General features: G+C 65.9%; 107 protein-coding genes and 2 tRNA genes (2 of these 109 cut by a window edge). 59 read left to right on the top strand and 50 right to left on the bottom strand.

The features are described from left to right. From prmA to HV793_RS10580, 9 genes are all read left to right on the top strand, one after another. On the top strand, positions 1 to 656 hold the 3' portion of the coding sequence (prmA, locus tag HV793_RS10540) for a 50S ribosomal protein L11 methyltransferase (protein ID WP_054458328.1). 274 nt of this gene lie to the left of the window's left edge; the window shows 656 of its 930 coding nt (coding positions 275–930); the start codon falls outside the window, past its left edge; it ends in the stop codon at positions 654 to 656. 24 nt (positions 657 to 680) lie between these two features. Then, on the top strand, positions 681 to 2,048 hold the full coding sequence (locus HV793_RS10545; protein WP_175213099.1) for a DUF3426 domain-containing protein: 1,368 nt from the start codon (positions 681 to 683) through the stop codon (positions 2,046 to 2,048). Between the two features lie 12 nt (positions 2,049 to 2,060). Beyond that, positions 2,061 to 3,002 carry a carbohydrate kinase family protein gene (locus tag HV793_RS10550; RefSeq protein WP_054458332.1) on the top strand — a complete coding sequence of 314 codons (942 nt, stop codon included), beginning with the start codon at positions 2,061 to 2,063 and terminating at the stop codon, positions 3,000 to 3,002. A 195-nt stretch (positions 3,003 to 3,197) separates the two neighbouring features. Beyond that, on the top strand, positions 3,198 to 3,701 hold the full coding sequence (locus tag HV793_RS10555) for an outer membrane lipoprotein (protein ID WP_013391382.1): 504 nt from the start codon (positions 3,198 to 3,200) through the stop codon (positions 3,699 to 3,701). 415 nt (positions 3,702 to 4,116) lie between these two features. Next, complete coding sequence (locus HV793_RS10560) at positions 4,117 to 4,356, top strand: acyl carrier protein (RefSeq protein WP_006226661.1); 240 nt, start codon at positions 4,117 to 4,119, stop codon at positions 4,354 to 4,356. After that, positions 4,334 to 5,521, top strand: coding sequence for a D-alanyl-lipoteichoic acid biosynthesis protein DltD (locus HV793_RS10565; RefSeq protein ID WP_054458333.1), 1,188 nt, complete (start codon positions 4,334 to 4,336; stop codon positions 5,519 to 5,521). The genes HV793_RS10560 and HV793_RS10565 overlap by 23 nt, the downstream gene beginning before the upstream one ends. After that, the gene (locus HV793_RS10570; RefSeq protein ID WP_054458336.1) at positions 5,518 to 5,727 is read left to right on the top strand and encodes a hypothetical protein; all 210 of its coding nucleotides are present in this window, start codon (positions 5,518 to 5,520) and stop codon (positions 5,725 to 5,727) included. Before HV793_RS10565 ends, HV793_RS10570 begins: the two co-directional genes overlap by 4 nt. A gap of 7 nt (positions 5,728 to 5,734) precedes the next feature. Continuing rightward, positions 5,735 to 6,862: an MBOAT family O-acyltransferase gene (locus HV793_RS10575; RefSeq protein ID WP_054458338.1), complete on the top strand. Its 1,128-nt coding sequence runs from the start codon at positions 5,735 to 5,737 to the stop codon at positions 6,860 to 6,862. Positions 6,863 to 6,878: 16 nt separating this feature from the next. Continuing rightward, the gene (locus HV793_RS10580; RefSeq protein WP_175161244.1) at positions 6,879 to 8,321 is read left to right on the top strand and encodes a D-alanine--poly(phosphoribitol) ligase; all 1,443 of its coding nucleotides are present in this window, start codon (positions 6,879 to 6,881) and stop codon (positions 8,319 to 8,321) included. 27 nt (positions 8,322 to 8,348) lie between these two features. Here the strand turns inward: HV793_RS10580 and HV793_RS10585 are convergent, their stop codons facing one another. The 5 genes from HV793_RS10585 to HV793_RS10605 all read right to left on the bottom strand — a co-directional run bounded on the left by HV793_RS10585 (position 8,349) and on the right by HV793_RS10605 (position 18,146). Further along, entirely contained in the window at positions 8,349 to 8,909 is a 561-nt protein-coding gene (locus HV793_RS10585; RefSeq protein ID WP_054458342.1) for a YggT family protein, read from the bottom strand. Positions 8,910 to 9,090: 181 nt separating this feature from the next. Beyond that, positions 9,091 to 9,759 carry a histone H1-like DNA-binding protein gene (locus tag HV793_RS10590; RefSeq protein WP_054458344.1) on the bottom strand — a complete coding sequence of 223 codons (669 nt, stop codon included), beginning with the start codon at positions 9,757 to 9,759 and terminating at the stop codon, positions 9,091 to 9,093. A 424-nt stretch (positions 9,760 to 10,183) separates the two neighbouring features. Next, a complete protein-coding gene (locus tag HV793_RS10595; RefSeq protein WP_054458346.1) occupies positions 10,184 to 11,383 on the bottom strand; it encodes a ribonucleotide-diphosphate reductase subunit beta in 1,200 nt (399 codons plus the stop codon). Between the two features lie 20 nt (positions 11,384 to 11,403). Next, the gene (locus HV793_RS10600) at positions 11,404 to 14,337 is read right to left on the bottom strand and encodes a ribonucleoside-diphosphate reductase subunit alpha (protein ID WP_054458348.1); all 2,934 of its coding nucleotides are present in this window, start codon (positions 14,335 to 14,337) and stop codon (positions 11,404 to 11,406) included. Between the two features lie 302 nt (positions 14,338 to 14,639). Next, the gene (locus tag HV793_RS10605) at positions 14,640 to 18,146 is read right to left on the bottom strand and encodes an indolepyruvate ferredoxin oxidoreductase family protein (protein ID WP_175213100.1); all 3,507 of its coding nucleotides are present in this window, start codon (positions 18,144 to 18,146) and stop codon (positions 14,640 to 14,642) included. Between the two features lie 129 nt (positions 18,147 to 18,275). Between HV793_RS10605 and HV793_RS10610 the strand changes: the two genes are divergently transcribed. After that, positions 18,276 to 18,725 (top strand): Lrp/AsnC family transcriptional regulator, encoded by a 450-nt coding sequence (locus tag HV793_RS10610; RefSeq protein WP_008159001.1) that lies wholly within the window; start codon positions 18,276 to 18,278, stop codon positions 18,723 to 18,725. 44 nt (positions 18,726 to 18,769) lie between these two features. On the opposite strand, the gene HV793_RS10615 is transcribed toward HV793_RS10610, so the two are convergent. After that, positions 18,770 to 19,735 (bottom strand): Bug family tripartite tricarboxylate transporter substrate binding protein, encoded by a 966-nt coding sequence (locus HV793_RS10615; protein WP_054458547.1) that lies wholly within the window; start codon positions 19,733 to 19,735, stop codon positions 18,770 to 18,772. A gap of 63 nt (positions 19,736 to 19,798) precedes the next feature. Next, a complete protein-coding gene (locus HV793_RS10620) occupies positions 19,799 to 20,644 on the bottom strand; it encodes an alpha/beta hydrolase (protein WP_175213101.1) in 846 nt (281 codons plus the stop codon). Positions 20,645 to 20,729: 85 nt separating this feature from the next. Between HV793_RS10620 and HV793_RS10625 the strand changes: the two genes are divergently transcribed. From HV793_RS10625 to HV793_RS10635, 3 genes are all read left to right on the top strand, one after another. Continuing rightward, positions 20,730 to 21,629, top strand: a complete 900-nt coding sequence (locus HV793_RS10625; protein ID WP_054458353.1) for a LysR family transcriptional regulator — start codon at positions 20,730 to 20,732, stop codon at positions 21,627 to 21,629. 189 nt (positions 21,630 to 21,818) lie between these two features. Beyond that, positions 21,819 to 22,325, top strand: a complete 507-nt coding sequence (locus HV793_RS10630; RefSeq protein ID WP_054458355.1) for a hypothetical protein — start codon at positions 21,819 to 21,821, stop codon at positions 22,323 to 22,325. Between the two features lie 97 nt (positions 22,326 to 22,422). Further along, positions 22,423 to 23,622, top strand: coding sequence for an MFS transporter (locus tag HV793_RS10635; protein ID WP_175213102.1), 1,200 nt, complete (start codon positions 22,423 to 22,425; stop codon positions 23,620 to 23,622). Positions 23,623 to 23,696: 74 nt separating this feature from the next. Here the strand turns inward: HV793_RS10635 and gltX are convergent, their stop codons facing one another. After that, positions 23,697 to 25,103 (bottom strand): glutamate--tRNA ligase, encoded by a 1,407-nt coding sequence (gene gltX, locus HV793_RS10640; RefSeq protein ID WP_054458359.1) that lies wholly within the window; start codon positions 25,101 to 25,103, stop codon positions 23,697 to 23,699. Positions 25,104 to 25,223: 120 nt separating this feature from the next. Between gltX and HV793_RS10645 the strand changes: the two genes are divergently transcribed. Beyond that, positions 25,224 to 27,665, top strand: a complete 2,442-nt coding sequence (locus tag HV793_RS10645) for a bifunctional acetate--CoA ligase family protein/GNAT family N-acetyltransferase (RefSeq protein WP_175181753.1) — start codon at positions 25,224 to 25,226, stop codon at positions 27,663 to 27,665. A gap of 12 nt (positions 27,666 to 27,677) precedes the next feature. Here the strand turns inward: HV793_RS10645 and HV793_RS10650 are convergent, their stop codons facing one another. The 6 genes from HV793_RS10650 to yjgA all read right to left on the bottom strand — a co-directional run bounded on the left by HV793_RS10650 (position 27,678) and on the right by yjgA (position 32,625). Continuing rightward, a complete protein-coding gene (locus tag HV793_RS10650; RefSeq protein ID WP_119450708.1) occupies positions 27,678 to 28,370 on the bottom strand; it encodes a cysteine hydrolase family protein in 693 nt (230 codons plus the stop codon). Between the two features lie 9 nt (positions 28,371 to 28,379). Continuing rightward, positions 28,380 to 29,216: an ABC transporter permease gene (locus tag HV793_RS10655; protein ID WP_054458365.1), complete on the bottom strand. Its 837-nt coding sequence runs from the start codon at positions 29,214 to 29,216 to the stop codon at positions 28,380 to 28,382. Positions 29,217 to 29,219: 3 nt separating this feature from the next. After that, complete coding sequence (locus HV793_RS10660; protein ID WP_042797538.1) at positions 29,220 to 30,035, bottom strand: ABC transporter ATP-binding protein; 816 nt, start codon at positions 30,033 to 30,035, stop codon at positions 29,220 to 29,222. Then, positions 30,035 to 31,039: an ABC transporter substrate-binding protein gene (locus tag HV793_RS10665; protein WP_166738364.1), complete on the bottom strand. Its 1,005-nt coding sequence runs from the start codon at positions 31,037 to 31,039 to the stop codon at positions 30,035 to 30,037. Before HV793_RS10665 ends, HV793_RS10660 begins: the two co-directional genes overlap by 1 nt. Positions 31,040 to 31,376: 337 nt before the next feature. Then, the gene (locus tag HV793_RS10670) at positions 31,377 to 32,054 is read right to left on the bottom strand and encodes an alpha/beta hydrolase (RefSeq protein WP_054458369.1); all 678 of its coding nucleotides are present in this window, start codon (positions 32,052 to 32,054) and stop codon (positions 31,377 to 31,379) included. A gap of 19 nt (positions 32,055 to 32,073) precedes the next feature. After that, entirely contained in the window at positions 32,074 to 32,625 is a 552-nt protein-coding gene (gene yjgA / locus HV793_RS10675; protein ID WP_054458370.1) for a ribosome biogenesis factor YjgA, read from the bottom strand. A 58-nt stretch (positions 32,626 to 32,683) separates the two neighbouring features. On the opposite strand from yjgA, the gene pmbA reads away from it, so the two are divergent. The 12 genes from pmbA to erpA all read left to right on the top strand — a co-directional run bounded on the left by pmbA (position 32,684) and on the right by erpA (position 43,852). Beyond that, on the top strand, positions 32,684 to 34,048 hold the full coding sequence (gene pmbA, locus HV793_RS10680; protein ID WP_175213103.1) for a metalloprotease PmbA: 1,365 nt from the start codon (positions 32,684 to 32,686) through the stop codon (positions 34,046 to 34,048). 220 nt (positions 34,049 to 34,268) lie between these two features. Then, the gene (locus tag HV793_RS10685) at positions 34,269 to 35,366 is read left to right on the top strand and encodes a TRAP transporter substrate-binding protein (protein WP_054458374.1); all 1,098 of its coding nucleotides are present in this window, start codon (positions 34,269 to 34,271) and stop codon (positions 35,364 to 35,366) included. Between the two features lie 256 nt (positions 35,367 to 35,622). Next, a complete protein-coding gene (locus tag HV793_RS10690) occupies positions 35,623 to 36,777 on the top strand; it encodes an ABC transporter substrate-binding protein (protein ID WP_054458376.1) in 1,155 nt (384 codons plus the stop codon). A gap of 169 nt (positions 36,778 to 36,946) precedes the next feature. Continuing rightward, complete coding sequence (locus tag HV793_RS10695; RefSeq protein ID WP_054458379.1) at positions 36,947 to 37,828, top strand: branched-chain amino acid ABC transporter permease; 882 nt, start codon at positions 36,947 to 36,949, stop codon at positions 37,826 to 37,828. A gap of 3 nt (positions 37,829 to 37,831) precedes the next feature. After that, a complete protein-coding gene (locus HV793_RS10700; RefSeq protein WP_054458380.1) occupies positions 37,832 to 38,707 on the top strand; it encodes a branched-chain amino acid ABC transporter permease in 876 nt (291 codons plus the stop codon). Then, on the top strand, positions 38,700 to 39,488 hold the full coding sequence (locus HV793_RS10705; protein ID WP_054458382.1) for an ABC transporter ATP-binding protein: 789 nt from the start codon (positions 38,700 to 38,702) through the stop codon (positions 39,486 to 39,488). The genes HV793_RS10700 and HV793_RS10705 overlap by 8 nt, the downstream gene beginning before the upstream one ends. Next, positions 39,485 to 40,195 (top strand): ABC transporter ATP-binding protein, encoded by a 711-nt coding sequence (locus tag HV793_RS10710; RefSeq protein ID WP_054458384.1) that lies wholly within the window; start codon positions 39,485 to 39,487, stop codon positions 40,193 to 40,195. Before HV793_RS10705 ends, HV793_RS10710 begins: the two co-directional genes overlap by 4 nt. 298 nt (positions 40,196 to 40,493) lie before the next feature. After that, on the top strand, positions 40,494 to 40,922 hold the full coding sequence (gene rplM, locus HV793_RS10715; protein WP_013391412.1) for a 50S ribosomal protein L13: 429 nt from the start codon (positions 40,494 to 40,496) through the stop codon (positions 40,920 to 40,922). A 9-nt stretch (positions 40,923 to 40,931) separates the two neighbouring features. After that, positions 40,932 to 41,324, top strand: coding sequence for a 30S ribosomal protein S9 (gene rpsI / locus HV793_RS10720; protein WP_006217310.1), 393 nt, complete (start codon positions 40,932 to 40,934; stop codon positions 41,322 to 41,324). A 214-nt stretch (positions 41,325 to 41,538) separates the two neighbouring features. After that, positions 41,539 to 42,603 (top strand): N-acetyl-gamma-glutamyl-phosphate reductase, encoded by a 1,065-nt coding sequence (gene argC / locus HV793_RS10725; RefSeq protein ID WP_054458385.1) that lies wholly within the window; start codon positions 41,539 to 41,541, stop codon positions 42,601 to 42,603. A gap of 44 nt (positions 42,604 to 42,647) precedes the next feature. Beyond that, on the top strand, positions 42,648 to 43,394 hold the full coding sequence (locus tag HV793_RS10730) for a DUF6776 family protein (protein WP_175213104.1): 747 nt from the start codon (positions 42,648 to 42,650) through the stop codon (positions 43,392 to 43,394). An 86-nt stretch (positions 43,395 to 43,480) separates the two neighbouring features. After that, positions 43,481 to 43,852: an iron-sulfur cluster insertion protein ErpA gene (gene erpA, locus HV793_RS10735; protein WP_013391415.1), complete on the top strand. Its 372-nt coding sequence runs from the start codon at positions 43,481 to 43,483 to the stop codon at positions 43,850 to 43,852. Positions 43,853 to 43,919: 67 nt separating this feature from the next. Here erpA and HV793_RS10740 read toward each other — a convergent pair whose 3' ends face one another. Both HV793_RS10740 and HV793_RS10745 read right to left on the bottom strand, forming a co-directional pair. Further along, a complete protein-coding gene (locus HV793_RS10740; protein WP_280528339.1) occupies positions 43,920 to 45,041 on the bottom strand; it encodes an anhydro-N-acetylmuramic acid kinase in 1,122 nt (373 codons plus the stop codon). Between the two features lie 76 nt (positions 45,042 to 45,117). Further along, positions 45,118 to 46,527 carry a M23 family metallopeptidase gene (locus tag HV793_RS10745; protein WP_054458392.1) on the bottom strand — a complete coding sequence of 470 codons (1,410 nt, stop codon included), beginning with the start codon at positions 46,525 to 46,527 and terminating at the stop codon, positions 45,118 to 45,120. Positions 46,528 to 46,782: 255 nt separating this feature from the next. Here HV793_RS10745 and tyrS point away from each other — a divergent pair, with 255 nt between their 5' ends. Beyond that, positions 46,783 to 48,012: a tyrosine--tRNA ligase gene (gene tyrS, locus HV793_RS10750; RefSeq protein WP_054458395.1), complete on the top strand. Its 1,230-nt coding sequence runs from the start codon at positions 46,783 to 46,785 to the stop codon at positions 48,010 to 48,012. Between the two features lie 72 nt (positions 48,013 to 48,084). After that, complete coding sequence (locus HV793_RS10755) at positions 48,085 to 48,738, top strand: YbhB/YbcL family Raf kinase inhibitor-like protein (RefSeq protein WP_054458397.1); 654 nt, start codon at positions 48,085 to 48,087, stop codon at positions 48,736 to 48,738. A 63-nt stretch (positions 48,739 to 48,801) separates the two neighbouring features. Here the strand turns inward: HV793_RS10755 and HV793_RS10760 are convergent, their stop codons facing one another. Next, complete coding sequence (locus HV793_RS10760; RefSeq protein ID WP_244958615.1) at positions 48,802 to 49,425, bottom strand: LysE family translocator; 624 nt, start codon at positions 49,423 to 49,425, stop codon at positions 48,802 to 48,804. Between the two features lie 217 nt (positions 49,426 to 49,642). Between HV793_RS10760 and glyA the strand changes: the two genes are divergently transcribed. Then, positions 49,643 to 50,893 carry a serine hydroxymethyltransferase gene (gene glyA / locus HV793_RS10765; RefSeq protein WP_054458401.1) on the top strand — a complete coding sequence of 417 codons (1,251 nt, stop codon included), beginning with the start codon at positions 49,643 to 49,645 and terminating at the stop codon, positions 50,891 to 50,893. A gap of 205 nt (positions 50,894 to 51,098) precedes the next feature. Continuing rightward, a complete protein-coding gene (gene nrdR / locus HV793_RS10770) occupies positions 51,099 to 51,578 on the top strand; it encodes a transcriptional regulator NrdR (protein ID WP_013391422.1) in 480 nt (159 codons plus the stop codon). Positions 51,579 to 51,651: 73 nt separating this feature from the next. Here nrdR and HV793_RS10775 read toward each other — a convergent pair whose 3' ends face one another. Both HV793_RS10775 and HV793_RS10780 read right to left on the bottom strand, forming a co-directional pair. Then, positions 51,652 to 52,617 (bottom strand): GlxA family transcriptional regulator, encoded by a 966-nt coding sequence (locus HV793_RS10775; RefSeq protein ID WP_175213106.1) that lies wholly within the window; start codon positions 52,615 to 52,617, stop codon positions 51,652 to 51,654. 17 nt (positions 52,618 to 52,634) lie between these two features. Continuing rightward, positions 52,635 to 53,198 carry a cysteine hydrolase family protein gene (locus HV793_RS10780; RefSeq protein WP_175213107.1) on the bottom strand — a complete coding sequence of 188 codons (564 nt, stop codon included), beginning with the start codon at positions 53,196 to 53,198 and terminating at the stop codon, positions 52,635 to 52,637. A gap of 178 nt (positions 53,199 to 53,376) precedes the next feature. Between HV793_RS10780 and ribD the strand changes: the two genes are divergently transcribed. Further along, positions 53,377 to 54,528 carry a bifunctional diaminohydroxyphosphoribosylaminopyrimidine deaminase/5-amino-6-(5-phosphoribosylamino)uracil reductase RibD gene (gene ribD / locus HV793_RS10785; protein ID WP_342357255.1) on the top strand — a complete coding sequence of 384 codons (1,152 nt, stop codon included), beginning with the start codon at positions 53,377 to 53,379 and terminating at the stop codon, positions 54,526 to 54,528. Here the strand turns inward: ribD and HV793_RS10790 are convergent. After that, positions 54,525 to 57,005 carry a hypothetical protein gene (locus tag HV793_RS10790; RefSeq protein WP_175213108.1) on the bottom strand — a complete coding sequence of 827 codons (2,481 nt, stop codon included), beginning with the start codon at positions 57,003 to 57,005 and terminating at the stop codon, positions 54,525 to 54,527. The genes ribD and HV793_RS10790 overlap by 4 nt on opposite strands. Continuing rightward, positions 56,992 to 58,152, bottom strand: a complete 1,161-nt coding sequence (locus HV793_RS10795) for a DUF3142 domain-containing protein (protein ID WP_125471955.1) — start codon at positions 58,150 to 58,152, stop codon at positions 56,992 to 56,994. Before HV793_RS10795 ends, HV793_RS10790 begins: the two co-directional genes overlap by 14 nt. Before the next feature lie 232 nt (positions 58,153 to 58,384). Here HV793_RS10795 and HV793_RS10800 point away from each other — a divergent pair, with 232 nt between their 5' ends. From HV793_RS10800 to HV793_RS10820, 5 genes are all read left to right on the top strand, one after another. Further along, the gene (locus HV793_RS10800) at positions 58,385 to 58,537 is read left to right on the top strand and encodes a hypothetical protein (RefSeq protein WP_156337471.1); all 153 of its coding nucleotides are present in this window, start codon (positions 58,385 to 58,387) and stop codon (positions 58,535 to 58,537) included. 533 nt (positions 58,538 to 59,070) lie between these two features. Beyond that, a complete protein-coding gene (locus HV793_RS10805) occupies positions 59,071 to 60,987 on the top strand; it encodes a PrkA family serine protein kinase (RefSeq protein WP_370127010.1) in 1,917 nt (638 codons plus the stop codon). 12 nt (positions 60,988 to 60,999) lie between these two features. Further along, positions 61,000 to 62,259, top strand: coding sequence for a YeaH/YhbH family protein (locus tag HV793_RS10810; RefSeq protein WP_054458415.1), 1,260 nt, complete (start codon positions 61,000 to 61,002; stop codon positions 62,257 to 62,259). Further along, positions 62,256 to 63,812 (top strand): SpoVR family protein, encoded by a 1,557-nt coding sequence (locus HV793_RS10815; RefSeq protein ID WP_082401331.1) that lies wholly within the window; start codon positions 62,256 to 62,258, stop codon positions 63,810 to 63,812. Before HV793_RS10810 ends, HV793_RS10815 begins: the two co-directional genes overlap by 4 nt. A 131-nt stretch (positions 63,813 to 63,943) precedes the next feature. Further along, a tRNA-Ser gene (locus tag HV793_RS10820) sits at positions 63,944 to 64,034 on the top strand. Positions 64,035 to 64,163: 129 nt separating this feature from the next. Here the strand turns inward: HV793_RS10820 and HV793_RS10825 are convergent. The 3 genes from HV793_RS10825 to HV793_RS10835 all read right to left on the bottom strand — a co-directional run bounded on the left by HV793_RS10825 (position 64,164) and on the right by HV793_RS10835 (position 68,551). After that, positions 64,164 to 66,035, bottom strand: coding sequence for a PhoX family protein (locus HV793_RS10825; protein WP_054458417.1), 1,872 nt, complete (start codon positions 66,033 to 66,035; stop codon positions 64,164 to 64,166). A 182-nt stretch (positions 66,036 to 66,217) separates the two neighbouring features. Further along, the gene (locus HV793_RS10830; protein ID WP_175213110.1) at positions 66,218 to 67,498 is read right to left on the bottom strand and encodes a TolB-like translocation protein; all 1,281 of its coding nucleotides are present in this window, start codon (positions 67,496 to 67,498) and stop codon (positions 66,218 to 66,220) included. Positions 67,499 to 67,561: 63 nt separating this feature from the next. Continuing rightward, complete coding sequence (locus HV793_RS10835; RefSeq protein ID WP_175213111.1) at positions 67,562 to 68,551, bottom strand: Bug family tripartite tricarboxylate transporter substrate binding protein; 990 nt, start codon at positions 68,549 to 68,551, stop codon at positions 67,562 to 67,564. A gap of 140 nt (positions 68,552 to 68,691) precedes the next feature. Between HV793_RS10835 and HV793_RS10840 the strand changes: the two genes are divergently transcribed. After that, positions 68,692 to 69,597: a LysR substrate-binding domain-containing protein gene (locus HV793_RS10840; protein ID WP_175213112.1), complete on the top strand. Its 906-nt coding sequence runs from the start codon at positions 68,692 to 68,694 to the stop codon at positions 69,595 to 69,597. Between the two features lie 52 nt (positions 69,598 to 69,649). Here HV793_RS10840 and HV793_RS10845 read toward each other — a convergent pair whose 3' ends face one another. Further along, complete coding sequence (locus HV793_RS10845; RefSeq protein ID WP_175213113.1) at positions 69,650 to 69,877, bottom strand: hypothetical protein; 228 nt, start codon at positions 69,875 to 69,877, stop codon at positions 69,650 to 69,652. A gap of 199 nt (positions 69,878 to 70,076) precedes the next feature. Between HV793_RS10845 and HV793_RS10850 the strand changes: the two genes are divergently transcribed. Continuing rightward, positions 70,077 to 71,006: an NUDIX hydrolase gene (locus HV793_RS10850; RefSeq protein WP_054458550.1), complete on the top strand. Its 930-nt coding sequence runs from the start codon at positions 70,077 to 70,079 to the stop codon at positions 71,004 to 71,006. A gap of 44 nt (positions 71,007 to 71,050) precedes the next feature. On the opposite strand, the gene HV793_RS10855 is transcribed toward HV793_RS10850, so the two are convergent. Then, complete coding sequence (locus tag HV793_RS10855; protein WP_119450694.1) at positions 71,051 to 71,185, bottom strand: type II toxin-antitoxin system RelE/ParE family toxin; 135 nt, start codon at positions 71,183 to 71,185, stop codon at positions 71,051 to 71,053. A 248-nt stretch (positions 71,186 to 71,433) separates the two neighbouring features. On the opposite strand from HV793_RS10855, the gene nadC reads away from it, so the two are divergent. After that, a complete protein-coding gene (nadC, locus tag HV793_RS10860; protein WP_119450693.1) occupies positions 71,434 to 72,318 on the top strand; it encodes a carboxylating nicotinate-nucleotide diphosphorylase in 885 nt (294 codons plus the stop codon). A 76-nt stretch (positions 72,319 to 72,394) separates the two neighbouring features. Then, the gene (locus tag HV793_RS10865) at positions 72,395 to 73,381 is read left to right on the top strand and encodes a tripartite tricarboxylate transporter substrate binding protein (RefSeq protein WP_054458428.1); all 987 of its coding nucleotides are present in this window, start codon (positions 72,395 to 72,397) and stop codon (positions 73,379 to 73,381) included. A gap of 22 nt (positions 73,382 to 73,403) precedes the next feature. Here HV793_RS10865 and HV793_RS10870 read toward each other — a convergent pair whose 3' ends face one another. Continuing rightward, positions 73,404 to 74,087, bottom strand: coding sequence for a tellurite resistance TerB family protein (locus HV793_RS10870; RefSeq protein ID WP_054458430.1), 684 nt, complete (start codon positions 74,085 to 74,087; stop codon positions 73,404 to 73,406). A 190-nt stretch (positions 74,088 to 74,277) separates the two neighbouring features. On the opposite strand from HV793_RS10870, the gene HV793_RS10875 reads away from it, so the two are divergent. Beyond that, positions 74,278 to 74,676 carry an OsmC family protein gene (locus HV793_RS10875; RefSeq protein ID WP_054458431.1) on the top strand — a complete coding sequence of 133 codons (399 nt, stop codon included), beginning with the start codon at positions 74,278 to 74,280 and terminating at the stop codon, positions 74,674 to 74,676. Positions 74,677 to 74,727: 51 nt separating this feature from the next. Here the strand turns inward: HV793_RS10875 and fabI are convergent, their stop codons facing one another. After that, positions 74,728 to 75,513, bottom strand: a complete 786-nt coding sequence (gene fabI, locus HV793_RS10880; protein WP_013391441.1) for an enoyl-ACP reductase FabI — start codon at positions 75,511 to 75,513, stop codon at positions 74,728 to 74,730. A gap of 117 nt (positions 75,514 to 75,630) precedes the next feature. Beyond that, entirely contained in the window at positions 75,631 to 76,515 is an 885-nt protein-coding gene (locus HV793_RS10885) for a LysR family transcriptional regulator (protein ID WP_175181741.1), read from the bottom strand. A gap of 106 nt (positions 76,516 to 76,621) precedes the next feature. Here HV793_RS10885 and HV793_RS10890 point away from each other — a divergent pair, with 106 nt between their 5' ends. Together HV793_RS10890 and HV793_RS10895 are read left to right on the top strand one after the other, a co-directional pair. Beyond that, the gene (locus HV793_RS10890; protein ID WP_175213114.1) at positions 76,622 to 77,695 is read left to right on the top strand and encodes a succinylglutamate desuccinylase/aspartoacylase family protein; all 1,074 of its coding nucleotides are present in this window, start codon (positions 76,622 to 76,624) and stop codon (positions 77,693 to 77,695) included. A 25-nt stretch (positions 77,696 to 77,720) separates the two neighbouring features. After that, positions 77,721 to 78,653, top strand: a complete 933-nt coding sequence (locus HV793_RS10895; RefSeq protein WP_175213115.1) for a pyridoxal-phosphate dependent enzyme — start codon at positions 77,721 to 77,723, stop codon at positions 78,651 to 78,653. A 65-nt stretch (positions 78,654 to 78,718) separates the two neighbouring features. Here the strand turns inward: HV793_RS10895 and HV793_RS10900 are convergent, their stop codons facing one another. Both HV793_RS10900 and gloB read right to left on the bottom strand, forming a co-directional pair. Continuing rightward, entirely contained in the window at positions 78,719 to 80,137 is a 1,419-nt protein-coding gene (locus HV793_RS10900) for a transglycosylase SLT domain-containing protein (RefSeq protein ID WP_054458438.1), read from the bottom strand. 7 nt (positions 80,138 to 80,144) lie between these two features. Continuing rightward, on the bottom strand, positions 80,145 to 80,966 hold the full coding sequence (gene gloB / locus HV793_RS10905; protein WP_054458440.1) for a hydroxyacylglutathione hydrolase: 822 nt from the start codon (positions 80,964 to 80,966) through the stop codon (positions 80,145 to 80,147). 20 nt (positions 80,967 to 80,986) lie between these two features. On the opposite strand from gloB, the gene HV793_RS10910 reads away from it, so the two are divergent. The 6 genes from HV793_RS10910 to HV793_RS10935 all read left to right on the top strand — a co-directional run bounded on the left by HV793_RS10910 (position 80,987) and on the right by HV793_RS10935 (position 87,569). Further along, positions 80,987 to 81,760, top strand: coding sequence for a class I SAM-dependent methyltransferase (locus tag HV793_RS10910; protein ID WP_054458442.1), 774 nt, complete (start codon positions 80,987 to 80,989; stop codon positions 81,758 to 81,760). Positions 81,761 to 81,827: 67 nt separating this feature from the next. Further along, a complete protein-coding gene (gene rnhA / locus HV793_RS10915; RefSeq protein ID WP_054458443.1) occupies positions 81,828 to 82,289 on the top strand; it encodes a ribonuclease HI in 462 nt (153 codons plus the stop codon). Positions 82,290 to 82,469: 180 nt separating this feature from the next. Beyond that, positions 82,470 to 83,558: an efflux RND transporter periplasmic adaptor subunit gene (locus HV793_RS10920; RefSeq protein WP_054458445.1), complete on the top strand. Its 1,089-nt coding sequence runs from the start codon at positions 82,470 to 82,472 to the stop codon at positions 83,556 to 83,558. Between the two features lie 33 nt (positions 83,559 to 83,591). After that, a complete protein-coding gene (locus tag HV793_RS10925) occupies positions 83,592 to 86,708 on the top strand; it encodes an efflux RND transporter permease subunit (protein ID WP_175213116.1) in 3,117 nt (1,038 codons plus the stop codon). A gap of 3 nt (positions 86,709 to 86,711) precedes the next feature. Continuing rightward, positions 86,712 to 87,434 carry a DNA polymerase III subunit epsilon gene (gene dnaQ / locus HV793_RS10930; RefSeq protein ID WP_054458449.1) on the top strand — a complete coding sequence of 241 codons (723 nt, stop codon included), beginning with the start codon at positions 86,712 to 86,714 and terminating at the stop codon, positions 87,432 to 87,434. A gap of 60 nt (positions 87,435 to 87,494) precedes the next feature. Next, positions 87,495 to 87,569: transfer RNA gene (locus HV793_RS10935), tRNA-Val, on the top strand. Positions 87,570 to 87,624: 55 nt separating this feature from the next. Here HV793_RS10935 and HV793_RS10940 read toward each other — a convergent pair. Beyond that, entirely contained in the window at positions 87,625 to 87,786 is a 162-nt protein-coding gene (locus HV793_RS10940; RefSeq protein WP_156337472.1) for a hypothetical protein, read from the bottom strand. A 102-nt stretch (positions 87,787 to 87,888) separates the two neighbouring features. Between HV793_RS10940 and HV793_RS10945 the strand changes: the two genes are divergently transcribed. Then, positions 87,889 to 88,056: a hypothetical protein gene (locus HV793_RS10945; RefSeq protein ID WP_042796365.1), complete on the top strand. Its 168-nt coding sequence runs from the start codon at positions 87,889 to 87,891 to the stop codon at positions 88,054 to 88,056. A 24-nt stretch (positions 88,057 to 88,080) separates the two neighbouring features. On the opposite strand, the gene HV793_RS10950 is transcribed toward HV793_RS10945, so the two are convergent. From HV793_RS10950 to HV793_RS10970, 5 genes are all read right to left on the bottom strand, one after another. Continuing rightward, positions 88,081 to 88,545, bottom strand: coding sequence for a YaiI/YqxD family protein (locus HV793_RS10950; protein ID WP_054458451.1), 465 nt, complete (start codon positions 88,543 to 88,545; stop codon positions 88,081 to 88,083). Between the two features lie 4 nt (positions 88,546 to 88,549). Next, complete coding sequence (locus tag HV793_RS10955) at positions 88,550 to 88,816, bottom strand: hypothetical protein (RefSeq protein ID WP_054458453.1); 267 nt, start codon at positions 88,814 to 88,816, stop codon at positions 88,550 to 88,552. A 42-nt stretch (positions 88,817 to 88,858) separates the two neighbouring features. Beyond that, entirely contained in the window at positions 88,859 to 90,364 is a 1,506-nt protein-coding gene (locus HV793_RS10960) for a TAXI family TRAP transporter solute-binding subunit (RefSeq protein ID WP_054458455.1), read from the bottom strand. Further along, positions 90,361 to 91,569 (bottom strand): sodium/glutamate symporter, encoded by a 1,209-nt coding sequence (gene gltS, locus HV793_RS10965; protein ID WP_054458457.1) that lies wholly within the window; start codon positions 91,567 to 91,569, stop codon positions 90,361 to 90,363. The genes HV793_RS10960 and gltS overlap by 4 nt, the downstream gene beginning before the upstream one ends. Before the next feature lie 185 nt (positions 91,570 to 91,754). After that, positions 91,755 to 92,252: a GNAT family N-acetyltransferase gene (locus HV793_RS10970; protein WP_175213178.1), complete on the bottom strand. Its 498-nt coding sequence runs from the start codon at positions 92,250 to 92,252 to the stop codon at positions 91,755 to 91,757. A gap of 257 nt (positions 92,253 to 92,509) precedes the next feature. Here HV793_RS10970 and HV793_RS10975 point away from each other — a divergent pair, with 257 nt between their 5' ends. Beyond that, positions 92,510 to 93,562 carry a glycosyltransferase family 2 protein gene (locus tag HV793_RS10975; RefSeq protein WP_119450685.1) on the top strand — a complete coding sequence of 351 codons (1,053 nt, stop codon included), beginning with the start codon at positions 92,510 to 92,512 and terminating at the stop codon, positions 93,560 to 93,562. A 1-nt stretch (position 93,563) separates the two neighbouring features. Beyond that, the gene (locus HV793_RS10980; RefSeq protein WP_119450684.1) at positions 93,564 to 95,141 is read left to right on the top strand and encodes an ArnT family glycosyltransferase; all 1,578 of its coding nucleotides are present in this window, start codon (positions 93,564 to 93,566) and stop codon (positions 95,139 to 95,141) included. On the opposite strand, the gene HV793_RS10985 is transcribed toward HV793_RS10980, so the two are convergent. Further along, entirely contained in the window at positions 95,101 to 95,496 is a 396-nt protein-coding gene (locus HV793_RS10985; protein WP_082401333.1) for a GtrA family protein, read from the bottom strand. The genes HV793_RS10980 and HV793_RS10985 overlap by 41 nt on opposite strands. Positions 95,497 to 95,532: 36 nt before the next feature. On the opposite strand from HV793_RS10985, the gene HV793_RS10990 reads away from it, so the two are divergent. After that, complete coding sequence (locus HV793_RS10990; RefSeq protein ID WP_175213117.1) at positions 95,533 to 96,348, top strand: ChbG/HpnK family deacetylase; 816 nt, start codon at positions 95,533 to 95,535, stop codon at positions 96,346 to 96,348. A 33-nt stretch (positions 96,349 to 96,381) separates the two neighbouring features. On the opposite strand, the gene HV793_RS10995 is transcribed toward HV793_RS10990, so the two are convergent. Then, a complete protein-coding gene (locus tag HV793_RS10995; protein ID WP_054458464.1) occupies positions 96,382 to 97,245 on the bottom strand; it encodes a LysR family transcriptional regulator in 864 nt (287 codons plus the stop codon). Positions 97,246 to 97,354: 109 nt separating this feature from the next. Between HV793_RS10995 and HV793_RS11000 the strand changes: the two genes are divergently transcribed. Beyond that, positions 97,355 to 97,837, top strand: coding sequence for a multidrug/biocide efflux PACE transporter (locus tag HV793_RS11000; RefSeq protein WP_054458466.1), 483 nt, complete (start codon positions 97,355 to 97,357; stop codon positions 97,835 to 97,837). Here HV793_RS11000 and HV793_RS11005 read toward each other — a convergent pair. The 9 genes from HV793_RS11005 to HV793_RS11045 form a co-directional block, all read right to left on the bottom strand. Next, a complete protein-coding gene (locus HV793_RS11005; RefSeq protein WP_175213118.1) occupies positions 97,812 to 98,462 on the bottom strand; it encodes a GntR family transcriptional regulator in 651 nt (216 codons plus the stop codon). The genes HV793_RS11000 and HV793_RS11005 overlap by 26 nt on opposite strands. Beyond that, complete coding sequence (locus HV793_RS11010) at positions 98,462 to 99,427, bottom strand: branched-chain amino acid ABC transporter permease (protein ID WP_175213119.1); 966 nt, start codon at positions 99,425 to 99,427, stop codon at positions 98,462 to 98,464. The genes HV793_RS11005 and HV793_RS11010 overlap by 1 nt, the downstream gene beginning before the upstream one ends. Position 99,428: 1 nt before the next feature. Next, complete coding sequence (locus HV793_RS11015) at positions 99,429 to 100,331, bottom strand: branched-chain amino acid ABC transporter permease (RefSeq protein ID WP_054458471.1); 903 nt, start codon at positions 100,329 to 100,331, stop codon at positions 99,429 to 99,431. 109 nt (positions 100,332 to 100,440) lie between these two features. After that, a complete protein-coding gene (locus HV793_RS11020; RefSeq protein ID WP_054458472.1) occupies positions 100,441 to 101,646 on the bottom strand; it encodes an ABC transporter substrate-binding protein in 1,206 nt (401 codons plus the stop codon). Positions 101,647 to 101,703: 57 nt separating this feature from the next. Then, positions 101,704 to 102,423 (bottom strand): ABC transporter ATP-binding protein, encoded by a 720-nt coding sequence (locus HV793_RS11025; RefSeq protein WP_054458474.1) that lies wholly within the window; start codon positions 102,421 to 102,423, stop codon positions 101,704 to 101,706. After that, positions 102,416 to 103,171 (bottom strand): ABC transporter ATP-binding protein, encoded by a 756-nt coding sequence (locus tag HV793_RS11030; RefSeq protein ID WP_082401334.1) that lies wholly within the window; start codon positions 103,169 to 103,171, stop codon positions 102,416 to 102,418. Before HV793_RS11030 ends, HV793_RS11025 begins: the two co-directional genes overlap by 8 nt. Before the next feature lie 89 nt (positions 103,172 to 103,260). Further along, the gene (locus tag HV793_RS11035) at positions 103,261 to 104,172 is read right to left on the bottom strand and encodes a dihydrodipicolinate synthase family protein (RefSeq protein WP_175161276.1); all 912 of its coding nucleotides are present in this window, start codon (positions 104,170 to 104,172) and stop codon (positions 103,261 to 103,263) included. Between the two features lie 265 nt (positions 104,173 to 104,437). Continuing rightward, positions 104,438 to 105,325 (bottom strand): alpha/beta hydrolase, encoded by an 888-nt coding sequence (locus HV793_RS11040; RefSeq protein WP_119450679.1) that lies wholly within the window; start codon positions 105,323 to 105,325, stop codon positions 104,438 to 104,440. A gap of 38 nt (positions 105,326 to 105,363) precedes the next feature. Continuing rightward, the gene (locus HV793_RS11045; protein WP_175161278.1) at positions 105,364 to 106,251 is read right to left on the bottom strand and encodes a LysR family transcriptional regulator; all 888 of its coding nucleotides are present in this window, start codon (positions 106,249 to 106,251) and stop codon (positions 105,364 to 105,366) included. Between the two features lie 97 nt (positions 106,252 to 106,348). On the opposite strand from HV793_RS11045, the gene HV793_RS11050 reads away from it, so the two are divergent. Together HV793_RS11050 and HV793_RS11055 are read left to right on the top strand one after the other, a co-directional pair. Further along, positions 106,349 to 106,753 (top strand): CidA/LrgA family protein, encoded by a 405-nt coding sequence (locus HV793_RS11050; RefSeq protein WP_054458484.1) that lies wholly within the window; start codon positions 106,349 to 106,351, stop codon positions 106,751 to 106,753. Further along, on the top strand, positions 106,743 to 107,435 hold the full coding sequence (locus HV793_RS11055) for an LrgB family protein (protein ID WP_054458486.1): 693 nt from the start codon (positions 106,743 to 106,745) through the stop codon (positions 107,433 to 107,435). The genes HV793_RS11050 and HV793_RS11055 overlap by 11 nt, the downstream gene beginning before the upstream one ends. A gap of 8 nt (positions 107,436 to 107,443) precedes the next feature. Here HV793_RS11055 and HV793_RS11060 read toward each other — a convergent pair whose 3' ends face one another. Next, complete coding sequence (locus tag HV793_RS11060; RefSeq protein WP_054458487.1) at positions 107,444 to 108,088, bottom strand: LysE family translocator; 645 nt, start codon at positions 108,086 to 108,088, stop codon at positions 107,444 to 107,446. Next, entirely contained in the window at positions 108,085 to 109,008 is a 924-nt protein-coding gene (locus HV793_RS11065; protein ID WP_054458489.1) for a DMT family transporter, read from the bottom strand. Before HV793_RS11065 ends, HV793_RS11060 begins: the two co-directional genes overlap by 4 nt. 149 nt (positions 109,009 to 109,157) lie before the next feature. Here HV793_RS11065 and HV793_RS11070 point away from each other — a divergent pair, with 149 nt between their 5' ends. From HV793_RS11070 to HV793_RS11080, 3 genes are all read left to right on the top strand, one after another. Then, positions 109,158 to 110,618 carry an aminotransferase-like domain-containing protein gene (locus HV793_RS11070; RefSeq protein ID WP_054458490.1) on the top strand — a complete coding sequence of 487 codons (1,461 nt, stop codon included), beginning with the start codon at positions 109,158 to 109,160 and terminating at the stop codon, positions 110,616 to 110,618. 38 nt (positions 110,619 to 110,656) lie between these two features. After that, positions 110,657 to 111,001 (top strand): protein tyrosine phosphatase family protein, encoded by a 345-nt coding sequence (locus tag HV793_RS11075; protein ID WP_042796377.1) that lies wholly within the window; start codon positions 110,657 to 110,659, stop codon positions 110,999 to 111,001. Between the two features lie 100 nt (positions 111,002 to 111,101). Continuing rightward, positions 111,102 to 111,257 carry the 5' portion of a universal stress protein gene (locus HV793_RS11080; RefSeq protein WP_013391481.1) on the top strand. Its footprint extends 309 nt past the window's final position, so 156 of the gene's 465 nt are visible here — the first part of the coding sequence; the start codon lies at positions 111,102 to 111,104; its stop codon lies off the right edge, out of view.

Here is a 111,257-nt window from a genome sequence, read left to right on the forward strand (position 1 = left end):
GGAGCCTGCGTGACGTGCCCGACGCCGACTGGGTGCGCCTGACACAGTCGCAGTTCGGCCCCATCCATATCGCCGAACGCCTGTGGATCGTGCCCAGCTGGCACCGCGACAATCCCGATGTGCCGGCCTTCGAGCCGGACGCCGCCACCCAGGAAGGCGCAATCCACATCGAGCTGGATCCGGGCCTGGCCTTCGGCACCGGCAGCCATCCCACGACGCATCTGTGCCTGGCCTGGCTGGAAGCCGAGTTGCCGGCCGGCGCCACGCTGCTGGACTACGGCTGCGGCTCGGGCATCCTGGCGATCGCCGCGCGCAAGCTGGGCGCGGGTCCGACTCAGGCGGTGGATATCGACGCCCAGGCAGTGCAGAGCACCATCTTCAATGCCGAGGTCAACCACGTCGAGCTGCGGGCCATGCTGCCTGACGGGCTGGCGGATGGCACGTTCGAAGTGGTGGTCGCCAACATCCTGTCCAACCCCCTGAAGGTGCTGGCGCCCATGCTGGCCGGACGCGTTGCCGCGGGCGGCCATCTGGTCTTGTCCGGCGTGCTGGAACGGCAGGCCGAGGAAGTGGCCGCCGCCTACGCGCCCTGGATCGCCATGTCGGTCTGGCGCGCGCGCGACGGCTGGGTGTGCTTGCACGGCCAGAAGGCCTGAGCGCTGCCACCGCTGGATCGCGCCATGGCCCTGACCACCCGTTGCCCGCAGTGCGGCACCACCTTCAAGGTGGTGCCTGACCAGCTGCGGGTCCGTAATGGCCTGGTGCGCTGCGGCGCCTGCTCGACCGTGTTTGACGGGCGCGCCTGCCTGCTGCCGGCCGCGGGCGCGGCGCCGCAATCCGTGCCGCCGGCCGCACCGCCGATGCCGATGCCGGTGACGCCCGCCGCCAGCCAGGCCGCACCAGTCCTGGCGACGCCGGCGACGCCCGTTGCGCCGCAGGTGCCGGTTGCCCCCATTGCGCCTCTGCCTCCCGCCGCACCGCCGCCGGAGCGTCCCGCGCCCGCGGTGGATTTTTCACAGATCGCGCCCTGGGACGACGAGCCCGAACCGCCGCGCGCACCCGTGGCGGCGCCCTACAGTCCGCCCGCGGTGCCGCCTGCCGTGCTGCGCGGCCGCGACGATATCCGCCGGCGCGCCGAACCGACCCCAGGCGAGGAAGATGCAAGGCGTCATGAATCGGACGACCTGGCCGACGACGACGTAGGCGATGACGAGGATCCGCTGCGCTGGACTGCGCCCGCGGCTTCGAGGGCGGGGCATCATGCCGACACGGCCGTGCGCGGCCAGCATGCGGAGCCGTCCTTCACCATAGGCCGCGCTCGCGCCGACGTGCGTGACGAAGCGCGCGACGACGAATACGACAACGAGTACGCCGACGAGCATCGCGACGACGACCCCGACGATTACCGGGAACGCTACCGCGACGATCACGGCCCCGATCGCGAAGACGCTGGCGAGCCCGTGCTGGGCGACACCCGCACGCGTTATTCCAGCGCCACCGACGTGGGCCGCGCGCCGCCCGAATTCCTCGACCAGGACCGCGAGGAGCGCCAAGGCCTGCTGCGCAAGCTATGGGGCTACGCCTGCCTGATCGGCCTGATCGCGCTGGGCCTGCAACTGGCATACGTGTACCGCACCGATATCGCCAATTCCGTGCCCATTCTGCGGCCGGCGCTGGAGATGGCGTGCCAGCCGCTGGGCTGCACCGTGGGGTACGCGCGTCGCCTGGAACTCATACACATCACCTCCTCGTCGCTGCAGCCGCCGACCGGCGCGGCAGCGATCGATGACGGCCGCAGCCGCCTGGTGCTGACGGTGATGATGCGCAACCGTCACGACAAGCCGCAGCACTGGCCCGCCCTGATGCTGGACCTGAACGACCTGTCGGACACGGTGGTGGTGCGCCGCGCGCTCAAGCCCGAAGATTATCTGACGCCCGAGCAACTGCGCGGTCCTTTCGCGCCTCAGGGCGAATTGAAGATTTCCGTGCCGATTGAAGTGACTGGCGTCCAGGTCAATGGCTTTCAAATCAATAAATTCTTTCCTTAAGGGATGACTCGCATGGCTACCCCAGTTCTGGTTTGCGGTTCGATGGCGTTCGACACCATCGCGGTGTTTGAAGGACGTTTCAAGGAACACATTCTGGCCGACCGCATCCAGTCGCTGAGCGTGTCGTTCCTGGTGCCCAGCATGCGCAAGGAATACGGCGGCTGCTCGGGCAACATCGCCTACAACATGAACCTCCTGGGCGGCAAGCCAGTGCCTGTCGCGACCGTGGGTGAAGACGCGGGCGAGTACATGGAGCGCATGGCTGGCCTGGGCATCGACGTCAGCCGCGTGAAGGTGATTCCGGAAACGTTCACCGCGCAGTGCTTCATCACCACCGATCTGGACGACAACCAGATCACTGCCTTCCACCCGGGCGCCATGTCGCACGCGGCGGAAAATGATCTGAGCGACGCCGACGCGGCCTGGGCCATCGTTGCGCCCGACGCCAAGGAAGGCATGTTCGCCCATGCCGAGCGCCTGCATAAGCGCGGCATTCCGTTCATTTTCGACCTGGGCCAGGCCATGCCGCTGTTCGACGGGGCGGACCTGGAGCGCATGCTCAAGCTGGCGCAGGCGCTGACGGTGAACGACTATGAAGCCGGCGTGGTGGAACAGCGCACGGGCCGCAGCATGGACGACATCGCCCGCAGCTTGCAGGCCGTGGTGGTGACGCGCGGCGCGGAAGGCGCCACGTTGCTGACCGAAGGCAAGACCATCCAGATTCCGCCGGTGCGCGCGGCCCAGGTGGTCGACCCGACCGGCTGCGGCGACGCGCAGCGCGGCGGCCTGCTTTACGGCCTGACCAGCGGCTGGAACTGGGAAGACAGCTGCCGTCTGGGCAACGTCATGGGCGCCATCAAGATCGCTTCGCGCGGCCCGCAAAACCATGCGCCATCGCGCGCCGAGATCGACGCCGTGCTGCACGCGACCTACGGTATTCATCTGCCGCTCTAAACCCCTCGGGAACCCTGCAGTTGCGCTGCGGTCGAAGCGTTGGCGAGGGTTGAAGACGCCGTGTTCCGGCGTCTTTTGCGGCTGTGTTTTTCAGCTTCTGGCGGTGCGTTTCAGTGTGTTGCAGCATCGCTGGCCCCAATTCGGGGCCAGGGTATGATGAGTACATCGTCGGCAACGGCCGATCGAGGAGTCCAAATGAATCAAAGCAAAACTTTTTCCCTGGTGACGCCGCGCGCGGGGCGCTGGCTGGCGATCGCCGCAGTCGTGACCTCGATGGCGGTCCTGGGCGGCTGCGCCAACCGCAGCGCGTCCAGCGGCGTCTACAGCTATGACCAGGCGCAGCGCGAGCAGATCGTCCGTACCGGCACGGTCACCGGCGTGCGTCCTATCGTGATCCAGAACGACAAGTCCAGCGGCGTCGGCATGGTGGCCGGCGGCGCGCTGGGCGGCGTGGCGGGTAACGCCATCGGCGGCGGCACCGGCCGCACCATCGCCACTGTGGGCGGTGTCATCCTGGGCGCGCTGGCGGGTAACGCCATCGAGAACCAGACCGGCAAGAATTCCGGCTACGAAATCACCGTGCGCCTGGACAACGGCGAAACCCGCGTGGTTGCGCAGGAAGCCGATGTGCCCATCAGCGTGGGACAGCGCGTGCAGGTGATCAGCGGCTCCGGCCCGACCCGCGTTACGCCGATGTAATGACCAGTCCAGCGCCGCTTGCGGCGCGGCCACGCAAAAGCCCCCGTCAGGGGGCTTTTTTATTGCCGGCGCATGGGGCGAAAAGGGGGGCAAGGCGGCAAAAGCTGGATAAGCGTAAAAATCTGTCGCTCGGCCGCAACGCGGCGCCCAGGGACTTACCCGCGAACGTTACGTTTGCCAGCGTTTTCTCGCGATTTCCTCCAAAAGCGTCATGGCGATTTGACGAACGTGGTGCCATGATTGCGCCTGCGATCGACGTCGCATTGCGAAAATCATGTAACTGAGTGCATCGGAACGTCGATTGCCGGGGGGCTGGATATTCAGCCTGGTTTCAGCAGTTTCTCTGTAATCTCGTCGTCCTGAATCCCGGGGCGGGGGATTGTTGGCCGATCAGGCCTGTAACGCCGCACTATCTATGCATACCGAGCAAGAACTCCACACCAAGATCGGCGAGATCGTCGAGTCGATCGTCATGAAGAAAGTCACCCCCGATACGCAGTTGATTGCCACAGGCCTGGTCGATTCGCTCGCCGCCGTGGACATCACGCTGGCGGTCGAGTCGGAGTACGGCTGCAGCATTCCGGCTCCCGAGATCGCGGAGCACCTACAGTCGGTCCGCACGCTTGCCGGCTATGTCGCTGCCCATACTTCGTAATACCCGGCTGTTGTCTCACGTCGCGGCAGCCGCGACGGCGGTGGCTCTGGCGGTGGGTACGTATTGCGGCGCGGACGATCTGCTCAGCCGCGTCGTGAATCCCATGTCGGCGCCCTCGGCCGCGGGCTCCGCCAAGAGCAACTACCTGCCCAACCTGGGGCCGGACTGGGGTACGCAGCACGTCAACCTGAACCGCCTGGGCAACGCCCTGAGCGATGGCACGCTGGTCGTGCTCGGCTCGTCCGAACTGTCCAGCCACGACCTGCGCTTCGTGCCTTACCGCTTCTTCCCCGAAGAGCTGAAAGTGCCGACGCTGGCCTATGGCCACGCCATGTTCCAGTCCTATGGCATCGTCAGCGTGCTGGAGTCGGTGGCGGATTCGCTCACGCCCAATACACGGTTGGTGATCATGCTGTCGCCGGCCTGGTTTGCCTCGGGCGGGCAGTTGCCGCGCAGCGCGTTCGCGGAGCACGTCACGGGACCGGTCTGGGACCGGCTCTGGGACCAGCCCAACACGCGCGAACAGATGCAGAACTGGATCAGCGACAACGCCAACTGGGGCCTGCTGTGGCTCATCGCCAATGGCCAGGTTGCCGAGCTGAAGGACAAGCTGGCGCTGTGGTGGCATGCGCGCAAGGAACCTGCACCCGATCGTCCGCGCACCAAGCTATCCGTGCCGGCGCACCGCTACGTGTCGTGGCCGTCGGCCGCACGCCTGGACCAGGGCCAGTGGGGCCGGCTGACGCATCAGGCGCGCGTGGTCGAACAGGACCTGGGCGGCCATAACCCCTACGACGTGCGCGACGATTACTACAAGCAGTACCTGGCGGCGCTGTATTCGCCAGCCCGCAACGAGTTCGCCGACATCGATCCGATCACCCGCACGGAACTCGGCGACCTGTCGCGCGTGATGGCCTTGCTGCAGAAGCGCAAGGTCCACGCCTACTTCGTCATCCAGCCCTTCAATCCCAAGCTCATCCTGGACGTGGAACGCTTCGACCCGGTGGTGGCCGCCATCACGGGCATGTGCGAGCGCTACCAGATGGGCTGCCTGGATCTCTACAGCATCCCCTTTGAACCGGGCATGCTGCGCGACGACATGCACCTCGCCGAACTTGGCTGGGCCATGGCCGATCAAGGCATTGCGGAGTACTTTTCCCGATGAGCAAGATTCTTCCCGCGGCCGCGCCCGAGGCCGGCCGCGCTGTTGAAGGGCAGGAAACCCGCAAGGCGGCCGTCGCCTGGGGCCGCCGATTTCTCTGGCACCTATGCCTGTATATCGGCGTGATCCTGGTGTTCGTGCTGCAGGCGCAGCCCACCACGGGCAGCGGCGGGCCGATCAAGGTCGAATTCCAATACCAACAGTTCTGAGCCCGCCATGGAATTGTTCGCAAGCTTGAGCTTTTTCGGCGGCGCCTTGTGCGGCGGCCTGGGCCTGTTGGCCTACCGTTCCTTCGGCATGCCGTTCCGTATCGGCTACCGCCACATCATCGGCGTGATCTGCCTGGGCGTGTGGATGGCGGTGTTCTGGGCGCGTCCGTATCAACCCATCGCCTTGCTGGCCATTTCCGGCACCGCGCTGTGGGCGGTGCGGCGCAACTACATCCCCACCTGGCTGGCCGTGATCATCACCATGACGCCGCTGCTGCTGGTGAAGACGGGCGTGTCGCACCTGGGCGCCATGCTGGGGCTGTCCTTCGCCACGTTCCGCGCCATCGACGTGCTGCTGTTCGCGCAGCGCAACGAACGCGTGTCGCCGCTGGACTACTTCATCTACCTGTTTTTCCCGCTGACGTTGCTGGCCGGTCCCATGTACCGCTGGCGTAATTTCCAGGCGGACCTGAAGCGCGGCTACGAAGGCGTGAACCTGAACACCTGGCTCAGCGGCCTGGAGCTCATCATGCTGGGCGTAATCCAGAAGTTCGGCGTGGCCGAACTGATCTGGCGCTACGGCCTTGCGACGCTGGACGCGCATGACTATTCGTTCACTGGCGTGGCGCTCAACGCTACGCTCTACAGCGCCTATCTGTTCTTCGACTTCGCCGGCTATTCCACCATGGCGATCGGTATCGGCATGCTGTTCGGATTCACGTTGCCGATCAACTTCCGCAATCCGCTGGCCACACTGAACCCGCAGGATTTCTGGCGCCGCTGGCACATCAGCCTGTCGGAGTGGTTGCGCGACGTGGTGTTCATGCCCATCTACAAGGCGCTGAGCAAGACCAAGTTCTTTGGACGCCACCGCATGGCGGCGCAGAACATCGGCATCTTCGCGACCTTGCTGGCCATGGGCGTCTGGAATGGCCTGTCGCTGCACTACATCGTCAGCGGCCTGATGTTCGGTGCGTACTCGGTGGGCCACAACCTGCTGATCAACGCGGCGCGCACCCGCCCGGCCTTGCAGGCTGCGCTGGCGCAGCCCGTCATGCGCTTTCTCGGGCGCGTGCTCACCCTGATTCTTGCTGCGCTGGCGCTGTACGTGTTCAGCGGCCGCAGTCCCATCTGACGCCGGGAGTTTCGGCATGCGTTTCGATCTGAAGTCTTTCCAGTTCACAGATACCGGATATGCGCCCGACGCGCCTGCGGTCGTCGCCGCCGACCGCAGCCTGAGCTGGTCGCAATTGCGCGCCGAGGCAGGTGCCTGGGCCGACGAGGCGCGCAGGCAGGGCGTGGCGCCGGACGTGCCGGTGGCCATCTATGGTCACAAGGAAGCTGCATTCTTCGTCGCCATGGTCGGCGCCTTGCTGATCGGGGCGCCGTTCGTGCCGGTGGATACCATCTATCCGCAAGAGCGTTTGCGCCGCATCGTCGAGATCGTGCGCGCCGCGGCCGTGTTCGATGCCGCCAGCGGCAGCTTCACGTCGGGCGAGGGCGCCATGCTGGCCGAGCGCGGCCTGGCCTACGTCATGTTCACGTCCGGCAGCACGGGTGACCCGAAGGGCGTGCAGATCGGCCGCGAAAGCGTGGGCCTGCTGGGCGACTGGATGCTGGGCAGCTTCGGTCTGGGCGAAGCGCCCGTGTTCATGAACCAGGCGCCATTCAGCTTTGACCTGTCCATGTACGAAGTGTTCGCCACCTTGGCCGCGGGCGGTTGCTGCGTGCTGAATGCACGCGAACAGATTGCCGCGCCTGCTGCCTGGATGGCCCGCCTGGCGGAGCACGGTGTGACGGTCTGGGTGTCCACGCCGTCGTTCGCGCATCAGCAACTGGCCAACCGCGATTTCTCGCCGGCTGCATTGCCTGGGTTGCGCACCTTCCTGTTTTGCGGCGAGCCGCTGCCCGCGGCGCTGGCCAAGAAGCTGCGCCAGCGTTTCCCGGACGCCGTCATCCTCAATACCTACGGCCCCACGGAAGCCACCGTGGCGACCACCTGGATCGAAGTCACGGACGCCGTCCTGGCCGCGCACGACCCGCTGCCCGTGGGGCATGCCAAGCCGGATAGCGTGCTGATCGTGGACGAAGGCGAGATCTGCATCGTGGGCGACCACGTCATGCGCGGTTATCTGAATCGCCCGGACCTGAACGAAGCCAAGCTCTACACCTACGCCGACGGCCGCCGCGCCTTCCGCACGGGCGACCTGGGCCAGATGGAGAGCGACGGCCTGCTGTTCTGCCGCGGCCGCATGGACGACCAGATCAAGTTGAACGGCTATCGCATCGAGCTTGCCGAGATCGACGAAGCGCTGCATGGCCTGCCGGGCGTGGAGGGCGGCGCCTGCGCAGTGCTGCGCAGGCCCGACGGCACGGCGGTGCGCTTGATCGGATTCGTGGCGGGGGTGGAGGAGCAGGCGCCGCGCATTTTGGCGCCTGAGGCGCTGGCGGGCTGGAAAGAGCGGCTGGCGCAGCGCTTGCCGCCTTATATGGTGCCGTCCGAGCTGGTGGCCTGCGCGGCGCTACCGATGTCGAACAATCACAAGATCGACCGCAAGAAGCTGGTCGAGATCTACGCCGGCATTCCGGCGTAAGGGCCGGCGGGGCGTGGCCCCGCCGCTTTACAGACCCACCATGCGCTGGCTGATGTTGGACAGCACCATCAACAGCACCTGCGCGACGATCAGCAGCACCAGCGGCGAAAAGTCGATCGCGGTGCGCGGCAGCAGGCGGCGGATGGGGTCCAGCATGGGCGCGGTCAGCGCCTGCAGCAGCGGCATCATGGGCGCCATCGGATTCACCCACGACAGCACGGCCTGGATCAGCGTCAGCCATACCACCAGGTTCAGCGCCCATTTGACGGCCATGATCAGCGCCGAGCCCATGACCCTGGGCAGGTAATCCAGCGGAATCAGCGCACCGATCACCACCAGCCAGATCAGCACCAGATAGACCAACGCGGACAACCACACGGCGACGAGGCTGGTCCAGTCGATCTTGTTGCCGGCGGGAATGATCTTGCGCAGCGGCATCACCAGCCAGTTGGTGACTTGGTAGATGAAGCGCGACAACGGGTTGAAGGGGTGCAGCCGTATCGCGTGCATCCAGGCGCGCGCAATCAGCGCCGCGCCAAACAGCGTGAACACGATTTCGAGAAGGAAACGCAAGATTTCATCGAGCATGGACACGGTCACCCTGAAAAAGAGGAGTCAATTGTCGCATGCCCAGGCGAAAAATCGCCTGCAGGCCGCGCGCGCTCGCCGTTCTGGAGGATGCTGGCCGATGCCGGACCGCGCGGACACGAAAAAGCCGCCCGGCTTAAGCCAGGCGGCTCTGCGAAGCTAGTGCTTCGAACCGTCCGGATTAAGGACGGCCACCCGTCGGGAACGGCCACGACGCGGCGGGGTTCAGCGCGGTCTTCGCGCCCGGAGCAGCAGCCGTGGACGGCGGCGTTGCGGGCTTCTTCGGAGCGGCTTTCTTCGCAGCGGGCTTCTTGGCGGCAGCAGGCTTCTTGGCAGCAGCAGGCTTGGCTGCAGCAGGAGCCTTCTTGGCAGCGGGGGCCTTCTTGGCAACAGCCTTCTTGGCGGCAGGCGCCTTCTTGGCTACGGCCTTCTTGGCAACCGCCTTCTTGGCAGCAGGAGCCTTTTTGGCGACGGCCTTCTTGGCTACCGCTTTCTTGGCGACGGCCTTCTTGGCGACGACCTTCTTGGCTACGGCTTTCTTGGCAACCGCCTTCTTGGCGACAGCTTTCTTGGCCACGGCCTTCTTGGCGACAACCTTCTTGGCTACCGCTTTCTTGGCGACTGCCTTCTTGGCGACGGCCTTCTTGGCTACCGCTTTCTTGGCGGCGACCTTCTTGACTGCCGGCTTCTTGGCGGCAACCTTCTTCACTGCCGGCTTCTTGGCAGCGACTTTCTTGACGGCTACCTTCTTGACGGCAGCTTTCTTGGCCGGTGCGGCCTTCTTCGCTACTGCCTTCTTGGCGGCGGGCTTCTTCACCGCTTTCTTTACGGCTTTCTTGGCTGTTGCCATGGTCATGCTCCTTAGGTTCAGGGGTCCCAGAACTTAAACCCGTGCCCCGATCCGCCAACAAGGCGCATCGTGCCCGGGCTATTCATCGGCGCAAGCCGCTGTTCTGTGCGAGCAACAGCTACTACGGTTTGCGCTAATGAATTCGGCACAGCCATTTGATATGGCCCCCGCTCCTTTGGCGCGAGCCATTTCAAATGGCGCCGGTAGACGACCTGATCACAGGCCGCCGACCGCTTGTTCTACGTGTGTTCGATTGCCCCCACGCCGCGCCTTCGGCTTGCTGCCCCCCGAGGGGGCGCGTTTTGCCTTGGGGCGGCCCGGCGGCAAAACACCCTGACCAGGGAGAACATCATCAAGCCTGTCGCGAACGCAACGCTCCTTGCGTCTGGAGCGTGCCCGCGCCGGGCCTGATGACGTACTGCTTTTACTCCCAGCTCAGCGTGCCACCGGTTTGGTATTCGATCACGCGAGTTTCAAAAAAGTTGCGTTCCTTTTTAAGATCGATCATTTCCGCCATCCACGGGAAGGGATTTTCTTCCTGCGGGTACAGCGGTTCGATACCGATTTGCTGGCAACGACGGTTGGCGATGAAGCGCAGGTAGGATTTGAACATAGGTGCGTTCAAGCCCAACACGCCGCGCGGCATCGTGTCTTCGGCGTAAGCGTATTCGAGTTCGACCGCTTTGCGGAAGAGTTCTCGAATTTCTTCGCGGAATTCCGGCGTCCACAGATGCGGATTTTCCAGTTTGACGGTGTTGATCAGGTCGATGCCGAAATTGCAGTGCATGGATTCATCGCGCAGGATGTACATGTACTGCTCGGCGGCGCCGGTCATCTTGTTCTGGCGGCCCAGCGCCAGGATCTGCGTGAAGCCAACGTAGAAGAACAGGCCTTCCATCAGGCAAGCGAAGACGATCAGCGACTTCAGCAGCGTCTGGTCGGCTTCGGGGGTGCCCGTCTTGAAGTTGGGGTCCGCGATCGCGTCGATGAACGGGATCAGGAACTCGTCCTTGGCGCGGATGGACGGCACTTCGTTGTAAGCGTTGAAGATCTCCGCTTCGTCCAGGTCCAGGCTTTCGACGATGTATTGATAGGCGTGCGTGTGGATCGCTTCTTCAAACGCCTGGCGCAGCAGGAACTGGCGGCACTCGGGCGCCGTGATGTGGCGGTAGGTGCCCAGCACGATGTTGTTCGCGGCCAGCGAGTCGGCGGTGACGAAGAAACCCAGGTTGCGCTTGACGATGCGGCGCTCGTCCTCGGTGAGCCCGTTCGGGTTCTTCCAGAGGGCGATGTCGCGCGACATGTTGATCTCTTGCGGCATCCAGTGGTTGGCGCAAGTCGCCAGGTACTTCTCCCATGCCCACTTGTACTTGAAGGGCACGAGCTGATTGACGTCGGTCTGGCCGTTGATGATGCGCTTGTCGGCAACCTTCACGCGTTGCGAGGTGGCGGAGCCGCTGGCGGCCAGGCCAGCCGCGTGTTCAGGCGCGGCAGGCGTCGGCATGGCGGTGTCGCCGAAAACACCGGTCGCCGCCCGGACTGCGGGCGCAGCCTGCCCGCCCGCCGCGGGTGCGGGCGATTGTGCAGGTTGCGTGGCGATGGTGTCGTCTTCCCAATTAATCATGATTCATTCTCCGGAGGCGGTTATTGGCAGGCTTCGCACTCTTCGAAGCCGGGGTCGCCCGGCCGCATGGTGCAAACCGCCCCGAGAACTTCGGGTTCCGGCAAAACAGGTGCAGCAGCGACAGCAGGACCAGCGGACGGTGCGCCCGCCGAGACGGCGTTCAATTCGCCGCCGCGTCCCGTGGACTTCTCGGCGCTGGTGGCGCCAAGCGTACGCAGGTAGTAGGTCGTCTTCAGGCCGCGCTTCCAGGCCAGCTTGTAGGTGTCGTCCAGCTTCTTGCCCGACGCGCCCGACATGTAGATGTTCAGCGACTGTGCTTGATCGATCCACTTCTGGCGGCGCGACGCGCATTCAACCAGCCAGCTCGGTTCGACTTCGAACGCGGTGGCGTAGAGGTCGCGGAGTTCGGAAGGTACGCGATCGATGCGGGACAGGCTGCCGTCGAAGTACTTGAGGTCGGCGACCATGACTTCGTCCCAGAGACCGAGTTTCTTCAGGTCACGCACGAGGTAATCGTTAACGACCGTGAACTCGCCGGAGAGATTCGATTTGACGTACAAGTTCTGGAAAGTGGGTTCGATGCACGCAGATACACCAATGATATTGGAAATAGTCGCGGTTGGGGCGATTGCGATGCAATTGGAGTTGCGCATGCCATGTTGTTTGATGCGCGCGCGCAACGTATCCCAATCGAGCGTGCTCGACTCATCAACTTCAACGTGACCACCGCGTTCATCGCGCAGCATCTTCAACGTGTCTTGCGGCAAGATGCCGCGCGACCACAACGAGCCTTCATACGATTGATAACGGCCGCGCTCTTCAGCGAGCAGGCTCGAGGCCCAGTACGCGTGATAGCACACGGCTTCCATCGAACGGTCGGCGAATTCGACAGCGGACTGCGATGCGTAAGGCACGCGCATCATCTGCAGGCAGTCCTGGAAGCCCATGATGCCCATGCCCACCGGACGATGGCGCGCGTTGGAATTGCGGGCCTTGTCGACGGCGTAGTAGTTGATGTCGATCACGTTGTCGAGCATGCGCATGGCGATGCTGACCGTGCGCTTGATCTTGTCGTGGTCGAGTTCGAAACCGCCGCCGGCAGCCGGCTTCATGTGCGCGACCAGGTTCACAGAACCCAGGTTGCACACCGCGATTTCGGATTCGTTGGTGTTCAGCGTGATCTCGGTGCACAGGTTCGAGCTGTGCACGACGCCGACGTGCTGCTGCGGCGAACGGATGTTGCAAGGATCCTTGAACGTGATCCAGGGGTGGCCGGTTTCGAACAGCATCGACAGCATCTTGCGCCACAGGTTCAGCGCCGGCATCTTCTTGAAGAGCTTGAGCTCGCCGCTGGCGACGCGCGCTTCGTAGCCCACGTAGGCTTCTTCAAAGGCGCGGCCGTACTTGTCGTGCAGGTCGGGGCAGTCGGACGGCGAGAACAGCGTCCACTCGCCGCCTTCCATGACGCGCTTCATGAACAAGTCGGGAATCCAGTTCGCCGTGTTCATGTCGTGCGTGCGGCGGCGCTCGTCGCCGGTGTTCTTGCGCAGTTCCAGGAATTCTTCGATGTCCAGGTGCCACGATTCCAGGTACGTGCAGACAGCGCCCTTGCGCTTGCCGCCCTGGTTGACCGCGACGGCGGTGTCGTTGACGACCTTCAGGAACGGCACGACGCCCTGGCTTTCGCCGTTGGTGCCCTTGATGTGGCTGCGCAGCGCGCGCACCGGGGTCCAGTCGTTGCCCAGGCCGCCGGCGTACTTGGCCAGCAGCGCGTTTTCCTTGATGGCGTCGTAGATGCCTTCCAGGTCGTCGGAGACGGTGGTCAGGTAGCACGACGACAACTGCGAGTGCAGCGTGCCCGAGTTGAACAGCGTCGGCGTCGAGCTCATGAAGTCGAACGAGGACAGGATCTCGTAGAACTCGATGGCGCGGGCTTCGCGGTCGGTCTCGCGCAGCGCCAGGCCCATGGCCACGCGCATGAAGAACACCTGCGGCAGTTCGATGCGCGTGCCGCGGATGTGCAGGAAGTAGCGGTCGTACAGGGTCTGCAGGCCGAGGTAGCCGAATTGCAGGTCGCGCTTGGCGTTCAGGGCGTGGCCCAGCTTGGTCAGGTCATAGCTGGCCAGATCGGGCGACAGCAGGCCGCCTTCGATGCCGCGGGCGATGAAGGTGGGGAAGTACTCGGCGTAGCGGGCGGCCATGCCGTCCTGCGAGACTTCTTCGCCCAGCACTTCCTTGCGGATCGTGTGCAGCAGCAGACGGGCGGTGACCTGGCTGTAGGCCGGGTCCTTTTCGACCAGCGCGCGCGCGGACAGGATGGCGGACTTGAACACTTCGTCGACGGGGATGCCGTCGTAGAGGTTCTTGACCGTTTCCTTCAGGATCGCTTCCGTGTCGATGAATTCGGCCAGGCCTTCGCCGGCGGCTTCGATGGTGGCGCGCAGCTCAGCCAGATCCAGCGGGCGGCGCACGCCGGCGTCGGTCACGTTCAACACGTGTTCCTGCGGGGCGGCGGCCTTTTCCTGGTTGTCGGCGGCGGCGGCAGCGGCGGCAGCGCGTTCCTGCGTGCGCTTTTCGCGGTACAGCACGTAGGCGCGGGCGACGTCGTGTTCGCCCGAGCGCATCAGGGCCAGTTCGACCTGGTCCTGGATGTCTTCAATATGGAAGGTGCCGCCGTTGGGGCGGTTGCGCACCAGCGCGTTGACGGCCTGGCCGGTCAGGTTCTCGACCAGCTCACGCACGCGCGCGGAGGCCGCGCCCTGGCCGCCGTTGACGGCCAGGAAGGCCTTGGTCATGGCGATGGCGATCTTGTTGGGTTCGAACCCGACCACCGAGCCATTGCGGCGAATGATGTTGTAGCTGGCCCATTGCCCGCCATTGGGGTCGGCAGGGGAATCGGTTTGGGAGGGCGGCACGGCCGAGGGCCGGGTCACAGAGGCGATCGTAGTCTGCATGGAAGCTCCTGTGCGAAAAGCGCGTAGATAGCGACATGACGGCGTCATGTCAGGTACAAAATCGGATCTTTTGAGGGGGTCGTAACGCTAGGACGGCTTAGTCCAAAAGGCGTGGCCGACGGGAATCAGCTCTTAAGCGACCACAACATATAGTGTAGCACCCCTCGTTGGACACTAATTCTAGTGATCGAGTACGACAGGGACAAGAAAAAAATAAGACGAAGTTCACAAAAGGTTGTTACCAAATGCACTAGGCGCGCCCAGCAAGGCGCGCCCAGGAAGGTGCCGCTCGGAGCGAATGTTTATGCGGTCTTCCGCAGGGGCATATCGCGCGGGGCAGGCGCCGTATAGGTTTGCATCAAGCGGCCCAACTCCGTCCGATACTTCTCGACGTTTGCAGCCTTCACGTGACCGAAGCCGCGGATGGTTTCTGCAAGGCCGGCGATTGTAGCCGCTTGAGCCAGCTTGTCGCGGGTCAACCCTGCGAGCAACTGGTCTATGGTCTGGCGGTACTCGCGCACCAGCGCCCGTTCCATCTTGCGTTCGGCGGTGTGGCCGAAGGGATCGAACCAGGTGCCGCGCAGGCCCTTCAGGCGCGTCAGCATTTTCAGCGCGGTCATGGTGCGCGGGCCCAGCGTCATCTTGCGCGGCACGCCGGTGCGCGGGTCCTTGCGGGCGAAGATGGGCGGGGCCATGTGAAAGCGCAGGCTGTAGTCGCCTTCGAACTGGCCCTGCAACTGCGCCTGGAAGGAGGCGCCCGTGTAGAGCCGCGCGACTTCGTACTCGTCCTTGTAGGCCATGAGCTTGAAGAGGCCGCGCGCGACAGCGAGCGCCAGGCGCGGCGTCTTGGCGTCGGGCGCCAATTCGCGTTCGCGCGCCGCGACGGCCTCGACCACGTCCTGGAACTGGCGGGCGTAGTCGGCGTTTTGATAGGCGGTCAGGTCTTCGATGCGGCGGGCGACGGCGCGTTCGAACGATTCGGGCACGTGCAGTTGCACGACCTGGGCGCGCGGGCGCAACGCGCCTTCCAGCGCGTCGGGCTGGTGAGCTGCCAGACGGCCGCTGTCGAAGGCAGCCCGGTTGGCGGCCACGGCCACGCCGTTGAGTTCGATGGCGCGGTTGATGGCGGCCTGCGACAGCGGCACGCCGCCGCGCTGCCAGGCATAGCCCAGCATGAACATATTGGACAGGATGCTGTCGCCGAACAGCGCCAGCGCGGCCTCGTGCGCGTCGATCGCGACGGTGTTGGATTCGCCCGCGGCGTGGCGGATCTTGGCCAGCAGCGCTTCGGGCCGCATGGCCGCGTCCGGGTTGCGGGTGAAGTCGGAGACCGGGGCCACGTAGCTGTTGACCGTGACCTGGGTGTGGCCGCAGCGCAGCGCGCCCAGCGAGTCCGGCGCCACGGAGGCGACCGGGTCGCACAGGATCGCGGCGTCGGCCTGCTGCCAGTCCAGGCGTACCGGGCCGGCAGGCGCGCCGGCAGGCGCCAGGCGGATGTGGCTGACGACCGTGCCGCCTTTCTGCGCCAGGCCGGTCAGGTCCAGCACCGCGGCGGACAGGCCTTCCAGATGCGCCGCCATCGACACGATGGCGCCGATGGTGATGACGCCGGTGCCGCCCATGCCGGCGACCAGCAGGCGATAGGGATGGTCCAGCGCGGGCATGGCCGGCAGGGGCAATTGCGCGATCAATTTCTGCAGGCGTTCCTGGTCGGCCTTGGGCGCCGCGCTCTTCTTGGGCTTGCCGCCCATCACGGAGACGAAGCTGGGGCAGAAGCCTTCGGCGCAGGAATAGTCCTTGTTGCAGCTGGACTGGTCGATGGCGCGCTTGCGGCCATAGGGCGTTTCCAGCGGCACCACCGACAGGCAGTTCGATTGCACGCCGCAGTCGCCGCAGCCTTCGCAGACGGCGCTGTTGATCAGCATGCGGCGCGCCGGGTCGGGAAATTGGTTCTTCTTGCGGCGGCGGCGCTTTTCAGCGGCGCAGGTCTGGTCATGGATCAGCACGGTCACGCCGGGGATCTCGCGCAGCTCGCGCTGCAGCGCGTCCAGTTCGCGGCGGTGGTGCACCTTGATGCCGGCGCCCAGGTCCACGCCTTGGTACTTTTCGGGTTCGTCGGTGGTGACGACGATGCGGGCCACGTTCTCGCCGCGCAGTTGCTGGCAGATGCTGGGCACCGAGATCGGGCCGTCGATGGGTTGGCCGCCCGTCATGGCCGTGGCGTCGTTGAACAGGATCTTGTAGGTGATGTTGGCCTTGGCGGCCACGGCCTGGCGGATGGCGAGATAGCCGGAGTGGTAATAGGTGCCTTCTCCCATGTTCTGGAAGATGTGCGGCATCTTGGTGTAGCGCGACAGGCCGATCCAGTCCACGCCTTCGCCGCCCATCTGCGTCAGGCCGCCGGTGTCGCGGTCCATCCAGGCGGCCATGTAGTGGCAGCCCACGCCCGACAGCGCCTGGCTGCCTTCGGGCACCTTGGTCGAGGTGCTGTGCGGGCAGCCCGAACAGAAATAGGGGCGGCGGCGCATGCCGTCGGCATCGTTGGACAACGGCGCCTGGCACGCGAATGCGGACAGGTCCGCCGCCAGCGGCAGGCCGGCGGCGCGGCTGAGCCAGCTGGCCAGCGGCTGCGCCAGCAGGGAAGGGCGCAACTGGCCGGCCGAGGGCACCAGCGCTTCGCCGTCGAAGCCTTTCTTGCCGATGACGGTGGGGCGGTCCGGCAGGTTGAACAGCAGGTCCTTGATCTGGCTTTCGACCACGGCGCCCTTTTCCTCGATCACCAGGATGTGCGAGAGGCCGCGCGCGAATTCCAGCAGACGTTCGCTATCCAGCGGCCAGGTCAGGCCGGGCTTGTAGATGCGCACCGGCGCGTTGGCGGTGACGGTGTCCACGCCCAGGCGCGACAGCGCTTCCATGGTGTCCAGGTGCGCCTTGCCCACCGTGACGATGCCGACAGTGGCCTTGGGCGCCGGACAGGTCAGGCGATCGATGCTGTGGCGGCGCGCGAATGCGGCCACGGCCTTCATGCGCAGGTTCATGCGCGTTTCGATCGCCAGCGACAGGAAGTCGCGCGCGGAATATTCCAGCGATTCGGGCGGCATGTCCGGATCCGCCGGCATGTCGTAGCGCTGGGCGGGGGCGGGAACGAAGGAATGCCCGCATTCGATGGTTTCGGACACGGCCTTGAAGGCGACCCAGGTGCCCGAGTAGCGCGACAGGGCCCAGCCCCACAGCGCGAAGGTTTCGTATTCGTCGATGGAGGCGGGATGCACGATGGGCATCTGCCAGCCGATCAGCGAGGCCTCGCTGGAGTGCGGGATGGAGGACGAGACGGCGGTGTGGTCGTCGCCCACCACCACCAGCACGCCGCCGTTGCGCGATGCGCCCGCGGCGTTGCCATGATGCAGCGCGTCGCCGGCGCGATCCACGCCGGGGCCCTTGCCGTACCACATGGCATAGACGCCATCGACGTTGCGGTCGGCGCGCACGCCGGCCTGCTGGGTGCCCATGACCGCGGTGGCCGCCATGTCTTCGTTGATGGCGGGCAGGAAGGTGATCTGGTTGGCGTCCAGCGCCTTTTGCGCCTTCCACATGGCCATGTCCACGCCGCCCAGCGGCGAGCCGCGGTAGCCCGAGACGAAGCCGGCCGTGTTCAGGCCGCGTTCGCGGTCCATCCGGGCTTGGGTGAGCATGATGCGCACCAGCGCCTGGGTGCCGGTCATGAAGATGCGGCCGGAGCTGCGGGTGAGGTTGTCGGCGAGCTGGTACTCGAGGTCCAGCTGGGGTTCGGCGGCGGGGGTACCGTCCATGGTGAATACTCCTGGTTTCGGCACCATGATAGGTTCGCGAGCCATCAGGTTTATTGCGTTTTTGGATCGTGCTATCCCTATAATTCGCAATGAACGTTTCGTGTTCGATAAAAACCAGGAGACTAAGCGATGGACAAGACCGATATCGGCATCCTCAAGGCCTTGCAGGAGGACGGCCGGGCCTCGGCGCAGCAGCTTTCAGAGAAGGTGGGGCTGTCGGCCGCGCCGGTATGGCGGCGGGTGAAGGCGATGGAGGCCAGCGGGGTGATTCAGGGCTATAGCGCCCAGGTGGACCGCAGCAAGGTGGGGCTGGGCTGCATGTTCGCGCAGATCAGCCTGGAACGGCACTCCGCCAATACGGTCGAAAACTTCGAGCGCTCGGTGCGCGACGCGCCCGAAATCCTGGAGTGCTACGCGGTGACGGGGGATTCGGACTTCCTGCTGAAGATCCTGGTCGAAAGCCCGGAGGCCTATGACCGTTTCCTGCACCGCTTCCTGTTCAACATGCCGGGCATACGGCAGACGCGCACCATCGTCGCGCTGCGCGAAATCAAGCACGAGCAGCGCCTGCCGCTGTAGATAAAACGGGCCCTCTCTATATAGATATAGGGAGGGCCGCGAATTTATTGGGGTTGGATGCCCGAGATGCGGATCCATTCCTTCCAGCGCGCGGTGTCTTCCTTCACAAAGGCATCGAAGCGCGCCACGTCCATCGATTCCGGCGTCAGGCCCAGGGCGCGCAGCTTCTTCGCAGTCGCTTCGTCCTTCACCGCCGCCTGCATGTGGGCGTTCATCTTTTCCACGATGTCCTGCGGCGTGCCTGCCGGGGCCGACAGGCCGAGCCAGCCGGCAACGACGAAATCCGGATAGTAGGTGGCCATGGTCGGCACGCTGGGCCAGGCCGCATGCGGCTGGGCGCCGGTGACGGCAATGGGGATGAGCCCCTTGCCGTCGATCTGGCCCATTGCGGTCAGGTAGTCGACGAAGGCGAAGTTGATCTGCTTGCCGCGCAGGTCGGTGATGATCTGCGTGATGTTCTTGTAGGCAGCGCCGGTGATCTCGATGCCGGCGCGCTGCTTCAACAGTTCGGACGGCACTTGCGAGGACGAGCTGTAGTAGCCGAAGAAGACCTGTCCGGGATGCTGCTTGGCATAGGCGACCAGGTCGGGCACCGTGCGGTACGGGCTGTCGGGCGACACCACGCCGACCGTGCCGAAGGTGCCCAGCATGCCGACCTGGCGGAAGTCCTTCTGCGCGTCGTAGGGCAGGCTCTTGTAGAGGAACTGGTTGGCCGAGTGGGTGGAGTTGGTGGACAGCAGGAAGGTATAGCCGTCCGCCGCGGCGTTCTTTGCGGCGTTGGTGCCGACGATGCCGCCGGCGCCGGGACGGTCCTCGACCACCACGGTCTGGCCGGTCTTTTCGCCCAGGTATTGCGCCAGGGTGCGCGCGGTGAGGTCGGCCGCGCCGCCGGCGGCGGACGGCACGATGAGGGTCACGGGTTTCTCGGGCCAGCCGGCGGCGTGCGAGGCCGCGGCCAGCAGCAGGCCGGCGCCGATCAGGGCCGGACGGAGGGAACGGGGAATGGACATGCTTGTCTCCTGATGGCGCGATTGCGCGTCGTTGTCGTTGTTGTCGTTGGTATTGGGGGGCGATCAGCCGAATTGGCTGTGGTGCCAATCCAGGATGGCGGCGGCGCTGACTTGCCACTGGTCCGCGTACATCATGCAATGCGGTTGGCCGGCAAGCACGGCGTGGGAAAAACCGAAGCGGCGCGCGATCGCCAGATCCTGGCCTGGCGGATGGCGGTCATGCGTGTCCAGGCCGGCTTCCAGGCACAGGCCGGGAGCGTGGATGGCGGCGGCGTCGACGGGCACGCGCAGCAGATAACGGTCGTTGAGCACCTCCGGACTTTCGGGGCACAGGCGCCGCGATACCGAGGCGACGTTGCGGTCTGGCGAGGTCGCCAGAAAGCGCGCGCGGATTTCGGCGTCGTTCGGCGCGCTGCGCGGCAGGCCTTCGGGGACAGGGGGCAGCGCTTGCGCGCCGGGCAGGTCGCCGGGCGGCGACGGCGCCAGCAGGACCACGCCCGCCACCGTCCGCTGGCTGGCGCCCAGCAGCGCGGGCAGCGCGCCCATGCTGTGGCCGATGACGACCGTGGGACGAGCCAGCGCGTCCAGCGCGCTGACGACATCCTGGCCCAGGTCGGCGATGCCAACCGACGCAAACGCCGCGTCCTGGGGCAGGGCGCCGTGGCCGCGCAGATCCAGCGCCGCGCAGGCGAGGCCGGCGCGGGCGAAGAAATCCAGATAGTGCGCATAGCACCAGGCGCCGTGGTAAGCGCCGGGCACGAACAGCAGGCCTGGCCTGTCGTCCCGAGGATCGGCGCCGACTATCAGGCGGCCCTGGCCGGCGGGATGCGCGGGCAATTGGTCGACGCGGTTGAAATCCAGCGGGTCGGCGCGGGTGGAAAGAGGCGGGAGCAGCGAGTCGGCATTCATGGTGCGGCCATCTTAGGTGCGGCCGAACTATCAGAAAACTTTATTTTTCATATGATTGGATAAGTTTCACTGATCGAGGCCAGCCATGCGCCCCTTGCCCGAGATTTCCATCACGCACTACCGCCACTTCCTGCTGGTGGCCGAGCTGCGCAGCTTCCGCGCGGCCGCGGCGCGGGCCTTCCGCTCACAGCCGGCGTTGTCGCTGTCCATCCGCGAGATGGAGCAGCGCCTGGGGCAGCCGCTGTTCGAGCCGGGCAACCGTGGCACGCTTACGCGATTCGGGCAGGATTGCTTGCCGCTGGCGCGTGAACTGGTGCAGCACCACGACCGCGTGGCGGGCGCGCTGTCGGGGCTGGCAAGCAACGAGGCCGGCACCTTGACCATGGCGTCCGTTGCCACCGTGGCCACGCACTGGTTGCCGGAACTGGTGGCGACGTACCGCGAACGCTATCCGGCGGTGGCGTTGCGCCTGTTCGACGACAACTCGGAAGGCGTGGAGCGCATGGTGCTGGCAGGGGAGGCGGAGCTGGGCGTGTGCAGTCCGGTGTCGCAGGACCGGCGACTGTCGTTCGAGCCTTTGCTGCGTGACGCCTTCGGCCTGGTCTGCCATCGCGGCCATCCGCTGGCCAGGCGCAAATCGGTGACCTGGCGCGAGATCGAGGACCTGCCTCTGGTCGGCACCATCGCCCATCGCCAGCTTGCCGGCTATCCGCAGGCGGCCTTCATGCTGGACCGGCAGGTCTTCGTGTCCAACATGATGTCGCTTCTGGCCATGCTGGAACGCGGTGTCGGCGTCACGGTGCTGGCGCGGCTGGGCGTGCCGCCGGACTCGCGCGGACTCGCCTTCGTGCCGCTATCCGCCCCGCGCATCGAGCGTGAACTGGGCATCACCCGGCTGGCCGGCCGCAGCCTGTCTCCGGCTGCCGCGCGCATGGAGGAAATGCTGCGCGCGAAGGCCGCGAAACGCGGCCGCACTGTCGCTTGAAACCAACGCATTTTTGCGATTTGCGGCCATAAAACAGGCCAATTCCGGGGCCTACTGTTGCGCAATTGCACTGGTCGCGGATCGCCGTTGATTCTTCGCAAACGGCTCTTTAGAGTGCGTGATGTTTGCTGCGCGAGGGACGCGCCGGGGTGCTCGGTGCGGCGCGTCGACAGACGTGTTGAGGAAGTCATGAGCAGTGTGTATTTGCGTACGGCGGGCGTCGCCTGCGCCGTTCTGATCCTGGCCGGCTGCGCCGCCAGAAAGCCCGCCACCATCACCGAGGCCCAGCCCGCGGAACCGCCCAAGCCGGTGGCCTGCGTGCCCGCCAAGGCCGGCGATCCCATGATAGGCACCTGGCTGTCGAACAGCCGCCCGCGCGACGTCAGTGGCGATCTGCAATCGCTGATCGTGCTGTCCGCCGATGGCACCATGGCCTATGAATCCCTGCTGAAGATCGGCCGCAAGACGCGTCCCGCGTTGCGCGAGACCGGCTGCTGGAGCGTGGCGGACGGCATCTACACGATGCAGACCACCAAGTCCGCTGGCGAACTGGTGGACGCCAACGATCCGATCTACCTGAACCGCTACCGCGTCGAAAAGGTCGAGAAGACCCGCCTGACGATGCGTGAGCTGAAAAACGGCGGCCAGGTCATGACCGCGCGCCGCATGCCCACGGGCTACCGCCTGCCTTATTGAGCGTTGCGCGGGACGGACATTCCGCCCCGCGGCAAAGCCAAGATGGCCGGGCTGCGGTAAGGTGCGGTCTTCACCCATCGCCCGCAGCCGGTCATCCATGCCTGCCTTGTCCTCCGAAGCGCGCGCCATCGCGCTGCTTGCCCTGGCCGCTTTCGTCAGCGCCAGCGCCTTCCGCATTTGTGATCCCATGTTGCCGCAGCTGGCGGCGGAATTCGGCACCACTACAGGCCAGGCCGCGCGCGCCGTGACCGCGTTCGCCGTGGCCTACGGCGTGTTGCAGATGTTCTTCGGCCCCCTGGGCGACCGCTACGGCAAGTACCGCGTCGTCAGCATCGCGACCTTTGCCTGCGCGCTGGGCAGCGCCGGCGCCGTGGTTGCCGGGTCGCTGGACGTGCTGGTGTTCTGCCGCGTCCTTTCGGGCGCCGCGGGGGCGGGCATCGTGCCGTTGTCGATGGCCTGGATCGGCGACAACGTGCCCTACGAACGCCGCCAGGCCACCCTGGCGCGTTTCCTGACCGGCACCATCCTCGGCATGTCGGCCGGCCAACTGGCTGGCGGCCTGTTTGCCGACACCGTGGGCTGGCGCTGGGCGTTCGCCGCGCTGGTCTGCGGCTACCTGATAGTGGGCGTGCTGCTGTTGCTGGAAGTGCGGCGCCAGCAGGTCTCGGGCCTGGGCCAGGTGGATCCCGGCGCGGCGCGCCAGGGCTTCATGGCGCAGGCGCGGCTGGTGTTGAGTACGCCCTGGGCGCGCATCGTGCTGGCGACGGTATTCGTCGAAGGCCTGCTGGTGTTCGGCACCCTGGCCTTTGCGCCTTCCTACCTGCATGAACGCTTCGGTATCTCTCTGACCGCCGCGGGCGCGCTGGTGGCCGTGTATGCCGTCGGCGGCTTGCTTTATACGGTGGTTGCCGGCCGCATCCTGAAACGCCTGGGGGAACGCGGGCTGGCGATCGCCGGCGGACTGGTGCTGGGCGTGGCGTTCCTGTCGTATTTGCTAGGTCCGGTTTGGATGTGGAGCTTGCTGGCCAGCGTGCTGGCGGGTTTCGGCTACTACCTGCTGCATGCCACGTTGCAGACGAATGCGACGCAGATGGTGCCGTCGGCGCGCGGCACGGCCGTCGCGTGGTTCGCGTCCTGCCTGTTCATGGGCCAGGCGGCGGGCGTGGCCTTGGCGGGCGCGGTGGTCGACGAGATCGGGCCTGCCGCGTTGTTTGGCGGCTCGGCGGCGCTGTTGCCCTTGCTGGGCGCGTTCTTCGCGCGCGCATTGAAGGCGCGCGCGGCCATCCAGCAAGCCTGAAGGAACGGCTGAAACACCGCGGGCCTTGCTCATTCCAGGATGAGCAAGGCCCGCGGTGTTTTTGGGACAGGCGCTTAGATCGCAGCCAGGCGCTTGAGCACCGTCTGCTTGCCCAGCAGGGCCAGCACGGCGTCCACGGCCGGGGTCTGGGTCTGGCCGGTGACGGCGACGCGCAGGGGAATGGCCAGTTGCGGCATCTTCATGCCGCGATCGGCCAGCACGGCCTTGATCAGGGCGGACAGGGCTTCGCGGGTCCAGTCCGCGTCCTGGGCGCGCTGGGCGAAGTCGGCCAGCGCTTCGCGCGCGGGGGCGGTCAGGTGTTGCTCGGCCAGCTCGGCGGGCGCGCCCTTGAACTCGGCGCAGAACAGCATGGCGCCGTCGGCCAGTTGCTCCAGCGTTTCAGCGCGGTCCTTCAAGAGGCCCATGACGCCCGGCAGGTCGATCTTTTCCGGATGGCCGCCGCGGTTCGCCACGCGCGGCGCCACGCGCTCGGCCAGTTCGGCGTTGTCCATCTGCTTGATGTAGTGGGCGTTGACCCAGTTCAGCTTCTTCGGATCCCACTGCGAGGCCGACTTGGACAGGTGCTTGGTGTCGAACCACGACACCAGCTGGTCGCGCGAGAAGAGTTCGTCGTCGCCGTGGCTCCAGCCCAGGCGTGCCAGGTAGTTGACCATGGCTTCCGGCAGATAGCCTTCGTTGTCGTACTCCATGACGTTGACGGCGCCGTGGCGCTTGGACAGCTTTTCGCCGTCCGGACCCAGGATCATGGGCACGTGGCCGTATTCGGGCAGCGTGGCACCCAGCGCGCGCAGGATGTTGATCTGGCGCGGGGTGTTATTGACGTGGTCGTCGCCGCGCAGCACGTGGGTGATGCCCATGTCCCAGTCGTCGACCACGACGCAGAAGTTGTAGGTGGGCGTGCCGTCCGGGCGCGCGATGATCAGGTCGTCGAGTTCGGTGTTGTCGAAGCTGATCGTGCCCTTGACCATGTCGTTCCAGGAGGTCGCGCCTTCCTGCGGGTTCTTGAAGCGCACCACGGGCTTGCGGCCTTCCGGGATGGCCGGCAGGGTCTTGCCGGGTTCGGGACGCCAGGTGCCGTCGTAGCGCGGCTTGTCGCCGCGGGCGCGGGCGGCTTCGCGCATGGCTTCCACTTCCTCGGGCGAGCTGTAGCAGTGGTATGCGGTGCCGGCGGCCAGCATCTGCGCGACCACCTCGCGGTAGCGGTCCATGCGCTGCATCTGGTAGAAGGGGCCTTCATCGGGCTGCATGCCCAGCCAGTCCATGCTGTCCAGGATGGCCTGCACCGCTTCCGGCGTGGAGCGTTCGACGTCCGTGTCTTCGATGCGCAGCACGAAGGTGCCTTGGTGGTGGCGCGCGAAGGCCCAGGAGAACAGCGCCGTGCGGGCGCCGCCCAGATGCAGGAAACCCGTGGGCGAGGGCGCGAAACGGGTACGAATGGGGGTAGAGGCGTTGGAAGTCATAGGTGGCAATGATAGCGGCTGCGGCGCCACAAATCGGCGTCAGGCTGGGCCCATGTCAAACGTAGGGCGGGGTTGTCTTGTTACGATGAGGGGTATTTTAGATTAGGGCCTGCTAACACCATGTTGCGACATGCTCTCGCTCCGATGTTCGAGCCCGCCTCGCTGGTGATCGTCGCCGACCGGCCGCTGCCGGCGGCGGCCTCGTTGCCGCCCGCGCTCAAGGGCAAGACCACAGTGGTGGCTTGCGAAGTCGGCGCCGCGCCGGACCTGCCGGACACGTTGCAGGGCCTGGCCCAGGGCGAACGGCCTGATCTGGCCCTGGTTTGCGTTTCGCCCGCCGTCCTGCCGGAAACGCTGCGCAGGCTGTCGCCGCTGGCGCCGCGCTCGGTGATCCTGTTGCCGCATGAACTGCCCGACCCGTATCCGCGCGGCACGCTGGCGCTGTGCCGCGCCTGGGCCGAGGAAAACCGCTGCGAATTGCTGGGTCCGCGCTCTTTCGGCGCCCAGCGGCCGCACGCCGGCCTGAACCTGAGCCAGCACCCGGTGCTGGCGCGCGCCGGCCGCGTGGCGCTGTTGGCGCAGTCGCGCTCCATCATGGCCGCGGTCATGGACTGGGCCGAAGATGTGCACATCGGCTTTTCCACCGCCGTGTCGCTGGGCGACGAGGCGGTGGTGGGCCTGTCCAAGGTGCTGGACTATCTGGCCAGCGATCCGCGCACGGACAGCATCGTGCTCTATCTGGAAGACGTGGGCCCGGCCCGCGAATTCATGAGCACCTTGCGCGCCGCGGCTTCGATCAAGCCCGTGATCGTGCTGAAGGCTGGCCGCGCGGACACCGACAGCGCCGATGCCATCTTCGACGCCGCGCTGCGCCGCGCGGGCGCGGTGCGGGTACGCTATTTCGTGCAGCTGTTCTCGGCCGTCAAGGTGCTGGGCTACACGCGCCGTCCCAAGGGCCGGCGCGTGGCGCTGATCTCCAACGGCAGCGGACCGCCCCAGCTGGCCATGGACCTGATCGGTCCGGACGCCGCCGTGCTGCGCGCCGAACTCGCGCCCGCGACCCAGCGGACGCTGGCGGCCATGCTGGAGCCGGACGCGGCCACCGCCAATCCCGTCATCACCTTCACGCCGCTGACGCCCGAACGCATCCGCGCCATGCTGGACGCGGTGCTTGACGATGCCGGCGTGGACGGCGTGCTGGTGCTGCTGGCACCCGACGCGCTGGCCGACATGCCGGCGGTGGCGCGCGAGCTGGCGCAGATCGCACCCAAGGCGAAAAAGCCGGTCGTCACCTGTTTCATGGGCGATGCCGGCATGCGGCCGCTGCGGCGCATGCTGGACGACGCGGGCACCTCGGCTTTCCGCACGCCGGAATCGGCCGCCGATGCCTTCGGCGTGCTGGCAACCCATCACTACAACCAGCAACTGCTGCTGCAGACACAGCCGCCGGAGCCGGCCAGCCATGTGCCGGACCTGGGCGCCGCGCGCGAGATCCTGGCGCGCGTGCGCGCGGAATGCCGGCGCGAACTGAATACCTCTGAAATCCGCAGCCTGCTGGCCCTGTTCTACGTGCCGCTGCGCGACACGCCGATGGACGTGGCGGCGGCCGAGCCGGAATCCCGCCCCATGGCGATCCGGGTGCGGCGCGATCCGCAGTTCGGCCCCGTCATCCGCTTCGGCGCGGGCGGTCCGGACGCGGTGCTGTCGCAATCCGACCGCGGCGTCGACCTGCCGCCGCTCAACGGCTTCCTGGCCCGCCAGCTGATCGAACGCAGCCGGCTGTGGCGCCGGGTGCTGGCGCCGCGCATCGGCCACATGGCCGCCGAGGCGCTGCAACAGGCGGTGGTGCTGGTGTCCGAGCTGGTGTCGGAATTGCCGGATATCGAGTCCCTGGACATCGATCCGCTATACGCCGGCGAAACCCATCTGCGCGCCGGCGGGCTGCGCATGACGCTGACCGAGAAGCCCGGTTGCGCAACGCCGCAGACCGCGGGTTACCCGCATATGGCGATCCACCCGTATCCGGCCCGGCTGGTCCAGGTGCGCCGCTTCGCCGACGGCATCCCCTGGGTGCTGCGTCCCATCCGTCCCGAGGACGGCGAGCCGCTGCAGGAATTCATCCGCGGCCTGTCGGAGCGTTCGCGCTACATGCGCTTCGTGTCCATGATGCGCGAGCTGACCCCGCGCATGGTGTCGCGCTACACGCAGGTGGACTACCACCGCGAGCTGGCGCTCGTGGCCGCCACGCAGGTGCCCAACCCGGCCAACCGCGGGCATCCGCGCGAGGTCCTCGTGGGCTTCGCGCACTACCTGCGCAATCCGGACGGCAGGGGGGCGGAGTACGCGCTGGTGATCGGTGACGACTGGCAACGCCGCGGCCTGGGCCGCCAGCTGATGTCGGCGCTGATCGACGCGGCGCGCGAACAGGGGCTGGAATACATCGACGGCCTGGTGTTGTCGACCAACCGGCCCATGTTGTCGCTGATGACCAGCCTGGGCTTCACCAACGACGCGGATCCGGAAGACCCGACGATGCGCCGGGTCTGGTTGAACCTGTCCTGATCCCAGGCCCGTTCAGGCGGTCTTTCTGGCCGCCTGGGCGGGCTTGAGCCGCGCGATCGATTCGTCCACCGACAGCACGTCGCCGAAGAACAGCATCCAGCCGTGCAGCGCATGCTCGTGCTCGGCGGGCGTGACGGCGGCCAGCGCGTCGTCCACCATGATGGTGCGGAAGTCCCGCATCATCGCGTCGCGGGCGGTGGATTCGCAGCACACGTTGGTGACCGTGCCAGCGATCAGCAGCGTGTCCACGCCGCGCCCGCGCAACAGCGGCTCCAGTTCGGACGAGCCCGGCGCCATCGCGCTGTAGAAGCGCTTGGTCACGCGCAGGTCGGCGTCGTGCGCATGCAGGTCCTGATGCAAGGCATATCCGGGAGCATCGCGGCGCAGTGTTGCCAGGCGCCTGGCGCTGCGCTCCGGCGTCAACATCACGCCGTGATGGTGCGACCAGAACGAGTCGGCGTTATCAGAAGCGGTCTGCACCCACACGATGGTGCCGCCGGCGGCGCGCACCGCGTCGCACAGGCGGTTGATGGGGGCGATGATCTCGCGCGCCGGCGCGCATTCGCCCTGATAGCCGGGCAGCGTGAAGTACTGCTGCATGTCCACCACCACCACCGCGAGGCGCGCGGCGGGCAGTTCGTCATAGGGATGCAGGCGGCCCTGGCGGGCGATCACGCGGTCCTCCACCCATTTTGGGAATTCCATGGCGGCTCCTTATCCGTAGCGCCGCGCGATGGCGGCTTCGATGCGGTAGACGATCAGGTACATCACGCTGGAGATCACGGCCAGGATGGCGATGGCGGTCATGACGATGTTCAGCTTGAACACCTGGCTGCCGTTCATGATGAGAAAGCCCAGGCCGGAATCCGCCGACTGGAACTCGCCCACGATCACCCCTACCAGCGCCAGGCCGATGTTCATCTTCACCGCCGCGATCAACGTGGGCACGCTGCCCGGCAGCACCACCTTGGTCAGCACCTGCCAGCGGCTGGCGCCGAAGGTGTGGGCCAGCTTCACCTTGTTCAGGTCGATGCCGCGAAAGCCCGCATACACCACCATGATGGTCACGAACACCGCGATCGCCACGGCCATGCCGTATACCGCGTAGTCCGACCCCAGCCACAGGTAGAAGATCGGCACGAAGGCGATCTTGGGCATGGCATTGGCCACCACCAGGAAGGGGTCCAGCACCTTGTACAGGAAGTCCGACCACCACAGCGCCGCCGCCACCACGATGCCGATCGCCATGCTCAGGCCGAAGCCCACCAGCGTGGCGCTCAGCGTGGTCATGATGTGCTTGCCCAGGTTGCCGTTGTTCCAGAGTTCGATGAACGTCGGCCACAGCGCGCTGGGGTAGCTGGTCAGGAGCGGGTTGAGAATGTGCATGCGCGGCAGGATTTCCCAGGCGCACAGGAACACGGCCAAGAGCAGCGCCTGCGCGACGCGGATATGCCGGCGGCGGGCGCGGTCGCGCCGGAGGTAGTTCAGGTACTTCTCGCTGGGCGCGCGCACGGCGCGCAGCGGAACGGTGTTGGCGACGGGCGCGTTCATGGGTCAACCCTCCACGTGGACATCGAGCTCGTCCCACAGCTGTTTGAAGTAGGTATTGAATTCCGGCCGCGAGCGCGCCTGGAATGGCGTCGGCCGCGCCTGGCCGTCGCCGTAATGGATGCGGTACTGGCTCTTCAGGCGGCCGGGACGGCGCGACAGCACGATCACACGGTCGGTCATGGCGATGGCTTCGCCGATGTCGTGGGTGACCAGCACCACGGTCTTGCCTTCGCGCCTCAGGATGTCCACCACTTCGTCGGAGATTGCCAGCCGGGTCTGCGAATCCAGCGCCGAGAAAGGCTCGTCCAGCAGGATCACGTCCGGCTCGGTGACCAGGGTGCGGGCCAGCGCGGCGCGCTGCCGCATGCCGCCCGACAACTGGCGCGGCGTGTGCGACAGGAACGCGCCCAGTCCGCATTTCTCCAGCAGATGCACGGCGCGCGCCTCGCTGCGCGCATCGCGCCGGCCCTGGATCTCCGCGCCCAGCATGACGTTGTCCAGGATGGTGCGCCACTCGAACAGGTAGTCCTGCTGCAGCATGTAGCCGATGCGCGGATTGGGCTTGGTCACGGCCTGGCCGTCTATCATCACGGCGCCCGAGGTCGGCGGAATCAGGCCGGCGATCAGCGACAGCAGGGTGCTCTTGCCGCAGCCGCTTTGCCCGATCAGGCTGACGAATTCGCCCGCCGCCAGCGTGAACGACACATTCGACAGCGCCTCCGTCTCGCCTTCCTGGGTGAAATAGGAAAGACAGACCTCGCGCAGTTCGATCTTCGCCGTGGCGGTGTCCGGCTTCAGGTTGTGGATAACGGCGCCCATCATTGGGCCTTCTTCGCGAAGTCGGTCACCACCACGTCCTCGTACTTCACGCGGGCGTTATCCTTCATGACCGCGCTGGCGATCAGCATGTCCTGCAACTGGTTCATGGCTTCGGCCGTCACCAGCGGCGTGGTCTTCCAGATCTGGTACTTCTTGTAGCGCTCGATGGCCTCGGTTACCGCGGCCTGGTCCATGCCGGGGAAGTAAGTCATGATCTGCGGCGTCAGCGTGGCCGCGGGCGTGTCCTTCACGTATTTTTCGGCGCGCGCCACCACGTCGGTCCAGGCCTGGATGACCTTGGGATTGTCGCGGATGTACTTGTCGGTGGCGGTGAAAACGGTGTAGTCCACCTGGCCGACTTCGTGGCCCACCGAGGCGACGATGTAGCCCTTGCCGTTGCGCACCAGTTCGCCGGCCTCGGGTTCAAGAAAGATGCCGTATTCGCCCTGGCCGGCCATCCAGGCGCCCGCGCGCGCGGGAATGCCGATATTGTTCAGCAGCTTCACGTCCTTTTGCGGATCCACGCCATGCTTGCGCAGCGCCGTTTCCAGGAACACGATGGGATTGGAGCCGGGGCGAAAGCCGATCACTTCCTTGCCCTTGAGCATGGACCAGTCGAACTTCTCCACCGGCTTGCGCGCCAAGAGGAAGAAGCCGTCGGTGGCGGTCAGACCGGCGAAGATCTTGGGCTTGACCGGGGATTCGCTGTTGTGGACGTAGATGGACGCTTCGGGCCCGATCAGCACGATGTCGGCGCTGCCGGACAGCAGGGCGGTCATGCCCTTGTCGGTGCCTTGCGAGGTCTTCATGGACACGTCCAGGCCGGCGTCCTTGAAGTAGCCCTGCGACAGGGCCACGTACTTGGGCACGTAAAGAATGGACCGCACCACTTCTTCGTAGCGGACCTTCACGGGGGGATTGAGGGCTTCGGCCTGGACGGCCAGGGGGGCGAACAGCGCGAGCAGCGCCGCAACCGCCAGACGGGGCGATGGCAAGGATTTCACGGGACTTTCTCCTGCGTCTTGAATGCCACGCCGAAACCCGGCGCGACACGGCCAATGGGATGGATCGACAACAACAACAGGGAAGCCCGAACTGCTTGCTCGGGCCGGTAAGGCTTGGATCGAATACTATATTCAATACAAATAGGCGACAAGCTTTTTGCAGTTGGCGTTTTTCTCTATGGACGCAAGAAAGCCAGCCTATGAAAATTCCAGGCTGGGATACCACTTGGTATACAAAATGAAATCGCAGGCCGCCAGGGCCTGCAAGTGGGCGGGCAGGGGCGCCGGGCGCCTATCTGCCGCGATCAGGGCCGCCGGGCGCGGCCCTGCATGGTCCTCAGACCAGGACTTGATTCAGGAACTTGGAGATATCCGCCACTTCCTCGGCGCAGACCGAGTGCGGCATGGGGTAGGTGTGCCATTGCACGTCGTAACCCAGGCGCTGCAGTTCGGCCAGCGAGGCCTGGGCGCGCGGCAGCGACACCACCGGGTCGTACTGGCCGTGGGCCAGGAAGATGGGCGTGTCGTGATTGGCGCTGTGGCGTTCGGCCTCGGCCGTGTCCAGCAGCGGCAGATAGCCCGACAGGCCCATCATGCCCGCCAGCTTTTCCGGCAGGCGGATGCCGGTGTGCAGGGTCATGGCGCAGCCCTGCGAAAAGCCCGCCAGCACGATCTTCGAGGTCGGGATGCCGCGCGCGTTTTCGCGCGCGATCAGCTTGTGGATCGCAGCCTCGGAGGCGCGTATGCCGCTGGCGTCCTCGACGCGCACCAGGTCCATGACCAGGATGTCGTACCAGGAGCGCATCGCCATGCCGTTATTGATCGTCACGCGCTGCACCGGCGCGTTGGGGAATACGAAGCGCACCGACGCGCCGGCCGGCAGGTCGAGCTCCGGCACGATGGGCGCGAAGTCGTTGCCGTCGGCGCCCAGGCCGTGCAGCCAGATCACGGCGTGCGTGGGATTGGGGGCGGTTTCGATCTCGATGCAATCGAGCAGGTCGGTCGGAGCGTTCATGGACGGCGGACGGTGAAAATCAGAGGGTAAGGGTCTTCAGGGCCTGGAACAGCGCGCGGTAGTGCTTCTTCTGCGGCTCCTGGCCTTGCAGCAGGGCGGCGTTGGCCAGCTTTTCCTTGCGGGCGGCGCGGATCAGCGCGCGCAGCTGTTGCACGTCGGCCTGCGGATTGTTATTGAGCAGCCGGGTCAGGGCCTCGTCGTCGTCCAGCAGGCGGTCGCGCAAGGTCTCCAGCCGGTGCATGGCGGCGGTTTCCTCGCGCGAGCCGTTTTCCCAGACGTCGAGCTGGGCGCGGATCTCGTCGGCGGGCGCGTCGCGCATCAGCTTGCCCACGAAGTGAACCTGGCGCCGCTTGCCCTCGCGCCCGGTGGTGCGCTGCGCGGTGCGGATCGCTTCATAGAGGCGCTCCGCCAGCGGCAATTGCTTGAGGCGTTCGGGGGACAGTTCGATCAGCTGCTTGCCCAGGTCCAGCAAGGCGTGCATTTCGCGCTTGACCTGCGACTTGCTGGGACGGTCGTAGCCGTTCTCGTCGTAACCGTCGTCGACGGATTCTTCTTCAATATGGGAATTCATGGAAAACTGCGCAATGACAGACTTGGCTATGATAACCGTCTCTGCAAATTGGACAGCAATGGTTAAAACCTCCTCATCCTTGCCGCTGGCGGCGAATCACGCGCGTTTTTCTGAACTCGTCGAACAAACCCTCGCCTATGCGCGCCAGATCGGCGCCTCCGACGCAGCGGCGGAAGTCTCGGAAAGCCTGGGCCTGTCGGTCTCCGTACGCAAGAACGACATCGAAACCGTCGAACAGACCCGCGACCGTTCGCTGGACCTGACGGTCTACGCCGGCCAGAGCCGCGGTTCGGCCTCCACCTCCGACTTTTCCGAAGCGGCGCTGCGCCAGACGGTCGAAGCCGCCTGGCACATTGCGCGCCACACCGCCGCCGATCCGGCCGCCGGCCTGCCCGACGCCGATCAGCTGGCCACCGAATTCCCCGACCTGGACCTGCACCGCGCTTGGGGCGTGTCCACCGAAGAGGCCGCCGAGCTGGCGCTGCGCGCCGAGCGCGCCGCCCGCGAGGTCGATCCGCGCATCACCAATACCGATGGCGCCACCGTGGGCACCTACGAAGGCCAGTTCGTGATGGGCAACACGCGCGGCTTCCTGGGCGGCTATCCGTACTCGCGCCACAGCCTGTCGGTCGCGCCCATCGCCGGACGCGGCAATGGCATGCAGCGCGACTACTGGTACAGCTCCGAACGCGATCCTGTCAAGCTGGCCTCGCCGGAGGCCATCGGCCGCTACGCCGCCGAGCGCACGTTGTCGCGCCTGTCGGCCCGCCGCATCCGCACCGGCAAGTTCCCCGTCCTGTTCGAAGCGCCCCTGGCGCTGGGGCTGGTGGGCGCCTTGACCCAGGCTGCCAATGGCGGCGCGCTGTACCGCAAGGCCAGCTTCCTGCTGGACGCGCTGGGCAAGCCCGTCTTCCCCGAGCACATCAACCTGACCGAAGACCCGCACATCCGCGGCGCCATGGGCAGCTCGCCCTTCGACGACGAAGGCGTGCGCACCCGCCGCCGCAGCGTGGTGTCGGCCGGGGTGCTGGAAGGCTATTTTCTGTCGTCCTACACCGCCCGCAAACTGGGCATGACGACCACCGGCAACGCCGGCGGTTCGCATAACCTGGTGTTCAGTTCCACCCAGACCCGCCGCGGCGACGACTTCGAAGCCATGCTCAAGAAGATGGGCACGGGCTTTCTCGTCACCGAACTGATCGGCCAGGGCGTGAACTACGTCACCGGCGACTACTCGCGCGGCGCGTTCGGCTACTGGGTGGAAAACGGCCAGATCCAGCACGCGGTGCAGGAAATCACCATCGCCGGCAATCTCGCCGACATGTTCAAGCAGATCGTGGCGGTCGGCGCCGACACGATATCGCGCGGCACCAAGACCACTGGCTCGATCCTGATCGAGCAGATGGCGATCGCCGGAATCTGACGCCGCTAGAGCGGCGGCCACATCATGGCCGCCGCGGACTTGCACGGCCCCCGGTCCTTGCACTGCTTTGCAGCCCCTGCGCGCTGCCCATTCGCGGACCCGCGTCACCCTCTATTTGCAAACCTTTACCCGCTGTCCTGTTAATGTCGGCCCATATCGGCGTGTAATATCCAGCGGGTATTGCGTGATGTCCCAGGTGTTGCGGTAAAGGAGCAAAGAGATGCAACGACGTTCGTTCTTGAAGCACGCCGGTCTCGGCGCTGTCGCCACCGGAGCCGCCGTCAGCGCGCCCGCGTTCGCGCAGGACATGCCCTCATTGAGCTGGCGCCTGTCTTCCGGCTTCCCCAGCGCCCTGGATCTGCGCATCGGCGCCGGCGAAAGCTTCTGCAAGTTCGTCTCCGAAGCCACGGGCGGAAAGTTCAACATCCGCCATTTCCCCGAGGGCGAGATCGTGCCCGCCGCGGACCTGATGGAAGCGGTCTCCACCAAGAAGGTGGAATGCGGCCATGCCTCGTCCCGCGCCTACTACGCCAAAAACCCCGTCTTCTGCTTCGACGCTGGCGTGCCCTTCGGCCTGAACGCCAGGCAGATGAACGCCTGGATGAGCGAAGGCGGCGGCCTGAGGCTGACCCGCGAACTCTTCAAGCCTGAAAAAATCATCAACTTTCCGCTGGGCAACACCGGCGCCCAGATGGGCGGGTGGTACACCAAGGAAATCAAGCGCGCCGGCGACCTGAAAGACCTGAAAATGCGCGTCGGCGGCCTGGCCGGCGATGTGCTGGCCAAGCTGGGCGTGGCGCCGCAGCAGGCCGATCCCGCCAAGCTTGCCGAAGCCTTCGAGAAAGACGGCCTGCAGGCGGTGGCGGGCGCGGGTCCCTACGATGACGACAAGCTCGGTCTTAATAAGGTTGCTAAGTATTACTACGCACCCGGCTGGTGGGCGCCCGGCGAGCAGCTGTCGCTGTATATCAACGACGAGGCCTGGAACGCGCTGCCCAAGAACTACCAGGCCGTGGTGGATGCCGCCGCACAGGCCGCGCATGCCGCCGCCATCGCCCGCTACGATGCCCGCAACGCGGCCGCTCTGGCTCAATTGACGGCAAATGGTGCGCAAATCCGTACATTCCCGCGGTCCATCATGGACCTGGCGTTCGAGGCCACGCAGCAACTCTACAAGGACTTGGGCGCCAAAGACCCCAGATTCAAGGCGATGCATGATAGTTACATGGGTTTTCGCGACAGCGAAATGCCATGGTTCCGCCTGACCGAAAGCGCCTACGACCAATACCTGGGCGTAGCGTTATCGGCCAGAACGTAGGACACTTACGCCTGCCGAATAACATTCGGCCAGCGTTAGGGTTTTTGCTAGTAACCACACGTTTTTTACAAAAAAATGGGCGGTTTGTAGGCTTTTGTTGAATGGCGTTCGAGTAGCCGCCTGATACAAAGGAGTAATATCCCGGGTCTTGACGCGCAAACATGGCGTCTTTAGGCGGCATCCGACGTCAATCCGGCAGGATTACATCAGCCCGGATTACCAATATTCCGAGACAGACTTTAAGGTGGTAACAACCATGCAATCCAAGACCAAGAAGCTGCTGGCCGCGCTGATCGCTGCCGGTATCGTCCCGGCTGCCCATGCGGCCGACATCAAGATCGGCGTGGCCGAAGCCCTGTCGGGCGGCGCCGCCCAGTACGGCGTGTCGATCCGCAACGGTTTCCAGCTGGCCGCTGATGAAATCAACGCCGCCGGCGGCATCAACGGCAACAAGATCGTGCTCGTGGTCGAGGACGAACAAGGCAAGAAAGAAGAAGCGATCAACGTCTTCAAGAAGCTGATCTTCAAGGACAACGTCCTGATGGTCTTCGGCCCGACGCTGTCCAACTCGGCCCAGGCCGCCGACCCGATCGCCCAGGCCGCCAAGACGGTCGCCTTCGGCACCTCCAATACCGCTGACGGCATCACCTCCATCGGCAACTACGTGTTCCGCAACTCGGTCACCGAAGCCGACGTGCTGCCGGCCACCATCGCCACCGTCAAGGCCAAGACCGGCCTGAAGAACGTGGCGGTGCTCTACGGCAACGACGACGTCTTCACCAAGAGCGGCTACGACAACTTCAAGAAGGCCCTGGAAGATCAGAAGATCCCGGTCACGACGACCGAAACGTTCGCCAAGGGCGACGTGGACTTCAAGGCCCAGCTGACCAAGATCAAGGGCACCAACCCCGACGCCATCGTGCTGTCCGCACTGCTGGCCGAAGGCGCCCCGATCATGGTGCAGGCCCGCCAACTGGGCCTGAACGTGCCCGTCATCGGCGGCAACGGCATGAACTCGGTCAAGATTTTCGACCTGGCCCCTGGCGGCGCGTCGAACAATCTGTGGATCGGCAGCCCCTGGTCGATCGAGAACAAGGCTCCCGAGAACGTCAAGTTCATCGACGCCTACAAGGCCAAGTTCAATGGCGCGCCGGACCAGTTCGCGGCCCAGTCGTATGACGCCATGTACATCGCCGCCCAGGCGCTGAAGAACGTCAAGATCTCGGGCGACCTGCCCAAGGATCGCGCAGCCCTGCGCGACGCGCTGCCCGCGGTCACCTGGACCGGCGCCACTGGCCCGTTCAAGTTCCGTCAGGCCAACGACCGCGCCGGCAAGCCCGCCGGCTACGATGCCGACCAGGCTCCCATCGTCAGCGTGACGAAGGACGGCAAGTACGTCATCGAAAAGTAAGCGCTGCGCATCCCCGCGCGGGGGGATGCGCCTTGCGGGCGGCGCGGCCGCTCGCAAGGCGCTTTTTATCGCAGGGCCGTCACCCTAAAAGAAATGCCTCCCCGCCGGGAGGCTCAAGGCCATGCAGTGGGCGCTGCATGGGGCCCTCACAGCTTTGGAAAGTCCCATCATGTTCGAACAACAATTCGTCAATGCCTTGTCGCTGGGCTGTGTGTATGCACTGTTCGCGCTGGGCTTCACGCTGATCTTCGGCGTGCTCGGGGTGATCAACCTGGCGCATGGCGCCGTCTTCATGGTTGGCGCCTACGCGGCACTGTTCGTCGTGCAGCAATTCAGCCTGCCCCTTTGGGCGGGACTGATGGCAGCGTTCTTCGTCGCCGGCTTCACCGGAGTCATCATCGACTACCTGGTGCTCAAGCCGCTGCGCAAGCGCAACGCGCCCCACCTGATCCCCATGATCGCCACCATCGGCGTGGGCATCATCCTGAACAACACCGCCCAGGGCATCTTCGGCGCAAGCAACCTGCGTTTCCCGCACGGCACCGTGCCCGAGGAAGTGATCGAGGTCGCCGGCCTGCACCTGACCGTCATTGAACTGGGCATCATCTTCCTGTCCTTCGCGCTGATGGCCGTGCTGATGTACGTCATGCGCCGCACGCAATTCGGCCGCGCCCTGCGCGCCATCGCCGAATCGCCCAAGGCCGCGTGGCTGCTGGGCATCAACGTCGAAAAACTGTTCGTCACCACCTCGTTCGCCGCGGCTGCCCTGGGCGGCGTGGCCGGCGTGCTGATCGGCCTGTACTCCAACGCGCTGTTCCCCCTGATGGGCCAGCCGATGCTGCACAAGGGCATCGCGGTCATCATCCTGGGCGGCATGGGCGACATCCGCGGCGCCATGCTGGGCGGCCTGTTCCTGGGCTTTGCCGAGGTGCTGTCGGTGGCCTACATCGGCTCCACCATGCGCGATGCGGTGGCTTTCGGCCTGCTGTTCCTGATCCTGCTGGTGCGCCCGCAAGGTCTGTTCGGCAAAGTGGTTCAACGCAAGGCTTAAAGAATGAGCGGATTCGAAAACTTCTGGGCCATTTACGGCAACCTGGTGCTCACGCTGGGCACCAACGCCTTGCTGGCCCTCTCCATCTGGCTGACCCTGGCTTGCGGCATGCTGGCCATGGCCAACGCAGCCTTCATGGGCATCGGGGCGTACACCGCCGCGCTGCTCACCATGAACTACGACGCGCCGTTCTCGGTCGCGCTGGCCGGCGGCATGGCCGCGCCCGCGCTGGTGGCGGCGCTGATCGGCTTGCCGACCTTGCGGCTGTCCGGGGTATATCTCGCCATGGCCACGCTGGGCTTTGGCGAAGTGGTTCGCGTGACCATCCTCAACACCGAGTCCATCACCGGCGGCGCGCTGGGCCTTAACGGCATCCCGCAGCTGACACAGTGGTGGCATGTAGTGCTGTCGGTCGTCATCGTGCTGTTCGTGCTGTGGCGCGTGCGCGCCTCCAAGATCGGACGCTCGTTCGACGCCATCCGCGGCGACGAAACCGCGGCCGGCCTGATGGGCATCGACGTGCGCGCCAACAAGATGCTGGCCTTCGTGGCCGGCGCGATGATCGCGGGTCTGGCCGGCGCCCTGAACGCGCACCTGACCTTCTTCATCGGCCCCAACGAATACGGTTTCGACCGTGGCGTGGAAATCCTGACCATGGCGATCCTGGGCGGCATCGGCGGCCTGGCCGGTCCCGTGCTGGGCAGCTTCATCATTACCGTGCTGCCCGAAATGCTGCGCGGTTTTGCCGATCTGCGCCTGGTCGCGAATGGAGTGATTCTGGTGGTGATTGTGTTGTTCCTGCCGCAAGGCATCTGGGATCCGGCGCGCTTCAAGCGCTGGATGCGCCAAGGACGCCAGGGAGGCAAGCGCCATGCTTGAGCTTTCTTCCGTCTCCAAGAGCTTCGGCGGCCTGCATGTGCTGCATGACGTCAGCCTGTCGGTTCCCGAAGGCGCCATCTTCGGCCTGATCGGCCCCAACGGCGCCGGCAAGACCACGGTCTTCAACCTCATCACCGGCCTGTTGCCGCCCAGCGGCGGCACCATCACGTTCAACGGCCAGAGCGTGCTGGACAAGAAGCCGCACCGCATCACGCGCATGGGCATCGCCCGCACCTTCCAGAACATCCGTCTCTTCAAAGAGATGACGCTGCTGGAGAACGTGGTGGTGGGCGCTTATCGCCACATGAACTACGGCTTCCCCAGCCTGCTGCTGGGCCTGCCGGGTTACCGCGAGCACGAAAAGCGCGCCCGCGAGCGCGCGCACGAACTGCTCACCTGGATGCGCCTGGACCACAAGGCCAACGACCTGGCGGATAACCTGTCCTACGGCGAACAGCGCCGCCTGGAGCTGGCGCGCGCGCTGGCCACCGAGCCCAAGCTGCTGCTGCTGGACGAGCCGGTCGCCGGCATGAACACCGGCGAGCGCGCCGAACTCATGCGCGAGATCCTGGCGATCCGCGACCGCGGCTACACCATCCTCATGATCGAGCACGACATGCGCTTCGTCATGGGCTTGTGCGAGCGCATCGCGGTGCTGAACTTCGGCAAGATCATCGCTTGCGGCGGACCCGACGAGATCCGCAACAACGAACAGGTCATCGAAGCCTATCTGGGCCGCGAAGACGACGAAGACACCGAACAAGCGGAGGCCGCCAAATGAGCGCCATGCTGGAAGTCCGCGGACTCGAGGTCAATTACGGCCACATCGAAGCCGTCCGCGGCATCGACCTGGACCTGAACGCCAAGGAAATCACCGCCCTGGTCGGCGCCAACGGCGCCGGCAAGTCGACCACGCTGCTGGCGCTGTCGGGCCTGCTGCCCAAGGCGCGCGGCAAGATCACTTTCGAAGGCGAGGACATCACCAACCTGCCACCGCACCAGTTGGTGGCGCGCGGTATCGTCCAGGTGCCGGAAGGGCGGGCCATCCTCACCACCATGACCGTGCTCGAAAACCTGGAGCTGGGCGCCTACCGCCGCGGCCTGAAGAACGTCGACTCGGACCTGGAATACGTGTTCAACCTGTTCCCGCGCCTGAAGGAACGGATCACCGGCATCGCCGGCAACCTGTCCGGCGGCGAACAGCAGATGCTGGCCATCGGCCGGGCCCTGATGGCCAAGCCGCGCCTGCTGCTGCTGGACGAACCCTCGATGGGCCTGGCGCCCATCGTGGTGCAGGAAATCTTCCGCTCCCTGCGCGCGATCAACGCCGACGGCCTGACCCTGTTCCTGGTCGAGCAGAACGTGCGCCAGGCGCTGAAGATCGCCCAGCACGGCTACGTGCTGGAGAACGGCGCCATGGCGCTGACCGGCACCGGCCGCGAACTGCTGGGCCATCCGCGCGTGCTGGAAGCCTACCTGGGCGCCTGAACCGGCGCTCCAGGGCGTGCGTCCCTGATTGTTTGGATGTGCCGGCGGCGCCTCAGGGCGCCGTCGGCGTATTTCCAACGCGGATTAAGTTGCCCACTTTTTGAGCAGCTGTGTTAGAATCGCAGGCTTTCCCTCATTTTGGCTAATGCACGGGCGGGTAATAACGCTTAGGCAAGACGCTGATATCGACTGAATATTTGGAAAACCCGACGGGTTCTTTCTTGGATTTCGGTCTAGTTCGGGGAAAAAAACTGGCTGGATGGTCCAGCCAGGAAAATTTTTATTCTTAGGAACCATCATGAAGACCTTTGTGGCCAAGCCGCATGAAGTCCAACGTGACTGGTTTGTGATCGACGCCAAGGGCAAAGTCCTCGGTCGTGTGGCCAGCGAAGTCGCACGTCGTCTGCGTGGCAAGCACAAACCTGAATTCACGCCGCACGTTGATACCGGTGACTACATCGTCATCGTCAACGCTGCCGATATCGTTGTTACGGGCGCCAAGGCGAAGGACAAGAAGTACTTCCGCCACACGACGTACCCGGGCGGTATCCGTGAAACGAACTTCGAGAAGATGCAAGAGCGTTTTCCCGGCCGCGCCATCCAGAAGGCTGTCAAGGGCATGCTGCCCAAGGGTCCTCTGGGCTACGCCATGATCAAGAAACTGAAGGTGTACGCCGGTGCCGAGCACCCGCACACCGCCCAGCAGCCCAAGACGCTGGATATCTAAGGAAACGCCATGATCGGTAACTGGAATTACGGAACCGGCCGTCGCAAAACCTCGGTGGCTCGCGTTTTCATCAAGAAGGGCACGGGTAAGATCGTTGTCAACGGCAAGCCCGTCGACGACTTTTTCGCCCGCGAAACCGGCCGCATGATCGTGCGCCAGCCGCTGGAACTGACCGGCCACCTGGAATCGTTCGACATCAAGGTCAACGTGCACGGCGGCGGTGAAACCGGCCAGGCCGGCGCAGTCCGTCACGGCATCACGCGTGCCCTGATCGACTACGACGCGACCCTGAAGCCCGCACTGTCGCAAGCTGGCTTTGTCACCCGCGATGCCCGCGAAGTCGAACGCAAGAAGGTCGGCTTCCGCAAGGCACGTCGGCGCAAGCAGTTCAGCAAGCGTTAATACGCTGCTGCAAGAAAAGCCCGCTTCGGCGGGCTTTTTTTCGCACTGTTTGTTCCAGCGCCGGATGCGGTCCGGCCGTTGTACGTCCCGCGCGGAACTCCGCGCATTCCCTCCGGTCGGAAAGAAGGACTGCGGTGCCATTTCGGGCTCTTAGCCGCAACACCCGCTTTCCCGAGCGATACAATCGATCCTCGTTCTACGAAGAGCACACATCATGGCCCAAGCATCGAACACCCGCATCAAGGTTGGTATCGTCGGCGGCACCGGTTACACCGGCGTCGAGCTGCTGCGCTTGCTGTCGCAGCATCCCAATGTGGAATTGACCGCCATCACGTCCCGCAAGGAAGACGGGCTGCCGGTGGCCGACATGTATCCGAACCTGCGCGGCCGCGTGAATATCGCTTTCTCCGCGCCGGAAAAGGCCACGCTGACGGATTGCGACGTCGTGTTCTTCGCGACGCCCCACGGCGTTGCCATGGCCCAGGCCCAGGAACTCATCAATGCCGGCACCAAGGTCATCGACCTGGCCGCGGACTTCCGCCTGCAGGACATCCCCACGTTCGAACGCTGGTACAAGATTCCCCATACCTGCCCGGACATCCTGGCCGAGTCCCAGTATGGCCTGGTGGAGCTGAACCGCGAGGCCATCTCCAAGGCCCGCGTCATCGGCAACCCCGGCTGCTATCCCACCACCGTGCTGCTGGGCCTGGCCCCGCTGCTCGAAGGCGGCAAGAAGCTGATCGATGCGCAAACCCTGATCGCCGACTGCAAGTCGGGCGTCTCGGGCGCTGGCCGCAAGGCGGAAGTGGGCTCGCTCTTCTCCGAAGCCTCCGACAACTTCAAGGCCTACGGCGTGGCTGGCCACCGCCATCACCCGGAAATCGTCGCGCAGCTGGAAAAGATTGCTGGCGGCAAGGTCGGCCTGACCTTCGTGCCGCATCTGGTGCCGATGATCCGTGGCATGTTCTCCACCATCTACGCGCGCATCCTGCCCGAGGCCCGCGATACCGACTTCCAGGCCCTGTTCGAACAGCGCTACGCCGACGAACCCTTCGTCGACGTGATGCCCGCCGGCAGCCTGCCGGAAACCCGTTCGGTGCGCGCTTCCAACAACCTGCGCATCGCGCTCAGCCGTCCCGGCAATGGCGACCAACTGATCGTCCTGGTGATCCAGGACAACCTGGTCAAGGGCGCCGCTGGCCAGGCCGTACAGAACATGAACCTGATGTTCGGCATCCCTGAATCGACCGGCCTGGACCAGGTCGCGATCCTGCCTTGATGTACGCAGGCTTGCGGCCGTAAGGCCGCAAGCCGCCGCTCTTTATGCCCGCCGATTCCTCTACCACGCCCCAGCCTCGCTCCGCCGGCGGATTGGCGCGCGTATTCGTAGGCCTGCTGATCGGCGTGCTGCTGGGCGGTTCCGCCAGTTTTTTCTACGCTCGCAAGCTCTACCGGCCGCAGGATGCCGTGGTGATCAGCGCCCGGCAGGCCGAGGTCCAGGAAGAGGCCATGCGTCAGCAGTCGACCCAGCTGCGTTACACGCAGGGCCAACTGGACGCCGCCGACGGCGAACTGGTCATCGAACGCGCCGCGCGCCAGGAACTGGAAACGCAGCTGCGCACGGTCCAGGCCGAGGTCGGCCGGGTCCGCGATCAACTGGCGTTCTATGAGCAGCTGTTGCCGCCGGGCCCCGAGGGTTCGGTGGACATCCGCGGCGTCGAGATCGACCGCAGCGGCGGCGGCCTGCGCTACAAGGTCCTGCTGATGCGCAGCGGCCGCAATGGCGGGTCTCCGTTTTCGGGCGCTTTGCGTTTCCAGGCCACCGGCATCCTGAAGGGCGAGACCGTGAAGGTGGATCTGGCGCCCATGCAGGTCAAGGCCGAATCCGGCTCCGTCGCCATTCCTGGAGACAGCACGCCGACCTCGCCGCTGGCCCTGCAGTTCGACCAGTATCAGCGCAGCCAGGGCATCCTGGCGCTGCCCGACGGATTTGTCCCCGAAAGCGTGACCGTCAGCGTCCTGGAGGGCGACACGGTCCGGGCGTCAAGAAGCGTCAAGCTCGAACTTTGAGTCTGCGCAAGCCCTGCGCTATAGTGACACTATGCGAGCGCCGTTGCCGCTCACCGAAATATGGCCGAACCGGCCAGGAGTGAACCATGAATGCAGTGACCGAAACCGTCGACCTGCAGGCCGCCCCGCCTGCTCCCCTGGTGTTTACCGACTCGGCCGCGGCCAAAGTGAAGGATCTGTTGGCCGAAGAAGGCAATCCTGAGCTGAAGCTGCGCGTTTTCGTGCAGGGCGGAGGCTGTTCGGGTTTCCAGTACGGCTTCACCTTCGACGAAGTCGTGAACGATGACGACACCGTGCTGGACAAGGCTGGCGTGCAACTGTTGGTGGATCCGATGAGCTTCCAGTACCTGGTCGGCGCAGAGATCGACTACAAGGAAGACCTGGAAGGCGCGCAGTTCGTCATCCGCAATCCCAACGCCAGCACCACCTGCGGCTGCGGTTCCTCGTTCTCGGTGTAATCACCCAGGCAGGAAAAGCAAAAGCCCTTCGGCGCGCCGAAGGGCTTTTTGCATGGGCGTGCGGTTTTCAGGCGGGATAGAGCGCGCCCAGGATGCGCGGGCCACGCGCGCCGGTGACGGCGGGCAGGCCCGCCGGCCTGCGCTGCACGAAGGCCTGCGCCAGCCAGGCGAACGCCAGGGCCTCGACTTCCTGCGCCGGCACGCCCAGCGCATCGGTGGCGTGCACGGGCCGCTGCAGGCAGTAGGCCAGCTCACGCATCAGGCCCGGATTGCGCGCGCCGCCGCCACAGACGAAGACTTCCTGCGTGCCCGCCGCGGCCGCATCGACGGCATTGGCGACCGTGCGCGCGGTCAGGCGTTGCAGCGTGGCCTGCACGTCTTGCGGCGCAGGCTTGGGGCCGTCGAACGCGGCCAGGCGGTCGTCCAGCCATTGCATGTTGAACAGGTCGCGCCCGGTGGACTTGGGCGGGGGCAGGGCGAACCAGGGTTCGCTGGCCAGCATTTGTTCCAGCAACGGCGCCAGCACCTGGCCGGTCGCGGCCCAGCGGCCATCCGCGTCATAAGGCCGGCCCAGGTGACGCTGGCACCAGCCATCCAGCAGGACGTTGGCGGGTCCCGTGTCGAAGCCGCGGGGCGCATGCCCCGGCTCCAGCAGCGTCACGTTGGCGATGCCGCCCAGGTTGAGGACGGCGCGGCCTTGCGGCGCGCCGAAGATGGCAGCGTGGAAGGGTGGCACCAGCGGCGCACCCTGGCCGCCCGCGGCCACGTCGCGGCTGCGGAAATCCGCCACCACGTCGATGCCGGCCAGTTCCGCCAGCACGGCGGGGGCATTGAGTTGCACGGTGTAGCCCAGGTCGGGCCGGTGCCGGACCGTCTGGCCGTGGGCGCCGATGGCGGTCACGTCGCCGGCCGCGACGCTGGCCTGCTGCAACAGGGCCGCCACGGCCTGGGCATACAGGCGGGCGAGGGCGTTGGCGGCCAGCGCGGCGCGGGCCAGCTCGTCGTCGCCGGATTGATTCAGGGCCAGCAGTTCGCGCCGCAGGTCCGCAGGCATGGGCAGGCTGGCGCTGGCGAGCACGGCTGGCGCCGCGCCGTCGCCCAGGCGCACCAGCACGCCGTCCACGCCGTCCACGCTGGTGCCTGACATCAGTCCGATATAGAGCTGAGCGTTAGTTGTGGAAGGATTCACGAGAGCCTCGAAAAAGAAAAAGCGGCCGCGCAACTGAGAGTGCGGGGCCGCCTTTGACGGGGACGTTAGGCCGGCTTTAGCGGCTGGCCACGTTGGTCAGCGCGTCGGGCAGGGTCTGCTGGAACTCGGTCAGCAGCTGGATCTGCGCCTTGTACGGAGCCACGGCCTGGTTGAAGGCGCGGACTTCGGCGGGTTCCAGGCTGCGGGCGACCGGCAGGTCCACCGACAGCGGATCGATCGGCTGGTTGTCCACGCGGAATTCATAGTGCAGGTGCGGGCCGGTGGCCCAGCCGGTGGCGCCGACATAGCCCAGCAACTGGCCTTGCGAGATCTTCGAACCCTTGGTGATGCCTTCGGCGATGCGGCTCTGGTGGGCGTACAGCGTCGAATACTTGCCGTGGTGCTTGACGATGACGACGTTGCCGTAGCCGTTCTGCCAGCCGGAGAATTCCACCGTGCCGTCAGCGGTGGAGTGGATCGGCGTGCCGGAAGGCGCCGCGTAGTCCACGCCCTTGTGTCCCGTCCAGGTCTTGTGGATGGGGTGCATGCGCATGCCAAAGGTGGAGCTGATGCGGCTGAATTTCAGGGCGGTACGCAGGAACGCGCCGCGCAGGCTTGTGCCGTCGAAGTCGTAGTACGAACCGCTCTTTTCGTCGGGGCTGAACCAGACGGCGTTGTAGGTCTTGTCGCCGTTGATGAATTCCAGCGCCAGCACTCGGCCGGCGCCGGCGTAGCGGCCGTCGTGCGAACGCACTTCGTAGACCACGCGGAATTTGTCGCCCTGGCGCAGGTCGCGCAGGAAGTCGATCTTGGCGCTGAGGATGTCGGCCATCTGCATGGTGACCGAGTCCGGGATGCCGGCGGCGTCGGTGGCGCCGAACAGCGACGAACGGATCGTGCCCACGGCGACGCGGGTCTGGCGTTCGGTGCTTTCGGTGATTTCCTCGGCCTTGTAGCTGTCGCCTGCCGGCGCGACGTGCAGCATGCGCGTCACGACCTGGCCGTCCGTCTCGTTGCCGGGGGTGTGGATGTAACGCAGCCAGATCAGGTTGCCGGCTTCGTCCGTCGCGGCCTGCACCGAGCGGCCCGGGTACAGCTTGTAGATGCTGCGGGCGCTGGCTTCGTGCGTCAGGAAGGTCTGCAGGCTGGGCGCGTCGAGTTCCAGGCGTTGCAGCACCGCGGCCAGCGTGTCGCCGGCGCGGATCCGGGTTTCGCTGATATAGGGAGCGGCACTGGGAGTGCTGACTTCGACTTGCTCGGCGCTTAGCGGCAGGACGCTGCTGATGATGCGCGAAGGGGGGAGTTCAGTGCGGTCGGGTTGCTGCACCATGCCGAGGGCGGCGGCGCCAGCGAACAGACCAATTGCGGTGACGAGGAGAGTGCGGCGGAAAAGTCCCGAGCGCTGGGGCTTGGGCTCGCCGGGCGCAAACACGGCAGCAACTTTGCGTTTGATGCTACTCGCCATTTCGTGGAGGCCACGATTCATCGTGAAGATACCCTCTCAGGTGGCTAGAGCTCGCAGGGTGCGTGACACGAACGGCCCTCGCGCGCACATTTCGGGGCAAGGGCTGGCGCGGGGCGCATCTTGTGAACAACGGGGTGTAAACCGGACCACAACTGCGTATAGATGGCAATTGCGTATGATTAGGGCGGTATCCTAGCTGATTCGGCTAGAATTTTCGATAGTTTTCGTCACTTTTTACACCTTTTTATCGGCTGAAGCCGAGTTGGTCCCCCTGCCATGTCACCCTCAGAAGCCCCGATTACCCCCGAAGTCGAAGCAGACCTGCGTATAGCGAAGCGCGGTTGCGATGAGTTGCTGGTCGAGTCCGAATTCGCCCGCAAGCTGGCCAGGAGCCGCGCCACGGGCGTGCCTCTGCGCATCAAATTGGGGTTGGATCCGACCGCGCCGGACATCCACCTGGGTCACACGGTGGTGCTGAACAAGATGCGCCAGCTGCAGGACATGGGCCACAACGTCATCTTCCTGATCGGCGATTTCACGTCCACCATCGGCGATCCCAGCGGCCGCAACAACACGCGCCCGCCGCTCACGCGTGAACAGATCGAGGCCAACGCCAAGACCTATTACGCCCAGGCCAGCCTGGTGCTGGATCCGGCGCGCACCGAGATCCGCTACAACTCCGAGTGGTGCGATCCGCTGGGCGCGCGCGGCATGATCCAGCTCGCGTCGCGCTACACGGTCGCGCGCATGATGGAGCGCGAGGACTTCACCAAGCGCTTCAAGGGCGGCATCCCGATCTCGGTCCATGAATTCCTGTATCCGCTGATGCAGGGCTATGACTCGGTGGCGCTGAAGTCCGATCTGGAGCTGGGGGGCACCGATCAGAAGTTCAACCTGCTGGTCGGGCGCGAGCTGCAAAAAGAGTATGGACAGGAGCCGCAGTGCATCTTGACGATGCCGCTGCTGGTCGGGACGGATGGCGTAGAGAAGATGTCCAAGTCCAAGGGCAACTACATCGGCATTTCGGAGTCGCCCGATTCGATGTTCGGCAAGCTCATGTCGATTTCCGACACGCTGATGTGGCGCTACTTCGAGCTGCTGTCGTTCCGCTCTCTGGAAGAGATCGCGGCGCTCAAGCAGGAGATCGATGGCGGCCGCAACCCGCGCGACGCCAAGGTCATGCTGGCCCAGGAAATCATTGCGCGCTTCCATTCCGCCAAGGCTGCCGATGACGCGCTGGCCTCGTTCGAAGCCCGTTTCCGCGACGGCGCGATCCCCGACGACATCCCCGAAGTGAACATCGGCGGCGCGCCGGTGGGCATACTCAAGCTGCTGCGCGAAGCCGGCCTGGTGGCCTCCGGTTCGGAAGCGCAGCGCAACGTGGAGCAAGGCGGCGTGCGCGTCAATGGCGACCGCGTGGAAGACAAATCGTTGCAATTGCCGGCGGGGACTTACGTCGTTCAGGTGGGCAAGCGCAAATTTGCGCGTGTTAACTTGAACCCATGATTGCGAAGTTTTGATACGCTGAGGGTACAGACAGGGGCAGTGGGGCCTTTGCGGCACATCAAGGAGCACGACATGAAACTTTCGAGTTTGTCCTTTTCCGATAACGAGTCGATTCCCGAACGCTACGCCTTCGGCAGGATCGATGCGCAATCGCACGTCGCGCTGGCAGACAACTTCAACCCGCAGTTTTCCTGGGACGAAGTTCCGGCGGGCACGCAGTCGTTTGCCTTGATCTGCCATGATCCCGATGTGCCCTCCGAACCCGACGACGTCAACCAGGAAGGCCGCGAGGTGCCGGCCAGCCTGCCCCGCGTGGACTTCTTCCACTGGGTGCTGGTCGATCTGCCGGCCGACCTGCGCGACATCGAGGAAGGCGCCTTCTCCAGCGGCATCACGCCGCGCGGCAAGGGCGGCCCGCTGGCGCCGATGGATGCGCGCCAGGGCATCAACTCGTACTCGTCATGGTTCGCCAACGATCACGACATGAGCGGCGACTACTTCGGCTATGACGGCCCGTGCCCGCCCTGGAACGACGCCATCCCGCACCGCTACGTCTTCACCCTGTATGCGCTGGACGTGCCCACGCTGAACCTGCAGGGTTCGTTCACCGGCGAAGACGCGCTGCGCGCGATCCAGAAGCACGTGTTGGCGCAGGCGTCGTTGACCGGCACCTATACGCTCAATCCAAAACTGGCTCCCAAGCAGATCGGCGCCACCTCGGCCTGATTCGCCGCGCCACAGAAAGGCCGCAGTCTTGCGACTGCGGCCTTTTTTCATCGCCGAAAAGATTCAGCCCGTGGCGCGCTTGAGCCGCAGCAGCGCCAATCCAAAAGTGATGAAGATGGCGCCGACCAGGCGGTTGATCCAGGTCACGATGCGGGGTTGGCGCACCAGGCGCCGGGCGCGGTGGGCCAAGGCGCCATAGGCCAGCAGCGACACCAGCGACATGCCCGTGAAGATGCCCGTCAGGATGAAGAACTGCGGCAGCAAGGGCTCGGCCGCGTTCAGGAACTGAGGAAACAGCGCCGTGAAGAACAGGATGGGCTTGGGGTTCAGCGTTGCAACCAGCGCGGCTTCCGAATAGAGCCGCCCAGCGCTGCGCGGCGCCAGCGCGGCGGCGTCTGCGGGCGGCGCAATGTTCGAGCGGCCCAGCAGGTGCCGCAGGCCGATGTAGAGCAGGTACGCCGCGCCGGCCAGCTTGAGCAGCATGAACAGCATGGCGGACGATTGCAGCACCACGCCCAGTCCCAGCATGGCGGCGGCCGACAGCAGGAACAGCCCGGTGACATTACCCAGGGTGGAGGGCAGCACGGCCCGCCATCCACCCGCCGCGCCGTTACGGATGGCCAGCATGGTGGCCGGGCCGGGGCTGACGACGCTGACCGCAGCTACTAACGAGTAGGTTATGAGCATGGCGCTTTGCATGAAAGTTTCTCAAGTCGGATTGAGACGGCTTTTCCGGCCGCGGAGGATGGCGTGGTTTTCGCGCCCATGCCGGGAATTTTGCCCGGGTTCCCTGCATTTTGGGAGCATTTGATCCTGTCCGACGGGGTAAACTATCCGTCATTCTCCGGGTTTACCCACCCGGGCGCAGTTTTCTCCTCTCTTACCGCCTCAGGAACCCCCCGTCATGTTTGACCGCAACCTCACCTTGTCCAAGGCTGACCCGGACGTTTGGGCCGCCATCCAGAAGGAAGACGTCCGCCAGGAACAGCACATCGAGCTGATCGCCTCGGAGAACTACGCCAGCCCGGCCGTCATGGAAGCCCAGGGCACGCAGCTCACCAACAAGTACGCCGAAGGCTATCCGGGCAAGCGCTACTACGGCGGTTGCGAATACGTGGACGTGGTCGAGCAGCTGGCCATCGACCGCCTGAAGCAGATCTTCGGCGCCGAAGCCGCCAACGTGCAGCCCAACTCGGGTTCGCAGGCCAACCAGGGCGTGTACATGGCCGTCCTGAAGCCGGGCGACACCGTGCTGGGCATGAGCCTGGCCGAAGGCGGCCACCTGACGCACGGCGCGTCGGTCAACGCCTCGGGCAAGCTGTACAACTTCATCTCCTACGGCCTGGACGAAAACGAAGTCCTGAACTATGACCAGGTCGAGCAACTGGCCAAGGAGCACAAGCCCAAGCTGATCGTGGCTGGCGCCTCCGCCTACGCCTTGCACATCGACTTCGAGCGCATGGCCCGCATCGCCCGTGAAAACGGCGCGCTGTTCATGGTCGACATCGCCCACTACGCCGGCCTGGTCGCTGGCGGCGCCTATCCCAACCCGGTGCCGCACGCCGACTTCGTCACCTCGACCACGCACAAGTCGCTGCGCGGCCCGCGCGGCGGCGTCATCATGATGAAGGCCGAGCACGAGAAGATCATCAACTCGGCGATCTTCCCCGGCATCCAGGGCGGTCCGCTGATGCACGTCATCGCCGGCAAGGCCGTGGCCTTCAAGGAAGCGCTGGAACCCGCCTTCAAGGACTACGCGCAGCAAGTGGTCAAGAACGCCAAGGTGCTGGCCGACACGCTGGTCAAGCGCGGCCTGCGCATCGTCTCCGGCCGCACCGAAAGCCACGTCATGCTGGTGGACCTGCGTTCCAAGGGCATCACGGGCAAGGAAGCGGAAGCCGTGCTGGGCCAGGCCCACATCACGGTCAACAAGAACGCCATCCCGAACGACCCGGAAAAGCCCTTCGTGACCAGCGGCATCCGCCTGGGCACGCCGGCCATGACCACGCGCGGCTTCACCGAAGCCGAAGCCGAGCTGACCGCCAACCTGATCGCCGACGTGCTGGACAACCCGCGCGACGAAGCCAACATCGCCGCCGTGCGTGCAAAGGTCAACGAACTGACCTCGCGCCTGCCGGTCTACGGCAAGAAGTAAGCGAGCAATCCCTGCGGCGGGCTGTGGCCCGGCCGCAGCGGTCTACCAGGGACGGCCCCGCAAGGCGCCGTCCCTTTGTTTTCGGGCGGCTGGCGCCGCCTGGTAAAAAATACGGGGGCGGATTAGCCCGTATTGGCGCTGGCGGCCGGACGCCTCGTTACAATATGCTCAACTATTGCCCCCTCAGTGCCTTTAGGGATCACACATGCGGTGTCCATTTTGCGGCAATGCCGAAACGCAGGTCGTAGACAGCCGGGTCTCCGAAGAAGGCGACGCCATACGCCGTCGCCGTCGCTGCCTGTCCTGTGACAAACGTTTCACCACCTATGAACGGGTGGAGCTGGCCATGCCCTCCATCGTCAAGCGCAATGGCAGCCGCAGCGACTACGACCCCGGCAAGCTGCGCGCCAGCCTGAGCCTGGCGCTGCGCAAGCGTCCCGTCAGCACGGAAGACGTGGACGCCGCGGTCGCGCGCATCGAAGAGCAGCTGCTGGCCAGCGGGCTGCGTGAAGTGCCCAGCGAACATATAGGCGAGCTCGTGATGAACGAACTGCGCAAGCTCGACAAGGTGGCATACGTGCGCTTCGCTTCGGTCTACAAGAGCTTCGAGGACATCGGCGAATTCGTCGAAGCCATCCGCGAGATGCAAGGGCCGCTGTTGCCGGGCAAGCTGCGCAAGGACTAGCAGGGCTCAGGTTCAACCGATCCGCGGCCGGCTGGCCGCATCGAAGCTCGAAAATGACGGCGCTGCGGCGCCGTCATTGCATGGTGGGAGCCGTACGCGCCAGGCTGGGCGTCAGCGGCTGGAACTTGCGCCAGACGCGGCGCATGTGCTGCGCCGAGCCGAATCCCGACTTTTCGGCCACGCGCTCCAGGTCCAGCCGGGTATCGCGCAGCAGGTCGCGCGCCAGCGCCACGCGTATCTGATACAGGTAGTCCATTGGCGTGCAGCCCGCGTGTTCGCGGAACAGCCGCGTCAGATGGCGCGCGCTGGTGTGCGCCTGGTCCGCCAGCGATTGCGCCGACCAGGGCGCCGCCGGATCACGGATGACCGCGTCCTGCACCCGGTGCACGCCTGGATGCAGGTGGCTGCGATGGTCCAGCCAGGGCGACAGCGTGGAATCCGTGCCGGCGCGCCGTTGGTAGACCACCATGTCGCGCGCCGTTTCGCTGGCCACGCGCGGGCCGCAATGGCGCGACACCATGTGCAGAGCCAAATCGATGCCGGCCGTGATGCCGGCGCTGCTGACCAGTTTGCCGTCTTCGACGAAGATGCGGTTGTCATGCAGCCGCGCGCTCGGGTCAATGCTGGCCAGCTGTTCCAGGCAAGTGTGGTGTGTGGTGCAGTCGCGCTGCCGCGTCAGGCCGGCGGCGGCGGCGAACAGGGCGCCTGCGCACACCGTCATCAGCGTGAAGCCGTCCACCGGATGGCGGGCCGCCAGCCAGTCGATGATGGCGCGCGAGTCGGGGTCGTCCAGGCGCGTGGGCTTGCCCACCACGCCGGAAATGATGACCAGGGCTTCGGGCGGCAGGCTGGCCGGCAGGGCTTGGATATGAGTCAGGTGCAAGCCGGGCAGGCCGCTTTCGACTTCCCGGGACGGACCGCAGAAATGCTGTTCGAAGGCCCCGGGAACCAGCTTGTTGGCGACGCGGAAGGCCTCCGCGGGGCCTGCCACGTCCAGCAGCACGACGCCCCGCGTCAGCACGAAATACACCGGAACCATGCGGCCCTCCGCCAGTGTCAGGCCGCCAGCGCGTCGGCCGCGCGTGCGATGCGGGCAAAACGCCCTTGCAGCACCAGCTCGGTCCGGTCGCGGATCTCGGCCGGCGTGTAATGCTGGCCGGACGGGCTCTGCATGGCAAAGGTCAGGGTGGCGTCCGTGGGGAACACCACCTTGTAGCCGGCGTCGCTGGCGTGGCGCGAGGTGGTTTCGCAGCACTGTTCGGTGCGGATGCCGCTGACGATGATGCCTTCGATGCCGTGCTTCACCAGCCAGTCCTGCAGGCTGGCGCCGTCCGCGTCTTTGGCGTAGAGCGAGGAATGCACGGTCTTGTGGAACACGGCGGTGGGCTCGATGCGCAGTTCCTTGAGCGTCTTGACGTGGCCGGAGGCCACCGAGAAGGGGTTGGCGGGGTCGTTCGACACGCTGGTGTGGAACACCTGCAGCACCGGAATGTCGCGGGCCTGGGCGGCGTCGATCAAGGATTGGATCTGCTCCACGAACGCCGGATACTCGGTTTCATCCCAAAACGGACGTTGCCGGAAAGAGTCTTGTACGTCGATGACGATCAGTGCTTGTTTCATGGGCCGTGCTCCTGGATGGCGAATTGTAGGGGTGTGCAGCTATTTTTACTGCAATCCGGCGTGGCGGCGAGCGCGGCGAAAGACGGCCATCGGCCTAAAACGGACATTGGCCGCCGCTGCCCCGTGGACCCGCTGCCGGACCGCCTGCCCGCCCTGCGGCGGACATACAATCCTGGACATGATGATTCCCAGCGACAACGACGACATTTTCTGGATGCGCCGCGCCCTGGCGTTGGCGCAGACCGTCATGTACACCACCGCGCCCAACCCCCGGGTCGGCTGCGTGATCGTGCGCGACGGCCGGGTGCTGGGCGAAGGCGCCACGCAGCCGCCGGGCGGCCCGCACGCGGAAGTCTGCGCCTTGCGCGACGTCCAGGCGCGCGGCGAATCCGTGGAAGGCGCCACGCTTTACGTCACCCTGGAACCCTGCAGCCATTTTGGCCGCACGCCGCCCTGCGTGGACGCTGTGCTTGCGGCCCGGCCGGCGCGGGTCGTGGTGGCCATCGGCGACCCCAATCCGCTGGTCAATGGGCAAGGACTGGCGCGTCTGCGCGATGCCGGGATCGCGGTGACCACGGGCGTCTGCCGCGCGGAGGCGCTGGCCATCAACGCGGGTTTCATCTCGCGCATGAGCCGCGGCCTGCCGTGGGTGTGGATGAAGATGGCGGCCTCGCTGGACGGGCGCAGCGCGCTGCATAACGGCGTCTCGCAATGGATCACCGGACGCGAGGCTCGCGCCGACGGACACCGCTGGCGCGCCCGCGCCTGCGTGGTGCTGACCGGCATGGGCACCGTGCTGAAAGACGATCCGCAGCTCAATGTCAGAGGCGTGGACACGCCCCGCCAGCCGCGCAAGGCGGTAGTGGACGGCCGTTTTGAAATCCCCGAGGACGCGCGGTTGTTCGATGGCGCCGAGGTCATCATCTTCACGGCTCGCGAAGATGCCGCCAAGGCCGCGCGCCTGCAGGCCAGGAACGCCCGCGTGGTGCTGCTGCCGGGCGAGGCGCCGGGCCGGGTCGATCTGCCGGCGATGATGCGCTGGCTGGCGCAGGAACAATTCAACGAGGTCCACGTCGAAGCCGGCGCGGGCCTGAGCGGCGCGTTGGTCGCCGCGGGCTGCGTGGATGAACTGCTGCTGTACCTGGCGCCGGTGCTGCTGGGCGACGCCGCCGGCATGGTCCGCCTGCCCATGCTGGAGCACCTGGACGGCGCCCGCCGCTATGAATTCATCGAGACCGCGCCGGTGGGCGCAGATCTGCGCGTGCGCGCCCGGGTGGCCGACACCTGGAATCAGCTGACGCGGCGGGTGGAGCTGCCTGAGCTGTCTTAGGCGCGGCGCCGGCTCGTGCGCGCCGCGGTGTAGCGCCAGGCCAGGATCGTGGCAGCGCCGCCGGCCAGGGCCAACAACGCGGCCGCCAGCAGCAGGCCGGGATGGTCGCGGCGCAGACGTTCCCACGATTTTCCGGCCTGCGTGTAATGGAACCAGGCAGCCGCCTGGAAATCGGGCGCGGCGCATTCGCGGCCGAAAGAGCCGCTGAACGGCACCTGCGCGCCGTGTTCTATATAGCGGCGGTAGATCGTGGCGGCCAGTTCCGGGGAGTCGTCGATGATGTAGCGGGCGCCCTGGCACAGCACGGCGGCGTAGGCTTGCGAGCGGCGCGGCAGCTCGTCGGACGCGCGCAGCGCATGATTGGCCGCGATCTCGCGGTAGTGGAAGCGAGTGTAGGGCTGCGCTTCGCTGGCGGCATAGCGACGGCGTTCCTCTTCGGTGACAAACGGGCCCGGCAGCGCGGCGGCGGCACGCAAGGCCGGCGTGTCGGGCGTTCCGGCATCGTCATCCTCTGCCTTCCAGCCTGGGACCGCGCTGCGTCCCGCGCCATAACTGGTGTTGCCGCCATAGACCGCAAAATCCGGCTCCTGTTCGTAGCCCATGATCTCCATCCCGTCGCGCCGCGCCAGCCGCGAAGCTTCGTACCAGGCTTGCGCCCGTGATGTGCGGCCCCAGGCGCTCCCGGCACGGCGCAAGGCCGCGCCATACTCCGCGGCGAGCCGGCGGGTTTCCTGCAGACGCACTTCCCACTTGCCGTCGACGCTTTCCAGCGTGGCGTAGCGGGCGTCCGAATCGGCGGGGAAATAGGGCAGCGCCAGCTCGATCGAACCTTCGCGCACCATCCGGCGCGCCAGCAGCAGGCGCAGGCGATCGGATGCGGTGATGGGATGCTGCCTTACCCAGTCGTAGAAATTCTGCGGATCGCGCGGCACGGACCTTGCCGGCGCCGGAGTGGCGGGCGCATGCCGGTCCACATAGGACTTGAGTTCGGCGGTGGTCAGCACGCGCTCAGCGACGTAGGCAGCGTCATTCCAGTACGGGGTGGATAACCAGAAGCCTCCGGCCGGATTGGCCGGATCGTCCTTCACGGTGGCGTGCAGTAGTTGATCCAGCGCCTCGACATACTGGCCGCGCGACAGCGTCAACACGCCTTGTTCGCCCAGCAGGCGCGCCGCGCCGACAGCCTCCAGGCTGCCGTCGGCGCGCGGAAACGCGCGTGCAGCCTGGGCATAGGCCTGGGCCGCCGCCTGCGTATCGCCTTGCCGCAGCGCCAGCTTGGCGCGGACCCACCAGGCCAAGGCCGTGTCCAGCCGCGCGGCCAACGTCTGCGCCAGCTCGTAGCGGCCGATGCGGTAGGCCAGCGCGGCTACGCGGTCGGCGTTCGGCACCTGCTTCAGGTCCTGGGTTTCCAATGCCGCAACCAGCGATTGCAGCGCCGGATTGGGTGTGACGTCATGCCCTTGCGCCGCATCGGCCAACCCCACCTGGCCAGTCGTATCGTAGGCGGCGTACGGATCGCTGGCGCTGTCCGGCCTGCCATCGACGATGTCGCCGACCCTGGCCAGCGCGTAGGCCACCAGCAGGCGTTGCGCGACTGGATCGTCGATCAGGCGGCGCGTACGCGCCGGATCTTCCAAGGCCCATTCGGCCAGCATGCGCAGCGATGCATTGCCGCTCGCGGAGTCGCGCGCGGCCTGTTCGGCATAGAGGCGCAGCGCATGCTTTAGCGAGGCCGCGGGAATGGCGTCCATGCAGGGCTCGGCATTGACCAGCTCCATATAGCTGCATTGCCCCTGCGGCCCGGCGAGGAACAGGCGCGCCTCCTGGCCGTAGCTGGCAACGGCCAGGCCCAGCGGGTCCGGCGCGCCGTCGCGCGCCAGTTGCCGCACGCGGCCATAGGCTTGTGCCGCAGCCTGCCGCTGCGCCTCGGCGTCGTCAGTGGCTAACTCTGTCTCGTCCCCGATTTCTGCCAGCATATAGGCGGCCCAGACGCTGCGTGGCGCGGCCTGCTGCGCCGGCAACTGGAGAATGGCGCGGTAGCGGGCGCGCGCCTGCTCCAGCAGGCGGTCGGTGTCCGGCGCTTCGCGGGCGGCATGGGTGTCGACCGCGGCCGCGGCGTAAAGACGCACCGCTTCCGGCAAATCGGCGCCCAGCGCATAGGCCCGGTCGCCATCGGCCTGCGCGCGCATGGCGCGAGCCGTGGTCCGCTGCGCCGGCGTGAGCGCGGGATCGCGGTCTTCCGGCAGGGCGTTTTGCAGGTAGCTGCCGTCCGGCAATTCATAGGCTTCGCGGGCTCGCAGCGCATCGCTGGCGTCCACGAGGCGCGCGGTTTCATAGCTGAAAGCGTTGGCCGGCGTCGCACGCAGCGTAGCCGCGCGGTCGTCGAGCAGCTGGGCGGGGAACTCCGGCCCGCAGGCGATGACGATACCGGCTCCCGTCAGGAGCAGCAGCGCCGCAAGCGATTTACGGTTGTACATGGAAGCTCGTGGGCCCGTTTTCACAGCGTATCCAGCCTATGTTGCGTTGGCCGCCGGCATGCAGCAGGCCATTCTGGGAGCGGCGCAGGAAGGCGCCGCTGGAATCATGTTCGAGGGTATAGCCATTGATGCCGTCGGCCGCGCGGCAAGCGCCTTGCCAGCGGATCGCGAAGGGCAGGGCTGCGTCGGCATTGCCGCCGTTGGCCAGAATCAGGTCTTGCGCGCCGCTGCTGCCTGCTGCGCGCGCCGTGACGGACAGCGCCGGCGACAGGGGCTGGCGCGTCAGTACGGCGCGCCAGGTGGCCAGGCTCCAGGCGCGTTCGTCGCGCGCGGTGGGCAGGCGGAACCAGACGATGCCCGCCAGTCCGCGCGGACGGGCGCGGTGGATCTCATCGATGAAAGCCGCCATGGCTGCCGGGGTGGCCACCAGTTCGCTGGCGCGGCCGCCCGGCAGCAGGGCGGGGCGTTCGCTTTCGACCGCGGCGATGCTGCCGTCGTCGTTCCAGCTTACGCGGCTGCCATAGGTGGCCAACGCCACGCGCCATGGCCGCTGGGTGCGGTCCGCGAACGCCGCCAGCCAGGCGCTTGCGCGCCTGGCATTGAACAGCCCCTGTTCGGGACTCAGCACGGCGTGGACCTGCAACACGGCTTCATCGGGAATCCGCAACAGCGCGTCGAGCCCGGCGCCGCCCAGCCATGTCGGCAACGCGGTTATCGACAAAGGCAGATCCGGTCCCAGGCCCTGCTTCAAGGTCTCCAGGAACGTCGCATAGGTGGGCAACTTGGAGGTTGGGCAGTCGTAGTCGATTTCGATGCCGGCCAAGCCGATACCCGCGCTTTCCCATGCGCCGCGCGCGGCGTTGATCCGCGCAAGCACTTCCGCGGCGGGCAGCGCATCGGCGCGACCGTCCAGGCGGAAAACCATGATGACGGGACGTTTGGCCGCGGCCAGTGCGGCCAGATCGGGCGCAGCAGTGAACCACCTGCCATCCGGGTTCATTTCCGCCATCAGCACGCGCCATGCCCGCACCACGTCGGCACTGTCGGCCAGCGCCTGGCTGACCGGCGGCGTCCAGACGCGTTGCCAGACATAGGCGTCGGCCGGCAGATCCGCCTGCTTGCCGCAAGCGGCCAGAAGCAGCAGCAAGACGCTGCAAAGCACTGCGCGACAGCGTTTGACGAGGACCTTCATGCGGCGGGTCAAAAATCGGAAAATTATGATGTGGCGATGGCGATGGGCGGACGACAGGAAGCGAACCAAATGCGCGGTGCGTTTCGAATGCGTGATTCTATCGCCGCCGCAAGGGGTATTAGCACTCTGCGTTCGCGGCTGCCAATCGCGCAGACCTCCGTAATCCGTGGCTTGCAGGCGATTCGCGATGCGCCAGCGCTATCGATATGCCATCAAGTTTGCGCAGGTTTGCGTGGTTGCAGCGCGTGTCTATTGCATGAATTTGAAAGCGCGCGACACGACTATTTTTGGCCTTGCGTTAAATGAATTGCCACAAAAACGTCAATTGGCTTTAGCATAGGCACATGACTTGGCGCCACGCACTGATGGACTACACCGTGCAATGCCACGCGCCCTCGTCACCACGGATCCTCGTGCAGCGTCATCGGTGCTTTTCACAACCGGACCTGCACGCTGCTGAACGAAGACGCTACGCGCCGTTCAGACCGTCCGCTGCCATCGCACAGCGGGCGCATCGGGTTTATGCCCGCATCATAAAAATCCCTGGGACATCGCTCTTCCCTTCAAATCATTGCTGAGCATTTCATGTGCGGATGCATCATGCACGCACGCATACAGCGATATGCTGAAGTCGAACGAGTGAACTTATTCACTTAAGTTGCATTCCCTGACGGAACTTGCATCCGAAGAGTGCAGCCTAACTGGAAAGGGCCTGATCATGCCTTTGGTTGATGTGTGGCGAAAGCAACATACCATCCGGCCGACAGTGCTTATCGCGAGATTGTCTAGTAATGCGCGAGCGCTGAGGCACAATGGGGGCAGGTAGGGACGTATTGGATTTTTCGCGTGTTGTAGGAGGTTTCCGTGCAAAACATCGTCGAAGGCTTCAAGTCGCAGTATGCAAGAGAGCAGGAATCGGAACTCTCTCTCGAGGAGTACCTCAACCTCGCCAAAAGCGATCCCATGGCGTACGCCAGCCCCGCAGAACGCATGCTGGCGGCAATAGGCGAACCCGAAGTCGTGGATACGCGCAACGACCCACGTCTTTCCCGTTTGTTTTCCAACCGGACCATCCGACGCTATCCGGCGTTCCAGGAGTTCTACGGCATGGAGGACGTGATCGGACAGATCGTCGCGTTCTTCAAGCACGCCGCGCAGGGACTGGAAGAGCGCAAGCAAATCCTCTATCTGCTGGGCCCGGTGGGCGGCGGCAAGTCGTCCATCGCGGAGCGGCTCAAGTCGCTGATGGAGGCCTATCCCATCTACGCCCTGAAGGGGTCGCCGGTCAACGAATCGCCGCTCGGACTGTTCCACCCGGAACGTTTCGGCGACACGCTTGAAAAGGAATACGGCATCCCGCGGCGCTACCTGAGCGGCATCATGTCGCCCTGGGCCGTGAAGCGCCTGAAGGAGTTCGACGGCGACATCTCGAAGTTCCGCGTCGTGCGCCTGAACCCGTCGGTGCTGCGCCAGATCGCCATCGCCAAGACTGAACCTGGCGACGAGAACAACCAGGACATTTCGTCGCTGGTGGGCAAGGTCGACATCCGCATGCTCGACCGCCACTCGCAGGACGATCCGGATGCCTACAGCTACTCTGGCGGGCTGTGCCTGGCCAACCAGGGGCTGCTTGAATTCGTCGAGATGTTCAAGGCCCCGATCAAGATGCTGCACCCCTTGCTGACGGCAACCCAGGAAGGCAACTTCAAGGGCACCGAAGGCTTTTCCGCGATCCCGTTCAACGGCGCCATCCTGGCCCACTCGAACGAATCGGAATGGCAGACCTTCCGCAACAACAAGCACAACGAGGCGTTCCTCGACCGTATTTACATCGTCAAGGTGCCTTACTGCCTGCAGGTGTCGGAAGAGGTCCGCATCTACGAAAAGCTGCTGCACCACAGTTCGCTGTCGGCGGCGCCATGCGCCCCGGGAACGCTGGACATGATGGCGCAGTTCTCGGTCCTGACGCGCCTGAAGGAACCCGAGAATTCCAGCATCTATTCGAAGCTGCGCGTCTACGACGGCGAAAGCCTGAAGGACGTCGATCCCAAGGCCAAGGCCTTGCAGGAATACAAGGACTATGCCGGCACGGACGAAGGCATGACCGGGGTGTCGACGCGTTTCGCGTACAAGATCCTGTCCAGCGTCTTCAACTACGACCAGACCGAAGTCGCCGCCAACCCGGTGCACCTGATGTACGTGCTCGAGCAGCGGATCGGCCGCGAAGACTATCCCGAGGAAATCCGCCGGCGCTATCTTGAATTCATCAAGGGCTACCTGGCGCCGCGTTATGCGGAATTCATCGGCAAGGAAATCCAGACCGCCTACCTCGAGTCCTATTCGGAATACGGCCAGAACATCTTCGACCGCTACGTGACCTTTGCCGACTGCTGGATCCAGGACGAGGAATTCCGCGACCCGGAAACCGGCGAAAGCTTCGACCGCAGCGCGCTCAACGACGAACTGGAAAAGATCGAGAAGCCGGCCGGCATCGCCAACCCGAAGGACTTCCGCAACGAGATCGTCAACTTCGTCCTGCGGGCGCGCGCCAACAACAACGGCCGCAACCCGACCTGGACCAGTTATGAAAAGCTGCGCGAAGTGATCGAGAAGAAGATGTTCTCGAACACCGAAGACCTGTTGCCGGTGATCTCGTTCAACGCCAAGGCGTCGGCCGAGGACAAGTCCAAGCACCAGAGCTTCGTGGATCGCATGGTTGAAAAGGGCTACACGGAAAAGCAGGTGAGACTGCTGTGCGAGTGGTATCTCCGTGTGAGGAAGTCTTCCTGAGCGAGGTGAATCATGAATTCACTCATCGATCGCCGTCTTAACGGGCGCAATAAAAGCGCCGTCAACCGGGAGCGTTTTCTCCGGCGTTATAAGAACCAGATCCGCAAGGCGGTACATGGGATGATCCGCGACCGCTCCATCCAGGACATGGATCAGGGCGGCGAGATCAACCTGCCCGCCCGCGACATCTCCGAGCCGACCTTCCATCACGGCCAGGGCGGCGACCGCGAGATCGTGCACCCCGGCAACCGCGAGTTTGCCAAGGGAGACACGTTCGACCGGCCGCAAGGCGGGCAGGGGGAAGGCGGCTCCGAGCCGGGCGAAGGCGAATCGGTCGACCAGTTCACCTTCAGCCTGTCGCGGGCGGAATTCCTGAACCTGTTCTTCGAGGACCTGGAACTGCCGCACATGGCGCGCACGCAGCTGGGCGAGGTCAGCCAGAAGAAATGGCAGCGCGCCGGCTACACGACCACGGGCTCGCCCAGCATGCTGAGCATCAGCCGCACGCTCAAGTCCTCGCTGGCGCGCCGCGTGTCGCTCGGCGTGAAGGCGCGCGCCGATCTGGAGGATGCCGAGGAGCGCCTGGCCAAGGCGCTGGAAGCGGGCGCTCCCGCCGACGAGATCAAGGCGCTGGAGCAGGACGTCGAAGGTTGCCGCGAACGCCTGGCCCGCGTGCCTTTCCTGGACGACCTGGACCTGCGCTACCGCAACCGGGTGTCGGTGGCCATCCCGATGGCGCGCGCCGTCATGTTCTGCCTGATGGACGTGTCGGGCTCCATGGACGAAAACAAGAAGGACCTGGCCAAGCGCTTCTTTTCGCTGCTTTACCTGTTCCTGTCGCGCAAGTACGAACACGTGGACCTGGTCTTCATCCGCCACACCGACAACGCCGAGGAAGTCGACGAACATACCTTCTTCTACGATCCCAAGAGCGGCGGCACCATCGTGCTGTCGGCGCTGGAACTGATGCGCGAGATCCTGGAGAAGCGCTATCCGCCGACCGCCTGGAACGTGTACGCGGCGCAGGCCAGCGACGGCGACTCGTTCGGCGCCGACGCGGGCAAGAGCGCGCGCTTCCTGGCCGAACATCTGCTGCCGGCCACGCGCTACTTTGCCTACATCGAAGTGCCCGACTCGCAGGAGGCGCGCAAGAGCAGCCTGTGGGCGGAATATGAACAGAAACTGGAGCCGCATTTCGTCATGCGGCGCATCTGCGAACGCGGCGAGATCTTCCCCGTGTTCCATGACCTGTTCAAAAAGGAAACCGCATGAATGCCATCGTGGGAGCGCTCGTGGAACCGGAGGCCGCCGGCAGCGCCCGGCCCATCTCCCAGGGTTCCGAATGGACCTTCGAACTGATCCAGTCCTATGACGACGCGATCTCCAAGGTCGCCGCCGAATACGGACTGGACACGTACCCGAACCAGATCGAGGTAATCACCTCGGAACAGATGCTGGATGCCTATGCGTCGGCCGGTCTGCCTATCGGCTATCCGCACTGGTCGTACGGCAAGGAATTCATCCGCAACGAGCAGTTCTACCGCCGCGGCATGCAGGGGCTGGCGTACGAGATCGTCATCAACTCCAACCCTTGCATCTCCTATCTCATGGAAGAGAACTCCATGACGATGCAGGCGCTGGTGATCGCCCACGCCTGTTACGGCCACAACTCGTTCTTCAAGGGCAATTACCTGTTCCGGCAATGGACCGATGCCGACGGTGTGCTGGACTACCTGGTCTTCGCGCGCAAATACGTCATGTCCTGCGAGGACCGCTATGGCATCGACGCGGTGGAATCCTTGCTCGATTCCTGCCACGCGCTCTCGCACCACGGCGTGGACCGCTACAAGCGCCCCACGCCCATTTCCTACAAGGAAGAGGCCGCGCGCCAGGCTGAACGCCAGGAGCATGCCCGGCTGCAGTACAACGACCTGTGGCGTACCCTGCCGCGCCTGGAGGCCGACAAGGACACCCACGTCGAGGCCTCGGTGTTTCCACCGGAGCCCGAAGAGAACTTGCTGTACTTCATCGAGAAGTATTCGCCCAAGCTCGCGCCGTGGCAGAAGGAACTGGTGCGCATCGTCCGCAAGGTCGCGCAATACTTCTATCCGCAGACCCAGACCAAGGTCATGAACGAAGGCTGGGCCACGTTCTGGCACTACACCATCCTGAACCGGCTGCATGAAAAAGGCCTGGTCAACGACGGCTTCATGATGGAGTTCCTGCAAAGCCACACCAACGTGGTCAGCCAGCGCGGCTTCGACGAACGCGGCTACGGCGGCATCAACCCCTATGCGCTGGGCTTTGCCATGATGTCCGACATCCGCCGCATCTGCGAGGCGCCGACGGCCGAGGACCGGCGCTGGTTCCCCGACATCGCCGGCGGCGACTGGCTGAAGACGCTGGACTTCGCCATGCGCAACTTCAAGGACGAGTCCTTCATCTCGCAATACCTGTCGCCCCGCCTGATCCGCGAGTTCCGTTTCTTCGCGATCTCCGACCACCAGGCCAACCCCAAGCTCGAAGTCGCCGCCATCCACGACGACGAAGGCTACCGCGACATCCGCCGCCTGCTGGCTGCGCAACACAACCGCGACAACATGGTGCCGGACATCCAGGTGGTCCGCTTCAACCGCGACTCCGACCGCTCGCTGGTGCTGCGCCACCTGAAGAGCCGCGGCCGCCCGCTGGCGGGCGAGGACGCCGAACAGGTGATGAAGCACCTGGCCCGACTGTGGGGCTTCAGGGTGCGGCTGGAAGAGACCGAGCCGGACGGCACCGTCAGCTCCTACCGGGAACAGGACCCGCCGGCATCAGCCTCCTAGTGGTCGGTCAAAGCAGGGGACGCCGTTGGCGTCCCCTTTTCTTTGTCCGCTTGTCGGCGTTGTGCGAAATCTGCTAGAATCGCGGATTCGCATTTTCTGCAGCGGCTCGCCCGCAGCGAAAATCGCAGATAGGACAGGTGGCCGAGTGGTTGAAGGCGCACGCCTGGAAAGCGTGTATACGTCAAAAGCGTATCGGGGGTTCGAATCCCCCTCTGTCCGCCAGGATTCGCACTGCAAAGCAGTACACAAAAAACCCGCAAGCGCTCAAGCCTTGCGGGTTTTTTGCATTTTCGCGGCATAAAAAAACGCCGCCCGGCGTAATTTGCCGGGCGGCGTCTTGGACCGGAACGCTTACGCGCCCACCGGTTTCCCGTCAGTGCGCCGCACCACCACCGTAGCCGAGCGCGCATCGCCGCCGCCTGCGCGCAACGTGTTCCACGTCTGATCCGGGTGCTGGATGTTGATGAAGAACGTGGTCAGGTCCGGCGTGTAGGCGATGCCGGTAATTTCGCAGCCCAGCGGGCCGACCAGGAAGCGCTTGGATTCGCCGGTCTTCTGGTCGATGTAGTACATCGAGTTGTTGCCGAAGAAGTCCGTGGTCGAGGCGCTGGTGCCGGCGTCGGTCTGGACCCACAGGCGGCCCTTGGGGTCGACGCGGATGCCGTCGGGGCTGGAGAAGGTGTCGCCGTTGACGTTGCCCGTCAGGTTGGCGGCCACGCCGTCGGCCTTGTCGCGGCCGGCCAGCAGCAGCAGGTCCCACTCGAAGGTGGTGGCCAGGGGCGAGTCGCCGCGCTCGTGCCAGCGGATGATGTGGCCGTGCGAGTTGTTGACGCGCGGGTTGGCGGCGCTGGTGCGCTTGCGGCTGCCGTTGTTGGTCAGCGTGCAGTACACGGTCTTGTCCACGCCCACCGTGATCCATTCCGGGCGGTCCATCAGCGTGGCGCCGGCGACGCGGGCGGCGGCGCCGGTGTTGACCAGCACGTCGGCCTGCGTATTGAAGTTGACGAGCTTGCCGGTGATCACGGTGCCGCTGGCGACCTGCGTGAAATTGCCGGGATCGGTGGCGCCGGCGGTCAGGTTGTTCTTGCCCACGGTCAGTTCGACCCAGTTGCCGCTGCCATCGTCATTGAAGCGCGCGGCGTACAGCGTGCCTTCGTCCAGCAGGCCCATGTTGGCGGCGCGGTTGGCGGGATCGTACGGCTTGCTCGGCACGAACTTGTAGATGCAGCCAGGCGTGGTGTCGTCGCCCATGTAGAAAGCAACACGGTTATTCTCGTCCAGCATGAAGGCCGTGTTTTCATGGCTGAAGCGGCCCATCGCGGTGCGCTTGACGGCGGTCGAATCCGGGTTCTGGGGATCGATTTCCACCACCCAGCCATAGCCTTCGTCGGCCGGCTTGCCGGCGTCGCCGGTCTTGTAGTGGTAATTGTTGAGCGTCTCTTCGCAGGTCAGGTAGGTGCCCCAGGGCGTGTCGCCGCTGGAACAGTTGTTCAGCGTGCCGACGACGGTGTCGCCCACGACGGACTTGGCCGGACCGCTGACGTTGTAGACGGTGTTGCCGGTGTAGCGCTTGTTGTAGCGCGAGTCGGTCTTGACGGTCCAGGCGCCGTTGGCGCCGCGGGCGATTTCGATGACGGACACGCCGACGTTGGACAGGCGGGTCTTCACGCCTTCGACGCTCTGGTCCAGGGTCTCGTCGTCCAGCGCTTCATGGTTCAGCACCAGCAGGCCGCCCTGGTTGGGGTCCACGCCGGGCAGGGCATAGAAGTGCATGCCATCGTGCTGGCCGCCGGATTGGGTTTCCGTGGCGGGATAGGACTGCGGCACGCCGGCGTAGCCAGCCGAGCCGATCATGCACTTGTCGCCGGCGGAGTAGAGCACTTCGGCCACGTAGCCTGCGGGAACCGTGACGGTGTCGGCGACGATCTTGTCGGCCAGCGGGGTGAACGTGACGGAATAGTCGGGGCCGGGGGGCGGCTTGGTGCCGCCTTCGCCCGGCTCGTTGCCGGAGGTGTCGTCGTCGTCATCGTCGCTGCCGCCACAGGCGGTCAGCAGGGTCGATGCGCCGAACACGGACAGCATTGACAGGCCGAAGCTGTTCTTCAGCAAAGTGCGGCGCTGGGGATTCGCGGCGACGATTTCGTCGAACATCTGCCCGGGAACGGTGACTTCGTCTTGGGCTTCGCGATAGGGGGCGCGCAATTTATCAGTCAAGTAAGACATTCCAACCTCATAGTGTCGCGATCGAGTCGCTCAATTGTTTGTAAGCAAAACGAAAGCGAGGTTAAAGGTCGGTCGTTACAACGGGGTGACGATAGTGTGAAGTCCTTATGGTTAAGTGGGTAGTCCGCCGCCTGACCGAGTCCGTGATCGGAATTCCGGTTGAGGCGGCGGCGTTGCGATTGTCAGTCTTGCGGCCCGACGATGGGCGTGACGTCCAGCACATACATCTGCCGCTCGCCTTCGTGCACGGAGTCGATGCAGACCTGCGTGCCGTCGCGGCTCCAGCGCGGATGCAGGTCGCAGCGGTTTTCCTTGGACAGATTGGGATCGGCGTAGAAGCTGCCCAGCGAATGGCGCAGGCCGGTCTGCATGTCGTAGAGGAACAGGATGCGCTCGTGCGTGGTCGAGTCCGGATAGGTGTCACTGAGCAGCCAGCGCGTGTTCACGGGAGAGTAGGTCATGTGGCCGTTCTCCGTCAGCACGCCGTCGCCCACGACCTGGACCGCGCCGCCGGGCGCATCGCGGTAGAGGTGGTAGTGGATGCTGCCGTCATGCGGGCCCCACACGATGATGGTCTGGTCGTCGCGCCACAGCGGGTGCGAGATCTGGTATTCGGATTTCTCGTAGTCGAACGTGCCGACCGCGCCGGGATCGAAGTCGTCGGCCAGTTGCGGCAGCGGATGGTCGGAGCATTCCAGCAGGCGCATGTCGCTGCCGTCGGCGTTCATGGTGATCAGCCGGTGCAGGAAGCAGGTCTCGTCCTTGACGCGTTCGGTCCAGCGGTGCAGGAACAGGATGCGGGAGGACGAAGGATTGATCTCGATATGGCTGACCCAGTGGATGGCGCGCTCCATCGAGTCGCGCGGATGGAAGTTGCGCAGGTCGGCGTAGCTGACAAGCAGGCGGTGCGCGCCGCTTTCCAGGTCCATGCTGTGGATGCCGTCGTCGGCTGGGGCGTAGTCCACGGGGCCGGGGGCGTGTTCGCTGTAGCCGATGGTCTCGTGCGTGATGTAGAGGCGGCGGTAATCCACGCAGAGCGCGTAGCGGCTGTTGGGCGCGGCCACGTAGATGGGCAGCGGCAGGTGGCGCGTCTGGCCGGTGGCGACGTTGTGGACCGCGGAGCGGAAGCCCGGATAGAAGCCGCTGTCGTCGTCGCGGCGGCAGTTGTAGATCATCTGCGGCTCGGACTCGCCGTCCAGCCATTGCAGTTGGCAGCCCATCTGCCAGTTCCAGGCCGTGGTGCTGCCCACGACGTGGTAGCGGTCGCCGTCCTGGAGATCGAAGTAACCCACCTCGGCGCTCAACTCGGGCGTGAGCCGCGCGTCCTTGAACGGCGTGCGGTTGGCCAGCAGATAGCGGCCGTCGCGATGCCAGACGGTCTTGTTGTAGTAGCCGAAGAAATGATGGTGCGGCGTGGCGCCCAGGCGGCGGCAGGCGATGGGCGTGGCGAGCATGCGGTTCATGGATGGCAGGGCAAAGAGGAAGTCGGAAAGAAAAAAGGGCGGCGCAGGCGCCGCCCCGGGCGTTCAGCCCGCAGTGATGTGTTCGGTTTCGATGACCTTGTTCCAGCGGGCGCGTTCGCGTTCGACGAAGGCGCGCGCGTCGGCGGGGTTGTTGCCCACAGGAGTCATGCCCAGGCGCTCCAGGCCTTCGCGGAATGCCGGGTCGGCGTAGACGCGGCGCAGGTCGGCGCTGATCTTTTCGATCAGCGCGTCCGGTACGTCCTTGCTGGCGGCCAGCGTGGTCCAGGACGTCACGGTCAGGCCGGGCAGGCCTGCTTCGGCGGCGGTGGGGACGTCGGGCAGGGCTGGCGAGCGCGTGGCGCCGGTGATGGCCAGCGCCTTCAGCTTCTTGGCCTGGATGTAGCCGATGGTGGTGGGCACGTTCTCGAACAGCAACTGGATCTGGCCGCCCAGTAGGTCGTTGGTGGCGGCCGAGCTGCCGCGGTATGGAATGTGCACGATGGGCGCCTGCGCGGCCATCTTGTAGAGCTCGCCCACCATGTGCACGGACGAGCCCACGCCGGCCGAGCCGAAGTGCAGCGTTTCCGGCTTGGCCTTTGCCAGCGCGGTGAGTTCGGCCAGGGTGTTGGCTTCCAGCGCGGGGTTGGCCACCACCACGTGCGGCATCTCGGCCACGATGGTGATCAGCTTCAGATCGCGGGCGGGTTGGTAGTTGAGGTTCTTGTAGACCCCGTAGGTGGCATGCAGGCCGATGGAGCCCAGCAGCAGCGTATAGCCGTCCGGCCCCGAGTCGGCGACGAACTTGCCGCCGATGTGCCCGCCCGCGCCGGGGCGGTTTTCCACCACTACCGACTGGCCGTAGAGCTTGCCCAGGTGTTCGGCCAACAGCCGTCCCTGGATATCGGAGCTGCCGCCCGCGGTGAAGGGCACGATGATGCGCACCGGGCGGTCGGGATAGTTGGCTTGCGCGTGCGCGGCCAGCGGCAGGGCGGCTGCCGTCAGGCCCAGGCACAGCGTTTGCAGGAGTTGGCGCCAGGAGCGGCGGAGGTTCATGTGGTTTCCCCTGGAAGGTTGGGTAGTGCGGGGGGCGCATCTGGCGGCGCCCTTGGGAAAACCAGTGTAGGAGTCCTCATGTATTTGAAAAAATTCTTTTTTCAACATAGGCTATGCAAGTTTGCTATACATTTCCCGCCATGAGCCGACCCCTGAATTTCCGCCAGATCGAAGCCTTCCATGCGGTCATGCTGGCCGGCACCACTACCGGCGCGGCGCAGATGCTGCGCACCACCCAGCCTTCGGTCAGCCGGCTGCTGGCGCAGGTGCAGCAGGCCAGCGGCCTGAAGCTGTTCGACATGGAGCGCGGACGTCTGCGGCCCACGCGCGAGGCCAAGGATCTGTTCGATACCGTGCAGCGGCATTTCGTGGGGCTGGAGCGCATCGAGGACCGCGTTGCCGCGATGCGGCGCAGCGGCAGCGGCGTGTTGCGGCTGGCCTGCACGCCGGCGCTGGGCCTGGGCGTGCTGCCCGGCGCGATCGAGACCTTCGCGCAGCGCTATCCAGAGGTCCACATCAACATGCAGACCGTGGGCAGTCAGTACCTGCGGGAAGGGCTGCTGCACGGCACCTACGACCTGGTGGTGACCACGGCGCCCATGGATGGCGCACTGCTGGAAATGCAGGCCTTGCACGAAAGCGCGGCGGTTTGCGTGATGCGGCCGGACCATCCGCTGGCGGCCCAGCCGTCCGTCGACATCATGGACCTGGACGGGCGCCGCCTGCTAGTGCTGAACGCGGATGACGACGTCTATCTGCAACTGCGCGGCGCGATGCAGGAACACCGGGCGCAGCCCGCCTCGGAAATCGAGACCACGTATTCCTCGACCATCTGCGCGCTGGCTGCCGCCGGCAGCGGCCTGGGCGTGGTCAATCCCTACATCGCCGCAGTGTTCGCGGACCGCTTGGCGATACGGCCGTTCACACCGCGCCTGCCGGTGCGCGTCAGCATGGCTTACCCCGCGCAGACCGCGCCGTCGTCGGTGACCGAGGCCTTCGTGGAGATCCTGGCGCGCGGTTTCCAGGCGCAGCCGAACGCGACCTGAGCGCGGCAGGGGCCGCGCCCGGGCTCGCGTATCATCTGGCCATCGCATCGGCTCAGTTCTTGCGGTTTTCGTAAGACGTATCCAGCACGTCATCTTCCGGGGTGATGATGCCGGGTTCGCCAGGTTCCGCCATGGCGCGTCCGCGCCTTGGCATGCCGGCGACCTCTTTGCTGTGATCCGCCATCGGCAGGATTTCGGTGCCTTTGCGCGGGTCGACGGCGACGGGTTGTTCCGTTTCAGCGGCCTTGGCCGCCTGCGGATCGGGGGCGGTTTTCAACATGATGTCTGCTCCGCTTGCGGGCGTCCCGGGATGGCGACGCGCCTGGTTGCCACTTCCATCTTAGGGCCGTGCGGCCGGCTGGGAGCAGGAATGCCTGTCACGTTTGCAAGGGGCTGTTGCAGGAGCCCGACCCTTATAATTTCCGACGCCTCGCGGCTTGCCGCAAGTCGCCCGGTTTCTCACTTTCCATACGCCTACCTTGACTGAATCCGTCGAACGCTCCGTCCATGCTGAACTCGTTGCCGTGCTGGTCGCCGTCACCAACGGCGAGCCGCGGGTGCTGACGACCGACGATGCGCGCGCCTTGCCGGCCGGTCCCTTCAAGCTGTCGCACCGTTCGCTGCAGGCCGGGCTGCGCGCCTGGGTGGAGGAGCAGACCCATCACCCGCTGGGTTACGTGGAGCAGCTCTACACCTTCGCCGACGGCGACCGCTCCGATGAATCGGGCGCGCGTGTGATGTCGGTCAGCTACCTGGGCCTGACGCGCGAGGCGGGCGAGACCGGCGTGGCGCAAGTCGGCTGGCAGGATTGGTACCGCTACTTCCCTTGGGAAGACCAGCGCACGGGCACGCCCGCGCTGGTGGAAGAAATAATCGTCCCGCGTCTGGCCGCCTGGTGCGAAGACAGTAGCGATGCGGCCGTGCGCATGCGCCGCCGCCAACGCGCCGCCATCACCTTCGGACTGGACGGCTCGCCCTGGAACGAGGACATGGTGCTGCAGCGCTACGAGCTGCTGTTCGAAGCGGGGCTGGTGCCCGAAGCGGCGCGGCGCGGGGGCAAGGGCGCCGTGGTGCCGGGCGAACCCATGCGCCACGACCACCGTCGCATCCTGGCCACCGGCATCGCGCGGCTGCGCGCCAAGATCAAGTACCGCCCCGTGGTGTTCGAGTTGATGCCCGCGCAGTTCACCCTGCTGCAATTGCAGTTGGCCGTGGAGGCGCTGGCTGGGCGCGGCCTGCACAAGCAGAATTTCCGCCGCCTCATCGAGCAGCAGGCGCTGGTCGAAGAGACGGGCGAAATGGCCACGGGCACGGCCGGCAGGCCGGCCAAGCTGTTCCGTTTTCGTCGTGACGTGCTGCTGGAGCGCGCTATTGCAGGGAGCAAGTTGCCGCTGTCTCGGGCGATGTGACGTTGAGATGCATCACGCTTGAGAGTCCAAGTCACCCAAGAGTTTTAGCGGTTCTCGCGGGTGTGCCACAGCCGCAGCACGTGGACAACCGCATCCTGGTTTTCGTAGCGAATCTCGTACTCTCCAACCAGGATTCTTCTCACCTCTCGTGGTTCGAATTGGAACAGTTGTTCGCCAATACGCGGGTTGGTCTAAGAACTTGATCTTGCCCTGCTCCTGGCGACGCCGTGATCAGCGCGAGGCGGATTTCGGACTCGATGACACGCTAATGATCTCGAAATAATCACAGTGATTAAAATTTAATCGATCACACAAGCTATTTCAAACTGGACGGAAAATGGCTGACGCTTGACAAGCCTTATGCTCGTCTCTAGCATAAGTGGTGCGCAATCTCCGCGCGCCTTTTTTTAACTGGTAAATACTCAAAATGAGCATTAAAGCCGAAGCGCCTATGACCATCGCCCGACTGCCCGTTCCCCCTCTGCCGGAAGTCATGCTGGAGCCGCTGGTGCGCGCGGCCTTGCTCGAGGACCTGGGACGCGCCGGGGACCTGACCACCGACGCCATCGTGCCCGCCGACGCCACGGCGCAGACCCGTCTGGTCGCGCGGCAGGAAGGCGTGCTGGCCGGGTTGGACCTGGCCCGCCTGGCGTTTCGCGCCATGGACCCGGGCATCAAGTTCGACGTTGCGCTGCGCGACGGCAGCGAATTGCAGCCAGGCGCGGAAATCGCCCGCATCAGCGGTAACGCCCGCGCCATGCTGACGGCCGAGCGCGTGGCGCTGAACTTCCTGTGCCATCTGAGCGGCGTGGCCAGCGCCACTGCGTCCATCGCCCGCGCCATCGAAGGCTACGGCGCCCGCGTTACCTGCACCCGCAAGACCATGCCGGGCCTGCGCGCCGTGCAGAAGTACGCGGTGCGTGTCGGCGGCGGCAGCAATCACCGCCACGGCCTGGACGACGCGGTACTGATCAAGGACAACCACATCGCGCTGGCGGGCGGGGTCGCGACGGCGGTCGAGCGGGCGCGCGCCGGCATCGGCCACATGGTCAAGATCGAACTGGAAGTGGACACGCTGGAGCAGTTGGAAACGGCGCTGTCCCTGGGCGTGGATGTGGTGCTGCTGGACAACATGAGCCTGGACGATCTGCGCCGCGCCGTGGCCATGGCGCGCGGCCGGGCCATCACCGAGGCTTCGGGGCGCATCACGCCCGAAACCGCCGCGGCGGTGGCGGCCACCGGGGTGGACCAGATCGCGGTGGGCTGGATCACCCATAGCGCCAAGGTGCTCGACATTGGCCTGGACGCCTGACCTTCCGCCGGCCGCCGGCCGGCATTGCCCATGCCCCCGCGCGCATGCCGCGCAGGGACGCTTGCAAGCCCGCATCATGAATCGCCTGCTTAGCTCTGTCCTCGCATTCCTGGTTTTGCCCCTGGCCGCCTGCGGCAATTCACCCTCGGGCGAAGCGCCCAAGGACGCCGCGTATCCTTCGCACCCCATCACCATCGTGGTGACGTTTCCGCCGGGCGGCGGCACCGACCTGCTGGCGCGCCGCATCGGCGCCAGCCTGCAGGAGCAGTTCGGCATGGCGGTGGTGGTGGAAAACCGTCCTGGGGCCAGCGGCAACATCGGCGCGCGCGCCGTGGCCGAAGCGCCTGCCGACGGCCATACGCTGCTGATGGTCAACAGTTCCTTCGCGATCAATCCGGGGGTCTACAGCAATCTGGGCTTCTCGCCCAAGCAGGATTTTGCGGCGGTCATCAACGTGGCCTTCGTGCCGTCGGTGTATGTGGTGCCGGCGGTTTCGCCCTGGCGCAGCCTGGACGATGCGCTGGCCGCAGCCACGCCGGACCGCCCGCTGCCGTTCGCGTCCTGCGGCAACGGCACGCCGCAACACCTGGCCGGCGAGATGCTGTCGCGCGCCACCGGCGCACCTTTGCAGCACGTGCCTTACAAGGGTTGCGGACCGGCGCTCACCGACGTGACCGCCGGCCAGGTTGGAATGGGCGTGGTCACCGCGTCCAGCGCCGCGCCTTTGATTGCGGCCGGCAAGTTGCGGGCGCTGGCCGTGACCTCGCCGGCGCGCTCGCCGCTGTTGCCGTCGGTGCCGACGGTGGCCGAGCAGGGCGTGCCCGGCTACGCGCTGGACCAGTGGCATGGCCTGCTGGCGCCGGCGGCCACGCCGCCCGCGGTTGTGGCCAAGTTGAATGCGGCAGTGGCGAAGATCGTCCAGCGCCCCGAGGTGCAGGCGGCGCTGCGCGAACAGGGCTTTACGCCCGCCAGCAGCACCCCGCGTGAATTCCAGGCCATGATCGACGCGGATATCGACCGCTACACCGCCTTGACGCAGGCGATCGGCTTGCGCGCCGACTGAGCCGGGCGCAGGCCGGCCGGAATCAGGCCGCGGCGGCGGCCCGGGCGTGCTGTTCCAGCTGTTCCTTCAGGCCCGGCTGCAACTTGAGCTGGCGCGCCAGTTCGTCCAGATAGGCGCGTTCCATATAGCTTTCCTCATCCACCACCAGCAGGCTGGCCAGGTACATCTCGGCCGCCATTTCCGGCGTTTGCGCGGCTTGCGCGATGACGGACGGATCCAGGGGGCGCGACAGTTCGGCTTCAAGCCAGCGGCGGTCTTGCGCGTCCGACGACAGCTTGGATAGTTCAGTTTCGAGCAGCGCGCGTTCTTCCGGGCCGATGTGGCCGTCGGCCTTGGCCGCGCCGATCATGGCGGTCAGCACCGCCGTGCTGTGCTGCTCGGCCTGGGGCGCGGGCAGGCGGTCCAGCGTCTGCGGGGGAGCGGCCGGCGCGCCAGCCTGGCTGCGTTGCCAGTCGCCATAGGCGCGATAGGCCAGGGCGCCCAGCGCCGCCATGCCGCCGTACATGGCAACCTTGCCGCCGATCTTGCGGGCCTTCTTGCTTCCCAGCAGCAGTCCGAGCGCGCCCGCGCCCAACGCGCCGCCGCCCAGGCCGGTCAGGAAGGACGAACCCTTGCCGCCCGTGGCGTTCTGCACGCGATTGGTGGTGTCCGACAGCAGCCCTTGCCCGGACTGCAGCAGTTGATCGAGAAGTTGTCTGGCGCTCATGCGGCCCCCTTTAAAGTTTGCTCAGGTATTGCGGATAGAGATATCCGACCGGAGCGGGAGGCAGAAGTTCAGCTTACAGTCAGTTGCTTGCGCGGGCGACGTCCTTGGAGCGCCCGCCAGGTGATACAACGTGGTCTGGGGCGGCCGCGGCGGCTGCCCGTCAGGACCCCGTTACCAGGAGACAGGACCCATGAGCATCCGCGTGAGCCAGAATGCGCCCAACACGCTGCAATTCACCGCCACGGCCGAAGGCCACGATCTGCCGCTGGACATGCCCCAGCCTGCCGGCGCCGGCCCCGACCCCCACGACTACTTCGACACCGCCCTGGGTGGCTGCAAGGCCATGACCTTGATGGTCTACGCGCAGCGCAAGGGCCTGCCGCTGGAATCGGTGGGCGTGGAAGTGGTGCGCGACGCCAGCGAGGAGCGCAAGGGGATCTACCGCCTGACGGCCAAGCTGACGCTGAACGGCGAGCTGTCCGACGCGCAGATCGACGAACTGCTGGCGGTGGCCGAGAAGTGCCCGGTGCACAAGCTGATGACGGCGGTGGACGTGCAGGTGTCCACCGTGGTGGTGCAGCCGGCCTGATGGGGCCGGTTGCGGCGGCAGGGGCCGGCGGCGGCCCCGCCGCGGGTGGATTCAGTCTTCCATGCCCGGGACGATGGTCGAGAAACCGGCATCCACGTGGGTGATCTCGCCCGTCACGCCGGCGGCCAGGTCCGACAGCATGAAGGCGGCGACGTTGCCCACGTCTTCGATGGTGACGTTGCGACGCAGGGGAGCCTGGGCTTCCACGAACTTCAGGATGGCCGAGAAGTCCTTGATGCCGCTGGCGGCCAGCGTCTTGATGGGGCCGGCGGAAATGCCGTTGGCGCGGATGCCGCGCGGGCCCAGCGCCGTGGCCAGGTAACGCACGCTGGCTTCCAGCGAGGCCTTGGCCAGGCCCATGGTGTTGTAGTTCGGAACCACGCGTTCGGCGCCCAGGTAGGTCAGCGTCAGCACCGAGCCGTTGCGGCCTTCCATCAGCGGCAGCGCGGCTTTGGCCATGGCGGCGAAGCTGTAGGCCGAGATGTCATGCGCGATGCGGAAACCTTCACGCGACAGGCCGTCGAGGAAGTTGCCGGCGATGGCTTCGCGCGGGGCGAAACCGATGGAGTGCACCAGGCCGTCCAGGCCGTCCCAGTGTTGGCCGAGTTCGGCGAAGGCGCCTTCGATCTGGCTGTCTTCGGCCACATCGCAGGGCAGCACGATCTTGCTGCCGAATTCAGCTGCGAATTCGCCTACGCGGTCCTTGAAGCGGTCGCCCACGTAGGTGAACGCCAGTTCGGCGCCTTGCTGGTGACAGGCGCGCGCGATGCCGTAGGCGATGGATCGGTTGGAAAGCACCCCGGTGACCAGGATGCGCTTGCCGGCGAGAAAGCCCATATTTCTATCCTTTGATTTTTTCCCTCTGGAATCCGCCTATTTTAAGGAGTTTGCGCGGTTTCGCGATATGAAAATCCCTGGGACGGATCCGACCGGCATGAGCCTTTAGGACGGTTTTCAGAGCGGCGGAAACAGGCGCACGAAACTGGCGAGCAAGGGATCGCGCTGGTCGGCGCGCCAGACCAACTCCAGATCGAACGTCAGGTCTATGCCGCCGATTTCCTTGAAGACCACGCCGGCCGGACCATGCAGCCGGAACGAGGCGGGAATGATGGCGCAGCCCAGGCCGGCCGACACCAGGCCGAGGATGGTGGGAAGATCGGTCGCCACGGCGGCCGGGCGCGTCAACGGAATGCCGGCGGCCTTCAAGATGCGCACCAGCGCGTCATAGTGCGAGGGCGATCCGGCGCGCGGGAACAGGATGAACTTCTGGCCCGCCAGGTCCTTGAGCGTGCGGATCTTGCCGACGTTGCGCGCCACCGCCGCGGGCATGGCGAGCAGCATGCGGTCTTCATAGATCTTCATTCCCTCCACTTCGCCATCGAGCGGAGAGCGCCAGGCGACGACGCCCGCGTCCAGCTCGTGGCGTTTGATCGCATCGAGCTGCCAGGCCGACAGGCCGGATTCCAGCTGTACATCGGTATCGGGCGAGGCGCGCGACAGGGCCGCGATCGCCTGTCCCAGGCCGGGCAGCCAGCTGTAGCCGGGCATGATGCCGATCTTCAGCGAGCCTGCCTTGCCATTGGCCGCCAGCGCCACCTGCGCTCGCAGGGTTTCGGAACCCGCCAGCATCAGTTTCGCGTGGGCGAGCAGCGCTTCGCCGGCGCGCGTGAGCGCCACGCCGCGCGGCAACCGGACCAACAGTTGCGCGCCGAATTCCTCTTCCAGCGCCATCATCTGGCGCGACAGGGCGGGCTGGGCGATATGCAACGCCTTCGCCGCGCCGGCCACGCTGCCGGCTGCGCACACCGCTGCGAAGTAGCGCAACTGTCTCAATTCCATGCCATGCCTCCCGGGCATATGTAGCAAGCATCAAAAGTATTTGTTGCTGGTCAGTCAAATACCTATATTTTCGGATTTAACCCCATAACGTATACCCAAAAGGTCTATGACGAAACCGACATTCCGCGAGTCGCCGTTATTGCGTGACCGGCGGGTCGCGCACCTGCCGGCACGCAACCCGCACTGCGCGACGGCCTTCACCGACATCGATCTCGACGCGCCTGGACGCCAGGCGGGCTTCCTGCACATCCCGCAGTCGCCGCACGAAGACGCCTGGGGCACGGTGCGCATACCCATGGCGGCGCTGGCCAATGGCGACGGCCCCACCGTCATCCTGGAAGCCGGCAACCACGGCGACGAGTACGAAGGCCAGATCGTGCTGGGCGAATTCATCCGCGACCTGCCGCTGGACCGCATTCGGGGGCGCCTGATCGTCATGCCCGCGCTCAACGCGCCGGCAGCGGAAGCCGGCCTGCGTACCTCGCCGCTGGACGGCAAGAACCTGAACCGCACGTTTCCCGGCGACCATGCGGGCAGCATCACGGAACAGATCGCCGCCTACGTCAGCGACGAGCTGTTCTCGCGCGGCGACGCGTTCCTGAGTCTGCATTCCGGCGGTTCGTCGCTGGACATCATTCCCAGCGCGCTGGTCCAGCCGTCGCAAGACGCCGGGCAGACCCAGCGCAACATCGATGCCGTAATGGCCTTCGGCGCGCCGTTCAACGTGATGCTGGATACGCTGGGCGATACCCGCACCAGCGTCGCCACGGCCGTGGCGGCGGGGCTTACCTGTGTCAGCACCGAGATGGCGGGACGCGGCACGGTGACGGACAGTGCGCTCGCGCTGTGCCGCGCCGGCGCGCTGCGCGTGCTGGCGCATTGGGGCGTGCTGGACCAGGCTTACGCCCAGCCGCTGGCGGCGCAGCCAGCGCCCCTGTGCAAGGTCAGCGGCGCGAAGTCCTACGTCATCGCCTCCGAACGCGGTGTGTTCGAGGCTTACCATCGGCATGGCGAAGCCGTCGAGGCCGGCCAGCCCGCGGGCCGCATCCACCAGACATTCGATCCGCGCCGCGCGCCGGTCGAGCTGGTTTACGGGACCAGTGGCGTCATCTTCGCCAAGCGCCATCCCGGCATCGTCGTGCCCGGCAACGTCTGCTGCGTCGTGGCCAGCGCGGCCTGATTCACCCATTTTTGAAGAACGGAACATGGCAATCCATATCGAAACCCCGGCGCTCGCATCCCGCGCCTTCTCCCTGCGCAGCGGCAAGGACGTGCGCCTGAAGATGGAGGCGCTGCAGCCCAGCGGCTCGTTCAAGGCTCGCGGCATAGGCCACGCCTGCCAGATCTACAAATCCCGCGGCGCCCGGCGCTTCATCTCTTCGTCCGGCGGCAACGCCGGTTATGCGGTGGCCTACGCCGGCCGCATGCTGGCCACGCCGGTGACCGTGGTGGTGCCCGCCACGACCTCGGAGCGCGCCAAGAGCCTGATCCACTCCGAAGGGGCGGAGGTCATCGTGCATGGCGCCTCCTGGATAGAGGCCAATGCCCACGCGCTGGAACTCATGACCGAGGCGGATGCGTTCCTGCATCCCTTCGACGACCCTTTGCTGTGGGAGGGGCACGCGACCATGATCGACGAGCTGGCCCGGCAGGGCGGGCGGCCGGATGCGGTCATCTGCTCGGTCGGCGGCGGCGGGCTGCTATGCGGCGTGGTCGAAGGCCTGCGGCGCAATGGCTGGGCGGAAGTGCCGGTGATTGCGGCCGAGACGGCCGGCGCCGACTCCTATGCCCAGGCCCTGGGCGCGGGGGCGCCGGTGCTGTTGCCCGAGATCCGGTCCATTGCGACCTCATTGGGCGCGCGGCAGGTCTGCGACCGCGCGCTAGAGCTGGCGAAGGAGCATCCCATCGAGAGCGTGGTGGTATCGGATGCCGCCGCGGTGGCAGCCTGCGAGGACGTGCTGCTGGAGCACCGCATCCTGGTCGAGCCCGCCTGCGGCGCCTCGATTGCGGCGCTGGACGGCGGTTCGGAGTTCCTGAAGAACGCCCGATCGGTGGCGGTGATCCTGTGCGGCGGCGTGGGCGTAACGGCGGGCCAGCTGGCGCAATGGAGTACGCAGTTCGCGGCGCAGCCGCGGTAGCGGGTGGCGGATGGACATAAAAAAGGCGCGTCCCGCGGGACGCGCCTTTTTCATGCAAGCGCCGATCAGCCGCGGGCGTTGGTGCCCGGCACGCGCAGTTGCGAGCCGACCTTCAGGGCGCTGCCCTTGATGTTGTTGAGCGCGCGCAGCGCGTCGACCGAGGTGCCGTACTGCTTGGCCAGCGAGAACAGCGTGTCGCCCTGGCGCACCTTGTGGGTGCGGACATTGGGGCGGGCGCTGGCCACGCGGGCGGCCGGCGCCTGGGTGGTGCGGCCGCGCGGGGCGGCGGCCTTGTTGTCCGACGGTGTCGAGTCCAGCGCGCCCACCGGCGTGGCCAGCGAGGCCAGCTGCACGCCGCCCGTGCCGGGTTCGCCCGGCACCAGCAGGGATTGGCCGGAGGCGGATTTCTGGCGCGAACCGATGTCGTTGGTCTGGCGCAGCGTGGCTTCGCTCACGCCGAAACGCTTGGCGATCGAGGCGTAGGATTCACCGCGGCGCGTATGGTAGATCTTCCAGGCGCTGAGGTCGCCCTTGTAGTTGGTCAGGTTGGCGTTGAAGATCTCGACGCGGTCGGCCGGCAGCAGCAGGGTGGGGCCGTGGTCGCCGCGGATCACGGGACGGTTGAACGAGGGGTTCAGCGCCTTGAATTCGTCCAGCGGCATTTCGGCCAGCTTGGCGGCGATTTCCAGGTCGATGTCGCTGTTCTTCTGGACCGTCACGAAGTAGGGCGTGTTGCCCACCGGGGGCAGGGCCACCGCGTAACGTTGCGGATCGGCGATGATGTTCTTGATGGCCTGCAACTTGGGCACGTAGTTGCGGGTTTCATCGGGCATGTTCAGGGACAGGTAGTCCGTACCCTGGCCGGCCGCCTCGTTCTTGGCCATGGCGCGCTGCACCGAGCCTTCGCCCCAGTTGTACGAGGCCAGCGCCAGGTACCAGTCGCCCTGCATTTCAAACAGCTTTTCCAGGTAATCCAGCGCCGCGTTGGTCGAGGCGATGGGGTCGCGGCGCTCGTCGCGCCACCAGTCCTGCTTCAGGTTGAAGTGCTGGCCCGTGGCCGGCACGAACTGCCACAGGCCGGACGCCTGGGCGCGCGACAGCGCGGTCGGGTTGTAGGCGCTTTCGACGAAGGGCAGCAGCGCCAGCTCTGTCGGCAGGCCGCGACGGTTGATCTCGTCGACGATGAAGTACAGGTATTTGCCTGCGCGTTCCGCCATGCGCTGCACCGACTCGGGGTGGGACGCGTAGTACTCGGTCCACTGCTGCGAGAGATCGGTGTTCAGGTTGGGGATGGCGAAACCGCGGCGGATGCGGTCCCAGGCGTCGGCGGGCGGGTTGGTCAGGTCAACCGTCCGGGACGTGTCGCGGGCGATGTATCGCCCTTGCGAATTGGTGGTGAGGTTCTTGCTATCGGGGGCTTTGGTTCCTGCGCAACCGGCGAGGACTGCCAGCATGAGCGGCAGAAGGAGTCGGGATAGATTCATCGGGTTGTCACTTGAAATCGTTCTTCCATTCACGAAGGGAGGCAAAAACCTCTACCGGCGTAGCGTGGCTGCGGCCGGCCCAGCGCTCTGCGGCGTGGACGACCTCAACTTCTTGCGTGCGCAAAAACGGATTGGCCGCGCGTTCCTGCCCGATGGTGGACGGAAGCGTGGGAAGACCTTCTGCTCGTAATTGCTGGGCCTGCTGGTGCCACTGTTGCAGGCTGCGGTTGGCCGGATCGACTGCCAAGGCCCAGCGCAAGTTCGCTAGAGTGTACTCGTGTGCGCAAAAAACCTGTGTATCTGGCGGTAAAACAGCAAATTTCCCTAAAGAATCATGCATTTGCGCCGGAGTGCCTTCGAAAAGACGGCCGCAGCCCCCCGCAAACAGGGTGTCGCCACAGAACAGAACCGGCTCCTGACCGGCCGCCCGGCCGTAGTAGGCGATATGGCCGGCGGTGTGCCCGGGCACGTCCAGCACGGCCAGATCCAGGTCCAGTTCCGGGATCGCCACGCGGTCGCCCTGCGCCAGGCGCACGTCGCAGCGCGGCAGCTGTTCATGCGCGGGGCCGTATACGGTAATGCCCTCGATGCGGGACAATTCCGGTACGCCGCCCACATGGTCGCCATGATGGTGCGTGAGTAGAATGGCGCGCAGTCTCAAGCCGTTCTGGGCCAGCCATTGCAGCACCGGGCCGGCGTCGCCGGGATCGACCACGGCGGCTTCATCGCCGCGGACGATGGCCCAGATGTAGTTGTCGTTGAAGGCGGGTAGAGGCAAGACCGCGGCGTTGCGATCGCGGCCGCCTGTGGGGGCGGTCAAGGCTTGCATGGGATTCGAAGGAATAGAACGTGGCAGAAGATACTCCGCCGATTGTAGAACTGGCCGAATGGTTCCAGACGCCGCCGGGACAGTACGTACTGGCCTGGGAGCGGGCGCAGTTCGATGCGGCTGTCGCGGACGTGTTCGGATATTACGCCTGGCAGGTGGGTCTGGCGGACATGAATCTGCTGCGCGCCAACCGCATGCCCTTCAAGGGCTACGTGGGCGCCGAGACCCCGTCCGCGGAAAGCGCGGCAGCCTGGCAGTCGCGGGTGGTGCTGGCCGAGCCCGAGGCCCTGCCGTTCGAATCCCAGAGCGTGGACCTGCTGATCCTGCCGCATGCCTTTGAGTGCGCGGACGATCCCCACAACGTGCTGCGCGAGGTCGAACGCGTGCTGGTGCCCGAAGGGCGGGTCGTGATCTCGGGCTTCAATCCCTGGAGCATGTGGGGCATGCGCACGCGCATGCCCGGCATGGAACCCTGGCTGCCGCAGCCGCCGTCATCCCAGGTGTCCTTGCCGCGCCTGAAGGACTGGTTCAAGCTGCTGTCGCTCGAGGTCGAGGCCAGCCACTTCGGCTGCTACGCCCCGGCCTGCCGCAGCGAAAAGTGGCTGCAGCGCTGGTCCTTCCTGGAGTCGGCGGGCGCCCGCTGGTGGAGCGTGGGCGGCGCGGTCTATCTGGTGTCGGCCGTCAAGCGGGTGGCCGGCATGCGTATCATTGGCCCGGCCTGGAAGAAGGCCAAGCCCAAACGCGCCCGCGCCGCGTCCGTGGTGGTCAACCGCCACGCGGACGACGGCTCCTGAGGCCCCAGTCCCGCGCCGCGGGGCCAATTTTTGGGACTTTTTTTAGCAAGGAATACCAAGCAGCACCATGCAGGACGACAAAGCGAACGAGCAGAAAGTGGAAATGTGGACCGACGGCGCCTGCAAGGGCAACCCCGGTCCGGGCGGCTGGGGCGTGCTGATGCGCGCCGGCAGCCATGAAAAGACCCTGCATGGCGGCGAACTCCAGACCACCAACAACCGGATGGAACTGCTGGCAGTCATCCAGGGCCTGCGCGCGCTCAAGCGCCCGTGCACGGTCATCATCCATACGGACTCCCAATATGTAATGAAGGGCATGACCGAGTGGCTCGCCAACTGGAAGCGGCGCGGCTGGATGACGGCCGACAAGAAGCCGGTCAAGAACGCCGAGCTGTGGCAACTGCTGGACGAACAGGTGCAGCGCCATACCGTGTCCTGGCGCTGGGTGCGCGGCCATGCCGGCGATCCCGGCAACGAACGGGCCGACCAGTTGGCCAACATGGGCGTGGAATCGGCCCGCCGGGGCTGAGGGCATCGGGATATACCCTCAAATCCGCCCTCTGGGGCGGATTTAGTTCTTTCATCCGGCTTCAGGATTGTTCCAGTATGTAAATCCGGGTGCTAAAGTGCCAACCCTCATTCCAGTTCCTGCGGCGCAGTCCGCGTGGGGGCATGCCAGGCCCGCGCCGCAATACCGCCACATTCGCGCATGAAAAAAGCAGTACTGCTCGCCGCCGTAGCGGCAGGGTTGGCCGCGGGGGCCGCGCTCGGCGTTTTTGTGCCGCGCTGGCTCGCCTTCGGAACCGTCAGTCCACAACCCGGCGCCGTCGAGGCGCCCCTCGTGACGCGCGTTGCGCCCGTTCGGGTCGAAGTGGCCGCCGTTGAAGAGATTCCTTTCGCGCGCGGCATCTCGGCCGTGGGCAGCCTGCGCTCCGACGAGTCCGTGGTGCTGCGACCAGAGGTCGCGGGCCGCATCCAGTCGATCGATTTCAAGGAAGGCCAGCCGGTCAAGCGCGGCGACGTGCTGATCCGGCTGGACGATTCCGTGCCGCGCGCCGAGCTGGCCCAGGCGCGCGCCAACCTGACGCTGGCGCAAAGCCACTACCGGCGCTCGGTGGAGCTGCAGGGCAAGGGTTTCGTCAGCCAGCAGGCGCGCGACGAATCCGCCAGCACCCTGAAGGTGCAGGAAGCCGCCGTGGCGCTGGCGCAGGCGCGCCTGGACAAGATGACGATCTCGGCGCCGTTTGGCGGCATCGCGGGCCTGCGCAGCGTGTCGGTGGGCGACTACGTCAACCAGGGCCAGGACCTGGCCCCGCTGGAGGCGATCGATCCGCTCAAGGTGGATTTCCGCGTCCCTGAAATGTATTTGAGCAAGGTGGGCGTGGGCCAGCAATTGACGCTGCGCATGGACGCGCTGCCCGGCCAGGAGCGCCAGGGCGTGGTCTACGCGGTCAGCCCGCTGGTCGACGCGGGCGGACGCTCCATCCTGCTGCGCGCCACGGTCCCCAACAAGGATGCGGTGCTGCGTCCGGGCATGTTCGCCCGCGTGCAGCTGCAGTTCAACCAGGACAAGGCGCTGGTCGCGCCGGAAGCCGCGCTGTCGCCCTCGGGCGCGACGCAATACGTCTACCGCGTCAAGGATGGCGTGGCCGAGCGGCGCGAGGTCACCATCGGCGAGCGCCGCGAGGGCCGCGTCGAAATCCTGACCGGCGTGGCGGCGGGCGACCGGCTGGTGGTGTCGGGCCTGCAGCGCGTGACAGACGGCGCCGCGGTGACCGTCCTGGCCAACGGCGCGTGACGCCGGCTTTTTTCCCTATGTGGCGGTAGCGCAATGCGTATCTCGGAAACCTGCATCAAGCGGCCGGTGTTCGCATCGGTCCTGTCGCTGATCATCGTGCTGATCGGCCTGATTTCGTATTCGCGCCTGACCGTGCGCGAGTATCCGAAGATCGACGAGCCCATCGTGTCGGTGGACACCACCTACAAGGGCGCCTCGCCCGAGGTGATCGAATCGCAGGTGACAAAGCCGCTGGAAGACCAGCTGGCCGGCATCGAGGGCGTGGACGTGATGACCTCGCGCAGCCGCTCGGAACGCAGCCTCATCAACATCAAGTTCAACCTGTCCCGCAATCCGGACGCCGCGGCCGCGGAAGTCCGCGACAAGGTTTCGCGCGCCCGCCGCTTCCTGCCCGACGAGATCGACGAGCCCATCATCGGCAAGGTCGAGGCCGATTCCCAGCCCATCATCTACATCGCGGTCGAGTCCGGTTCGTACTCCGCGATCCAGACCTCGGACTACATCAACCGCTACATCAAGACCCGCCTGTCGGTGCTGCCCGGCGCGGCCGAGGTGCGCGTCTTCGGCGAACGCCTGCCGTCCATGCGCATCTACGTGGACCGCGACAAGCTCGCCGCCTACGGCCTGACCGTGCAGGACGTGGAGGCCGCGCTGCGCAGCCAGAACGTCGAGATTCCGGCCGGCCGCATCGAGTCGCGCGCCCGCGAGTTCTCGGTGGTGTCTTCCACCGACCTGCAGACGCCGGCCCAGTTCGAGAACGTGATCGTCGCCAACGTCAAAGGCTATCCGGTCCGCATGCGCGACGTGGCCAATGTGGAGATCGCCGCCGCCAGCGACCGCGTGCTGTCGCGCTTCAACGGCAAGCCCGCCATCAACATCGGCGTGACGCGCCAGTCCACCGCCAACCCGCTGGAACTGTCCAAGGCGGCGCGCGAGGAAGTGGCGCGCCTGAACGAGAACCTGCCGGCCGGCATGAAGCTGAACATCGCGTATGACTCGTCGGTGTTCATCGAACGCTCCATCGACTCCGTGTTCCACACCATCGGCGAAGCCATCGTCCTGGTGGTGCTGGTGATCTTCTTCTTCCTGCGCAACCTGCGAGCAAGCATCATCCCCATCGTCACCATTCCGGTGTCGCTGGTGGGCGCCTGTGCGCTGATGTACCTGTTCGGTTTTTCCATCAACACGCTGACGCTGCTGGCCATGGTGCTGGCCATCGGCCTGGTGGTGGACGACGCGATCGTGGTGCTGGAGAACATCTTCCGCCACATCGAAGAGGGCATGCCGCGCAAGGAGGCCGCGCTGCGCGGTTCGCGCGAGATCGGCTTCGCGGTGGTCGCCATGACCATGACGCTGGTCACCGTGTACGCGCCGCTGGCTTTCGCCACGGGCCGCACCGGGCGGCTGTTCATCGAATTCGCGCTGGCGCTGGCCGGCGCCGTGCTGGTGTCCGGTTTCGTGGCGCTGACGCTCACGCCCATGATGTGTTCGGTGCTGCTGCGCCACCAGAGCAGCCACAGCCGCTGGTACAACCTGATCGAAGGCTGGCTCAACGGCATGAGCAACGGCTACCGGCGCGCGCTGGCGCTGGCCCTGCGTCACCGTTGGGTGGTGGTGGCCATCGGCCTGGCGGTCGCGGCCGCGAGCGGCGTGCTGTTCAAGGTCGTCAAGAGCGAGCTGGCGCCCATCGAGGATCGCGGCGTGGTGTTTGGCATCGTCAGCTCGCCTGAAGGGGCGACGCTGAACTACACGCTGGAAAGCATGCTGGGCATCGAAAAGTTCTACTCCGACATTCCGGAGGCCAGCGGCAGCCAGGTGACTGTGGGCTTCCCCACCGTGACGGACGGCACCGCCATCCTGCGCCTGAAACCCTGGGAAGAGCGCAGCCGCAAGCAGCAGGCCATCACGCAGCAGCTGCAGCCGCAATTCGCCTCGCTGCCCGGGGTGCGCGCGTTCCCGACCAATCCGCCGTCGCTGGGCCAGTCGGCGCGTTCCAAGCCGGTTGAGTTCATCATCATGAGCCAGGCGTCCTACGCCGAGCTGTCACGCCTGACCGAGGTGTTCCTGGCCGAGCTGCGCAAGTATCCCGGCCTGATCAACCTGGATACCGACCTGCGCCTGAATACGCCCGAGCTGCGGGTGCGCGTGGACCGCGACAAGATGGCCGACGTGGGCGCCAATGTGGATACCGTGGGCCGCACCCTGGAATCCATGCTGGGCGGCCGCCAGGTCACGCGCTACAAGGACGAAGGCGAACAGTACGACGTGATCGTGCAGGTGACGCCGCGCGACCGCGCCAATCCCACCGATATCTCGGGCATCTACGTGCGGGCGCGCGACGGCAGCATGGTGCAGCTGGACAATCTGCTGGGCGTGCACGAGGGCGTGTCGCCGCAATCGCTGAACCACTTCAACCGCCTGCGCGCCGTGAAGATCGACGGCGCGGTGGCGCCCGGCTACGCGCTGGGCGAAGTCCTGACGCACATGCACCAGGTGGCGCGCGACGTGCTGCCCAACACCATCGTGACCGACCTGGATGGCCAATCGCGCGAGTTCCGCGATTCCTCCGGCAGCATCTATCTGGTCTTCGCCATGGCGCTGGCCTTCATCTACCTGGTGCTGGCCGCGCAGTTCGAAAGCTGGCGCAATCCCTTCATCATCATGCTGTCGGTCCCGCTGTCCATGACCGGCGCGCTGCTGGCGCTGTGGCTGACCGGCGGCACCTTGTCCATCTACAGCCAGATCGGCCTGATCACGTTGGTGGGGCTGATCACCAAGCACGGCATCCTGATCGTCGAATTCACCAACCAGCTGCGCGACGAGGGCAAGGAGTTGTTCGAGGCCGTGGTCGAAGCCAGCGTGCTGCGCCTGCGCCCCATCCTGATGACCACCGGCGCCATGGTGCTGGGCACCGTGCCGCTGGCCTTGTCCACGGGCGCGGGGGCGGAATCGCGCCAGCAGATCGGCTGGGTCCTGGTGGGCGGGCTGATGCTGGGTACACTACTGACCTTGTTCGTCGTGCCGGTGGCCTATACCTTGATCGCCACCGCACGCAAGAAACCCGGCCAGGCCGGCAGCGCAGCGCATCACCCGGACCCCGCTCGGGCGCCGCACGCGCAGCCCGCCGCGCCTGCCCAAGCGTCGGAATAAGTTATGCGCCAGATCATCTTTGACAGTGAAACCACCGGACTGGACCCTGCCCAGGGCCATCGCATCGTCGAGATCGGCTGCGTGGAAATGGTCAACCGGATGGCCACCGGCAACAACCTGCACATCTACTTGAACCCGGACCGCGACAGCGACCCCGAGGCCTTGGCCGTGCACGGCCTGACCACGGAGTTCCTGTCGGACAAGCCACGCTTCGCCGATGTCGCGGACGAATTCGTCAAGTTCATCCAGGGCGCCGAGCTGATCGCGCACAACGCCGCGTTCGACGTCAAGTTCTTCAACGCCGAACTCGCCAAGACCGGGCGCGGCGCGGTCACCGAGTACTGCGAGACGGTCACGGATTCGCTGTTGCATGCGCGTTCGCTGTTCCCGGGCAAGCGCAATTCGCTGGATGCGCTGTGTGACCGCTTCGGCATCTCCAACGCCCACCGCACCCTGCACGGCGCATTGCTGGACGCGCAGTTGCTGGCGGAAGTCTGGCTGGCCATGACCCGCGGCCAGGACGCGCTGCTGATCGACGTGGACGACAGCGCCAGCGGCGGCGGCAATGGCATCGAGCTGGCCCGCTTCGACGCTTCGGGCCTGCCCGTGATCAAGGCCAGCGAGGCGGAACTGGCCGAACACGAAAACTATCTCGCGGCCCTGGACAAGTCCGTGGGCGGGGAGTGCACCTGGCGCAAGATCGACGCGCCGGTGGCGGCCGCATAAAGTTTTTTCGAGGCGACTTGCACACGTCCAAAAAAACGTGCTAATATTTCGCCTCTTTCGGGGTGGTTAGCTCAGTGGTAGAGCACTGCCTTCACACGGCAGGGGTCACTGGTTCGAACCCAGTACTACCCACCAAAGACCCTTGGAAGATGACGTAAGCCCCAGGCTTATCGTTGTCGGCGTACCAAGGTTAAAAAAGACGCAAAGCAAAGAAAGCCAACCGCGAGGTTGGCTTTTTTGTTTTGTGCGCATCGAACATGATTCCGCCTTCAAGCCCGGACGCCTTGCCCATTGCGAGCAAGCCATTGCGCTGAACCGTCCCTTTCATTACGCTTAGCTTGATTTGACGCAAGCGGACTCTCATCGATTGAGCCGCGTCGCATGCAAGCCTGACTATCATGGATAACAAAGGCTTTGGCCCGTGGGGCCAGGCGTAGGCGAACAGGAGAAGGTCATGTCCGAGCACACCACTACCATGTTGATCATTATCGGCGCCGGGGTGGCGCTCATGCTGATCGGCTTCGGGCTGCGCGACCGCAATCTCGGCATGGGGCTGATGGGCATAGGCCTGATCACGGCCCTGGGCACGATCATCTACAAGGCCTACATCACCTTCTATTGACCGCCAGCCGCGGCCGGCCGGACTTCAGCCCTGCTGCGTCTTGCGCGCCGCGCGCGCCAGTAGCGTGTCCAGCTGGTTTGCGAAGGCCTTGCGGTCGGCCTGGCTGAATGCGGCCGGGCCGCCGGTATCCACGCCGCTGGCCCGCAGCTCTTCCATCATGTCCCGCAGCGCCAGCCGCTCCCGGATCGTTTCCGGCGTATAGCGTTCGCCGCGCGGGTTCAGGGCCATTGCGCCTTTCTCCAGGACTTGCGCGGCCAGCGGGATGTCGCCGGTGATCACCAGGTCGCCCTCGGATGCGCGCTCGGCGATGTGGGCGTCGGCGACGTCGAAGCCGCGCGGCACTTGCACCGCGCGGATCAGCGGCGAGGGCGGGGTGTAGAGCATCTGGTTGGCCACCAGCGTCAGCGGCAGCTGCCAGCGCTGGGCAGCGCGGAACAGGATGTCCTTGATGACTGCGGGGCAGGCGTCCGCATCGACCCAGATGTGCATGCGCTTACTTGTCCAGCGCGTTTTGCAGCACTTCGGCCACGATGTCGTTGGTGGACACGCCGCGTTCGGCCGCCAGGGCGCGCAGCTTGTCGGCGTGGGCTTGCGACAGCTTCAGCGGGAACGGCACCAGGCCGGCGGCCTGGTCCAGCTTGCGCTGTTCGCGGCGGTCGGGCACTTGCGAGGCGGTGCCGAAGCGGTCCGGGGTGGAGGCTTGCTTGAGCTGGCCGGCCAGCTTCAGGGCCTGGTTTTTCTGCAGATCGAATTTATTCATGGAGATTCCTGGTAGGGAGCGCAATCATAAGCGCAACCGGCTTTATTGCGGCTTGGCCTGTTCAAGCTTGGCCAGCCCTTCCTGGGCGCCGTCGTGCAGCGGCACGGTCAGGCCGCGGCGGGCGGTCGCCAGGCCCACCTGAGCGCCCTGGGCCGAGCCCGCGGCCAGCAGGTCCTGCCCGGTCACATAGACCGCGCGCACGATCACCAGGGCCTCGTCCCGGGTCAGGTCCGCGGTGGTGAGCAGCAGCGCCGCCATGCCCACGGTGGAGATAGGCTCCGTCTGGTTGGGGTAGGTGCCGGCGGCGATGTCCAGCGGCATCAGCGCGTTGTCCTCGGCCCCGGTCAGCGTCTTGATGGCGGCAGGGTCCAGCGGCAGCAGCTTCAGTCGCGCCTGGGTCAGCGCATCGCGCAAGGGCGTGGCGGGCACGCCGATGACCTGGGCGGCGGCGTCGACCTTGCCGGAGTTCAGCGCAGGCAGGGACTCTGTGAAGGGCGTATCGGCCACGGTGTAGTCGCGGCCGGCTTGCAGGCCGTGCGCGGCCAGCACGGTTTCCAGCGTGGCGCGCACCGCCGAGCCTTCCGGTCCGAGGGCGATGGTCTTGCCCTTGAGATCGCGTACGCCGCGCAGGGCGGCGTCGTCGCGGACCACGATATGGACCAGTTCCGGATACAGGCTGCCCAGGGCGCGCAGACCGGTGAAAGGCCCCTGGCCGGCGAACGGCCCCTTGCCGTCATAGGCGAGCCGCGCCGTGTCGGCCTGGGCCAGCCCCACCACCGCGTCGCCGCTGCGCAACAGCGCGATGTTCTCGGCGCCGCCGCCCGTGATCAGCGGCGAGACCCGGATCTGCTGCTTGCGAGCGACGTCGCTCAGGGCGCGCGCGAACGCCACATACTCGCCGCGGTCCGGACCGCCGGCGAGCGGATAGCCCTGTTGCATGCGGGCCAGCCGGCCGTTGATGCGCGCCACGGAGCGTTCCAGTTCCTGCTGCACTACGTGCTGCGCGGTGCTGGAGGCGCTGTAGGAAACCGAATGGGTGATCTGGTCCAGCGTGTCCAGCAGCTGGCGCGTGACGGGAGGCGGCGCGCCGGTGTCCAGGTTGGGCGCCTCGGCCGCCTTGAAGCCGGCCGGGGTCACCAGCTTCCAGGTGTCGCCTTCCTGGCGGTAGATGGCGCTGGCGTGCGCGACGATGCGGTCGCCGGCCTGGTTGCCGCCGGATTTCACGCCGCTGATGCTGCGCGGACCTGCGCCCAGCAGCGTGACCAGCGCGGCGGCGCCGGGCTGGTCCCAGGCGCCCAGGGTGATGTTGCGCGCCAGGTCCAGTTCGACGTCGTAATAGACCACGCGGCGGGTTTCGCCCGCCGGGGCGCTGCTGTCCGAGGCCGAGCCCATGCGCTTGATCTCGGCGATGCGGAACAAATCCGCGCCGTAGGCGGTGGCCAGGCTGCGTTCCACGTCGGCGCGCAGGGCGTCGGTGTCGGGCGCGCGGCCGCAGGCCGCCAGCAGCAGGCAGAAGCTCAGAATGACAAGACGTTTGAGCATGGTCACATGCCTCCCACGAACGGCAAGGAGATCAGCGAGGTCAGCACGATCACGTTGAGGATGTCGACCAGGAAGGCGCCGGTGACCGGCACGACGATGAACGCTTCCGGCGCCGGGCCGTGGCGCCGCGTCAGCGCCTGCATATTGGCGATGGCGGTGGCGGTCGCGCCCAGCGCGAAGCCGCAGAAGGCGGCCGACATGATGGCTGCTTCGTAGTCGCGCTTGAGCATGCGGAACACGACCCAGGCGGCATACAGCGCGCACACCAGGGTCTGCACCGCCAGCATCAGGGCCAGCGGGCCGGCCAGGCGCGCCACGCTGGACAGGTCCAGCGTCATCATCGTCATGCCCAGGAACAGCGACAGCGAGATGGTGCCGATGATTTCGGTGGCGCGGTCGTCCAGCTTCAGACCCAGCTTTTCGCCGCCGTTGCGGATCAGTACGCCCGTGGCCAGGCACCACAGGAAATTCGGCAGGCTGACCGGGGCGTCCTCGACCAGGGCGGCCAGGTAGCCGCCGACCACCAGGCAGACCAGGGCGGCGGTCAGGGACACGATGTAGGAGCCTGCAGAGGACGCGGGTGCGTTTTCCGTCAGGTCCGCAGGCTCGTGGCCGTCGCCGGGCGCGTGGTCCAGGCTGCCGGCCAGCTTGTGGCGCCGCATCAGCCATTCGGCCACCGGCCCGCCCACCACGCCGCCCAGCACCAGCCCCAGGGTGGCGGCGGTCATCGCCAGCGCCATCACGTCCTGGATGTTGTTGAAGTCGGCGAAGCGCGTGGCATAGGCCGCGCCCGTGCCATGCCCGCCCACCAGCGTGATCGTGCCGCCCAAAAGGCCCATCAGCGGATGCATGTCCAGCAGCCAGGCCATGCCCAGCCCGACGGCGTTCTGCAGCACCAGGAACGGGATCAGGGCCAGCAGGAAGGCAATCAGCCTGGGGCCGCCCTTGGCCAGCAGCTTGAGGTTGGCGGTCAGGCCGATGCTGCCGAAGAACAGCAGCAGCAAGGTCGGCTTGATGCTGGTTTCCAGCGAGACGGACACGCCGCCCCAGGTCGCCAGCAGGTAGGCCAGTACGGCGAACAGGAGGCCGCCGACGATGGGGTCCGGAATGCTGTAGCGGGCGAGGAAGCCGATCCTGGTGGTGAGCACGCGTCCGATGACCAGGACGAGGCAGCATGCCAGCAGTGATTGAACGGGCGTAAGCGAGATCATAGGTACCTTTGCGCCCTGTCAGGGCACGGTGAACTTTCTGGCTGTTTGAACCCTGCCGCCTCTCACGGACTGAGGCTTATGTTACGTCCGCCGCGCGGGCGGTGTACATGGGGGCAGGGGGGCGGCGCGCGGCGCGAAGCCGGGCGGGCGGAAAGCCGCGGCGCAGGCAGCCGCGGCCGGGGCGGCTAGAGCGGAAATGCGCGCGACATGTATTGCGCGCGCGGCCCGTAGCCAGCCAGTTTTTCGGTCAGGTCGGCGCTGTCTGCGCTGACCGGCAGGTAGCCGTGGCGCTGCCAATAACCCACGGCGGATTCCAGTGACACCAGGCTCGCGCGGTGCAAGCCGCCCTCATGCGCGCTGCGGGCGGCGGCGCGCAGTAGCGCCTGGCCCACGCCCAGCCCTTGCGCCGAGGGCGCCACGGCGCAGTCGTGCAGGAACCAGTGGTCGGCCGCGGCCGGCAGCGTCGCGAGCGCGACGTCCAGGGCGGGCGGCAGTCCCGCATCCCAGGGATAGGAGATCAGGTAGCCCAGCAGCGCATCGGAGCTGGCCGCGGGCTGCGCCACCCAGCAGTGCGCGGGGGCGAGCGCCAGGCGATTCTGGAAGAAATCCGCGCTTTCCAGCAGGAAACCGGGGTAGGCCAGGGTCTGGAGAGCCAGGATGGCGTCCACGTCGCTGGCCCGCATGAGCCGGATTTGATATTGCATGACAACCTGCGAAAACAAAAAACTCGGGCGCATTTTACCGATGCACGGACGGCCTCAGGCTTTACAGGGCTTCACAAATTGGGGACATAGGTTCACGGGACTTTATTGTTTTCAGGGAGGGGCTCCCTAGAATTCGCCCTGGATTGCCGGATCGTCGGGCGCGCCGCATTTTATGAAAATTCAACGACACCCTTCGCATACTGCTCGCCATAGTCCTGCATTCCGAGTCTAGAGCCATGCACATCCAATTCCGGTCCGAATCCGCCGTCCCGCAAGTGTTGACCAAATCGTATCCTCTGGAAGCGGTATGGCCGGCGGCCGAGGCGCCCGTACCGTATGACGCCTGCGTGACTTGCGTGATTCCCTGCCTGAACGAATGCGAAAACCTGCGGGTCCTGCTGCCTTTGCTGCGCAACCGCCTGGAGGCGCTTTGCACCAGCTGGGAGATCATCGTGGCCGATGACGGCAGCACGGACGGAACGGAAGCGCTGATGGCCGAATGGACCGAACACGACGGTTTCCGCTACGTGCAGCTGTCGCGCAACTTCGGCAAGGAAGCCGCGATCAGCGCCGGCCTGGAAGCCGCCACCGGCAATGCCGTGATCTGCCTGGACGCCGATCTGCAGCATCCCCCTGCTTTGATCGAACAGATGCTGGCGCGCTGGGCCGCCGGCGCCGAAATGGTCTACGCGGTGCGCGAGACCCGCGCCGACGAATCCTGGGCCAAGCGCACCGGCGCGCGCTGGTTCTACAAGCTGTTGAGCGGCGCGCGCGGCGTGGATGTGCCGGCGCACGCGGGCGACTTCCGCCTGATGGACCGCAGCGTGGTGGACGCGCTGATCGCGCTGCCCGAACGCACCCGTTTCATGAAGGGCTTGTACGCCTGGGTCGGCTTCAAGGGCGAGGCCCTGGCCTATACCCCCGAGGAACGCATGCACGGCGACAGCCGCTTCGGCAGCATGCGCTTATTCCGGCTGGCGCTGGATGGCCTGACCGCCTTCACCACCTGGCCGCTGCGTCTGGTCAGCCTGGTCGGCGTGGCCTTCGCCATGCTGGCGCTGAGCTACGCGGCCTATCTGGTCGGCGAGTACCTGTTCTTCGGCAACCAGGTCTCCGGTTGGACGACCATCGTGACGGCGGTGCTGTTCTTTGCCGGCGTAAATTTGATTTCCTTGGGCGTGGTGGGCGAGTACGTGTCCCGCATCTTCGATGAAGTGAAGGGACGGCCGCTCTTCGTCGTGCGCCGCCGGCAGGGCCAGGCTTCCCGGCCGGGCAAAGGCCTGGGCTGACATGTCCGCCACGACTTTCTGGCGGCGTTCCGACTGGACCCCGCCGGCAGGACGCTTCCTGCTTGCGATAGGCGCGTGGCTTGCCTTCCTGGCCTGGATCAGGCCCCTGACCCTGCCCGATGAAGGGCGCTATGCAGGCGTGGCCTGGGACATGCTGCGCAGCGGCTCGCATGCGGTGCCCTTGCTGGACGGCATGCCGTACTTCCACAAGCCGCCGCTCTATTACTGGCTGACCGAGCTGTCCTTCTCGGTGTTCGGCGTGCACCCCTGGGCGGCGCGGGTGCCTTCCTGGCTGGCCGCGTGGGGCGCCGTGGCGGCCCTGTATTGCTTCGTGCGGCGCTACCGAGATACCGAGACCGCCGCATTGACGGTGCTGGTCCTCGCCACCATGCCGTTCTTCTATGGCGGCGCGCAGTTCGCAAATCTGGACATGCTGGTTGCCGGCCTGATCACGCTGTGCGTGCTGGCCGCCGTGGACACGGCGCTGCGCGTCGAGCGCGGGCAGGCATGGCGCGCGATGGCGGTGGCGGCCGGCGTGCTGGCGGCGTTGGCGGTCTTGGCCAAGGGCTTGATCGGCCTGGCGCTGCCGGGCGCGATCCTGCTGGTCTGGCTGCTGTGGGAGCGGCGCTGGCGCGGCCTGGCCGCGCTGTGCTGGCCGCCTGCGCTGCTGGCGTTCGTCGCCGTGGCGGCGCCGTGGTTCTTGCTGATGCAGCTGCGCTATCCCGGTTTTTACGACTACTTCTTCGTCTATCAGCATTTCCAGCGTTTCGCGGCCAGCGGCTTCAACAATGCGCAGCCGTTCTGGTTTTATCTGCCGGTGATTGTCGGGCTCAGCCTGCCCTGGTCGCTGTGGGGCGGCGGCATATTGCGCCAGGCGTTCTGGGTGGGCCCTACGCGCAGCCTGCGGCGCCTGGCTTTGGTGTGGTTTGCCGTCGTGCTCGTGTTTTTTTCGCTGCCGCAGTCCAAGCTCGTGGGCTATGTCCTGCCGGCGCTGGCGCCGCTGGCTTTTCTGCTGGCTGAAGTGATCCAGGGGGCCAGGCGCGCCGATGCCGAGGGTGCTACTCGCCTGGTGCGCCTGAGCGCGGTCCTGGCGGCGGGCATCTGCGTCATCGCGGTGGGCATTGCGGCGAACAACGCGCGCGGCAGCGCGGAGCCGCTGGCCAGGGTGGTGCGGGAACAGGCGCGGCCGGACGATACGTTCGTCTCGCTGCACACCTATCCCTTCGATCTGGCGCTCTACGCAAGGGCGGCGCGTCCTGCGTGGGTGGTGGACGACTGGCGCAACCCGGAGGTCCCCGTGCGCGACAACTGGCGCAAGGAGTTGTACGACGCCGCCCAGTTCGATCCCGAGACGGGCGGAGAGGTATTGCTCAGTCCCGCGGAGTTCACCGCGCGTCTGTGCCAGGCGGAGCAAGGCGCGCGTTTCTGGGTGTGGGGCACTGCGGCCGACAACCCCACCTATCCGCCGCTGCAGGGGCTGGCGCCGGTGGTGAGCAGCGTGAAGTACGTGATGTGGCGCGTCGACGTGGACGCGGCGTTCAGGCAGCGGGTTTGTGGCGGAATGCCCAGAACCGGCTGACGATGAAAGTCGCCACGGCAAGCCCGAGCAGGATCAGCGCCAGCAGGATGTCGTAGCGGATGGCAGTGTTGTGCAGTAGCCAGGCGTAGGTGGCTTCGTTGATGAGAAAGCCTGCGGCTGACACAAAGAAGAAACGGCGCGCTGCTACCGTCCAGGGAGTTTTGGAATGTCGGAATGTAAGCCGGTAATGGCCGGCGAAGGACACTGCGAAGGCGATCAGCCAGCCCACGAGGTTGGCGGCCAGGGGCGGCAGGCGGAAGAGTTCGACGCAACCCACGGCGACAGCCCAATGGGTGGCTGCGGCCGCGCATCCGACAGCAATGAAAGTGCTTACTTGTTGCAGCAGGGCGCGCATGAAAGCCGTGAAGATAAGGAAGTCAGAGGTATAGCGATGAGCAAACGTATCGTTGTCTGCGGGGACGATTTTGGCATGAATGCCGACATCGATGAAGGCATGATTGCGCTGGCCGGCATGGGCCGCCTGAGCGCGGTCAGCTGCCTCGCGCTGGGCCCTTCGTTCGCGGCCAATGCGAGGCGGCTGGCGCCGCTGAACGTGGATATCGGCCTGCATGTGAACTTCACCGAATCGCTCATGCCCGGCGCCGAGCCCATGCCGACGCTGAGCCGGCTGATCCTCAATGCCTACACGGGCAGGCTGGACGGAGGGTGGATCGAGGCGCAGCTGGAGCGTCAGTTCGACGCCTTCGAGGCCGCGTTCGGCCGCGCGCCCGACTATGTCGACGGTCACCAGCACGTGCATCAACTGCCCGGCATTCGCGAGCGCCTGCTGCAACTGCTCAAGCGCCGTTACGGCGCCCGTATGCCATGGCTGCGCCAGACGGCGCCGGGCATGCAGTTCGGCATTCCCATGAAGGAGGCCATCAAGGCGCGTGTCATCGGCGCGCTGGGCGCCGCGGCGTTGGCGCGCCAAGCGCGCCAGGATGGCATGCGCACCAACCGCCGGCTGCTGGGCGTCTATGGTTTCGCAGGCGGCAAGCGCCGCTATGCGGATCTGCTGCAGAACTGGCTGTTCAATGCGCGCGACTGCGACCTGCTCATGTGCCATCCGGCCATGGGCAACCAGGACGGCTGCGCCATGTCACGCCAGCGCCGCGCGGAATTCGACGTGCTGGCCAGCCCCAAGCTGGGCGACTGGCTCAACGCCAACGGGGTGCATATCTCGCGCTTGCCGGCCACGGCGCGCTGATCGGCTGCAAGGTCGTTGCGGCGCGGGCTGGCTCTAGCCGCCCGTCAGGCTCTGCAGCAGCCAGGCGCCCGCAGGTCCCAGCGCGCGCCGCCGTGACCAGACCGCATCGACGCGGATGTGGCGCGGCCAGCCCGGCGACTTCAACTCCACCAGCTGATCCTGGCCGAAGCGCTGGATCATCCAGCGCGGCAGCTCGGTCCAGCCGAATCCGCGGCTGGCCATTTCCAGCAGCATCAGATAGCCGGGCGCCGACCAGGTCGCATAGGCAGGCTCGGCGTCCTTGTCGCCCAGCTCGTAAGTGCTCAGGCGTAGCGCGCGTTCGGACTTCAGCTGGTCTTGCGTGACCTGCGGCAGCTGGGCCAGCGGATGCCCGCGGCCCACGCACAGGACGATCTCAGACAGCTCTGCCAGCGTCGCGTGCGCCACGTCGGGCGGGTAGCTGTCCTGGGCGGCCATCAGTCCCAGGTGCGCGCGGCCCTGCTGCACCAGCGCCACCACGTCCTCGTATTCCGCGATCAGGCATTCGAAGCGCAGCGCCGGATAGCGCTGGTCGATCTGGCTGAGCATGGTGTCGAAGGTCTCGGACTGGAACGTGTCGGACAGCACCACCGTCAGCCGGGGCTCCAGGCCCTCGGCCAGCTGGCTGGCGCTGCGGTTCAGCCGATCGTTGGCAGCCAGCACTTGCAGGGCCTGGCCCAGCAGGACCTGGCCGGCCTCGGTCAGCGCGGGCTGGCGCTGGCTGCGGTCGAACAATGTCACGTTCAGGTCCACTTCCAGGTTGGCGATGGTTTCACTGACCGTGGACTGGCTTTTCCCGAGCTTGCGGGCGGCAGCCGAAAACGTGCCTTCGGAGGCGACCTGGGCGAACGCCGCCAGGGATTCCAGGGAGTGGCGCATGGGTGGGATGTCCGATGTTATCGGTTTTTCCGATGAAAACTATCTTTATGGTAACGGAAATATCGTCGAGAATCCCTGCCACTGAGTATCAACCGACCGCAGGTGGGTCATGACGCAAGCCAAGAAATCCATTAAAGAACGTTTCCTCCACGCCTTTCTGTTCGAAATCATCGCCATCGGCCTGTGCGCCCCGGCGGCCGCCTGGGCCATGGGCAAGTCCCTGTTCGAAATGGGCGTGCTGACGGCAGTGATCGCCTGGATCGCGCTGGTCTGGAACATGATCTACAACGCCGGCTTTGACCGCATCGAGAACCGCATGGGCTGGACCCGCACGCTGCGGCTGCGCGTGGTGCATGCCTTCGGCTTCGAGCTGGGCCTGATCCTGATCGTGATCCCGCTGGCGGCCTGGTGGCTAGACATCAGCCTGTGGCAGGCCTTTGTGCTGGATATCGCGCTGGTGCTGTTCTATCTGCCCTACGCCTTCCTCTACAACCTGGCCTATGACCGCTCGCGGCCACGGGTCCTGCAGTGGCTGGCCCGCCGCAAAGGGCAGGCCGCGCCGGCCGTCACGCGTCAATCACCTTGCGCGTGAACATCTCCAGGTAGTCCATCAGCGAGTCCGCGCCCTTGATGGCCGCGGACTCGTTGCCGGTGGCGATGCCCTCGGCCATCAGCATGTGGCGGCGAGCGCCCTCGGCGATGTCGCCCTCGTGCTGGTAGGCGTACCAGAAGCGGCGGCACTGGATGATCAAAGGGGCCACCGCATTCACGGCCGAGGCGTTGCGGCAGGCCTGGTGGCAGACGTGGTCCAGCATCTGGTCGGCATGCATGTAGTTGTCGAGATTGCCGCCTTCCGCCGCCTGGATCATCTGCGCCGCGCAATCCACGATCTGGCTGCGCTGCGTCGGGGTGGCGCGGCGCGCGGCGCTGGCCGCGATCAGCTGCTCCAGCGCCCGGCGGGTCTGGATCAGATCCATGTGATCCGCCAGCTGGATCATGGACACGCGCAGGCCGCGCCGCGGTTCCTGGCGTATCAGCCCGGCGGCCACCATGCGCAGCAGCGCCTCGCGCAGCGGCGTGCGTCCCAGGCCGGTCATTTCCACCAGATCCGCTTCCACGACCGCGCTGCCCGGCTGCAATTGCAGCGTGGCGATCATGCTTTCGATCTGGTCGTAGGCGACATCGGCGGCGCGCCGTTTGGATTCTGCTGCTGCCATCAACTGTTGTTTTCCTTCGTTTTGCGCCACTGCGTGTAGGCCAGCCATTCGCCGACGAATCCGCGCCGGAAGAACGACACGCACAACACGAAAATCAGTCCGATGACGATGGTGACGATGTCGCCCAGGGTGGCAAGATAGTTCTGCAAGCTGACGACCAGCGTCGCGCCCACCACCGGCCCCCATACCGTGCCGATGCCGCCCAGGAGCGTCATCAGCAGCACCTCGGTGGAGGTGGCGAGCGAAACGTCGTTCAATGCAACCAGCTGGAGCACCAGCGCCTTCAGCGAACCGGCCAGGCCGGCCACCGAGGCCGACAGCACGAAGGCCAGCAGCTTGCACCGGTCTGTATCGTAACCTAGCGATATGGCGCGCGGCGCGTTGTCCCGGATGGTCTTGAGCACCTGGCCGAAGGGCGAATGGATCACCCGGTAGACGAACAGAAAGCCCAGCACGAAGACCCCAAGCGTGAAGTAATACATGTTGGCGTCCACGCTCAGGTCCACCAGGCCCAGGAACTTTCCGCGCGGGATGCCCTGCATGCCGTCCTCGCCGCGCGTCCAGCCCACCTGCACCGCCATGAAGTACGCCACCTGCGACAGCGCCAGCGTGATCATCGCGAAATAGATGCCGGTGCGCCGGATCGCCAGCCAGCCGATGGCCCAGCCGATGGCCGCGGCCATGGCCACGCCGCAAGCGATGGCGATCTCGGGCGGCAGGCCGCAGGCGCCGAACAGGATCATCATTTCGCCGGCCGCGTAGCCGGCCCAGCCGAAGAAGGCGGCATGGCCGAACGACACCAGGCCGGTAAAACCGGTCAGCAGGTTGAAGGCCAGCGCGAACAGCGCAAAGCACAGCACCTTCATGACGAACACGGGATAGACGATCTGCGGGAAAAGCGGCACCAGCAGGGCCGGCACCAGCAGCAGCGCCAGGATGCGGATCGAGGAGGGTATGCGCTGCACCTTATTTCTCCTTGCCGAACAGGCCGGCGGGGCGCGTCAGCAGAACGATCGCCATGACGATGAAGACGACCACCGTCGAGGCTTCGGGATAGAACACTTTGGTCAGCCCTTCCAGCAGGCCCAGCGTCAGCCCGGTGACGATGGCGCCCATGATGGAGCCCAGCCCGCCGATCACGACCACGGCGAACACGATGTTCAACAGGTTCGAGCCCATCAGCGGGTTGATCTGCATGACGGGCGCGGCCAGCACCCCGGCCACGCCGGCCAGCGCCACGCCGAAGCCGTAGGTCAGGGTGATCATCACTGGCACGTTCACGCCGAAAGCCTGCAGCAGCCTGGGGTTCTCGGTGCCGGCGCGCAGCATGGCGCCCAGGCGGGTGCGTTCGAACAGATACCAGGTGGCCAGGCACAGCACCAGGGACGCCACCACCACGAACGCGCGATAGGCCGGCAGGAACATGAAGCCCAGGTCGAAGCCGCCCTGCAGAACCTCGGGCGGCTCATAGCCCACCCCTGAAATGCCGTAGAAGTAGCGAAAGCCGCCTTCCATCATCAGCGCGATGCCGAAGGTCAGCAAGAGGCCGTACAGGTGGTCCAGGTGGTACAGGCGCTTGAGCAGCGTCTTCTCGATCACGACGCCCACCAGCCCCACCAGCAGGGGAGCCAGGATCAGCGCGGCCCAGAAGTTGATCTGCACGCCCGGCCCAAGCAACTGCGGCAGCTGGGTGAAGCCGATCCAGGCCAGGAACGCCGCCATCATGAACTGGGCGCCGTGCGTGAAATTGACGATGTTGAGCAGGCCGAAGATGATGGCCAGCCCCATGCTGAGGATGGCGTAGAAGCAGCCGTTGATCAGACCCACCAGCAGTTGGGCGAGCAAGGCGGAAAGCGAGATGTCGAACATGGTAGGCGGCGGGCGGAAAGGTGTCGCGTCGATTTCCGGGAAGCGCGCGGCGGTGCGCCGCGGCCATGGCAGCCGGCGCCGCACGCTGTGCGTGCGGCGCGTGGCGGCATCAGGTCTTGTTCAACGAGCACGCGGCCTGGGGCTTGGGGAACACGTCCTCGCCCTTGAGCACCGACTTCACGTTGTAGTAGTCCCACGGCGCCTTGGACTCCTTGGGCGTCTTGACCTGCAGCAGCAGCATGTCGTGCACCAGCGCGCCGTCGGCGCGCAGCTTGCCGTTGCGGATCACGGCGTCGTTGATGGTCATTTCGCGCAGCTTGGCCATCACGGCGGGTGCGTCGTCGGTGCCGGCGGCTTCGATCGCCTTCAGGTACGACAGCGTGGCCGAATACACGCCGGCCTGCGAGGCGGTCGGCATCTTCTTGGCCTTTTCAAAGAACTTCTGGGCCCAGGCGCGCGAAGCGTCGTCATAGTCCCAATAGAAGGCTTCGGTCAGGTACATGCCCTGCGCCTTGGCCAGGCCCATGCTGTGCACGTCCGAGATGTAGGTGAGCAGCGGCGCCACGATCTGCTTCTTGTTGATGCCGAACTCGTTGGCCTGCTTGACCGCGTTGACCGTGTCGTTGCCGGCGTTGGCCAGCGCGATCACGTCGGCCTTGGAGGCCTGCGCCTTCAGCAGGAACGAAGAGAAGTCGTTGCCGGGAAAGGGATGGCGCGACACGCCCACCACATTGCCGCCGTTCTCCTGGATGACTTCGGTGCCGTCCTTTTCGAGCGAGTGGCCGAAGGTGTAGTCGGCGGTGATGAAGTACCAGCTCTTCTTGCCTTCCTTGACCAGCGCGCGCGCGGTGCCGGCGGCCAGGGCGTAGGTGTTGGTGGTCCATTGGGCGTTCAACGGCGAGCACTTTTCGCCCAGGATCGCGGTGGACAGGCCCGCCGACGGCATGGTCACGCGGTTCTTCTGCTTGGCGATTTCCATCACCGCCAGCGCGGTGGACGCGGTGGGGAAGTCGGTGATCATGTCGACCTTGCCCTGGTCGAACCATTCGCGGGCCAGGTTGGCCGCGACGTCGGGCTTGTTCTGGTGGTCGGCGGAAACCACTTCCACCGGCTTGCCCAGCACCTTGTTGCCCATTTCCTCGGCGGCCATGCGGGCCGCGATCACAGAGCCGTTGCCGGCCAGGTCGGAATAGACGCCGGACAGGTCGGTCAGGACGCCGATCTTGACCACGTCATCGCTGACCTTGGTCTGGGCCTGGGCGGCGCCGATCATGCCGATGGCGAACAGCGCTGCTGAGATTCGATTCAATTTCATCTGACTACGCTCCGTGTAGGAAGGGGACTGCGGTCGGAAGGAATGCGTCTGGAAAACTCAAATGCCGAGCAGGGCGTTCAGCCTGTCCTGCGATTGCTGGACTTCGGCGCGGTCTATCACCGCCACCACCTGGCCGTGCTCGATGACGTAATGGCGGTCGGCCAGGTGCTGGGCAAAGCGGAAGTTCTGCTCGACCAGCACTGTGGTGTAGCCGCGCTCTTTCAATTGCCGGATCACGCGACCCAGGGACTGCACGATGACGGGGGCCAGGCCTTCCGTGATTTCATCCAGCAATAGCAGGCGGGCGCCGGTGCGCAGGATGCGCGCCATCGCCAGCATCTGCTGTTCGCCGCCCGACAGGCGCGTGCCGGGGCTGTGCGCGCGTTCTTTCAGGTTGGGGAACATGTCGTAGATCTCTGCCACCGACATGCCGTCCGGCCCTACCGAGGGCAGCAGCATGAGGTTTTCCTCGGCGGTCAAGGATGCATAGATACCGCGCTCTTCAGGGCAATAGCCGATGCCGCGGCGCGCGATCTTGTGGGGCGGCAGGCCGACGGTCTCCTGGCCCTGGATCCTGATTGAGCCGCTGCGCCGGCCCACCAGGCCCAGGATGGACTTCAGCGTGGAGCTGCGGCCCGCGCCGTTCCTGCCCAGCAGGGTCACGCATTCGCCGGGCTTCACGTCCAGATCGATGCCGTGCAGGATGTGCGATTCGCCGTACCAGGCGTGCAGGTTGCGGATCTCCAGCATGCTGGAGGCTGCGGCGGCTTCATTCATCTTCGGCTCCCATGTAGGCTTCGCGCACCGCCGGGTTTTCCGATACGGTCGCGTAGGGGCCTTCGGCCAGGATCTCGCCCCGCTGCAGCACGGTGATGGTGTCGGAGATGTCCGCCACCACTTTCATGTTGTGTTCGACCATGAGGATGGTGCGGCCCGCGCTGACCTGCTTGATCAGATGCTTGACCCGGTCCACGTCCTCGTGGCCCATGCCTTGCGTCGGTTCGTCCAGCAGCAGCAGCTCGGGTTCGAGCGCCAGGGTGGTCGCGATTTCCAGCGTGCGCTTGCGGCCATAGGGCAGGTCGCCCGCGGCCACGTCCAGGTGCGTGCGCAGGCCGACCTGATCCAGCAGTTCCTCGACGCGGTGGTGCAGGCTTTCCAGCGTGCGTTCCGACCGCCAGAAGCAATAGTCCACGCCCAGCTTGCGCTGCAGGGCCACGCGCACGTTCTCGCGCACCGACAGCTGCGGAAAGACGGCGGAAATCTGGAACGAGCGCACGATGCCGCGACGCGCGGTCTGCGCGGGGCGTTCCTGCGTGATGTCCACGCCGTCGTACAGGATCTCGCCGCGCGTCGGGATGTGGAACTTGGTCAGCAGATTGAAGAAGGTGGTCTTGCCCGCGCCGTTGGGGCCGATGAGCGCGTGGATGGCGCCGCGGCGCACGCTCATGTCGACGTTGTTGACGGCCACGAAGCCGCGGAATTCCTTGCTCAGGCCCCGTGTCTGAAGAATGATGTCGCTTTGCATGATGTCCGTTGGGCTTGCTGGGGACAGGCCCTGGCGCGTCGCGGTCCCGCCACGCGCCAGGAGGTTCGTGCTTCTTCCGGAGCCCGGCCTTACTTCGACTGGTACTGCGCGGGGCGCTTGGCCAGAGAGGCCTGGATGATGGCGGCGCAGCGTTCGCGTTCGGCGCCGGCCAGCGGCAGGCGCGGGCGGCGCACGTGCTCATTGCCCACGCCGGCCAGGGTCTCGGCCAGCTTGATGTTCTGCACCAGCTTGGTCGAGACATCCAGGTGCAACAGCGGCGTGAACCACTGGTACAGCGCCAGCGCTTCCTGCCACTTGCCGGCCTTCATCAGGTCGTACAGGGCCACGGTTTCGCGCGGGAAGGCGGTGACCAGCCCGGCGAGCAGGCCGTCCGCGCCCAGCGCCAGCGCCTCGAACGACAGGTCGTCCACGCCGATGAACAGCTGATAGCGCGTGCCTAGCGCGTTGCGCAGGTCGGTCAGGCGGCGCACGTCGTCGCTGCTTTCCTTGATGGCGACCAGCCACTTGCAGTCGGCCAGTTCGGCCATGTGCTCGGGCTTGAGATCCACGCGGTACGCGACCGGGTTGTTGTAGATCATGCAGGGCTTCTGCGCGGCCTCGGCCATCGTGCGGATGCTCTGCATCGCTTCGCGCGAGTCCGCCACGTAGATCAGCGAGGGCATCAGCATGAAGCCGTCCACGCCCAGTTCCACGGCGGCCTTGATGAAGCGCAGCGCTTCGCGGGTACTGGTCTCGGACACGTTGGCCAGGACCGGAATGCGGCCGGCGCTGACTTCCACCGCGCAGCGCGTCACTTCCAGCTTTTCTTCCAGGGTCAGGGTGCTGGCTTCGCCCAGCGAACCGCAGGTGACCAGGCCGTGTACGCCGTTGTCGATCAGGAAGCCGAAGTGCTTGCGCATCGCCTCGAAGTCGAGGGTCTCGTCGGCATGGAACTTACTCGTTACGGCAGGGAAGACGCCCTGCCAATGCACGTTACTCAACTGGCTTCTCCTCAAGATGCCGTCGCTTCAATGGCGGAGCGGCGAGCAGGTGCAAAGTCTAATATCTGATAAATATATTTAGAAGATATTTTGATTCGGGGATTTCCCGGGGCGGGTCAACCCGGGGGGATTTCCCAGGAGGGCATTGCTTTCGGCGTGGGGCCAGCGCGGCGCGTGTCTTTCCGCGGGGCGGGTCACGAAAGGGAAGCGCGCTAAGGAGGCATGGGCAGGCAGTCCGAGCCTGCCGCGTCGACGCGGAGGGCTGTCAGCCTGCCTTGCGCGGATACGCGCGGCTCGCGTCCTGCATGAAAGTCTTCACCGCGGTTTCATACTGCGCGCCGCTGCGGAAGGCGCCGGAATGCGAGGCGCCTTCGATCTTGACCAGGCGCTTGAGCTCGGGCGCGACGTTGCTGGCGGCGGCGTAGAGCTCGTCGCTCATGGTGTGCGGCACCACGCGGTCGGCGGTGCCGTGCATGAACAGCATGGGCGTGTGCATGCGCGCAAGCTTTTCCACCGAGGCGAACGGCTGCGTGACCAGCAGGCTGGCGCCGGGCACCTTGCCCCAGCGCAGCGTGGCAAGCATCGCGCCGATGCTGGTGAAGCTGGATTCCACGATCAGGCCGGCGAACGCCGGTTGTTCGGGGCGCGCGGCCAGGTCGATCGCGATCGCGCCGCCCAGGCTGTGGCCGTAGATGAAACGGCGCGCCGGATCGGGCTGGATGCGGGCCAGCTCCTTCAACCCGGCCATTGCGTCTTCCAGCGCGCTTTCCTCGGACGGCAGGCGCGGGGTCGAGGCGCCGAAGCCGCGGTAGTCGATAGCCAGCACGGAATAGCCCATGCGCGTCCAGCCGTCGATGCGGAAGGCGCTGCCGTTCAGGTTCCAGCGTGCGCCATGCAGGTACAGCACGGTGGGCGCGCCGGCTTGGGGACTTTGCCAGTACCAAGCGCGCACCTTGTCGCCGCCGGCCAGCGTCAGGTCGTAAACCTGGGTGCCGGCGGCGGGTTCGCGCCACCACGTTTGCGGTTCGGACTGGGGGGAGAAAATGGTCTGCCGCTGCCAGGAATCGAGCTGGGTGCAGCCGACGACGCTGGCGCCGGCCAAGAGGGCAACGGCGAACAGGCGGCGGGGAGAGAGGCGGGGGAAGGCTGGCATGGATTATCTGACCCGGGCGAGGCGGCTGGGTTCCGGCATCAGCATACTTCGGGATGGACTTCGCGGGTCAGGGCCAGCCAGGCCTGGGCGGCATGCGACAGGTAACCGCCGCGCCGCCACACCTGCACCATCTCCCAGTCCGTGCCGGCATCGCGCAGCGGCACCCGCGCCACGCCGGCGTGCAGCTCTTCGCGGGCCTTCAGGCGCGGCAGGAAGGCCACCCCCATGCCGGCCGCCACCAGCGCCGCGATGAAATCGATCTGGCCGCTGCGCGCGGCAACGGCAGGGGCGAAGCCGGCGCGCTGGCAGGCGTCGTGGATGATGCGGTTCAGGGCGAAGCCCGTCTCGAACAGAATGAAAGGCGTGTCCCGCAAGTCGCTCAGCCCGACAGTTTCAGCATGCGCCTTGGGGTGGTCGGCCGGCATCAGCGCCACCAGCGGCTCGCGCGCCACGGGCTGCCATTCGAAGATGTCGGGCACCGGTTTGAGCGAGGCGGCCAGTTCGATCTCGCCGGCCATCACCATTTCCTCCAGCCGGCGGCTGCCGTGTTCCACCAGACTGATTTCAATCTGCGGATAGCGGCTGCGAAAGCGCGCAAACATGGGTGCGAACAGCGTGCTGCTGCCCAGCGGCGGCAGGCCCAGGCGCAGCACGCCGCGCTTGAGCCCCTTCAGTTCGTCCAGCTCGGCGTGCAGATCGTCGCGCTGCGCCAGCATGGCGACGGCTCGGCGGTAGACGATTTCGCCGGCGGCGGTCAGCCGCGGCGGCTGGGCGTGGCGGTCCAGCAACGGCATGCCCAGTTCGTCTTCCAGTTGCCGCACGGCTTTGCTCACGGTGGGCTGGGTCGCGAAGATGGTCTTGGCGGCCTGGGAGAAACCGCCCTGGCGGACCACTTCGACCAAGGCGCGCAGGGGACGCAGTTCCATGTTTATGCCTTATTGGAATGGCCTGAATTCAACGAATTCATTTTATCTATGGGCGGCGCAGGCGTAAAACATCTGCTTGCCGCAGGAACTTCGTCTCATGTCTCGCCCACGTCTCGCCATTCTTCTACGCAGCAAGCTGCGCCGCAGCCGCGTGCTGCAAATCTGCCTGCTGGTCCTCTTCTCCCTGCTGGGTCAGGCGCTGGCCCAGTTGCTGGGGCTGCCCGTGCCGGGCGGCGTCATCGGCATGGCGCTGGTGCTGTTGCTGCTGGCCACGCGCCGCCTGCGGGTGCGCAACGTGCATCGCGGCGCCAGCTGGCTGCTGGGCGAGATGCTGCTGTTCTTCGTGCCGGCCGTCATGTCGCTGCTGGACCACCGCGAATTCCTGGGCGTGCTGGGCCTGAAGCTGCTGGCCGTCATCCTGCTGGGCACGGCCCTGGTGATGACGGGCACGGCCTTGACCATCGATCTCTGCTACCGCTGGATGAACCGCCATGCCAGCTGATTTCAACTTGTTGTTCTGGCCCGCCGCGACGGTGCTGGCCTATGTCTGCGCGCGCCTGTTCTACCGGCGCTACGCCTACTGGTGCACGTCGACCCTGGTGGTGGCGCCCGCGCTGTTGCTGGCGCTTGCGCTTGCGCTGCACACCGGCTACCGGGACTACATGGCGGGGTCGCACTGGCTGATGGCGATGCTGGGGCCGGTCATCGTCGCCTTCGCGCTGCCCTTGTATGAACAGCGCGCGCTGATCCGCCGTTACTGGCCCGTGCTGGTGGCGGGCGTGGCGGTGGGCAGCCTGATCGCAGGCGCCAGCGCCTGGATGCTGGGCAGCTTGCTGGGCCTGTCGCCGGACCTGCGCCTGAGCCTGCTGCCGCGTTCGGTGGCCACGCCGTTCGCGGTGGCCGTGTCGTCGCACGTGGGCGGCGTGCCGGACCTGACCGCCGTCTTCGTGATCGTTACGGGCGTGTTCGGCGCGGCCATGGGCCAGTTGATGCGGCGCTGGCTGCCGCTGCGCTCGGCGCTGGCGCGCGGCGCGTTGTTCGGCATGGGTGCGCATGGCGCCGGAACGGCCAAGGCCCGCGAGCTGGCGGCCGATGAGGGCGCCGTCGCGGGCCTGGTGATGGTGATGGCGGGCCTGTTCAATGTGCTGGTCACGCCCGCCGTGGTTGTGGGATTGCTGGCCTGAGGGCCGCGTCAGTGCAGCATCTCCAGCGCGACCGGATACAGCGACGCTACCAGCAGCAGCGCCATGCCCACATTGAAGGCGCGGATCGCCCAGGGCTTGTGCAGCACGCGGCGCAGCGCCGTGCCGAAGGTCACCCAGATGCCGATGCTGGGCAGGTTGACGATGCCGCAGACTACGGTGGCGATGACCAGATTGGCGAAGAAGCCGTTCTGCGGGGTGTAGGTGGCGATCACGCCCACGGCCATGACCCAGGCCTTGGGGTTGACCCACTGGAAGGCGGCGGCCTGCAGGAAGGTGAACGGCTTGCCGCGCGTCTCGCCGTCGTCCATTTCACCTGAATTCGCGATCTTCCACGCCAGGTACAGCAGATAGGCCGCGCCCGCGTACTTCAGCACGGTGTACAACTGCGGCACCTGCTGGAACACCGAGCCCAGTCCGATGCCCACCAGGAAGATCATGAAGGTGAAGCCCAGGTTCACGCCCAGCAGATGCGGCACGCTGCGGCGGAAGCCGAAATTCAGGCCGGACGAGGCCAGCATTACGTTGTTGGGTCCGGGCGTAATGGAGCTGACCAGCGCGAACATGGCCAGGGGGCCCAGCAAGGACAGGGACATCAGAGGCACGTCGGCCCAGTTGGAGGGGAGCAGATTCATTCTTTGGTCCTGACGATGGCGCGGCGTCCGCCGGCGATGACGGCGATCACGGCAGCGGCGAAGACATACGTCGCCGGTTCCACCGATTCGCCAAACAACAATGCGGCCGCCACCACCGTCAGGAACGGTTGCAGCAACTGCACCTGGCCGACCCGGGCGATGCCGCCCACGGCCAGGCCGCGATACCAGGCAAAAAAGCCCAGGAACATTGATCCCAGCGCCAGATAGGCGCTGGCGTAGATCACCGGGGCGCTGGGCCAGCTGGCCTGCTGCGCCGCCATCCAGCCGACTGGCGCGGCCACCACGGGGGCGCTGATCACCAGGGCCCAGCAGATGGTGCGCCCGCCGCCCAGCGTGCGGGAAGCGCGCGCGCCTTCGGCATAGCCCAGGCCGCCCAGCAACACGGCCAGCAGCAGCCACAGATAGCCCGTCTGCAGGGCACCTTCGCCTTGGCGCAGCGCATAGGCCGTCACCAGCGCGGCGCCCAGCACGGCCCAGGCCCAGAAGGCGGGCGAGGGGCGCTCACCGCTGCGCAGCGCGGCAAAGGCCGCGGTCGACAGGGGCAGCAGCCCATTGAAGACGGCGCCCTGCGACGCGGGCACGGTCTGCATGGCGAGCGAGGACGCTAGCGGCCAGCCCACCACGATGCCCAGGGCGGCCAGGATCACGCCGGGCCATTCCTCGCGGTTGGGCCGGCGGGCGCGCGTCAGCCAGAGCACGGCAATCGCCGGCACGGCCGCCAGCAGCGCGCGGCCCAGTCCCACCAGTAGCGGCGCCAGCTCGCCGACCGCCAGGCGCGTCATGGGCAGCGTCAGGGAAAAGACCAGCACTCCCAGAAAACCATAGCCGTACCCCTCCCATAGCCCAGCGGGGGCGCCAGGCGCAGCCTGGGAGGTCGGATAGAAAGCGGGACGGGTCATCGCAGCCACCAAGGTAGGGGAACGCCGCGGGCATCGCGCCCATCCGCTATTGCGGGTTTTCGGCATTGCTGTCACTCTACGCATAGTTGTCGGTACAGTACCGGTACACTTTTGCATATCACTTTAATCACTGGCCTGGTGAAATCCCCATGACAGTTGCTTCCGCCGCGACCGCCTCCATGCCTTGGCAGCCCGTGCGCCAGGCCGACGCCACCCTGGTGGCGCAATTGGCCGACGGGCTGGCGCGCCGCATCGATGAACAGGGTCTGCGGCCCGGCACCCGCCTGCCGTCGATCCGCAAGATGGCCGAACAGTCGGGCGTCAGCCGCTTCACCGTGGTCGAGGCCTACGACCGCCTGGTGGCCCGCGGCCTGGTGCAGTCGCGGCGCGGCGCGGGATTCTTCGTACGGGCGCGCAGCGGGCAACTGGCCGCCGTGGCCAGCGCGGCGCCCGCGGCGTTCACGCCGCCTGCGCGGATCGACGTCGCCTGGCTGCTGCGCAGCATGTTCCGCGACACCAATCCTTCAGGCATGCCCGGCGGCGCGGGACTGCTGCCCGCGGACTGGCTGGACCCCGAGATGGTGGCAGGCGCGGTGCGCGCCGTGGGCCGCTCCGTACGCGGCCATCTGGTCAGCTATGGGCATCCCCAGGGCTTCGGCCCCTTGCGCCAGCAGATCGCCGCCTTCCTGCAGAACGACGGCGTGCCTGCGCATCCGGAACTCAATCTGCTCACGACCAACGGCGTCACGCACGGGCTGGACCTGATCGCGCGGCACCTGGTCAAACCGGGCGACACCGTACTGGTCGAAGACCCGGCATGGTTCGTCATCTTCGGCCGGCTGGCCGCCTTCGGCGCGCGCCTGATCGGCGTGCCGCGCGGCCCGGACGGCCCCGACACGGCGCTGCTCGAACAGCTGGCGGCCCAGCACAAGCCCAAGCTCTTCATCATCAACGGTTCGGTGCACAACCCCACCGGCCACACGCTGTCGGCCGGCGCCGCCTACGACATCCTGCGCATCGCCGAACGCCACGATTTCCTGGTGGTCGAGGACGACACCTACGGCGAACTGCATCCAGGCGGCGCCATGAAGCTGGCCGCGCTGGACCGCCTGAAGCGGGTGATCCTGGTGGGCGGCTATTCCAAGATGCTGGCGGCCAGCCTGCGGGTGGGCTATCTGGCCGCGAATCCCGAGATCCTGCAGAAGCTCGCCGACCTGAAGATGCTGGCCGGCCTGACCTCGCCAGAACTCGGCGAGCGGGTGATCCACCGGGTGCTGATGGAAGGGCAGTACCGCCGCCACATCGAGCGCGTGCGCCTGCGGGTGGACGATGCCCGCCAGCGGTGCCTGAAAGGACTGCTGAAACTGGGCCTGACGGTGCATCACGAGCCGCACGCCGGCATGTTCGTCTGGGCCGACTACGGTCGCGATACCGAGGCGCTGGCGCGCGTGGCGGCCGACCACGGCATGCTGCTGGCGCCGGGCACGCTGTTTTCCCCGTCCCAGGCGCCGTCGACGATGCTGCGCTTTTCGGTCACGATCGCCGATCATCGGGGCGTCTGGACCGATCTGGAAAAAATCTTCGCGCAAAACGTCTCCAGCAATCAATAATAGAAAGCTGTCTCTTTGAAGCCATTGAAGGAACCGCCATGTCCGCACCCATCAAACCCCTGACCCAGAATTTCGCCGTCGCGCCCCAGCTCGGCCCGGACGACATGGCGGACGTCGCCGCCGCCGGCTACAAGAGCGTGATCATCAACCGTCCCGATTTCGAAGGCGGCCCGGACCAGCCCACCGCCGCAGACGTGTCCAAGGCCGCCCTGGCCGCCGGCCTGCAGATCGAATACCAGCCCGTCGTGGGCAGTGCCATGACCGCCGCCGACGTGGTGCGTTTCGCCGAGCTGTTGCGCACGCTGCCCGGCCCGGTCCTGGCGTACTGCCGCACCGGCACCCGCTGCACCAATCTGTTCGCCGCCGCCCAGCAGCTGGGTTGAACGCAGGCTTGACGCGCGTCAAGGCGCGCCGGGTTCGGTTGATGTGAACCTGGCGCGTTTCCGGTAGCATGGAGGTACCTCACAAACAGGAGCAGGCAAGATGTTCAAGAAGATCCTGATTCCCACCGACGGTTCTCCGCTCTCGGCCCAAGCCGCCAATGCCGGCATTTGCTTTGCGCGTTCCGTGGGCGCTGAAGTCGTCGCGCTCTACGTGACCCAGCCTTTCGCGGCAACGATCGGTTTTGACGGCATGGCT

Source organism: Achromobacter aegrifaciens, assembly GCF_902859965.1.
Lineage (GTDB): Bacteria > Pseudomonadota > Gammaproteobacteria > Burkholderiales > Burkholderiaceae_B > Achromobacter > Achromobacter aegrifaciens.

What these genes read in the sequence shown, in the direction of transcription:
- HV793_RS10545 (WP_175213099.1), top strand. Translation starts at nt 681, where the DNA reads ATGGCCCTGACCACCCGTTGCCCGCAGTGCGGCACCACCTTCAAGGTG.
- HV793_RS10550 (WP_054458332.1), top strand. Translation starts at nt 2,061, where the DNA reads ATGGCTACCCCAGTTCTGGTTTGCGGTTCGATGGCGTTCGACACCATC.
- HV793_RS10555 (WP_013391382.1), top strand. Translation starts at nt 3,198, where the DNA reads ATGAATCAAAGCAAAACTTTTTCCCTGGTGACGCCGCGCGCGGGGCGC.
- HV793_RS10560 (WP_006226661.1), top strand. Translation starts at nt 4,117, where the DNA reads ATGCATACCGAGCAAGAACTCCACACCAAGATCGGCGAGATCGTCGAG.
- HV793_RS10565 (WP_054458333.1), top strand. Translation starts at nt 4,334, where the DNA reads ATGTCGCTGCCCATACTTCGTAATACCCGGCTGTTGTCTCACGTCGCG.
- HV793_RS10570 (WP_054458336.1), top strand. Translation starts at nt 5,518, where the DNA reads ATGAGCAAGATTCTTCCCGCGGCCGCGCCCGAGGCCGGCCGCGCTGTT.
- HV793_RS10575 (WP_054458338.1), top strand. Translation starts at nt 5,735, where the DNA reads ATGGAATTGTTCGCAAGCTTGAGCTTTTTCGGCGGCGCCTTGTGCGGC.
- HV793_RS10580 (WP_175161244.1), top strand. Translation starts at nt 6,879, where the DNA reads ATGCGTTTCGATCTGAAGTCTTTCCAGTTCACAGATACCGGATATGCG.
- HV793_RS10585 (WP_054458342.1), bottom strand. Translation starts at nt 8,909, where the DNA reads ATGCTCGATGAAATCTTGCGTTTCCTTCTCGAAATCGTGTTCACGCTG.
- HV793_RS10590 (WP_054458344.1), bottom strand. Translation starts at nt 9,759, where the DNA reads ATGGCAACAGCCAAGAAAGCCGTAAAGAAAGCGGTGAAGAAGCCCGCC.
- HV793_RS10595 (WP_054458346.1), bottom strand. Translation starts at nt 11,383, where the DNA reads ATGATTAATTGGGAAGACGACACCATCGCCACGCAACCTGCACAATCG.
- HV793_RS10600 (WP_054458348.1), bottom strand. Translation starts at nt 14,337, where the DNA reads ATGCAGACTACGATCGCCTCTGTGACCCGGCCCTCGGCCGTGCCGCCC.
- HV793_RS10605 (WP_175213100.1), bottom strand. Translation starts at nt 18,146, where the DNA reads ATGGACGGTACCCCCGCCGCCGAACCCCAGCTGGACCTCGAGTACCAG.
- HV793_RS10610 (WP_008159001.1), top strand. Translation starts at nt 18,276, where the DNA reads ATGGACAAGACCGATATCGGCATCCTCAAGGCCTTGCAGGAGGACGGC.
- HV793_RS10615 (WP_054458547.1), bottom strand. Translation starts at nt 19,735, where the DNA reads ATGTCCATTCCCCGTTCCCTCCGTCCGGCCCTGATCGGCGCCGGCCTG.
- HV793_RS10620 (WP_175213101.1), bottom strand. Translation starts at nt 20,644, where the DNA reads ATGAATGCCGACTCGCTGCTCCCGCCTCTTTCCACCCGCGCCGACCCG.
- HV793_RS10625 (WP_054458353.1), top strand. Translation starts at nt 20,730, where the DNA reads ATGCGCCCCTTGCCCGAGATTTCCATCACGCACTACCGCCACTTCCTG.
- HV793_RS10630 (WP_054458355.1), top strand. Translation starts at nt 21,819, where the DNA reads ATGAGCAGTGTGTATTTGCGTACGGCGGGCGTCGCCTGCGCCGTTCTG.
- HV793_RS10635 (WP_175213102.1), top strand. Translation starts at nt 22,423, where the DNA reads ATGCCTGCCTTGTCCTCCGAAGCGCGCGCCATCGCGCTGCTTGCCCTG.
- gltX (WP_054458359.1), bottom strand. Translation starts at nt 25,103, where the DNA reads ATGACTTCCAACGCCTCTACCCCCATTCGTACCCGTTTCGCGCCCTCG.
- HV793_RS10645 (WP_175181753.1), top strand. Translation starts at nt 25,224, where the DNA reads ATGTTGCGACATGCTCTCGCTCCGATGTTCGAGCCCGCCTCGCTGGTG.
- HV793_RS10650 (WP_119450708.1), bottom strand. Translation starts at nt 28,370, where the DNA reads ATGGAATTCCCAAAATGGGTGGAGGACCGCGTGATCGCCCGCCAGGGC.
- HV793_RS10655 (WP_054458365.1), bottom strand. Translation starts at nt 29,216, where the DNA reads ATGAACGCGCCCGTCGCCAACACCGTTCCGCTGCGCGCCGTGCGCGCG.
- HV793_RS10660 (WP_042797538.1), bottom strand. Translation starts at nt 30,035, where the DNA reads ATGGGCGCCGTTATCCACAACCTGAAGCCGGACACCGCCACGGCGAAG.
- HV793_RS10670 (WP_054458369.1), bottom strand. Translation starts at nt 32,054, where the DNA reads ATGAACGCTCCGACCGACCTGCTCGATTGCATCGAGATCGAAACCGCC.
- yjgA (WP_054458370.1), bottom strand. Translation starts at nt 32,625, where the DNA reads ATGAATTCCCATATTGAAGAAGAATCCGTCGACGACGGTTACGACGAG.
- pmbA (WP_175213103.1), top strand. Translation starts at nt 32,684, where the DNA reads ATGGTTAAAACCTCCTCATCCTTGCCGCTGGCGGCGAATCACGCGCGT.
- HV793_RS10685 (WP_054458374.1), top strand. Translation starts at nt 34,269, where the DNA reads ATGCAACGACGTTCGTTCTTGAAGCACGCCGGTCTCGGCGCTGTCGCC.
- HV793_RS10690 (WP_054458376.1), top strand. Translation starts at nt 35,623, where the DNA reads ATGCAATCCAAGACCAAGAAGCTGCTGGCCGCGCTGATCGCTGCCGGT.
- HV793_RS10695 (WP_054458379.1), top strand. Translation starts at nt 36,947, where the DNA reads ATGTTCGAACAACAATTCGTCAATGCCTTGTCGCTGGGCTGTGTGTAT.
- HV793_RS10700 (WP_054458380.1), top strand. Translation starts at nt 37,832, where the DNA reads ATGAGCGGATTCGAAAACTTCTGGGCCATTTACGGCAACCTGGTGCTC.
- HV793_RS10705 (WP_054458382.1), top strand. Translation starts at nt 38,700, where the DNA reads ATGCTTGAGCTTTCTTCCGTCTCCAAGAGCTTCGGCGGCCTGCATGTG.
- HV793_RS10710 (WP_054458384.1), top strand. Translation starts at nt 39,485, where the DNA reads ATGAGCGCCATGCTGGAAGTCCGCGGACTCGAGGTCAATTACGGCCAC.
- rplM (WP_013391412.1), top strand. Translation starts at nt 40,494, where the DNA reads ATGAAGACCTTTGTGGCCAAGCCGCATGAAGTCCAACGTGACTGGTTT.
- rpsI (WP_006217310.1), top strand. Translation starts at nt 40,932, where the DNA reads ATGATCGGTAACTGGAATTACGGAACCGGCCGTCGCAAAACCTCGGTG.
- argC (WP_054458385.1), top strand. Translation starts at nt 41,539, where the DNA reads ATGGCCCAAGCATCGAACACCCGCATCAAGGTTGGTATCGTCGGCGGC.
- HV793_RS10730 (WP_175213104.1), top strand. Translation starts at nt 42,648, where the DNA reads ATGCCCGCCGATTCCTCTACCACGCCCCAGCCTCGCTCCGCCGGCGGA.
- erpA (WP_013391415.1), top strand. Translation starts at nt 43,481, where the DNA reads ATGAATGCAGTGACCGAAACCGTCGACCTGCAGGCCGCCCCGCCTGCT.
- HV793_RS10745 (WP_054458392.1), bottom strand. Translation starts at nt 46,527, where the DNA reads ATGAATCGTGGCCTCCACGAAATGGCGAGTAGCATCAAACGCAAAGTT.
- tyrS (WP_054458395.1), top strand. Translation starts at nt 46,783, where the DNA reads ATGTCACCCTCAGAAGCCCCGATTACCCCCGAAGTCGAAGCAGACCTG.
- HV793_RS10755 (WP_054458397.1), top strand. Translation starts at nt 48,085, where the DNA reads ATGAAACTTTCGAGTTTGTCCTTTTCCGATAACGAGTCGATTCCCGAA.
- HV793_RS10760 (WP_244958615.1), bottom strand. Translation starts at nt 49,425, where the DNA reads ATGCTCATAACCTACTCGTTAGTAGCTGCGGTCAGCGTCGTCAGCCCC.
- glyA (WP_054458401.1), top strand. Translation starts at nt 49,643, where the DNA reads ATGTTTGACCGCAACCTCACCTTGTCCAAGGCTGACCCGGACGTTTGG.
- nrdR (WP_013391422.1), top strand. Translation starts at nt 51,099, where the DNA reads ATGCGGTGTCCATTTTGCGGCAATGCCGAAACGCAGGTCGTAGACAGC.
- HV793_RS10775 (WP_175213106.1), bottom strand. Translation starts at nt 52,617, where the DNA reads ATGGTTCCGGTGTATTTCGTGCTGACGCGGGGCGTCGTGCTGCTGGAC.
- HV793_RS10780 (WP_175213107.1), bottom strand. Translation starts at nt 53,198, where the DNA reads ATGAAACAAGCACTGATCGTCATCGACGTACAAGACTCTTTCCGGCAA.
- ribD (WP_342357255.1), top strand. Translation starts at nt 53,377, where the DNA reads ATGATGATTCCCAGCGACAACGACGACATTTTCTGGATGCGCCGCGCC.
- HV793_RS10790 (WP_175213108.1), bottom strand. Translation starts at nt 57,005, where the DNA reads ATGTACAACCGTAAATCGCTTGCGGCGCTGCTGCTCCTGACGGGAGCC.
- HV793_RS10800 (WP_156337471.1), top strand. Translation starts at nt 58,385, where the DNA reads ATGCGCCAGCGCTATCGATATGCCATCAAGTTTGCGCAGGTTTGCGTG.
- HV793_RS10810 (WP_054458415.1), top strand. Translation starts at nt 61,000, where the DNA reads ATGAATTCACTCATCGATCGCCGTCTTAACGGGCGCAATAAAAGCGCC.
- HV793_RS10815 (WP_082401331.1), top strand. Translation starts at nt 62,256, where the DNA reads ATGAATGCCATCGTGGGAGCGCTCGTGGAACCGGAGGCCGCCGGCAGC.
- HV793_RS10825 (WP_054458417.1), bottom strand. Translation starts at nt 66,035, where the DNA reads ATGTCTTACTTGACTGATAAATTGCGCGCCCCCTATCGCGAAGCCCAA.
- HV793_RS10830 (WP_175213110.1), bottom strand. Translation starts at nt 67,498, where the DNA reads ATGAACCGCATGCTCGCCACGCCCATCGCCTGCCGCCGCCTGGGCGCC.
- HV793_RS10835 (WP_175213111.1), bottom strand. Translation starts at nt 68,551, where the DNA reads ATGAACCTCCGCCGCTCCTGGCGCCAACTCCTGCAAACGCTGTGCCTG.
- HV793_RS10840 (WP_175213112.1), top strand. Translation starts at nt 68,692, where the DNA reads ATGAGCCGACCCCTGAATTTCCGCCAGATCGAAGCCTTCCATGCGGTC.
- HV793_RS10845 (WP_175213113.1), bottom strand. Translation starts at nt 69,877, where the DNA reads ATGTTGAAAACCGCCCCCGATCCGCAGGCGGCCAAGGCCGCTGAAACG.
- nadC (WP_119450693.1), top strand. Translation starts at nt 71,434, where the DNA reads ATGAGCATTAAAGCCGAAGCGCCTATGACCATCGCCCGACTGCCCGTT.
- HV793_RS10865 (WP_054458428.1), top strand. Translation starts at nt 72,395, where the DNA reads ATGAATCGCCTGCTTAGCTCTGTCCTCGCATTCCTGGTTTTGCCCCTG.
- HV793_RS10870 (WP_054458430.1), bottom strand. Translation starts at nt 74,087, where the DNA reads ATGAGCGCCAGACAACTTCTCGATCAACTGCTGCAGTCCGGGCAAGGG.
- HV793_RS10875 (WP_054458431.1), top strand. Translation starts at nt 74,278, where the DNA reads ATGAGCATCCGCGTGAGCCAGAATGCGCCCAACACGCTGCAATTCACC.
- fabI (WP_013391441.1), bottom strand. Translation starts at nt 75,513, where the DNA reads ATGGGCTTTCTCGCCGGCAAGCGCATCCTGGTCACCGGGGTGCTTTCC.
- HV793_RS10885 (WP_175181741.1), bottom strand. Translation starts at nt 76,515, where the DNA reads ATGGAATTGAGACAGTTGCGCTACTTCGCAGCGGTGTGCGCAGCCGGC.
- HV793_RS10890 (WP_175213114.1), top strand. Translation starts at nt 76,622, where the DNA reads ATGACGAAACCGACATTCCGCGAGTCGCCGTTATTGCGTGACCGGCGG.
- HV793_RS10895 (WP_175213115.1), top strand. Translation starts at nt 77,721, where the DNA reads ATGGCAATCCATATCGAAACCCCGGCGCTCGCATCCCGCGCCTTCTCC.
- HV793_RS10900 (WP_054458438.1), bottom strand. Translation starts at nt 80,137, where the DNA reads ATGAATCTATCCCGACTCCTTCTGCCGCTCATGCTGGCAGTCCTCGCC.
- gloB (WP_054458440.1), bottom strand. Translation starts at nt 80,966, where the DNA reads ATGCAAGCCTTGACCGCCCCCACAGGCGGCCGCGATCGCAACGCCGCG.
- rnhA (WP_054458443.1), top strand. Translation starts at nt 81,828, where the DNA reads ATGCAGGACGACAAAGCGAACGAGCAGAAAGTGGAAATGTGGACCGAC.
- HV793_RS10920 (WP_054458445.1), top strand. Translation starts at nt 82,470, where the DNA reads ATGAAAAAAGCAGTACTGCTCGCCGCCGTAGCGGCAGGGTTGGCCGCG.
- HV793_RS10925 (WP_175213116.1), top strand. Translation starts at nt 83,592, where the DNA reads ATGCGTATCTCGGAAACCTGCATCAAGCGGCCGGTGTTCGCATCGGTC.
- dnaQ (WP_054458449.1), top strand. Translation starts at nt 86,712, where the DNA reads ATGCGCCAGATCATCTTTGACAGTGAAACCACCGGACTGGACCCTGCC.
- HV793_RS10945 (WP_042796365.1), top strand. Translation starts at nt 87,889, where the DNA reads ATGTCCGAGCACACCACTACCATGTTGATCATTATCGGCGCCGGGGTG.
- HV793_RS10950 (WP_054458451.1), bottom strand. Translation starts at nt 88,545, where the DNA reads ATGCACATCTGGGTCGATGCGGACGCCTGCCCCGCAGTCATCAAGGAC.
- HV793_RS10955 (WP_054458453.1), bottom strand. Translation starts at nt 88,816, where the DNA reads ATGAATAAATTCGATCTGCAGAAAAACCAGGCCCTGAAGCTGGCCGGC.
- gltS (WP_054458457.1), bottom strand. Translation starts at nt 91,569, where the DNA reads ATGATCTCGCTTACGCCCGTTCAATCACTGCTGGCATGCTGCCTCGTC.
- HV793_RS10970 (WP_175213178.1), bottom strand. Translation starts at nt 92,252, where the DNA reads ATGCGGGCCAGCGACGTGGACGCCATCCTGGCTCTCCAGACCCTGGCC.
- HV793_RS10975 (WP_119450685.1), top strand. Translation starts at nt 92,510, where the DNA reads ATGCACATCCAATTCCGGTCCGAATCCGCCGTCCCGCAAGTGTTGACC.
- HV793_RS10980 (WP_119450684.1), top strand. Translation starts at nt 93,564, where the DNA reads ATGTCCGCCACGACTTTCTGGCGGCGTTCCGACTGGACCCCGCCGGCA.
- HV793_RS10985 (WP_082401333.1), bottom strand. Translation starts at nt 95,496, where the DNA reads ATGCGCGCCCTGCTGCAACAAGTAAGCACTTTCATTGCTGTCGGATGC.
- HV793_RS10990 (WP_175213117.1), top strand. Translation starts at nt 95,533, where the DNA reads ATGAGCAAACGTATCGTTGTCTGCGGGGACGATTTTGGCATGAATGCC.
- HV793_RS10995 (WP_054458464.1), bottom strand. Translation starts at nt 97,245, where the DNA reads ATGCGCCACTCCCTGGAATCCCTGGCGGCGTTCGCCCAGGTCGCCTCC.
- HV793_RS11000 (WP_054458466.1), top strand. Translation starts at nt 97,355, where the DNA reads ATGACGCAAGCCAAGAAATCCATTAAAGAACGTTTCCTCCACGCCTTT.
- HV793_RS11005 (WP_175213118.1), bottom strand. Translation starts at nt 98,462, where the DNA reads ATGGCAGCAGCAGAATCCAAACGGCGCGCCGCCGATGTCGCCTACGAC.
- HV793_RS11015 (WP_054458471.1), bottom strand. Translation starts at nt 100,331, where the DNA reads ATGTTCGACATCTCGCTTTCCGCCTTGCTCGCCCAACTGCTGGTGGGT.
- HV793_RS11020 (WP_054458472.1), bottom strand. Translation starts at nt 101,646, where the DNA reads ATGAAATTGAATCGAATCTCAGCAGCGCTGTTCGCCATCGGCATGATC.
- HV793_RS11025 (WP_054458474.1), bottom strand. Translation starts at nt 102,423, where the DNA reads ATGAATGAAGCCGCCGCAGCCTCCAGCATGCTGGAGATCCGCAACCTG.
- HV793_RS11030 (WP_082401334.1), bottom strand. Translation starts at nt 103,171, where the DNA reads ATGCAAAGCGACATCATTCTTCAGACACGGGGCCTGAGCAAGGAATTC.
- HV793_RS11040 (WP_119450679.1), bottom strand. Translation starts at nt 105,325, where the DNA reads ATGCCAGCCTTCCCCCGCCTCTCTCCCCGCCGCCTGTTCGCCGTTGCC.
- HV793_RS11045 (WP_175161278.1), bottom strand. Translation starts at nt 106,251, where the DNA reads ATGGAACTGCGTCCCCTGCGCGCCTTGGTCGAAGTGGTCCGCCAGGGC.
- HV793_RS11050 (WP_054458484.1), top strand. Translation starts at nt 106,349, where the DNA reads ATGTCTCGCCCACGTCTCGCCATTCTTCTACGCAGCAAGCTGCGCCGC.
- HV793_RS11055 (WP_054458486.1), top strand. Translation starts at nt 106,743, where the DNA reads ATGCCAGCTGATTTCAACTTGTTGTTCTGGCCCGCCGCGACGGTGCTG.
- HV793_RS11060 (WP_054458487.1), bottom strand. Translation starts at nt 108,088, where the DNA reads ATGAATCTGCTCCCCTCCAACTGGGCCGACGTGCCTCTGATGTCCCTG.
- HV793_RS11065 (WP_054458489.1), bottom strand. Translation starts at nt 109,008, where the DNA reads ATGACCCGTCCCGCTTTCTATCCGACCTCCCAGGCTGCGCCTGGCGCC.
- HV793_RS11070 (WP_054458490.1), top strand. Translation starts at nt 109,158, where the DNA reads ATGACAGTTGCTTCCGCCGCGACCGCCTCCATGCCTTGGCAGCCCGTG.
- HV793_RS11075 (WP_042796377.1), top strand. Translation starts at nt 110,657, where the DNA reads ATGTCCGCACCCATCAAACCCCTGACCCAGAATTTCGCCGTCGCGCCC.